The organism is Propionispira arboris, assembly GCF_900109225.1.
In the GTDB taxonomy this organism is placed as follows: Bacteria; Bacillota; Negativicutes; order Selenomonadales; family Selenomonadaceae; genus Propionispira; species Propionispira arboris.
This window is the reverse complement of sequence record NZ_FNZK01000015.1, coordinates 1-115,343: the sequence shown is the minus strand read 5'-3', so window position 1 is coordinate 115,343 and position 115,343 is coordinate 1. Positions and strand designations below refer to the sequence as shown.

The following is a 115,343-nucleotide window of genomic DNA, read 5'->3' as shown; positions in this document are numbered from 1 at the left end:
CATCACCAAAGGTGGTGATTTAGTCAATGTAGTCCCGGCAGAAGTCTGCATGGAAAGTTATGTACGAGCCAAAACAGTCAAAGCGATGATGGATGCAAATCAAAAAGTCAATCGCGCCTTAAAAGGTGGTGCAATGGCCATCGGTGCCGAAGTTGAAATCAATGACATGCCCGGTTTTTTACCGATGATCAATAATTCGGCGCTAACGACCATCTATGAAAAAAATGTATTGGAACTTTTAGGCGAAGACTCGATTGAGCACCTCGGACACAGCTCAGGCAGCACAGATATGGGTGATCTGTCACATATTATGCCTGTCATTCATCCGTGGTTTGGTGGCGGCACCAAAGGTACCGTACATACACGTGAGTTCGCAGTAACTGATGACGAGATGGCTTACTTGCTTCCCGCCATCACTATGGCAGCAACCATAATTGATTTATTAACGAATCAAGCCGAACAAGCCGAAGAAATTCTGCAGGATTATCAACCAGAAATGACAAAAGAAGCTTATTTGCAGTTTATGGAATCCATTCATTAAGACAAAATGGAGTTATCTCTTGATTGAGATAACTCCATTTTCTTTCATTTAAACAATTTACACAAGTTATGCACAGGAAATCCACAGTATTTTGTGGATAACTTGTGTAAATTTATGTTTTTCTTCAAAAAAAAAGAGCCCTAAGGCTCTTCTATCTTATTCAGCAGTGAACGGCAGTAAAGCAATATTACGTGCGCGTTTGATTGCTACAGTTACTTGACGCTGATGTTTAGCACAGTTACCTGAAATACGGCGCGGCAAAATCTTCCCACGTTCCGTAACATAACGGCGTAATTTAGCAACATCTTTATAATCGATAGATTCTACTTTATCAACGCAGAAACTACAAACTTTTCTTTTTGGTTTTCTTCCTCTTTCACGTCTCATCGAACATACCTCCCTTAAAATGGTATTTCTTCGTCAGGGAAGACTTGTGATCCAAAGGAATCTGCACCGCCCGTTGCAGGTGCTGCACCAGCCTGATCTTCCGGTCCTCTGGTAGGTTTGCCACCCATGAATTCAATCTCCTGGGCTACTATTTCTGTCACATAACGCTTCGATCCGTCCTGTGCATCATAGTTTCGAACCTGCAGCCGACCTTCTACTAAGACCTGACTTCCTTTAATCAAATTATTTCCACAAATTTCGGCCAGTTTTTCCCATGCAACGACAGGAATGAAATCAGCTGTATTTTGCTGATCGCTTCTACTAAAACGGCGATTCACTGCAACAGTAAACGAAGCAACCGCTTTCCCACTTTGCGTATAACGCACTTCAGGGTCACGTGTAAGCCGACCAACTATAATTACCTTATTCATGGTAAGTTCCTCCCTGGCTTTATTATTATTCTTCTTCTTTAATGATCATATGTTTTAAAATTTCGTCAGTAATCTTCATTACACGATCAATTTCAGCAACGCATGCTGGATCACATGTAGCGTAGAATAAGCAATAGAAACCATCTGCATGGTCTTTAATTTCATATGCAAGATGTTTTTTGCCCCAACGATCTTCTTTGTCAACCGTACCACCATTGGCAGCAATCAAATTAGCGAATTTTTCAATTACAGCGTTTGTTGCTTCTTCTTCAATTGGTTTAACAATGAATATGACTTCGTACTTTCTCACGAAATCACCTCCCTCTCTGGACTAATGGCTCCTATATTTCAGGAGCAGGGAAGGCCCAAAATTGTATTTTGAAACCTAACTGTCTTATGACTAAATGATTATATCATTTATTGCCGCATGATGCAAGATAATTCACAAAGACTTTTATGTTCCTCGCGCTAAGGAGACAAAGACACCACACGCACAACAAAAAGCCTGAACGGCAAAAATCACGGTAAAACTGTGCAGCATCACTGTCGCAGAAACCCCCGACGTCTGCGGATAGAGTGACAATATAACCGTCACTACCGCCATACTGAGCGCCTGTCCACTCAGACGCATCACCGATAAGATCGAAGATGCCACCCCATAAATCGGTGGATCCACAGCCCCCATGACTGCATTGCTATTCGGTGAAGAAAAGAACGCAAAACCAATACCTATGAGAATCAAATTTAGACCAAGCAGCCAAATCGGTGTTTGCTGCGTCAAAAAAGTAAAAAAGAACAACCCCAGCATTGTCAGAAACATCCCCGCCGATGCTACGAAACGTGGCTGAATTTTATCTGACAAAGTACCCGCCCATGGTGAAAAAATTGCCATTAAAAGTGGTTGGATCAACAAAATCAGCCCAGCCGTTGAAGCATCAAACCCTCTCACAAGCTGCAGATAAAGTGACAAAACAAAACCAATGGCAAACGTTGAACTATAGTGGATCATTGCTGCCAAATTTGACATAGCAAAAATTGTATTGCGAAACAAATACAGTTCAATAATAGGTTGTTGGCTTTTCGTCTGTTCATACACAAAAAGCACCAGCAGTAAGACCCCACTCCCCAAAATACCAAACGCCCAAGGATTGACCGCATAGGCTGATAATCCATATAAAACAGCTATACTAGAAGTGCAATACAAAAAGCTGCCAAAAACATCAAGTTTTTCGCCTTTTACGCCATACCATTCTATTTTCACTTTTACGATTGCCACGAGGCTCACCAATAGTCCCGCTGCTGTAAAAAAAAAGATAGCCCGCCAGCCTAGATATTGCGTAATCAAGCCACCAATCACCGGTCCAAACGATAGGCCCATATAGGTTGCTGCCGCTGAATAACCAATCACTTTACCACGATCCTGCGCCGTATGCCCCGAAATTAAAAGGGCCATACTCGTACTGAAAATCATCGCCAGGGACAGTCCTTGCAATAACCGAAAAACGATCAGCATTGGCAGCGATACAGAAAAACCGGCTAAACAGGTCGTTACCAACAAGCAAATAAGCCCGCTTTGATAAATTTTTTTTCGGCCTATGCTGTCAGCCAGTTTTCCAAATGGAACCAAAACGGCAACAGATCCCAAAAGGTATGCGGTTACAACCCAGCTGAGCATCGCCGGTGGGAAGACGAAAGTTTCCGCAATAGACGGAATCGCTATATTGATAGAACTGCCCATAAAAGGTCCCAAAAACGATGTTGTCAAAACAGTCAGAAAAATTAAATTTGCCTGTGACATGCTTTTACCCCCTTGTTTTATCTAAAAGGGTTCTCTGTAATAAAAATGCTGTATTGAGCCAATAATATCATTACCACTTATTGCGAATCCATTTCAGTTTATAATCCAAGCTATACTTTCCCGGGCCAATTGCAATCGCCGCAAAAAAGGAAAAACCATCTTCCAAGGATTGCGATGCTTTCGCTAAACCTTTGTCACTCATCATCTGCGTACTGAAAGCAGTCATCATATTGACAAATAAAAAAAAGCAGGCAAAGCGATAAAAAAATCCTAAGAAAAGAAACAAACCTCCGAAAAACTCAATGACACCAGACATAAAGCCAAAAAAAACTGGAAAAACGCTAATGCCAAATACGGCCAAAGACTGCCCAAGCCCTGTCCAGACATCAACACCGCCTGTAATTTTGGGAAACCCATGCCACATAAACATGCAGCCAATCACGATACGGAAAAGCAGTACCGCCGCATCGATTCTTGCATTTAAAAATTCATTGATGTCTTGTAAAAAATATTTCATATCATGACCTCTTTTCAGTAAAATTAATATGTAAAAAACAACGCATGACCCTATTGCCATGCGTTATCTGTCTTACTTATACGTTGAATCTAAAATAAGTTACGTCTCCGTCTTGCATTACATACTCTTTTCCCTCAAGACGAACTTGACCTTTTTCCCGAGCCGCTGCATTACTGCCCGCAGCAATCAAATCATCATAGGATACGATTTCAGCTCGAATGAAACCACGTTCAATATCCGTATGGATTTTCCCGGCAGCCTGCGGTGCCTTTGTACCTTGTGTAATAGTCCACGCACGACATTCGTCAGGACCTGACGTCATAAAGGTCAAAAGGCCAAGTAATTTAAAAGAAGCCTTGATCAATTTAGTCAAGCCAGATTCTTCAAGCCCCAGTTCTTCTAAAAACATCTTTGCATCATCGCCATCCAGTTCAGCAATTTCAGATTCAACTTTTGCCGAAATAACAACGACTTCTGCACCTTCTTCAGTAGCATATTGTTTTACTTTCTGCACATATTCATTCTCGGTTTCCGCCGTTACCACTTCATCTTCCGCAACATTGGCAATAAATAAAGTTGGTTTTAGTGTCAGCAAATGTAGTTCGCGAACCATCGTCACTTCTTCTTCCGTCATTTCAACACGACGAGCTGGTTGTGCTTCTTGTAAAACTTCTTTGATACGAAGAAGTACATTTTCTTCGACTTTCGCATCCTTATTGCCACTGCGAGCAATTTTGGCTAAACGGTCCAATCGTTTGTCCAGCGTTTCCAAATCAGCCAGACACAATTCCGTATTGATGATTTCAATATCACGCAGGGGATCGATTGATCCTTCAACATGGGTAATATTGGAGTCGACAAAACAGCGCACAACCTGTGCTACAGCATCCACCTGGCGGATATGCGCCAAAAATTTATTTCCCAGCCCTTCACCCTGTGCAGCACCTTTTACAAGCCCTGCAATATCAACAAAACGAACCGATGCTGGTGTCGTTTTTTTTGAATTATACATTTCATGCAAAACCTGAAGTCTGACATCCGGTACATCAACAACGCCAATATTGGGTTCAATCGTACAGAAAGGATAATTCGCCGCTTCCGCCCCCGCTTTTGTAATCGCATTAAAAAGTGTACTTTTTCCTACATTTGGCAGCCCAACAATACCTACTTCTAAATTACTCAAAACATATTCCACCTTATTTTTAATATAGAGACAACTCACTTACATTTATCTTAAACAACCGCCACAAAAAACGGTATTGTAAAATGAACAGAAAACCTAAATTTTCTGTTCACATGTTCGAAATTTTTAATTGAACTATTTTTGTAGTCTTTTCTCATTTTAGATGATACAGACTTGAAATGCAATACCTTACGACATTTTGTTCCAGTAGACAGAACACAAAAAAATAACCAGTGCAGGATTTCATAAGCCGTATAGAGAAGTGCTTATTTATTCCACTGTATAGGAAAACGGAAAATTTATAAATTTCTCTCACAAAAACCAATCGTATCCCTGTGAAGACGGCTTCACACAAAGCACACTGCATATTTTTTTAGGAGGCTTTTTATGATTCATCGAAAACGTGTATTAGCCGAATTTTTTGAGCTCGTACAAATTAAATGCTCTACTCGCCAAGAAAGAGAAATTGGCAATCTACTCAGCAAACGCCTAACAGATTTAGGTGGTCAAGTGATCGAAGACAATGCCGGAGAAAAAATCAATGGCAGCTGTGGCAATCTAATTGCCACTTTTGAAGGAAATATGCCCGGACTCCCCACCATCATCTTCACCGCACACATGGATTGTGTTGAGCCGTGCAGCCCTGTGAAACCACAAATCATTGACGGCATCATCACTTCCGATGGAACGACGATTCTCGGTGCGGACGACAAGGCCGGCATCACCGCCATCTTAGAAGCCCTTCGGCTTATTAAAGAAGAAAACCTTCTTCACGGTAACATCCAAGTTCTTTTCACTGCAGCCGAAGAAGGCGGCGTATTGGGTGTAAAACATGTCAATCGCAATTTATTGCATGCTGATTTTGGTTATACATTAGATTCAAGCGGCCGTCCAGGAAAAATCATAACGGAAGCTCCTGGCAAAAATAAAATTTTTATTAAAATACATGGCAAAGCAGCACACGCTGGCATTTCCCCAGAAAATGGAATCAATGCCATCGTTACCGCCGGAAAAAGCCTTGCCAAGCTGCCACAAGGACGAATTGATGCAGAGACGACCTGCAATGTTGGTACCATTCAAGGTGGACAGGCAACCAACATTGTAGCTGATCTTGTAGAAATCGTCTGTGAAGCACGCAGCCGAAATCAACTAAAACTGGATGAACTCACAACGCAAATATGCGATATTTTCAAAAACGAAACTGAGGCAGCCGGTGCAGCACTTGATATTGAGATTCAAAAAGATTATGGTCCCTATGTACTAGACAAAAACTCGCAAGGCATTTCCATTGCGGCAACCGCTGCCAACAAACTTGGACTGCAAGTTGAACTGACGACATCCGGTGGCGGCAGCGATGCAAACGTCTTAAATAAATATGGCATTCCCGCCATCGTGCTTGGTGTCGGCATGGAAAAAGCCCATACCACCAATGAATATATCATTGAAGAAGATTTATATTCATCTGCTGCCTGGGTGCTGCAAATTATAAAAGACACAGCTCAGGTACGCGATTAAAAAATAAGCAGCGAGAGCAAATATATGCTCTCGTTTTTTTATATAAAACAAACGCCACAAAAACGTATATTGTCTTCAAAAGTTCTTCATAACATCTTCACATTATTTGCGTATTATAAAAGTAAGCTATTATGCACTGAAAAAGCATTTTGACAGACTTCAAATTAAGAAAGGAATTTTCTTTATGCCTCCATATTCCGTCCTCATTGTCGACGATGATGATAAAATCGTCCAATTACTTAAAGCCTATTTCGAAAAAAACAATTTTCTTGTCCATACCAACAGTAATGGCTTAGATGCTATAAAATCTATTCAAGAAAAACATATTGATATCATGATCTTGGATTTGATGCTGCCCGGATTAGATGGCTGGGAAGTCTGTAAAAAAATCCGCCAGCAAAGTGACTTGCCAATCCTTATGCTGACAGCCCGCGATGAAGAAAGTGACCGACTTGTTGGTCTTGAACTCGGTGCGGATGACTATGTTACGAAACCATTCAGCCCTAAAGAAGTCGTTGCCCGTGCCAAGGCAATTCTCCGACGTACGTATCGTGAAACCGGCACACAGGAACAATGGATACAATCCGGTCCATTAAAAATTGATCTGGCACGTCACCTTGTCCTAAATAACGAACACCCCTTAGAACTGACACCAACTGAATTTAAACTGCTTGAAATTCTTGTCCAAAACCCCGGAAAAGTTTTCAGCCGACTGCAATTAATCGAACAAATACAAGATTTTGCCTATGAAGGGTATGAACGAACGGTTGATGCACATATTAAAAACCTTCGTCATAAATTAGAAGAAGATAGTAAAAAGCCAAAACATATTGTAACCGTCTACGGCATTGGCTATAAGTTTGCAGGTGAATAAACATGTATAAAACCTATATGTCCATTACAACTAAAATTGCTGGCTTAACATTTCTGTTAGTGTTAGCCACTATCTTTATTTTATGTTATATTGGTCACAGCCAAATCACAACTTTGTTTCATGAATATCTACGCGTCAAAGGTGCTGCTCTGGCTAATGCCTCGATAGACTTCAGCACGATAAATGGTCCGGAACAAGATTTTCTGGACGGCTTTCGTGAATCATTTCGCATGGCAGCCATTGCGGTATCGTTAGTTGCAATCATTGCCGGATATGCTCTAGCTCGCACCATAACGGACCCATTATGTAAACTCAGTAAAGCAACGGAAAGAATCGCCAAAGGGCATCTTTATCAAAATGTCAATGTCGAAACCAATGACGAAGTGGGCTGTTTAGCGGACAGCTTCAATCGCATGTCAAAATCACTGGCTAAAAATGATAAAGTAAACAAACAACTGCAAGCAAATATTTCGCACGAGCTCAAAACCCCACTCGCTATCATCCAAGGGAATCTGGAAGGTATGCTTGATGGTATCATTGAACCAAGTGATGAGCAACTGCGTTCTTTACACGAAGAAGCTGTCCATCTCAATCACCTGATTAAGGAACTGCATGATTTGTCACTGGCGGAAGTCTATCAGCTTCACTTGCAAAAAGTTCCCTGTAATATCAATCAAGTTGTTGGACGCAGTTTGCGTGTCTTAAAACCGCTTAGCGATAAAAAATCCATTGATTTACATGCCGATTTCGCAAAAAATATTCCTAATCTGGAACTCGACATTGAACGAATCCATCAGGTTTTTTATAATATTCTATTGAACGGAATTCGCTATTCTCCTATTGGCAGTCAAGTCCAAGTTAAAACACAGCGACGCACGATGGCCGGACAACGCTGGGTTTGCATTTCCATCAAAGATAATGGACCTGGTATCAATCCCGAAGATCTGCCACATATTTTTGATCACTTTTATCGCGGTGAAAAATCACGTGATCGCAAAAGCGGTGGCTCCGGACTTGGTCTTGCCGTAGCAAAACATATGGCTGAAAACCACGGCGGTGATATCTATGTGACCAGCTCCCTTGGTGTCGGAACAACATTTGAAGTACTACTGCCGCTTGAAACGATCCATGCCACTACCTAAAATGCAAAAGGTGCACTCTAGAATAAAATTTCCAGACTGCACCTTTTTTTATTTTGGATATTGGAGTGGTATATTTGCCGTCAGCAGCATATCTGAAACCCGTTTTACATCAGTAGAGGTCGCCGCTGGAACACCTTCCAGCTTATAGACCATACCTAATTCATTCCATTTATAAGCGCCCATAAAATGGTAGGGCAATACATCTACTTTTAGCTGTACATTTTTAATAGAATGCAGCAATTCGATAAGCTTCTTTATTGATTCTGCATCATCAGTAACCTGAGGGATAACAACATAGCGCACGGTTACCGGTTTATGTTCAGCAATATAACGCAGATTGCGGATTATAGCCTCATTAGAATCAGCCAGAGTAAGCTTTCGATGCAATTTATGATCAATCGCTTTCAGTGAAAACAGAACATGGTCTGTATAAGGTAAAACTTGCAAAAGTGCTTCCGTTTTACAAAATCCAGCCGTGTCCAAGGTTGTATGGATACCATCTTTCTGACAGGCGGCAAAAAGGTCTGTTACAAAGTTCGGCTGCAAAAGCGGTTCTCCACCACTAGCAGTAAAGCCCCCACCGGAAGCATCATAAAAATTCCGATACTGATTTATATCCTTGAGTGTCGCCTCGACCGTTATTGATCGTTCACCCTTGATCCAAGTATCAGGATTGTGACAAAACGCGCAGCCGAGCCCACACCCTGCCAAAAAAAGCACATAACGAATACCCTCTCCGTCCACTGTACCAAACGTTTCTTTCGAGTGATAATAGCCAATCATCATACCACCCGCTTATACAGCTTCATAAAAAGTACGGCTAATGACTTCCAACTGATGAGCCTGACTCAATTTGACAAAATGCACGGCATAACCTGATACGCGGATTGTCAGTTGTGGATATTTTTCTGGTTCTTTCATCGCTGCCACAAGCAGTTCCCGATCAAAAACATTGATATTAATATGATGCGCTCTGTATTTTGAATAACCATCCAATAGTGCTGACAGGTTATTGATTCGAGCCGTTTCTGTTTTTCCTAGCGCCCCCGGCACAATCGAAAATGTATATGAAATACCATCTCGACAATCATCGTATGAAATATTTGCCACCGATCGCATTGCAGCCAGTGCCCCATTGGTATCGCGACCATGCATTGGATTAGCACCCGGAGCCAGTGGCTCTCCTGCTTTTCGACCATCTGGTGTCGATCCTGTTTTTTTGCCGTACATGACATTCGATGTGATCGTCAATACCGATAAAGTATGCTTCGCCTGACGATATGCCGGATGTTTTCTAAGTTCCGTAATAAATTCATGGGTAATTTCTGTGGCCAGTGAATCAACACGTTCATCATTATTTCCGTATTTAGGGAAATCTCCCGCTACGACAAAATCAACAGCGACACCTGCCTCATTACGGATTGGTTTTACTTTTGCATAACGAATTGCACTCAAAGAATCAATGGCCACCGAAAGACCCGCTACACCAAAAGCCATCAGGCGTTCGATTTTACTATCATGCAACGCCATCTGCCCTGCTTCATACGCATGACGATCATGTGAGTAATGGATTACATTCATCGTATTCACATAGAGTCCAGCCAACCAGGCTAAAACTTCCGAATAATTTTTGCGAACAACTTCATAATCCAGATATTCCCCTTCTGGAATTGGCATTACTGGTGCGAGCTGTTTATCTGTCTTTTCATCCTTCCCTCCATTGATGGAAAGCAACAAAGATTTAGCCAAATTCGCCCGAGCGCCAAAAAACTGCATCATTTTCCCGAGTTTCATTGCAGATACACAGCAAGTAATACCATAATCATCACCATAGACATCACGCATCACTTCATCGTTTTCATATTGGATGGCACTGGTCTTTACTGAAACTTTTGCCGCAAATTTCTTGAAGTTTTCCGGTAAGCGATCTGACCAGAGAACCGTTAAATTTGGTTCAGGTGCCGGACCAAGATTATATAGGGTATGAAGCATTCGATAAGAATTTTTCGTTACTAAAGAACGTCCATCCTGTCCGATGCCGCCGATTGATTCGGTAACCCATAATGGATCACCAGCAAAAAGTTCATTGTACTCTGGTGTCCGGAGCATGCGCGCTAAACGAAGCTTAATCACAAACTGATCGATAATTTCTTGAGCCCCAGCTTCCGTAAGAATACCCGCCGCTAAATCACGAGTAATATAAATATCTAAAAAGGTCGAAGTCCTGCCAATTGACATCGCTGCACCATTTTGTTCTTTAATGGCCGCCAAATAACCAAAATAAATCCACTGCACCGCTTCTGTCGCATTTTTAGCTGGCAGAGAGATATCAAATCCATAGGACTTACCCAGTTCAATCAAGTCTTTTAACGCTTTAATCTGCTGCGAAATTTCATCACGAGTTCGCATTGTTTCTTCTAACATAGGTGAAACAAAAACCTCATCTTTGTCTTTTTGTTTCTGTGCAATCAGATAATTTACACCATAGAGAGCAACGCGGCGATAATCACCGATGATGCGACCACGTCCATAGGCATCGGGAAGTCCTGTCAGCAGACCCAGCGAGCGCGCGCGGCGCATTTCTGGTGTATAGAGGCCAAAAACTGCCTGGTTATGCGTTGTAACATGATTGGTATAGATGTTTTCAATTTCCTTATCTAGTTTATATCCATATTCTTCACAAGCTTGTTCGGCCATACGTAGACCACCATTAACAATAAGACCTCGTTTAAGGGGTGCTTCCGTCTGAAGACCAAAAATGACTTCATTTTCTCGATTGATGTATCCTGGTTTATGTGAAACGACGGTCGAAACCAATGCCGTATCGACATCAAGAACACCACCTTTTTTATTTTCTGCCGCTAAAAGCTCCGTACATGTATCCCAAACTTTTTTTGTCTTATCTGTCGGTCCTGTCAGAAAGCTCCCATCACCATCATAAGGCAAATAGTTTGTCTGTATAAAATCTCGTACATCAATTTCGCTCTGCCATTTTCCTTTGTTAAAACCATCCCAAACATTCATGAAACATACCTCCGCTATTTATATATTACGTTATATTTTTTATGAAATAAATATTTGTCTCACTTGCTGCAGCATAAAAGCTTTGCTCATTATATTCCTATTTCACAAACTATGTCAATATATTACGTGCTGGTTTTAAGACTTACTACTAATTATTTTAAATATTTATTTAAAAGATCATATTTAAAAAGGATATACATTTAGCACCTAATCTTAATTATTGCGCAAATAATCCAAGTTATTTTAGGTCTAAAAATAGACAAAGACCGCCCAGGCAAGGTCAATCTCGCCCAGGCGGTCGGCAATTCACAATACAGTTCCTCGTGGTAATCCACATTTTCCGCCAGTCCTGTATCGGCTAAAATTTATCTCATGAGGTCATTATAGGTTATGCAAATAAGCGTGTCAATAAAAATAAGTTACAATTTTCGCTTCTGTAATAACTAAAAAATATTGAAACCTTTAATTTTTATTATGATTATGAACAACAACTTTAGATTTAAAAATAACTTAAAAATTTTTATAAATAAAAACTATTTTACCATAAAAAAATAATCATTTTTTTGTAAAACAAAATGTAATACCAGCTCTTTATTTCACAAAAAATAATGTATCTCAATAGCCTAACCGATCAGGTTTAAAGGGTTCTGTATTTTTTTCCACAATCAATTTGACTGCCTTCTCAAATTTCGGACGCGGTATCATTACAAACCGGCCACACCCTTTACATTTCAAGCCAAAATCAATACCAGTCCGCGTTATTTCCCATAAATCGCTGCCACATGGATGCTGCTTTTTCATCTTTACCACATCACCAATATCATATTGTATTCTTTCCATAGAATCTACACCAGCTTCCATTGATATTTCTATTCTTATTTTATACAAAAACACATGAGAATAAAAGCCTTTTTAGTAATTTGTAAATAAACTTCTGTTTAAAATCACTTGCTTTTTCTATGCTATGGATTCAAAATAGAAGCAATGGCTTTTTTGCTTCGTAAACTATAAATTTCAGGTTTTTCTTTAACAGTAAATGAGGTGTAATGATTTCATGAAAGTATCTTTACTACAAATGCACATCAAATTTGGTGATTTTGCCGAAAATAAAAGGACTATTGTTAGGCTGCTAGAAGAAACCATGCTTAAAAATCCAGATATAATCGTGCTTCCCGAAATGTGGAATGTCGGGTTTTATCCCAAACCAGTTGGAGAATATGCAGACCCCGATGGAACTGACACTAGAAAGTTTTTAAGTAAACTCGCCAAAGATCATCAAGTCAACATCGTCGGCGGCTCTATTGCCAATCGCATCGGAGAAAGAGTCTACAATACAAGTTATGTCTTTAATCGCGATGGTGAACTTGTGTCTACCTATCATAAAACACATTTATTTTCACCCGCTCAGGAAGATATCATCTTTACACCCGGAGAACATTTCAACACCTATGTTCTTGATGGTGTAAAATGCGCTACGATTATTTGTTACGATCTACGATTTTGTGAACTCGTACGACTTTTAGCCTTAGAAAAAATATCCGTTTTATTTATTCCAGCAGCTTGGCCGATTGAACGATTAATGCACTGGAAAACCTTAACCCGGGCTCGAGCGATTGAAAATCAAATTTTTGTTGTAGCCGCAAATGGCTCGGGGACCTTAGATATGTTGCAGCTCGCGGGAAATTCGCTGATCATCGATCCCTGGGGCGAAATTCTCGCCCGGGCAGATGAAGATGAACAAACTCTCCATGCCAACCTAAAGCTGGCTATTTTACAAGATATTCGCAGTTCGATGAATATCTTTCAAGATCGCAAACCAAAATTATATGAACAATAAAAAAACGGGGGACTGTCTCGATTCAAATCGTGATAGTCCCCATTTTTCATTTTATACTGCATTTAATTTTCTTTCATGATAAAAGTTTTGGTTCTGCATGATGATCGGATGGTTCTGCATGAATCAGTACATCAAAAGATCCTAACGCCGTTTTAATTTCACTCTCAAGTTCATCACAAATTTGATGCACTTGTTCTAAAGACATATCTTTCTCAAAAATAAGGTGTACATCAAGCAAACAATACGATCCAGAACGTCTTGTCCGCAAGCGATGAAACCCCATAACGTTATCATGCCGACTGAATATTTCACCGATTATCCTTTCTTCTTCTTCAGGCAGGCTTGTATCTGTAAGCTCTTTTGCACTTTCGATTACCATTTCATACCCTGTTTTAAAGATAATAATAGCCACAAAAATAGCAATCAAGGGATCCAGCCAGAGCCACCCGGTAATTTTTATTCCCACCAATCCTGCAAGAACACCCACCGATGTCCATATATCCGCGCGAAGATGTAAGCCATCTGCCTCAAGTGCTTGTGACTTAGTCTTTTTAGCCACAACCATCAGCCTGGCAGAAACAAAATAATTCACTACAATTGAAATGAGCATAATCAAAATACCATATTCCAAAAATTCAGGTTCAGCAATATTATTAAATTTTTGTATCGATTCATAAACAATTGCAATTGCGGCAAAGACAATCAGCAGTGCTTCGATCGCAGACGATAAATTTTCAAATTTACCATGTCCATAATCATGTCCCATATCTGGCGGCTCAACGGCCTTTCTTACGGCAAAAAAAGCAATGATTGCCGCAATAAGATCCACACCGGAATGCATAGCCTCCGAAACAAGGCTTACTGCCCCCACATACATACCAACAATTAATTTCAAAACGACCAGCAGTGTATTTGATAAAATAGATAACCAAGCAGTTCGTTGTTTTAATGCATTATTTTGCTGTTCTTCTGTCATTATACTTCCTCCTAAAAATGGCTCAAAATAGTTTAATAATCCAAACAAATCCGCACAGACCATCCTTATTTTCTCAATTAGGGTATAAAAAAGCCTGTGAGACCCATTTACATGGTCCCACAGGCTTTAACTCTGCTGCAATACGCCCGGCCATCTCAGTTTACACTGATTGGCTTGATCCTATATCTTATCTTACCATAATTTTTTAATTTCTGTAAAGTATTTTCAATAAAAATTTTTAATTGATAATTACTTTCGTTATTATTCTCATTTATATTACCCGATTTTCACAAAATGCTCAACGATATAGGCCTTGGCAGCAAGTTTTTCTTTAATCAATTCAATATTATCAAAATCACCACGAACAACAATTTCATATTCACCGGTATCTTTTTTACAGGTAACTAAACTATCCAAGTTCAGTCCCATTTCAAAAAACACTTCAGCTATTTCTTTAACTGCACCAATTTTATCTTTCACAGCAATCGTCAGCCTCGTTTTGCCTTCAGGCAAACCCATAACATCCACAAACGTTTTAAAAATATCTGTTTCCGTTATGACACCAACCACCGCACCAACGCTGCTTACAACTGGCATCCCACCAATTTTATGCTTATACATAAGAAGTGCCGCCTCTTCAATTGTCGCATCAACAGGCACTGCAATCACTTCTTTTTGCATGATTTCCTTAATCATCATCTTAGCTAAAAGCGAATTAATTTCATATTTAGCCAACGTTGTCGCTGGTGATGGGGCCACTTTCATAATATCACGGTCACTTAAAAAGCCAACCAGGGTACCGCCTTCAACAACAGGCAAACGGCGAAATCCATGTTTTTTCATCAATGCAGACGCTTCGTCTACTTTTGTTTCCGGTTCGACCGTAATCGGATTTTTGGTCATTCTATTCGCTACAAACACATAAAACAACTCCTCTCGCAATACTTGCTTATATTGAGTAATGTTCGATATTTCTTAGCATCTTCCTTTAAAAAATAAGCAAACAGCAAAAGCTGTTAGACAATTGCTGTTTATTTATGATCAACCACCAAGATAAGCTTTACGAACCGCTTCGCTGGCCGCTAGATCTTTTGCTGCTCCGGCTAAGGTGATACGTCCTGTTTCCAGAACATAAGCCCGATTGGCAATCGAAAGGGCCATATTGGCATTTTGTTCCACAAGCAAAACCGTTGTACCTGTTTTATTAATATCTTGAATAATTGAAAAAATTTCTTTTATCAACAGAGGTGCCAAGCCCATGGATGGTTCATCCAAAAGTAAAAGCCGAGGACGACTCATCAAGGCCCGTCCCATAGCCAGCATTTGCTGCTCCCCGCCAGACAAAGTTCCCGCTTCTTGCGTTTTACGTTCTTCTAACCTTGGAAAACGAGCAAATACCATTTTCAGATCTTCCTGAATCCCTGCTTTATCACTGCGCACATATGCCCCTAAATCAAGATTTTCCATTACCGTCATATTCGCAAAAATACGGCGGCCTTCTGGAACTTGTGATATTCCTGATTTAACAATACGCTGGGCTGCAATACCAGCAATATTTTGGCCTTCAAACTCAATTTTACCGATTTTAGGTTTTAAAAGACCCGAAATGGTCCGCAAAATTGTCGATTTACCCGCACCGTTTGCTCCAATCAGAGTTACAATTTCACCTTCATTTACTTCCAGGCTGATACCCTTGATCGCATGAATTGCCCCATAATATACATTGATATCTTCAACTTTAAGCATAGTTCCCATTATTCTACCTCGCTTCCAAGATAAGCTCTGATAACTTCAGGGTTATTCTTGATATCGGCTGGCACCCCACTAGCAATGATACTACCATACTCCAGCACATAAATACGTTCGCAAATCCCCATAACCAGACTCATATCATGTTCAATAAGCAGAATTGTCAACCCGAATTCCTCGCGAATCCAGCGAATCATTGTCATCAATTCTTGTGTTTCCTGTGGATTCATACCGGCTGCTGGTTCATCTAGCAACAGCAATTTAGGCTGTGCGGCTAACGCCCGCGCAATTTCCAAACGGCGCTGCGCACCATAGGGAAGATTCTTGGCTATTTCATCTTTTTTATCATCTAATTTAAAAATCTTCAGAAATTCAATCGCTTTTGCTTCGATCTCTGCTTCTTCTTTAAAATAACGCCCCACACGAAATACCGATTCAAACAAACCATACTGCACATGAAAATGATAGGCTATTTTTACATTATCCAAAACACTCAATTCCGAAAACAAACGAATATTTTGGAAAGTACGTGCTATACCACGCTGCGTAATTTGATAAGGTTTCATTGCAAGCAGGCTTTTGTCATCAAAATCAATCGTGCCGGTTGTTGGCTGATAAACACCGGTCAACAAATTAAAAGCTGTTGTTTTTCCGGCACCATTTGGTCCGATAAGTCCCACAAGTTCACCCTTATTTACATACATGTCAAAATTAGAAACGGCTTTTAACCCGCCAAACAGTTTAGAAACACCTTCGGCTTTCAGTAAACTCATTACTTACGACCTCCTTTAAAACGCTTAAATATCTTCAAATCGGTAAGTTCTATATTACCAAATAGACCTTGCGGACGATAGAACATTAATAAAATCAAAGCAAGCGAATAAATAATCATTCTAAATTCTGGCCAGCTGGCAAGTGCCGCTGAAATAAATGTCAAAATAACTGCGCCGACAATAGAACCTGTAATGGAGCCAAGCCCTCCCATTACAACCATTGTAAGATAGTTAAACGATGCCATAAATGTAAACGACGCTGGATGAGCAATGTAGAAATAATGCGCAAATAAGCCTCCTGCAACGCCCGCAAAAGCAGCACCGATTGTAAATGCCATCACTTTATATTTGGTCGTATCGACCCCCATGGCTTCGGCAGCGATTTCATTTTCACGAATCGCAATACAGGCCCGTCCATGTGATGAATTTACAAAGTTTTTAATAAAGAAAATACTGAACAATACGATAAAAAACGTCCACGCAAAATTTGTATAGCGAGGAATCCCCATAAAACCAGATGCTCCACCGACATATGAAATATTAAGAATGCAAATACGAATGATTTCACCAAGACCAAGTGTGGCAATTGCCAAATAATCGCCCTGCAAACGCAGTGTTGGCAACCCAATCAGGAAACCTAAAGTACCCGCACCAGCGGCACCACCAATTAATCCCACGAGAAAAGGCATTTGAAACTTAACGGTCAAGATAGCACTTACATAAGCCCCCACTGCCATAAAGCCAGCATGTCCGAGGGAAAACTGCCCCGTATACCCATTTATTAGATTGAGACTTACCGACATGATAATGTTAATCCCAATCAAAATGATATTAAGTTCCCAAAAAGAACCTATAATATTTTCTGTTAACAAAAGCTGTATGATCGCAAAGCCAACGATACTTAATGCTATAATCTTAATGTCTTTTATTCTTGATAAATTCATCTTTGCCACCTACACTTTCTCGCGGGTATTCTTACCGAATAGACCCGAAGGTTTAAATAATAAAACAAGGATCAAGATGGCAAAAGCCGCCGCATCGCGGAAAGTCGAAGAAAGAAAACCACTAACCAGCGATTCAATAACACCCAAAATGACCCCGCCAGCCATAGCCCCCGGTATAATCCCAATGCCGCCAAGCACTGCAGCAATAAAAGCTTTGAGTCCCGGCATAATCCCCATAAGCGGATCAATTGAATTATAGTAAACACCCACTAAAACGCCACCGGCTGCCGCCAGCGCGGAACCAATACCAAACGTAATTGAAATAACACGATTGGCATCAATGCCCATAAGCTGTGCCGTTTCTGTATCAAAAGATACCGCACGCATGGCTTTGCCGATTTTTGTTTTTTGCACGATATACGTCAAAATCACCATTAAAATAGTCGTAATAACCAAGATCAAAATTTGCTGACTATTAACTACAAAGGGTCCCATATGATAAGTCACCGATTCCATGACATTAGGAAAAGTCCTTGGCTGCGGTGATACAAAAAACATACTCGTATATTCCAAAAATAAAGATACACCAATTGCCGTAATTAATACAGAAACTTTCGGTGCATGACGAAGTGGTCTATAAGCAAGCCGTTCGATAAGCATACCCAAAAGCCCTGTAACCACCATAGAAATAATCAAAGCTGGCAATACCGGTAAATGCAGCATGGATGTGGCAAAAAAGCCAATGTAGGCTCCCACCATATAAATATCACCATGTGCAAAGTTAATCAGTTTAATAATACCATAGACCATCGTATAGCCCAATGCAATAAGTGCATAAATACTTCCTAGCGATACACCATTAATGAGCTGTTGAATCAACTGTTCGGAAAATGATGAAAAGTCCATTTTGTCTCCTCCATTCGTATTGTAATTCTGCGAAATCAAGCTTCGAACCTTGTTCAGCCTAAAAATAAACGAAAAACCTTCAGCCATCGTTGGCCAAAGGTTCAACTGTCCCCGTCCACGCCATTTTTAAAGGCTGCTCACCATTGAGTCGTAAAGCTTCAATTACCTGCAAATTCATACTATCAACTTACACTATCTAACATTATAGTGTTACATTGTATACCTGTCAATAACATGGAATATATTTTTCTTTTTTAGCAGAACACCTGTCGTTTTGCATGGTACTTGTGTTGCAAAATATCCATTTAACCCCTTTTTGTTTTATTCATTAAAATTTATTTGTCCATTTCAGAAGTACATATTGCTAAAAGAGATCGAAAAAAGAAAGAGACGGCTTAAGATTTTCTAAAGAACACTTTTGTCCAATCTCAAACGAGTCTCTTTCAGTATGGTCTTATTCTGGTTTTACTTTTTCTTTAAAAGTCTGCTTGCCGTTTTTAAATTCAATGACAACCGCATCTTTTATGGCATCATGCTTTTCATCCAAAGTAATCATGCCCGATACACCAGCAAAATCTTTTGTTTTAGCCATTTCATCCTTTATTTTCACTGTATCAACCGAACCAGCTCTTTCGATTGCTTTGATAATCATCATCGTTGCATCATAGGAAAGAACAGCAAAAGAATCTGGAACCTGTCCGTATTCAGCTTTGTAGGTTGCAACAAAATCCTGGATAGCCGGACTTTGATCATCGGGAGAATAATGATTTGCAAAAAATGTATTATTTAGCGCATCAGTGCCAGCAATTTCCGGTAATTTTTCACTATCCCAGCCATCACCACCCAAAATAGCAGCGTTAATGCCAATTTCACGAGCTTGTTTTACAATCATACCAACTTCTTGATAATACCCCGGAACGAATAAAATATCAGGATTGCTGGATTTAATTTTAGTCAATGTTGACTTAAAATCTGTATCCTTAGCCAAATACGCTTCTTCTGACACAATCTGACCACCATTTTTAATGAAAGTTTCTTTAAAGAACTGTCCGAGCCCTTTTGCATAGTCACTAGATGTATCAATATAAATTGCCGCGCTCTTTCCCTTAAGTGATTTGGAAGCAAAATTTGCCATAACCGCTCCCTGGAAAGGATCAATAAACGATGCTCTAAATAAATAATCGCGAACCTTTCCAGTGTCTGGATCAACCGTCACTTTAGGATTGGATGCCGTTGGGCTGATTGCCAGTACCTTTCCATCATTATTGACCTGTGCTCCAGCTATAACGCTCGACGATGCAATCGGGGCAATAATTGCTGCTACTTTATCCTGTGAAATCAATTTTTGCATTGAATTTGCCGCTTCTGCTGCTTCACTCTTATTATCAGCGACCACAAGTTCAAGTTTTTTGCCAAGGACCCCGCCTTTTTCATTGGCTTGCTTAATGGCAAGTTTCGCTCCATTCGTAGCCGACTGACCAAAAGTCGCATTTGAGCCGGTCATTTCAAGATTTGCCCCAATTTTAATTGTATCACTGTTTTGATCCCCACACCCAGTGGCAAAGGCAGTAAGCATACCGATTGCAGTTACTGCACAAATTAATTTTTTACTTTTCTGAAATATCATGATTTCCCTCCTGTTATGTATTTTTTGCAAAACTACCTCAATTGAGATTTGCTGCGTAGCACAGGAAACTATGTAAAGCTGATACGCATCTGATTCAACATAGATAATTGTAAATTCACACTTAACTATTGTCAATTACTTTTTTCTATTCCCATCAACCTTATGTCCTCTTCAAAAATATATAATGTTTATTTTTGTACATATATATGGGATGCACATAAAAAAACTCCAGGCAATGTTTTCAGCAACATTGCCTGGAGTTTTATAACGCCGTTTATTTATAAGACTATTCTTTTGGTGTAATTTTTTCTTTTAAGATTTTTTCACCATTTTTCATTTCAAGGATAACCGCACTCTTTATCGGATCATGATTTTTATCGATCGTAATCGTCCCCGTAGCTACCTGCAAATCTTTTGTTTCTTCTAAAGCTTTGCGGATTTTTTCCGGATCATCACTGCCAGCACGTTTAATGGCATCAATCAACATTTTACCAGCATCATAGCCTAAAGCAGCAAATACGTTTGCATCTTTATTATATTCTGCTTTAAATGCTTCAACAAATCCCTGCACTTCTTTATCTTGAGCTGAATAATGTGTACTGAAGAAGGTATTATCCAGTGATGCTGCGCCTGCTATCTCAACAAGTTTTGCATCATCCCAGCCATCTGTTCCAAGCATTGGAACCGTAATGCCAAGTTCACGAGCCTGTTTAACAATCTTCCCCACTTCTTCATAATAAGCCGGAACAAAAATCACATCTGCATTGGCAGCTTTAATCTTTGTAAGGGTGGATTTAAAATCCTGATCTTTTTGCAAAAAGGCTTCTTCAATTAATACTTTCCCACCAGCAGCCTCAAATTTTTCTTTGAATACCTGCCCTAAGCTCTTCGAATAGTCAGAACTCGAATCTATAAACACAGCAGCTGTTTTTGCCTTCAAAGTTTTTGAAGCAAACGTGGCCATAACATCACCTTGCAGCGGATCAATAAAACAGCTGCGGAAAATAAATGGTTTCACTTGTCCATTTTCCACGGTAATTTTAGGGCTTGTCCCTGTTGGTGCAATCAATGGAATCTTATTATCCGATGCAATCTGCGTCGTTGCCAAAACATTTGAAGTAGTTGCCGGACCGACTAGAACTTTGACTTTATCTGTTGAAATAAGTTTTGTTGCTGCATTTGCTGCTTCAGATGCTTCTGATTTATTATCAGCAACAATCAAATTAATTTTTTTACCATTAATGCCGCCCGCGTCATTCGCTTGTTTTATGGCAAGTTTTAAACCATCCAGCGCCATGCCGCCATAGTTGGCCACATTACCAGTAATTTCAAAATTCGCCCCAATGTTTATTTCGTTGCTTTTTTCTTCACTGCCACAGCCTGCAAACAAAGCACCCATCATCGACATCCCCAAGACGATACTTGTCATAGCTAAACATTTTTTGCTTAAGTTCATACGCTATTCCCCCTATTTTAGTAAAAGAATTAAATAATTCCTCAGTATATAAACCACGGTGCTTCGTACAGCACCTTCCGTCTAAGTTCATATGCTAATGGAGACTATTATAGTTTACATCTTTACAATAGTCAATAGGATGTGTGTTATTTTTATATTTATTTTAATCTGAAATCAGCGCTTTTATAGCGTCACCAGTGGACATTACTATTTTATTTTTATTACATGGCTGTGAAGAATAACTTTAGTCACCCCAAATGGCTAAAACATTGCTCCAACTCAACGATTTGTTCAGGTGCTAAAGTATGGCGCTGCTTTGCCATCGCTAACGTGTACTTGCCAAGTTCGCGATAAAGTTGGGCTTGACTTGGAACCCGCGCATCGATTTGTTGCAGTTGCTGCGTGATTGTTCCGACATCACCGCGCACAATCGGACCCGTGAGGGCCTGTAATGTCCCGTATGTTTCAATATTGGTCAAAGTTCCCTGCAAAATCGGGTGTAAGGCTTTTATTGCCTTCGTTTCATCAACCCCAAACGTTTTCATCAACGTTACTGTACTGTGCAATAATGCTGTTAAATAATTGGACGCCATACAGGCTGCCGCGTGGTAAAGTGCTCGATCTTCGGGAGGCACATACATACAAATTCCGTTGAGTTTTCCCACAAACTCCTTTGCTTTTACAAGTGCTTGTTCATCGCCGTCGATTGCAAAATAAGAACTGCCTAAATTCTTTAGACCTGCTTCAATACTGGAAAAAGACTGCAATGGGTGTATCGATCCAACAGCAACACCAAACGATCTTAGACCCGCCAATATTTCAGCACTTTGTGAACCGCAAACATGAAAAACGATTTGGCCATCCCGCATTTCACCCGAAATTTTGAGTAAATTTACTACATTCTTTATCTCACGATCCGGCGTAGCAATCAATATAATATCGACTTCTCGAGCAACAAGTGCTGTATCACGACAAAACAAAATACCAATCCGATCCGCTAATATTTTAGCGGAATCACTGCCCCCCCCTGACACAGCACAAACATTAATCCCCTCTCGCTGTAAAGCAATCGCTAAAACGGACCCGACTTTCCCTGCACCAATAATACCAACTTTATTCATTACAATTTACAACCTCCTGGTATGTCTTATGTTACCGTAAGTAAAATAAACAAGAAGAATCTCTACCATACGCTTGTCAAATGAGGGCAGTTAAAACATCGCTAATTGTTCTTCCATAAATTCTTTGAATTTAGCTTGCGGCATTGGTCTGGCATACAAAAAACCCTGAGCAAACAAACAATTAACACTCAGCAGCATATTCGCCTGTTCCTTCGTTTCCACACCTTCACAGATCACCTGCATCTTGAGTTTATGCCCCATTTCAATAATTTTTTCTAATATATCACGCGTTCGTGCTGAATCTTCCGATGCAGCTAAAAAACTGCGGTCCAGTTTCAATACATCAAGCGAAATTGCATTTAAAAGCATCAATGAGGAATATCCTGAACCAAAATCATCCATAGAAGTTAAAAAGCCTAAATTTTTTACAGCCGCAAAAATCGCTTTGCTTTCGGCAACATCTTGTAAATCGGCAAAAGCCGTTTCCGTAAGTTCCAATTCAATACTCCCTGCTGGAATATTGTAGCGTTGAACCAGTTTTTTCAGTTTTTTCAAATAGTCTTTTTCAGAAAGATGCAGTCTGGACTGATTCACAGAAATCGGTACAACATGCTGCCCCGCAATAAGTTGTTCATTTATAAATTTACAAACTTCTTCCAGAACATAAAAATCAAGCTGGATAATAAACCCATTATCTTCAAAAACACCAATAAATTGTGCCGGATTCAAAAAACCATTATGGCTACTGTTCCAACGGACTAATGCTTCCGCCCCCATCATGTGATTATTTTGCATATTAAATTTAGGTTGATAATAAACTTCAAATTCAGCATTTTGCAGAGCTTGTTCCATATGATTTTCAATTTCTCTATGCAATATCAATTCTGCTTTGATTCGTTCATCAAAAAACATAAACGAATTAGCACTATTTTTCACTTCATAACAAGCTGTTTCCGCATAATCAATCGCTTCTGTAATGGGCATCTTATTGTCCTGTAGCAGATAAATACCAAGTTTGACACTAAGACGGATAAAAGTATTTGGATCTTCATAGACACTAAACTGCTGCTCCAATACTTTGATATCGGATTCAAATATTTCTCTGTTTTCATAAACCAACAAACATATAAAATGTGCACCTTGGGACCGCACCGCAATATGATCTTCACTTTCTTTACGTCGTAAGACAATCCCGATATGGCGTAAAATTTTCTTACCCAGTTCCCGTCCGTAGCACTCATTTATAACGTCAAAACGATTGATGTCAAAAGAAATCACAGCATACTTTTTCCCTATATTCTCACGAATCAGCGTTGGCATGTTTTCTTCAAACCAACGCAAATTTTTCAAACCTGTTAATTCATCATCATAAGCAAGTTTATTTACATGCGCTAAATGTTCTTTGCGCATATATAAAAGCCCCAATAAAAGCAAAATCACCGTTCCAAAAAACAAAACACTACCCACGATAATTTGTACAGGATTTTCATACACATAATCAAGCATTGTCATTTTCCGTTTTGCGAGTAAAGTATTATTATTGATAATATGTGACACTTGTGCCAAGCCAAGATGGTTGATTTCTCTATTTAGCAGTTTGATTAAAATCGGATTTTGGTCAATATTAATGCCCATACTAACCTTATGGGAAAACTCTGGATTCAATGTGGCTTGCAAATTACGATATTTGCTTTCACTTAAGATTTCCTGGGCCGTATAACTGTTTAAATAGGTCACATCAGCCCGTCCCGTTTCAACAGCATCCAGACAATCTTCCAGCGTTGGATAATATTGAATATCATCCTTAGCATAGTTTTTATCCACGTAAATCTGATTGAAAAAGCGTCCTTCCTGACAGGCCACTTTAGGTTTGTCCGTTAGGTATCCTCTTTTACTTAAAGCGGTATATTGCAATTCCAAATAAGGAAAGGTAATCTTAATACCGCTATGTTCTGCTATTCCATAGTCTTGAATAAAATCGCAAATGATATCTGCTTTCCCCTGCTGTAAAAGCTCAACCGCTTCCACTTCATTTTTTGCTTGAATATAAACAAGTGGAATCCCAATATCTTTGGAAAACCGTTTCATGAGATCACCAACGATTCCTTTGTGATCTGCATTGATAAAATACGAATACGGTCTCTGGTCTTGTGTGATAATTACCACTAATTTTTCTTTATCACGCAAATACGTTTTCTCTTCTGGCGATAAAATAAGCGCAGCGGGTCCGTTGGAAACATAATATTTTTGATAAAGCCTCGATTCAATTTGAGGATCATCCAGCCGAAGTTCCATCATAGCGTCATTCAATTCCTTCAGCAAACCTGCATCCCCTTTTTTTACTGCAGCATAAAAAGGCAGTGGTGCAAAACTAGCCACAATTCTTTCCGCATCGGAACGTCGCAGATTATTCAATCCAATTGCATTAATGTTTTCCATTTGCAGAGCTTCTATTAAAGACTTTTCATCTGGATATAACTTAGGGATAATACTAAATCCATGAGTTTTACTAAACTCTTCAAAAGCAGAATTACGAAAGCTGCCTTGCAGCATGCCAACCGTAAGACCATCCAAGCTATGATAATCATCACTTGTATACATATCATCAGCAGCCCGTACCGATAAAACTGCATAATTTAAACCAAATGAAGCTTCCGAAAAATCATATTCCCTGCGACGTACTGGGGAATCAGCAAGTCCTATCAGCAAATCAATCTGTCCTGATTTTAATCGAACCAACGAGTCGGCCCAGGTACCTTCAATATATTCATATTTCCAACCAGCATAATCTGCTAGTTCCTGAAGATATTCATACCCATAACCACTACGATATCCATTCGCGTCGTAATTCATATAACCACTCAATGGAACATATCCCACACGAACCGTTCGAATGGATGCAGCACAGGCAAAATTAGGCAGGCAAAAAATGAAACTAAATAAAAGAACTGTCACAACCAAATATTTTTGTTTGAAACAAACCATCTTTCAGCCCTCCTTATAATTCCAGCCATATACGCTTAATCATTTCAAAAAAAGATTGTAAGGATGCATTTCGCTACCCTAAAAGCTTCGATTTTCTGAACCTAAGACCTGCTAAATAAAAGCATTCTTAAAAATTTTATTTTTCATAAAAAAACACTAGACTATTTGTTATTCTTTGTATATAATGAATTTGCTGTTACGTTAAGTAACTTACTCAAAAGCAATTATTTTATTTTATTTTATTTTTGACTAAGCCATTGTGCTTGGTCTTTTTTTTGCCTGTATTTATATAAAAAAATGGATTTACTACCGATCCGCATAGTAAATCCATTTAAATCAAAACTTTATATTAAGCAACCTGCTTTAGATAATCAATTACGAGAACAGACACCGCTGAATCTTTGACTGTTTCGACAAGTGCTGCGAGTCGTTTCGCTACAACATCACTATAACTAATATGTCCACATTGGATACAAACAAACGATGGTACATTTTTTACAATCACCATACACGGTTCCAAATCGACCATAAAGGTGGTTTCCCTACTCATCAACCGGCTTTTGCATACATAACAATTCACATGTATCCCCTCCATGTTCTTTCTTCAGAAAAATGTTTGAACCCTCTATGTGTGTAGTTAGTTCATTATAGCATACGCATTTCGATAAAAGCAGAAAAGAATAAAATTTAACAACAAAAAGGGGCTGTCGCACGTTGCAAAAACGTACGGCAGCTTTTTTTTGCAAAAAAAGAACTCCCAGGCTTTTAATCGTCTGAGAGTACGTGTAAAATTTAAGTATGCAAAAACCAAATATTACACAAAAAGATTATACAACTTTTGGGAGTTCTTATCAATTGCATCTTCCATTAAATATTGAATTTAAAATTCCAAAGGATGACCCAGTCCGCCTACTTCGCTACTTTGTTGAAGGGATGGATTTATCAGAGCTTTACCGTACATATTCTCATATCGAGAAAAATCAGGCGACGCCACGGCAGATACTGGAAATCCTTATCTATGCTCACATGAACTGTATTCGCAGTTCCCGCAAAATAGAGCAGGCCTGTAGACGAGACATCAATTTCATGTTTCTTCTTGAGGGTAAGCACGCTCCAGATCATGCGACGATTGCCAGATTTCGTTCGATTCATCTGGCCTCTTGTGCAAAAGATATATTTGCACAGATGGACAGTCGCCTGGCCAGTTTGGGCGAGATTTCCCTGGAAAATATTTTTATTGATGGAACGAAAATAGAGGCTTTCGCTAACAAGTACAAATTCGTCTGGAAAAAATCTGTAACAAAGAACATGCAAAAGCTTGTGGATAAAATTCCTGTTTTCATCAAGCAGGTTGAAGAAACTTTCGGTATTCATGCCATACATGAGAAAGAAATCCAGATGTATCATTTGAAGCGCCTTCGCCGCAAATTGAAAAGTCTTCAACGGCAGGAAAGTATCCACTTCGTTCATGGCATAGGAAAAAGAAAATCACCGCTACAGAAAGCCATGGAGACTCTCGACGAATATATCCGTCGGCTCAAAGATTATGTCTACAAACTCCATGTCTGCGGGAAACGTAACAGTTTTGCAAAAACAGAGCATGATGCCACTTTCATGCGAATGAAGGAAGATGCGATGAGGAACGGACAGCTCAAGCCAGCATATAACATCCAGTATGGTATTGATGCCGAATATGTGGTGTGGGTGACGGTTGGCTCACAGCTGACAGATACGACGACACTTCTTCCGTTTCTTCAAGATTTTAAGGCACATTTCTCTCAAAAATACCTCAATGTTATCGCAGATGCTGGTTATGAGAGTGAGGAAAATTATCTGTATCTTGAGCAGCATGGACAAATAGCATATATCAAGCCGAACAACTATGAAATGAGCAAACAGCGAAAATATCAGAAAGATATCGGTCGTAGAGAAAACATGGAATACAATGCGGATGAAGATTTTTATGTCTGTGCCAATGGTAAGAAAATCAGCGTAAGCGGCGAACGAAAACAGAAAACCAAAACAGGCTATGAAACATGGAAGACGCAATATTCGTGTGAAAATTGTAGCAACTGCACATTAAAAGAACAGTGCATTCATGGGAATCGCAGCAAGACGCCCTTAGAAGCACGAACCAAACATTTTGAAATATCAAAGATTTTCCAGCAGAAACGGGCAGAAGATTTAGAACGCATTACGTCAAAGAAAGGGATTGAACTACGGGTGAATCGGAGCATTCAGTCGGAAGGAACCTTTGCAAATATAAAGGCCGACCTACAGTTTAGGCGTTTTCTTGGACGGGGAAAAGTAAATGCGTTAGTAGAAAGTATGTTGATGGCAATGGCACATAATATAGGAAAAATGCATCATAAAATACAGTCCAGCCGATCAGGACAGTATCTATTCCCTGTAAATAACGCAGCCTAAAAGAAAAGACGTACGAAAAACCCATTAATAGGTGGGCCGTTTTCGTGCGCCTTTTTTTATCCTTCAATATAAAAAATGACTTCAAACTGTTTTGTTTCGAAAAAAGGAGCCGCCGCAGAAATGAAAAATCACTTCATGCGACAGCCCCTTTTTATATAAAAACATAAATTTGCAAATGGCTGGGGTAGCTGGATTCGAACCAACGAATGCGGGATTCAGAATCCCGTGCCTTACCAGCTTGGCGATACCCCAAGTTGACATTTTTTTGCACTGTCAATGTTAAATATTATAATATTATTTTTTAAAAATGTCAACTTTTTTTTATTTTAGTCTCATTGTCCCATTTCATTAGATTTTGCTGTATAATTTTGTATAGCAACTAGATTAAAACAAGGTATAGGAGTTACTGCTTTTATGGAAGACATCATTTGGAAAGAAAAAATAGCACACCGGACAGCTAGAAGATCCTGGGAATTACTCGCTCTTATTGTTACTTTTTCTTTCTTACTCGGGGCTTGGGCTTGGTATTTTTTTATCTATATCAAAACACCAGAATACGCTTTGCATAATATTCAGTCAGCAATCGAATCTCACGATATCGGCGATTTTCGCAAATCCGTCAATCTGGACATTCTCTTACCAAAAGCATATGATGATCTGACTACAGATATGTTTAAAGATGATAAAACTTTACCACTTAAAACAAAAACGCTATTCGAAAATTTTTATATATTAATAAAACCCATGATTATATCTGGTATCCAAGATGATATCTCACAATATATCAATACAGGTCTTTGGAAAAAAAATGAAGAAAAAGGTTCTATTCTAAAAGGGCAGCAACTCGGTATTGATTTTGATGAATTCATTGAACGCTCAAATTTGCGAAATATCCAACTTAAGCAAATTGCCTCTATCCACAAGAATGGAAAAACCGCTATAGCTGAAATAAAGATCTGTGAAGAATATACTAAAACTGATTTTACTTTGCGCGCCAGATTAGAACAAGAAGCTAATGGGAACTGGCAGGTCGTTTACATTGAAAACTACAAAGATTTCTTAAATACCATTCAAACACTTCAGGAAAAAGACATCACCAACTATCTGCAGTCTACCCAAACTATTATCGACAGCCACAATAAAACGGGAAAAAAGCAGCAGGAAAAGTTCCACAATATCATGCAATTAGAGCACGCTGGCTTAACCGACTTACAACGTTTAAAGCTACAATCATTTATTGAGAGCGAAGTCATTCCTGATAATGAAGCACGCGATGCCGAGCTAAAAAGTGTTGCCATCCCACCGGGTGCTAAGCATCTTCATGCCTTACGACTACAAGTCGATGCACTCACTATAGCCTCCTGGAAAAATTTTCTTGATGGAATGATGCAAAATAATCAAAAACAGCTTGAAGAAGCCGAATCCTTACACAAAAAAGCTTTAGAAATTGATCAAAAAGTATCAATTATTATAAAACATGCCGCGACAAGTCGGGAATTAACAAAAATTTTATGAAATAATTTCGCTATAGGTATTAAAAAACGTATTAACAACCTCTCCCTGCTTCATTTCTGTTAATAAGTTAAAATTATTTAATTCAATACATAAACTAAAGGATGGTGAAAAAATAAAAATAAATTTATTTTATTTTTATTTTCTATTATGCAAAATGCAATCCAATCGACATTTCAGATAATTGCTCCAATTTCCGGAAAAACAATGGCTCTCAAAAATGTGCCTGATCCAGTCTTTGCCGACAAATTAACCGGTGACGGTCTCGCCATCATTGCTGATGGCGATTATGTACTCGCTCCTTGCGATGGAATTATTACTTTATTTTTTACAACAAAACATGCCTTTGCCATCACTGCGGACAATGGTATCCAAGTGCTCGTTCATGTGGGTCTTGATACCGTTATTTTAGATGGTCGTGGTTTTACGGCACTCCATATAACAGGCGATCGGGTAGTGACTGGTACGCCAATTCTAAAACTGGATCGCCCGTTCATTAAAGCAAAGGGAATGAATTTAATCACCCCTGTTTTAATTGTCAATTATGAAAAAGTGACTGAACTGAATGCTAAATCAAATTCCCTCGTTGAAGCCGGCAAAACACCCGTTATCGAATATATGCTATGATATTGCCGTTTCGAACCATTAAAAATGCCGTCTGCTGTGTGAACTATAAAAAACAGCTGGCGGCATTTTAGTGTACTTGCTTTTCATAAAATCTTCAGATAGGTCTGCCATGATAAGAAGAAGTGATCCTATAATTATATCAAAGCCTCCGACGATTGGTCATGAACAAAGCTGAAATTTCTTAAAATCAATATAAGTGCTTTACATAAAGGAGCTGTTTTATGAATTTAGAACCGCGTCGCAAGCAGCGACAAAAACGACACCTCAGCCATTGGGGAGTTTTTTTATTACTGGGTCTTTTTCTACTCGCCAGCATTGCTGGTGCTGCCTGCTATTTATTTGAACCAAATCAAAAAGCAAAAGTTTCACCAGATCGAATGGTAGCCTTGGATAAAATGAATATTATGATCATGGGGGTTGATAGCCGAGACGATGATGTCGGACGAAGTGATACCTTAATGGTGGCAACGGTCGACCCAAAAAATGAGAAAATTTCCTTATTATCTATTCCGCGTGATACCAGGGTAAAAATTTCCGGACATGGCTATGATAAAATAAATCACGCCTTTGCTTTTGGCGGACATGATTTATCAAAAAAAACCGTCGAAGATTTTTTAAATATACCGATCGATCATTATATTCTAATTGATATGCAGGCTTTCAAACGTATTATCAATGCCATTGGTGGTGTTGATATCAATGTCGAAAAACGTATGCATTATGAAGACCCTTGGGATGATGACGGTGGTCTTATCATCAATTTAGCCCCTGGACTCCAGCACATGGATGGTGATACGGCGATTGAATATGTACGGTTTCGTGATGAAGAGGGAGATATCGGACGAATTGGCAGGCAACAAAAGTTCATGAAAGCTGTTTTAGAAAAAATTTCTTCAACCGATATTATTACAAAACTGCCCGGAATTATTAAAGAAATAAGTTCAGCTGTAAAAACAGATCTATCCATCCCCAAGATGCTAAGTCTTGCTGGTATTTTAAAAACGGCCCATGAAAATCGCCTCACTGCTGAGATGGTTCCCGGGACGCCTTTATTTATTGATGATATAAGCTATTGGATTCCTAATATCTTAAAGCTCCGAGAAACCTTAGCGCAAACACTAGGAATTGATGTCACACCGCAAATGGCTGCTATCATGCGTCGAGAGGCCGAAGAGTATACTGCCTCCTTACCACAAATAACATCCGGTCCGGTCAGCCGCGACAAGCCCCTCAGCAACCCAGTGAATCCAAAAGAAGCCACACCTCCAGCAAAAACAACTTCTACTAAAGATGCAGAAACGAAACACCCTGCCATTACAAAACCAAGTCCACCAACCGGAGTGCCAAAAACAAATGAACCAACCAAACCATCTGTCCCACCTGTTCAAAAAATACAATAATCCGCTAACAAGCCTTATGAGCCAAAACCATATTGGTTCACAAGGCTTGTTTTCGTAAACAAGCAAATGGTAATATCTATGCTTGAAAAAAAATTTTTTTTATTGCAATAAAAAGCTTTTTTTTTTTGTCTTACTGATGTACAATGAAATAAAGGATATTTTATTTTTAGAAAGAATCTTTATTTATAAAAGGATGGTGACTTCATTGACAAAACCGAATAAAGAATTGGATTTGCTTATTATCGGCGGCGGAGTTGCTGGTTTGACTGCCGGAATGTATGCCGGACGCATGAATCTTAAAACCTTAATTCTAGAAAATGAATTGGTTGGCGGACAAATTGTAAATGCCCATGGCATTGAAAACTATCCCGGTTTTTTATCTATCAAAGGCAGTGAACTCGTTGAACGCATCCAAGAACAGGCCACGACAGCAAGAGCAGAGATTGATGAATTTGATACGATTCTTTCAGTTCAATTAACAGCTGCCGAAAAAATCATTGAGACGGAAACGACGATCTATAAACCACATGCTGTTATTATTACATCCGGTATGATGCGCCGCAAACTCCCGATTGCCGAAGAAAAAAAATTTCTCAGTCGCGGCATTCATTATTGTGAATTATGCGATGGCCATATGTACCAAAATAAAATTATCGCTGTCGTTGGTGGCGGCAATGCTGCTGTTGATGCGGCAAATTTCCTTGATAAATATGCGCAAAAGCTTTATATAATCCATCGTTCACCACAGCTTACAGCGGATCCAGTTTCACAGGATAAACTCTTAAAAAATCCAAAAGTTACCTGTTTTTTTAATACAAACATTTTAAAAGCCGAGGGTTCAACCTCACTTGAATCCATACTTTTGGAAGATAAAAATACGCATGAACAGCAAACGCTTAAAGTCGATGGTATTTTCGTCAATATTGGTGTTGTCCCGAACAGCCAGTTATTCAAAAATGATCTTACGATAGAAAAATCTTCCGGTCATATTATTGCCGGGGAAACTTGTGAAACCAATATACCCGGGGTTTTTGCCGCTGGCGATATCAGAACCAAACAAATACGCCAGCTTACAACGGCAGCAGCCGACGGAACCGTCGCTGCCTTATTAGCCGAAAAATATATCCAACAACAGAAAGAAGGAAAATAAAATGGTAAAAATTTATTCCACACCTGAATGTCCATGGTGCCATAAAGTAAAAAATTATTTAAAATCAAAAAATGTTGAATACCAGGATTTCAATGTCGAAGAGGATGATGCCGCCCGTGATGAACTTTATAAACTCACGAACGATCTCATCGTACCAGTAACCACAATCGATGGCAGCACCTATGTAACGAGCTTCGATAAAGCAAAACTGGATGAAATGATAGGTATCAACTAACTTCTTCCATAAGATGAAGCCCCTTACAAAGTACTATAGATGACAAAAAAATATATAAAAGGAGTATCTACTATGAGTATTTATGATTTTAAAGTAAAAACAATTAAAGGTCAGGAAAAAGATTTAAGCGATTACAAAGGTAAAGTCGTCATCATCGTCAACACCGCCAGCAAATGTGGATTTACTCCACAGTATGAAGAATTACAAGCGTTATATCTCAAATATAAAGATCAAGGTCTTGAAATATTAGGTTTCCCCAGCAATCAATTCGCTGAACAAGAACCTGGCACCAATGAAGAAGTACAGCAGTTCTGCAAAGTAAACTTTGGTGTAACCTTCCCCTTATTCGAAAAAGGTGACGTTCGTGGCGATCATGCCCAACCATTATTTAATTACTTAACTGCACAAGCACCATTTAAAGGCTTTGATGAATCCCATCCAGTAGCCAAAGGCCTGCTCAATGCACTTAACACAAAATTCCCTGAATTTTTAAAGGGAGATTCTATTAAATGGAATTTCACAAAATTCCTCATCAATAAAGATGGAGCTGTTGTCACTCGCTATGAACCAACAACTGTACCATCGGCTATGGCTGCAGATATTGAAAAACTATTATAAAACAGACAAAATAAAAAGAGCCGAAGCACACACTCTTTAGTGAGTGAGCGCTTCGGCTCTTTTTTATGTCATTTGAATTTTTTAACAAAAACTTCTAAATCATGAGCAGCATTACTCACATGGCCCAAATTTGCTGTAATTTCTTCTGTCGAAGCTGCTTGCTCTTCACTAATCGAACCCGTTGTTTCAATCGACCGAGAAATTCCGGTTACAGCAATATTCATTTCCTTTAAAATCTGTTGAATTTTTTCTGTGGCAGATTTAGATTGTTCCGCTAACTTACGGACCTCTTCAGCCACAACGGCAAACCCACGCCCCATCTCTCCGGCTCTAGCTGCTTCAATTGCAGCATTGAGTCCCAATAAGTTCGTCTGCTGGGCAATATTATTAATAAATTCAATAACTTTTATGGTTTCACTATTTTTTTCCATAAGAGTCGCGGCCTGTGTAATGGATTCCTGACCCGCATTTGCAAGCTCACTAGCACTATGGGCAACCTGCTCTACCGCTTCGTAAGCATTGCGAGTTGATTTTGCCATTTCTGCAACGGTTTCAATCAATTTTTCATTTTCAGCCATATCGACACCGGAACTGATCGTGCCAATAATTTCATTATTGATTCCACGGATCGGTGTAAAAATTGTCTTGATTGGCTTACCATATACTTCTTTATTAACATCCGCAAACGTCGTTTTATTGCCACGAATACAGTCCATTATCGTCGCTATATTCGTAACCGACTTGCCGGGAACCAGATCTATATCAAGATTGTCCCCCTTTTGATAATCAATATACTCTGTCAAATTACTTAAGCCGATCACCATATCTTCACGTGAAAGCGTATTTATATATGGCAGTACTACTTTAAAAGCGTTGAGAATTTCTTCATTTGTTTTAATAGTATCAGGATATTTCATTTTGCTCCTCCATCTACTTTATTCTATATAAAATAAATAATTATAGTTCTATCTGCTAGATTATTTCGACAAATTCAAAAGAAATACCTGCTAAAGAACTACGTAAAACAGTATAGTTCTTTTTAAAGAAATTTTATCACTAAAATACTATTATATTTTACAAATGTATTTTATAATAGCCAATTTGCAGCTTTGTGTTTGCTAATCGATAAAAAAGCAACTTTTCATTCGGTATACCTCAAAAATGTGCACCACCACCACTTGCAGCGGACTGTCCCAATTCTGTAATTTCTATAATAGCTCGTTTGGTAATATCCAACATAATTTTTATTTCTGCTTCCGTACTGCAAAGCGGCGGCATAAAGACAATAACATCCCCCACCGGGCGAATGAACAAACCGTGTTCACGTGCCTTCATACAAACAATGGCCCCCATTGTCTGTGTCCAGTCATACGGAATTTTTTTATCTTTATCCAGTATGAGTTCAATGCCCACAATCATACCACATTGACGAGCATCCCCCACATGCGGCAAACTCTTTATGCCCTGCAGCATTTCATCAATACAAGCAATTTTTGTCTTTAGCCCCTCAATAACACGGTCTTTGGCAAAAATTTCCAGACTAGCAATTCCAGCTGCACAGCCTAGTTGATTGGCTGTATAGGAGTGCCCATGGTAAAAGGTTTTTTTCTCAGCCATCGTCCCCAGAAAAGCATTATAAATTTCATCTGTCGCCAGCGTTGCTGCCAAAGGCAGATACCCACCCGTAATCCCCTTTGATACACACATCAGATCAGGACTGACTTCTTCATGCTCACAGGCAAACATTCGTCCAGTTCTGCCAAATCCCGTAGCAACTTCATCGGCAATAAGCAAGACATCATATTCTTTTGTCAGACGCCGAACCCCGCTTAAATAACCCCTGGGTGACATCAGCATGCCCGCTGCCGCCTGGACCAGAGGTTCAATGATAAGACCAGCAATCTCTTTATGATGCTCTTTCAGTAACGTTTCCAGTGCATTCAAACAATACTCTGTAAATTCAGCTTCATTTTTCATAGAACTATGATAAAAAGAAGGCGATGGTATATGGTACGGTTCAAATAAAAGCGGTTGGAAAATGCGATGAAACAAATCAACCCCACCAACACTTACGCTGCCAATCGTATCACCATGGTACGCATTATCCAGCGCAATAAAACGTGTTTTTTCTCGTTTGCCTCGATGCTGCCAGTATTGAAACGCCATTTTGAGTGCTACTTCGACAGCCGTAGCACCATCATCTGAATAAAAAACTTTTTTGAGACCCTCCGGTGCTGCTTCGACTAACATTTCTGCCAGTATCGAAGCTGGTATATTCGCTAAACCTAAAGCCGTTGTATGTGCGGTTTTCCCGAGCTGTTCGATGATTGCCTGATTGATTTCAGGGCGCTGATGGCCATGTATGTTGACCCATAAAGACGATACACCGTCATAATATGTGTTCCCTTCCGTATCATAAAGTGTAATACCTTTAGCTGATGTGATAACGGTTTGCGGTGATTCAACCCATTCTTGCATTTGGGTAAATGGATGCCATATGTATTGTTTATCTTTTGCTTCGATTGTATTCATCTTTTTCCATCCTTATCCGATAATTTGTAAAATAGCTTCGATTAATAAATTTTGTTCCGCAATAGCGGCCAGATTATCCGTACAATTTTTAATGACGCTAAGCTCTTTCGAAGCTGGCATTCGCCCAAGTATTGGCAGCTGTGTTAACTGTTTAATATATTCTATATTGCTTGCTTCTAAAATACCGGCATGTTCTGCATCCCACATATTAAAAATAACCCCGTCAAGCCGAACTTGATGTTGCTTCGCATATTCATACGTCAAAACAATATGATTAATACTTCCAAGCCCTGGTTTTGCGACGATCAGAGCTGGTAATTGCAGCCGCTGCATAAGGTTTACAATAAGATACTCCTGCCACAGCGGTGCTGTTATGCCACCTACCCCTTCTACCAGCACAATATCATATTGTTTCGCATTTTCCAGCAAATTTTCAATTATTTTTTCCATATCAATCTGAATTGAAGTTACTCTGGCTGCAACAGCGGGCGTCAATGCAGGCTCCAGGCATACTTCATTTACTTCCAGGCGCCGCTCCTCGCCAATACCTGCCGCCTGCATAAGAAAGCTCGCATCTTCTGATAAGAGCCGCCCCTCCGGTGTTAAAATGCCCCCTGATGCCAATGGCTTAAACACGCCAACATTTTTACCCCGGGCTTTTAATGCCGCCGCAATAGCCCCGGTAATCATTGTTTTTCCAATTTCTGTATCAGTTGCTGTAATAAATAAACCTTTCATTTTAAATCCATCTCCCTGATCCTTGAATGTAGAAACTATTATAAATATGCTATGTTAAATTTAAATATTGTACCCGGCAATCACAATTTCCATTATCCTTCTGCTCGAAAAGATTCTTGGTTTGTCCCATAACCCGCGCGGCGGATAACCGGAATAATTTTCACTGCAATCAGAGCAATCAAAGCACTTTGCAGCACATCAAAGGTAACGTAAGGAATAAATCCGACCATAAGAGCAGACCATATGCTCATATCTTTTTGCAAATAAAAATTAACAACAAGGTATAAATAACCGACGCCGCATACATAATCCACTATGAGTCCTAAAACAATAATCCCAAATATCGGCCAAAATTTAATTTGGCCCTTATGCTCACTAAAGAACCCCACGAAATAAGCACAAGCGGCAAAACCGATCAGATAACCAAACGTCGGCTGCAATAAATAAGTCAGACCGCCGCCATTGGCAAAAATCGGTATACCGATTAACCCAATAAAAATATATAGAAGTTGTGAATACAAGGCGTGGCGAGACCCCAGCAACAAGCCTGCAAACGTGCAAAATAAAAATTGCAGCGTAAATGGAACCATTGGTGTCGGTATTTTAATAAAAGCCCCAATAGCGGTTAATGCCGCAAACAATGAAATAAGTATCATGTCACGAGTACCGATTTTCATAATTGAAATCCTCCTTTGTTTATGAGATGCTTATAAACATAATTTTCAATAACACAATAATGGTAAACCAATTAATTTAATACAGTTAACCATTGTTGTAAAAATTTTTGCTTGTTTTCACCCCTTTTTTCACAAATAAAATGAATCCACAACAAACTCTATTATAGAAATAAGCTTTCGCATTGTCAACCGTAAATATTTAAGAAGTTAACTAAAGGCAAAAACAAGATGCCATCTTTTTTTGATGACATCTTGTTCTTAATATATATCTTCAATCTGCCATTAATAGGGTATATATGGCAGTGTTTGCTTCTTCCGTAACGCCGCCACTCAACCCCCTATACCCCATTTCAGACGATTACCCTGTGACTTTAGGTTCTTTAATTTTTATTGTACGTTCTGTACATTTTAATAGGTTCATCGTTTGGCTTCAATGACCAAATACCGCATGGGCAAATGCCTGCACAGATACCGCAGCCAATACATTTATCTGGATCAGAAACATATTCGAACGTACTATCTTCCGCTTCAGATCGTGAAATTGCTTTTTCTGGACAAGATTCAATACACATCCGACAATCACGACAAGTACCACAACTAATACAACGGGCATGATCCTGTGATGCCTCTGGTAGATCACAGTGATGACACTTTTCAAAATACTCCTTGGTTATTCGCTGCGCTGGGATTTGCTCTTTTGTCACCAGGGGAATAATCGGTTCGCCAAGTGCATAAGCCGCTGCCGAATTTGCTGCATTGATTCCGGCACCAATTGCATCAACTAAACGCCCAGGCTTAATAACATCCCCAGCTGCAAACACGCCATCCATAACCGATTGATCTTTTTTAGCCACAATCCAATCACGAAATTTCTTAATTTGATTCTGAGGCAGATAATCTAAAATTGGGGCTTCACCAATCGAGACGATGACCATATCACCAGGAATAAAATTGCCATTGCCATCATAAAGTCCATCATCCGTAATTTTAGCCGTCATAAATGGCCAAATCAATCTTCCGCCTAATTCTTCAACATGCGTTATTTCTTTTTTAAACGCTGCCGGTTTTTGCACATCAATACAAGTTACCGTTTCAGCACCCATCTGATAAGCACCTACCGCGGTATCCATGCCAGAATTCCCACAGCCGATAACAATAACATGCTTCCCAATTTTAGGTGTTTCACCACGATTAACCGCTTTTAAGAAATATAATCCTTTGACGAGTTTATCCGCACCTTCCCATGGGAAAAATCTCGGATTATGCCCACCTGTAGCGACAACAACTGCATCATATTGTTTTTTTATTTCATTAAATTTAGCTGCATCAACCGTACAAGAAGATTCAAAATTAACTCCCATATCCACGATGCGCTGCAATTCAGTTTGCAATAACTCTTGTGATAAACGACCGCGCGGAATAACCTGTTCCAATTTTCCACCCATTTTAGCAGCATCATCATAGACAGTCACAAGATGCCCTTTACGCGCCAGCTGCCAAGCCGCAGACAAACCGGCAACCCCGCCACCAATGACCGCAATTTTTTTGCCAGTTTTTATTGTTGGTGGATCAATTTTTGCATACACGGAACTAAAGCCCAGTTCACCTATCTGTACTGCTTCATCAATCGTTGCCCGTGTACAGCCTTCCATACAAAGATTCGGACAAACCGAACCACAAACCGATCCAGGAAATGGTGTATAATCTAAAACCAGTTTATAAGCTTCTTCAAGTTTGCCTTCACGAATCAAGTCATAACGACGTTGTGATGGAATCCCCGCCGGACAATTAAATTCACATGGAGCAGCATATTTCGCATTGTCCCAAGACGGAATCCGTTGCCGATAAAGGCCCGTTACAACGGTACTTTTTACATCAAAATCATCCATCGCCACATCACTGAAAATACCGCCTTTCACCCAATCATTCAGACGAAAATCCTTAAAATCAGGTTTTGGTTTTGGTTGATGCTCTTCAAAGGACAGTGGTCTTAATTTTTGCCATTGACTCCAATCAGCTAAAATGTCATGCAGCTCCGGACGCTCAATTGAGGTCAAAAAAGAATCCAGACCGCCCTCTAAAAAAGCAATATCATCCGCTTCCAAATCTAGAAGCTTGATATCTGAAGCATACCCGTTGGCTTTGCCGCGAAAATATACAACCCCCCCTACCATACCGACACAGGCACGATCACCTAAAACGGAGGTAAACTCTTCACAGTCAACACCACAAACAACGGCACGACCACCGCCCATAAATTCAAACGAGAAACTACCTACATTTTTTAAGATCCAAAGTTCTGGTTCATCATAAAGCGGGTCATGTTTCATCAAAGAGCCTGAACGAGTCCCCGCCCTGCCGCCAATATAAATTTTACCGCCAGCCGAACAATGTCCCGCAGTATCACCAGCATCACCTTTAATTGTAATCTTACCACCAGCGTTCAGCCATCCAACATCAGCCGAAGCCGATTCATCAACAATAATTTCTGTATTATCCAAACACATCGAGCCAACACGCTGACCCGCATTTGTGACATGGAATTTCAATTTTTTACCTTCCGGATGCCATAATGGCCCACCAATATCATGCTGCCCGGAAGCTACTATATCAAAGTCGGTTTCACCATTGGCCACAGCTTCACCGATTGCCAATAACAAGTCTTGTGTAGACATACGTTCATGTCCCTGCAATGTATCTATTTTAAACATGATTCACGCTTCCTCCTTAGCATACATATTGAATACCGAGTTTATCGGCAATTGATTTATCTGTTGATACCAATGCATCACTCCGCCCAACCGGTAGTGAGCTATTGCCAATCGGTGCCATCAATTTACGCAATTCCTGATCGAATGCCAATACATAATCAACAATTTTTTGTGCCCCACGGTCAACATCCAAACGTTTTACAAGACGAGGGTCTTGCGTACAAATACCCGTTGGACATTTCCCTGTGTTGCAAGCATTACAGCGGCCATGTTCATTTCCTACACAGCCGAGCAGCTGAATGAGCAATTTACCACAAAAAACACCATTAGCCCCCAGACAAATCATCTTAAACGCATCAGCTGCAGCATTTCCAGTCATACCGATACCACCACCAGCATAAAGTGGTATTTGACCTTGTAGCCCTTGTTTTACAGCCGCTAAATAACATTCGCGCAGTTTTGAAACGACCGGATGCCCTGTATGATCCAATGAAATTTCATTCGCCGCACCGGTACCGCCCTGGATGCCATCTAAAAAGAATCCACCGCATATTTTATAGGGATCACGTAAAAGATTATTATACACCGATACCGACGTAGCAGAAGCTGCACATTTAATAGCAACGGGTACACGAAAGCCAAAAGCTGCATTTAAAGATAAATGCATTTTCTGAACAGATTCTTCAATTGAATACAAGCCTTGATGATTCGGTGGTGAAGACAACGTTGCTTTTGGTACACCACGAATAGCCTGCACATGTTCTGCAACTTTTGCCGCTGGCAAAAGTCCACCGTCCCCTGGTTTTGCACCCTGTCCAATTTTAATGAGCACACCTGCTGGATCAACTTTCATTTTAGGCATCGCCTGAATAATACGGTTCCAGCCAAAATGCCCTGAGGCAATCTGTAAAATCATATATTGAAGTGACTCCGATTCCATGAGTTTCACCGGCATACCGCCTTCACCTGAACTCATCCGAACCGGCAAGCCGCATTTTTCATTTAGATAAGCCGTCGCCATTGCGACGGACTCCCAAGCTCTTGTTGATAGTGCTCCAATCGACATATCCGAAAAAATCAACGGATAAATCCAATTGACAGGCGGCGTTTTTTTCGCCAGGCTGAGTTTACCATTTTTTAAATTAAATGGTAATTCATGCGGCGACAAAACACGACCAAACGGAGCACGAATATCAAACGTGTGACGCTGTGAATCAAGCGATGGATCGGTCATTTGGCTGATCCGGCCAACAACAATGCTGTCAAAAGTCCTCTGCGCATTAAGATTCGTACGCCCACCACGTTTTATTGGGCCATTGTCGCGAGATAAGAGTGTTTTACGAGTATCTTCATTTCGAACTGGACGAATTGCATTATTGGGGCAGACTTTTTCACACATTCCACAACCTACACAGGCATCTGCCAAAGATGCCTTTTGTTTAATCACAGGAATCGTGATTTGCTTATGTTTCGGATCTGGCTGTGCTCCTTTTGACACAGTAATCGAACGGCGTGACATCGCCGGCTCAATTGCATTAAAGGTACACGATGCTACGCAGCTGCCACACATCGTGCAGCGTTCCTGATTATATTCAATCTTCCAGTTAAGATCATTGATGCCAATGTCTTGTGTTCTTACTGTTTCCATCTTTGTACCTCCAAATCGTTGTTGATAACAACAACTTCACGTTCATTCGGATAAATGTCTTTTGACATATCACGATTTGGTAAAATTTCATTCAATCCGCAAACTTCAGAAGAAATCGCGATAACCGTATCATCTCCGCCTACAACTACCGGACGCAATTTTTTAGAATCGCAGCACGTAATCATTTCACCGCTTGGCAAGACAGCAATAATTGTATTTGGTCCATTAATTTCCAAATGAGCCAACGATTGACGAATTGCCTGCAACACATCTTTATCTTCACGGGCTTCAATCTCAGCAAAAGGCAAAGGCGTAATAACATGTTTATAATATTCGATTGGCCATTTGAGTTCATGCAATACATAATGAAGTGTATATAAAAAATTCTGTGAATCCGATTCAAAGCCGATATACCCATGATGTAAGGATTTCTGAAATTCTTTATTTTTCGTATAAAACGTATTTTCACCATTTGCACACAATGTATACCCTTGCAAAAAGAAAGGATGCGCTGCATAACGTACAATGTCATAATTTGTATTTTGACGGCACTGCGCGACGATACTTTTCGCTACAAGGCAGCCATTGTCATCCCATAGTCTAAAGTAAGTAGCAATATCACGTGGATCGCCAATTTCTTTAAGAGTCAGTACATCCGGCCAAAAAGAATACACAAAACCTTCCCCTTGGTCTTCTAGTAATTTACGGAGTGCTAACCGAATGTCTAACAGTAATGTTTCGCGTTCAGCCGGCGTTTTTTCGTTATAATGTTCAGGATAATCATAATTGCGGAAAATGTAATATGGCATAGCTTGAATATCAAGTCCAGGCTGTTTATTTGGGACAGGAATCCATTCCGCTAACTGCACAAAGTTATGACTATCCATAAAATCTTCCACTAACTCAGCCCCTCGCTGGGTACAGGCCAAAGACAACAATGGTTTATCTTTATAATTTGAGAAAATCCCATATAAATCCTGCATAACCATAGCAAACCCTGAATTATCATGACCTTCCTGCTGCGGAAGCATTAAATGCAAGGCTTTTGACGGATGAACGGGTACTTTACTCTTGATTGAACCAATTCTACACATACTTTTCTCCTCCATAAATATACAAAATTCAAATGCTTATCTGAAGTGAAATATCCAACTTCTAAAAGAAGTACAATGATATGTCTCCATTCATAAATAGTCAATAAAAGATCACATACCAACTAAAATATATCGTGTATGGTACATGATCTTTGTCAGCACCATTGCCGGTAATCAAAATCTATCTCTTTATTTAGATGAAAGAAGACGATATACATATATCGCCTTCTTTTTACAAAAACGAACTATTCCGTGTGATGAGTACATTTGTTTCGTTACATTGCATTTAAATGTAACGTAATTATAATTATAAGAATGTAATCTTATACTGTCAATATGCATATATCGTTGTAATTTTCTGAAAATTTTTCACTTATGATCATATTTTTCACAAAATGTATTTTCTATGCTGTATATATATACATCCTATGTGTCAATATACATAGGAATCACTTTACATATATTTATAATATATAGTCTCTTGCCTGCGATATACAAGCTCTATGAATGTATTTACTTTAAAAAGAATTTATTTTGTACTGTATTGTTTTGCGGTATACACGAATACAATAACTTTTTTTTATGATACAGCATCTCTATAATGTATTTTGTATATTTTTGCAGTTGAAAGCATTGACCATGAATTTTACTGCACTTTATATAAAAAAAACGAGGTAGATAATTTTTCATCCGCCTCGTTTATTACTCATTTCTTAAACAAAAAAATATGTATTACGCTTTTTTAGATTGTGCCAGATTAACGACCTCTGCATCTTTGCGCTTTGCTTCCATATCGCTATGTCCTTTAAATTTTGCACCTTCATCAATGCTTAGTATTGCAGCTTTCACATCACCAATCAATTGACCTGATTTAAAAATTTCAAGTTTATTAGAAATATTCACGTTCCCCGTAACAATACCAGAAATAAGCATATTGTCTGCTTTCACATTACCACTAACTTTGCCCAGCTCACCAATAATAACATCACCGGAAATTACAATATCTCCTTCCAGATTGCCATCAAGACGAATATTACCGCTGCCTTTGATTTCACCTTTAAGCTGCGTATTTTTACCAATTATTGTTTCAATTTCACTATTTACAGTCATGCCTGTTGATTTTTTTGTATTGCCAAACATTTCACCACATCCTCGTCCGCTTAAACAAAATACAGTTCAAACTATCATAACTTTCATTTAAAAATAATTTCTATAAATAACTTGACGGATTTACTGGTTTACCATTCACTCGTACTTCATAATGTACATGGGGCCCGGTACTAAACCCAGTACTGCCCATATAGGCAATAACCTGACCTCGCTTTACTTGTTGTCCAGTAGTCACTACGACTCGCTGTGCATGTCCATAACGAGTCATCAGTCCATTGCCATGATCAATATCCACCATATTTCCGTAACCACCAGAGTTCCATCCAGCAGCTGTAACAATGCCATCTGCAGTTGCTACAATAGGCGTACCTGCATCATTTGCAATATCAATGCCAGGATGAAAATCTGTTCCACCCCATCTAAGTCCGTAAGGAGAACTTACATCTCCCGTAGCCGGCCAAATTGAAGGCGTAACCGCTATAACCTCTTGCTGCACCGAAATTTTTTCTTTAAGGTCTTCCAAGCTTTGCTTCCGAATCGCAATATTTTTTTCAATGGCATCTAATGTGTCACTTAGATTTTGAATATTAGGCTGAATCAAAGGTCCACCCTGACCATCATGTGTGCCGCCAGCCCCTGGATTTGAATCCGTTCCATCATTAATAGAAGAAATTCGCCGAATTTCCGCTTCCATCTGATTGAGCTTATCAATATCATCCTGCAATGTACTCGCTTTTTTAGCTAATTGTAAAATCTGGGACTGCTGAATACTATTTACCTGGCGAAGTTCCGTAATCTCCGCCTGCTCACTGCCAGCTAAATGCAAGCTATATGTAGAATATCCAAATGCTCCTATAAATAAAACAATCCCGACCGTAATCGACACAATACCATATTTAATCATACGAATCGGCAAGCGAATGCTACGTACTGTTTCACCTTGATGCGGAATAATTTTGATGGTATATTCCCGATGATCCGGCTTTTGAACTTGCTTATCCAAACAAAATCCTCCAAACTATAAATTATTTAAATTTATCTATATCTCTCTTTGATTTTCATAAAAAAAACCTTGCACTATAATATTATAGCACAAGGTTTTCATCTTTTAAAGATAATTTGACGTAAATTTAATATGCGAGGGACAATTCTTATCGAGGCCTATTCTCGTGCTTTTGCCAGTGCTTGTAATTCTTCATCGGTCAATGTATAAGAAGAGGCTCCATTTACAATTGGTTTCGCATAGGTTCTTGACTCTTCCCGTCCAAATAAACTTGATAAAATAATACCATTATTATTATCATCAAGCAAAGCTACAGCATAACTCAAATCACTACCAATTCCATCAAAAGCACTAAAACGTACAACCCCTACTTTATGCAATGATTTTTTGACCATAACATCAAGTCGTTTATTCTCTTGCTCAATTTGATTTGATTTTTGCACGGCTTCTCTGACTTCATCAATGTGCCCCATCAGTATATGTTCTATATTGGCTCCATCCGTCCCATTCATCATTTTTTTATAACGTTTTTGCATATGTGATACATTTAAATAAATATTAATAATAACAATATACATTATTAACACTAAGATTCCTAATCCCCCAATGATGTAAAACATATTCCCCATCATAAAGTTCATAAAAACTACATTGTCTATCGCCATTTCCAAGTCTCCTTATTTCATTTATAACCAACCCAGCCAAACAAAAAAAACTGCTAAGGGAATCGCTGGCAATAAATTCGCTGTTTTAATATTTACAATTTCAAGCATCGACAAACTAATTGCCACAATCAAAATTCCGCCAACACCACTGAGTTCATGGATCATCGCCGTGGATACCACATCACCAAAAAATCCAGCTCCGATTGTGATAGCACCCTGATAAAGCAAAACTGGAAAAGCCGAAAAAGCCACACCAATTCCCATTGTAGCTGCAAAAATCACCGCTGCAATCCCATCAATCAAAGCTTTTGCATAAATAATCGAAGCATCGCCCGTAAGACCAGCCTGAATACTGCCAACAATAGCCATAGCTCCAATACAAAAAACCAAAGATGCCGTAATCAAACCTTTGCCAACATCCCCATACTGCCTGCCAAACTTTTCGGTTACTTTGGCACCAAATCGATTGAGAATACTATCAATATTGATAAATTCTCCTACCAAAGCGCCCAAAGCCAAACTCAAAATAACAATAATGATATTTTCACTCACCAATGCCATTTTTATGCCAATCAGAAAAACGGCTAACCCAAGTGCCTGCATAATCGTTTTTTTATAACGGCTGGGGATACCTTGCTTCATTAATAATCCTAAAAAGGCTCCGGTAATGATTGCTAAAAAATTTACTAATACGCCCTTCATGCACTCTCCTTATTCCTTCTATATGCTTTTCCACCAAGTTATTTTATCACAAATCATCTACATTACCTAAGGAAAAACAAAAAATTTTCAATCCGGACCGACCAATTTAAACAATAAATTGGCCTTGCTTTAAACTACTTTGAATCGTTGCCGGTTTCGTTAGTGTTTCTAAAATACGTTCCAAATCTTCCTCTGAATAAAATTCAATTTCAATCTTACTTTTTATTTTTCCTGAGCGAATTTTCACTTTTGTTCCTAAAATGGCTTGCAAATGATCTTCCGCTTCAACTACAAAAATTTCTTTTGGTTTTGGTATAATCTCCTCACGTTCTTCACAATCCTTCAAATAGGTAGGCACTTTTATTAGTTTTTTCACGAGATCTTCCACAGCTCGAGCTGATAAGTTTTCCGCAATAATAAAATCAGCAGCTTCTACCTGTAAATCTGCCTCAGCTAAGCCGATTAAAGGTTTCGCCTGCCCCATGGTCAAGGATCCATTGGCAATATACGACTGAACCGGCGCGGATAAATTTAAAAGGCGCAGGAAATTGGCAATATGCGAACGGCTTCGACCTACTTTTTGAGCAAGCAATTCCTGCGTAAAGCCAAACTCTATCAGCAAGCGTTCATACGCCCTTGCTTCTTCAATCGAATTTAGATCTTCACGCTGTAGATTCTCAATTAAAGCAATTTCTGTCATTTCGGCATCACTATATTCTCGAACAATCGCCGGAATCGTCTTACACCCCGCCAGCTTCGAAGCACGCAGCCGTCTTTCGCCAGCAATCAATTCATATCCTGTTCCTTTTTTACGGACAAGAACCGGCTGTAGAACCCCATATTGAAGAACAGAATGCATCAATTCATCTAATGATTCATCATTAAATTCTGTCCTTGGCTGAAATTGATTCGGAATAATATCCTCCACACGTAAAGCTTTGACCTTATCTTTGGTATCGGCATCTAATCCCGCCGTATCCTGTATTAATGCACCAAGTCCCTTGCCCAATCCGCTATGTGTTATTTTACTCATTTGCAATCACTTCTTTCGCTAAGGCCCGGTACACTTCTGCCCCTTTTGATTTTGGATCATATTCAATAATCGGTTGTCCATAAGAAGGTGCTTCACTGAGACGTACATTTCTTGGAATAACCGTTTGATATACACGCTCTTGAAAATGATTTTTTACCTCTTCCGCAACTTGCATCGATAATTTTGTCCGGGAATCGTACATTGTCAAAAGTACGCCCTCTAACGTTAAATCCGAATTCAAATTTTGCTGAACCAGCTTAACGGTATTCATCAGTTGAGAGACTCCTTCCAATGCATAAAATTCACATTGGATTGGCATTAAAACTGAATCAGCCGCGGTTAAGGAATTCAATGTAAGCAACCCTAATGATGGCGGACAGTCAATAATCACGTAATCATAATTTTCTTTAATCTGATCAATCGCTCGTTTTAATTTTGTTTCGCGCGAAATAGCGGATACGAGTTCGACTTCTGCACCTGCCAGCTCAATCGTAGCTGGCAATATATGTAAATTTTCAAAATTTGTTTTTTGAATCGCCTCTTTAATTGGTAATCCATCTACTAAAACATTATAAATGGATTGTCCAATTTTGGATTTATCTACCCCATAACCGCTCGTTGCATTGCCTTGCGGATCCACATCCACGAGTAAAACTTTCTTTTTCTCAGCTGCCAGGCAAGCACTTAAGTTAACGGATGTTGTTGTTTTGCCTACGCCACCTTTTTGATTGGCGATTGCAATTGTTTTTGCCACAACTGTCACCTTCTTCCTTCAGTATCTATACGAATATCCCGTTTACAAATAGAAGCTCTTAAATTTATTGAATTCCACAACTTTTATACTTTATCCTGCTATGATAAGATGAAAAACTACAATTGGTGTAAATTTTATTTTGTTATATATTTTTCCTATAAGTTTTGATGCAATAAAAAGTATAAATCCAGCAAGAAAAATACTCACCAATTCAGACCATTTTATGTTAAAATAATACTACTTAAGCTTACAATATTACATAAATTACGTTACTATATAATTTGCATTAAAAAAATAGCATCTAAACTATTAGGTTGCCATATAAAATATTCAATGCAACTTATATCGCTTAAAATGTTGCACGTGAAACATTTTAATGAAGGAGGAATTGACTTGCCTATTTATAATTCTGTATTAAAACAAATTGATCCTGTTGAAACAAAACGGTACGCTGGTTTAGGCAAAGTTGATTTCAATGAGGCCATTATTCAAAAAGCCTGTTTAGAAGCACAGCTTCTGGCAGAACCTAAAGGAATCTGGCAAATATATAATTACAACACTTGTAGTTACAAAGTCGAATCATCTCCAGAATTTTTAATCCGTGGCGAGAAGATTCGTAAACATCTGGCAACATCTGCCAAAGTAATCGTATTAGCTGTCACAATTGGTGAGACTATTGAAAAACAGATCACGAATTATTTTAAACAAGGTGAATATTCATATTCCTTATTACTGGATGCTGCGGCAACAACGGCAGTAGAGCAAGCTGCGGATGATGTTGAAAAAACCATTAAACAATATACAACAGCACAAGGCTATCAAATGATTTGGCGATTTAGCCCTGGCTACGGAGACTGGGATATTTGCTTTCAGCCTGAAATGCTGCATTTATCCGACGCCAAAGAAATTGGCATAACTCTTACAGAATCCATGATGTTAATTCCCCGAAAATCCATAACTGCTATCATCGGTTTAGTGCCAAATTCCAACGAAAAAAATGAGAAAAAGCAATCTTGTTCCGCTTGCAGCAAGCAAGATTGTCTGGCTCGCCGCAGTAGTTAATATTTCATTTTATTTTCACTTTAAAAATCAATAAATAAAAGGAGCTTTTTATGATATATGTTTTTGATGGTGCTATGGGTACTATGTTGCAATCCGCTAATTTAAAACCAGGTGACTGCCCCGAACTATTAAATATCATTCAACCTGATCTAATAAAAAAAATTCATCTGGATTATATTTCCAGTGGTGCTGATATCATTGAAACCAATACATTTGGTGGAAATCGAATTAAATTAGAGCATTACGGCTTAGCAGATCGCACGAGAGAAATTAATATAGCAGCTGCAAAAATTGCAAAGGATGCCGCAGGCAAAAAGATAAAGGTAGCCGGATCGATGGGACCAACGGGGAAATTTATTGAACCCTTAGGTGAACTTAGTTTTGATGAAGCCTATAGTGTCTTTTTTGAACAAGCCCGTTATTTAGCCGAAGCAGAGGTTGATTACATACTCATTGAAACCAGTATTGATATTCAAGAAATGCGTGCCGCACTTCTTGCAGCAAAAACAGCTACCAATCTACCAGTAATCTGTCAAATGTCATATAGTAATGATGGACGTACCGTTACTGGAACCGATCCTCAAACAGCTGCCATTACGCTTGAAGCAATGGGGGCTGATATAATCGGTGCAAACTGCTCTTTAGGTCCTGAACAATTATTACCTATCATTCGGATACTAGCACAAAATACCACAAAACCCATTAGTGTACAACCAAATGCGGGAATGCCTCATTTGGTTAATGGGAAAACCATCTTCCCCATGGATTCCACAGAAATGGCACAATGGGCACCACAGCTAATTGAAGCCGGTGCCAGTTTTATTGGCGGCTGCTGTGGGACAACCCCTCAACATATTGCTGCTATAAAAAAAGCCATTACCGGTCTAAAAGCATCAACAAGAAAGCAGTCCCTGCCACGACTTGCGCTTACGAGTCGCAGCAAAACAGTTTTTATTGATAAAGATTTACCAACGGTTTTAATTGGTGAACGCATCAATCCAACGGGACGCAAAAAACTTGCCGCAGAAATAAAATCCGGATCGTTTTTATCAGCAAAAAAAGAAGCATTAGAACAAATCCAAGCTGGTGCTCATATTCTAGACATCAATATGGGTGTAGGTGGAATGGATCAAACAGCCGCAATGAAAAAAGCCATTACTGAAATTGCCCAGCTTGTTGATGTACCATTAGCCATTGACACGAGCGACGCCACGGCACTCGAAGCAGGGCTCAAAGCATATCCTGGTCGAGCACTCATAAATTCAGTCAGTGCAGAACCAGAACGTCTAGAAACCTTTCTACCGTTAGCAAAAAAATATGGAGCAGCTATATTGTGTCTGCCAATTTCAGCAAATGGTGTACCAAAAACAGCTGACGAACGCCTTCAAGTTATGGAAACGATTCTTAATGAAGCATTCGAATTTGGCCTCAAGGCAGGTGACTTTTTACTAGATGGTCTTGTTATGACAGTTGCAGCAGAGCCTAACGCTTGCCAAGAAACATTAAGCACATTACGTTTATATCGAGCAAAGTTTGGCTATCCCAGCACAATGGGACTTAGCAATATTTCTTATGGTTTACCCAATCGACCACTCATCAATTCCACTTTTTTTGCAATGTGCTTAGCCGCTGGGCTTGATGCTCCGATTATGAATCCTTATGATAAACCAATGCAAGATACACTGTTTGCCAGTGCTGCCTTGATTGGACACGATCAAAATGGGCGTGCTTACAGTTTAATCGCCTCCAATCAAGCTGTGCCAAAAGGAGCAGCCACTGCACCAGAAATAGATGTCGACATTTTGACAGCAATAAAAGCTGCCGTTATGAATGGTGAAAAAGAAGCCGTAGCCTCGCTAGTTGAAAGAGCTTTGGCTGAGAAATATCCACCAACAGAAATCACGGAAAAAGCATTAACTGCTGCCATGAATGACATCGGAATTGGGTTTGGCAATGGAAAATTATTTCTACCTCAAGTTTTACTTTCTGCTGAGGCGATGCGTGCTGCTTTTTTAAAAATAAAAGAAATCTTACCTGCGCAAAATTTACAAAACAATGGCACCGTCGTCATTGCTACAGTAAAAGGAGATATTCACGATTTAGGGAAAAATATTGTAGCGGCATTATTAGAAAACAATGGTTTTCAGCTAATTGATTTAGGAAAAGATGTTGATGCGGAAACGATTGTCCGTAAAGCTCTTGAATATGATGCTGATATTGTTGGCTTATGTGCGTTAATGACAACAACGATGACGCAAATTGATACCGTAATCCATGCACTCAAAAAATCTGGCAGTAACGCAAAGGTAATGGTTGGGGGTGCTGTCCTTACACAAGAATATGCCAATCAAGCTGGTGCGGACTGTTATGCCAAAGATGGTGTCGTAGCCGTAAATTTAGCAAAAAATCTTTTAAAATAATGTTTCACGTGCAACATTATTACCAACAAAAAGCAGCAAACAAATGTGTTTGCTGCTTTTGTTTATATATCGAATGTATCAAATCAATGATGTCTAGCCTATTAGGTTGTCAGGAAAAATATAAAGAATTCCGACAGCGGACAAAACAAATGTTGCACGTGAAACATTTGTTGGTCTCATCAACTTAATATTTTAGCTAACCTCAAATAGTCCGGATCTAAACTTTTTATATTTGTTACAGCATCATGCAAATCAATACTGACAATTTTACCTTTTTGAAAGCCAAAAACGATATTTGATAAACCAGAAATCAATGCTAATGCCGCTTTTTCACCAAGGCGACTTGCTTTCAAACGATCCTCAACGGAAGGCGATCCCCCACGTTGAATATGACCCAAAACTGATATACGTGTATCAATCCCCGTTTTATCGCCTATAATTTTGCCAATCGCGGTGCCACTACCAACGCCCTCCGCTACAACAATAATACTAGAACGTTTGCCACGGGCATATCTGGTCCTCAAATTATCACAAATAGCATCCAAATCATATGTTTCTTCTGGTACAAGAATATATTCTGCACCGCCAGAGATACCCGCAACCATTGCCAGCCAACCCGATTTACGGCCCATAACCTCAATAACAATAATGCGGCTATGCGCGGATGCCGTGTCCCGCAGTTTATTAATTGCTTCAACAATCGTATTCGCTGCGGTATCGGAACCAATCGTATAATCCGTACCCCAAACATCATTATCAATCGTCCCCGGTAAGCCAACAATCGGGATTCCTTGTTCCGCACTTAATTTTTGGGCACCGCGCAAACTGCCGTCACCACCGATAATAAGTAAACCCTGAATACCTTTTTTGACCAAAATATCATATGCTTTTTTACGGCCTTCTGGTGTTTCAAATTCTGGGCAACGCGCCGTTCCCAAAAAAGTTCCCCCACGCTGAATAATATCACTTACCGATTGCGATTTCATTTCAAACATATTTTCTTCTAATAAGCCTTTATAGCCATCATTGATACCCCAAACCTTAACCCCTTCATATAACGCGGTTCGAACAACGGCGCGAGCTGCTGCATTCATACCAGGACTATCTCCGCCGCTTGTTATCACTGCAATACTTTTTAACATAAAATGATCGCCTCCTGCTCTATAGTATTCGCTTCTCAACGAAAAATTCCTGTAAAATCTATAACCATGTAGCTATAGAGAAAAAATGAAAGCAGTCAGGCTAGAAAAAATAAAAACATTTTCTAACCTGACTGCTTGAGAACAAAATACTTTACATTAACCTCGCGTTTTGCCACCTGCAACATTATATGTAACACCGTGAACATAGCCCGCTCGCTTGCTGCTTAAAAACAAAACAAGATTCGCTACTTCATCCAATTTTCCTGGACGTCCAAGTGGTGTAGTTGCTGTACTATTATAGCCAGAACGAAGTTGTTCAACTGAAATATCTCTTGTATACGCTAAAGCTTCTTCATATTGAATCGTTCGTAGTCCCGTTGCTTCGAGAATACCTGGTGCCACGCCAATCACACGGATATTATGCTTACCTAATTCCTTCGCCCATGAGCGAGTAAACGAATTGACTGCATTTTTAGTAGCAGCATAAATACTTTGTCCTTCAGAGCCTTCCAGACCACTTTCCGACGACATATTAATGATGACTCCTTCACCATTTTTAATAAATTCTTTACCAACGGCCTGTGCACATAGATATACACCTTTTAAATTAACTGCTACAACTTTATCAAAAACAGCTTCAGTTAGCTCATATTGACTAGCCGGCTCTTTGGCATCAATTAACAAGCGAGGAATATTAATACCAGCATTATTAACAAGAATATCAATTTTACCAAATTTCTTTTTGGCCAGATCAAGCATCAAAGAAATACTTGACGCTTTCGTAACATCCGTAACAACATACAACATTTCACCACTCGCTGAATGCGTATCAAACTCTGGTTGACTCGGATTCATATCACAAACTACAACATTTGTTCCATTATCTAAAAACATTTGTGCAACTGCCTTACCAATGCCTGAGGCCCCACCAGTCACAATTGCTGTTTTTCTTTCTATTTTCAACCAAGATTCCATTTTTATCTCCCCTATTCTAGTTTTGACCAAATATTCATCCAGCCTAAAGTATGTGCATTTCTTCACATTTTATTTTTATAGAAAAGGCCGTCGCGTACGCTGCAGCCTTTATTATATTCTTTGTTAGATCAAACACGTATAATCGTAAGTTCATCCCCTAAAGTTATTGCCCCAATTGGCAAATCTTCAAGATACAAACTACCTTCTAATGATTCGCCTTCCTGATTATTATTAAAACGCAATGTGATATGTCCCAAATCCTGTAAATTTTTCTGCACTTGATTTCCGACAAAAACGATTTTATATTTGCGTTGATTTATTTGAAAAATATCTCCTATTTTAATAAGATCTTGTAATTGATTTCCATCATGAAGCACACAATAATCCACTAACTCTTCAGGAGCATTTTCATTAAATAAAATCATCATTTTTTCACTTTTGAAAGATTCTACTAAAGACCCCAGCTTCACTACTTTTGTCTTATAAATTGTCTGCATTTGTAATACCCCCAAAAAATTCAACTTTTTCGGCAGAATAAAATCTTTTAACTTTATCCTGCCAATAAAAGTTGTTATTTTATTTAACTTTCATATAAGCCAAAACTAGCCAACCAAGCAATTGCTACTGTAAGCGGACCTGTAATAAAGCGGGAATAAAGTACAGATGGTACCCCAACTTCAACCGTTTCGGCTTCTGCTTCTGCCAGACCTAACCCCACTGGGATAAAGTCACAAGCAGCTTGTGCATTAATAGCAAATAGTGCTGGCAATGCAAGATGCGGCGGAATACTGCCTTTACCAATTTCCACACCAACTAAAACCCCGATAACCTGTGCTATAACAGCCCCCGGTCCTAAAAATGGGGAAAGAAATGGAAATGAGCATATAAGAGATAAAATCAATAGACCACCAAAGGATCCTGCAAGTGGTGTTAAGAAATTCGCGATAACATCACCTATTCCTGTACTTAAAACGACACCGATAAGCATCGATACAAATGCCATAAATGGTAATATGGTCTTAATAATCGTATTAATTGTATCACGCCCGGCTTGGTACAATGTAGCGGTAATCGAACCCATCATCTTACCAATTTTCGCCATCGCCCCAACCTGTTGTTCCGATATTTTTTTGCTTGTATCATAAGAGCGTTTACTGATGCCCCCAGGTACAACTGAAGTCGAAACAGCTGCTGCCACTGATCCGTCACTGAAGGTAATATTGGCTTCTGTTACATTGGATACATAAATATCGGCTTTAATATGCTGTGCCAGAGGCCCACTAGGTCCTGTTGGATTTAGGTTGATTGTTGGTATCCGTTTTTGCGGATAAATACCACAACGAAGCGTACCTCCGCAATCAATTACCACACATAACGTTTCATCGTCCGGCACCTTGGTTTTAAAGCCATCAATAAGTTCGCAACCCGTCATCTCTACAATTTTCTGTGAAATTGGTGATATTACACCACCGGTTATATTTACCACTTTATTTTTCTTATCCGTTGGCGTGAGCACAAGCGGGCCGCCAAAGCCCCCCTTACCTGCGGATACAACAATTTCTTTATAATCTGCCATTTTTAGTAATCTCCTTTACGTTATCATTCTCATGTTCAGTATTTAGGACTTGATTGCGACAACTTCCGTATTTAATTTAACCCCCTGCTGTTTTTCAACATAAGATGTCGTAAAATCCGTAATCCAGCCTCTTAAGAAATTCGTTACAATCCCAACTAAGAAATAACGTAATGCCAGGTCAACGGTAGGAAAACCAAGCTGAGTAATGCCATTTGCAATTCCTAAGAAAACAAAAAGTTCACCAGGATTTACATGAGGAAATAACCCATTTAAGGTATGACAAGAAAATGAACTTGCCGCATAATAACTTGGTTTAAATTTTTCTGGCATAAACTTGCCCAGTGATAATGTCATTGGATTACAAAAGAAAAATGTCCCAATAACAGGAAGGATCATATACCTTGCAATTACGTTACCTGCACAAAGATGCGCAAGTTTTTCAATTTTATCTTCGCCAACAAAACGAATAATAGCATTCATTGCTACGAGTAAACAGATTAAAGTAGGAACAATACCGGTAACCAGAGAAACAAATGTTTTACCTCCTGCATTAAACATACCGATAAAACCTTGTGCTAAGAAAACTAATGAATCCATAAATAACCCTTCTTTCTTTTTGACTTTTGGCATATTAATCATTTATCACAATCAAAGGTTTGAAAATATTTTGATATAAACAAATATCGAATGAAACACAAAGACCCGCTCAGTCAGCTAATTCATTGGCTGTAGTCATCATTTTTTTTTCCAATTCCAACTGGCTAAATGATTTATAATCTTCGACAGCCTGTAATACAGCTTTTTTAGTCTGTTTAGGCAGCCCTGCACAAACCATCTCATTTAGGTCTAATAAGTTGATTCCATTCAAGCAGTCAAATGACTTCACACCAGCAAAGATTGTTAGTCCTTCAATTTTTTCACCTTTGATGATATTGCAGTTTTCATCAATACACAACAATACCACTGCACCTGCGACCACTCTGCCTTTTGATCGGCCAATTGCAACTCTGCCAAAGGATCTAAGGTGTTTCAGATGGCGATTGAAGCGGCGAAACTGCAAAAGGCCTAATACACATTGCAAAATCCACATCAAAGCCCCCAATAAAATCAACCACAACATTATATGTTCCTCCTTTAATACTCTTTAAACAAAATCCAACCCTTTGAATTTGTAATCCATATGTTTGCTAAATTAAATCGGTGCACCTCCTTCATATTCCAATAACAATTTTGCTGTATCTTCATCAGAAATCAATACATTAATAAATTTCCCTTTAAGTGCCCCATAAATAGCCGGCACTTTTTCCTTTGAAGCAGCAATCCCGATTGAATATTCCAATGTTCTAAGTTTTTCCAATCCAATTGCGATTATTTTATCAGTAAAGTCAGTTTTTACAACTAAACCATTGCTATCATAAAAAATAGAACAAATTTCGCCGACTACACCAGATTGAGCCAAATTATCAATACTTTCCTTAGCAAAAGCACCAGTAGCAAAATCACCAGCCCAAACAAGATTCGAAGATTTAACTGGAGCTCCAATACCGACAAAAGCAATATCCATATTGTTCCAATATTCAACTATATTTGCATAATTCACATCTTGAATAATCGCCTCGCGAATCTCCGCTGTTTTCGTAATAGCCGGCGCATATAAATAATGGCTGTTTGAAGAAAATGCCTGCGCTACCTTATAACAAATCGTATTAACATGAAACTCACTATCAATATTTTCCGGTCCACCTACCAGCGGAACAAAATCAACTGATACCGGGCTGCAATGTTCTAAAGCAGACTGTCTAGCCAATGCACCGATTGAACTCCCCCAGGCAAAACCAATTATTTTATTAACCGCAATAATGCGTTTTAAAAAAGCCAGTCCGGCTTTTCCCATATTATTTTTTACTTCATCCGAATCAGAATTGGATGAAACAATATAAACTTCCTTAAGATTAAATTTTCGTTCTAAAGCTGCTTCTAAATATGCATAAGAATCATCAACAATTGATATTTTAACAAGTCCTGCGTCCATGGCTCTTTTTAAATATTTACTTACAGTTGTACGATTCATCCCCAGCTTAGCAGCAATATCACTCTGTTTCATATTCTCTATATAATACATGTTTGCCACTTTTATTAATAAACGTCGTTCTACCGGTATCATCAATACACCACCTATTTATATTTATAATGTAATGCATTGTCACATATGTTCCCATACATAACATTTGTTATCCTTGTGCTTATAATAAACTATACAAGGAAAAAAATCAAGTACCAATCGTAAATATTTTATTATTTAGACTCTTTTTATATTGTTTTTTCCTAAACAATATAAATTAAAGCTACTATTTGTTTTTTTATTTATTATTTAATCTTGTTTTATCCATAGAAGCCATCCCCACCAAGCTGCGACTATAAAAAATAAAAAAGCGACTCAGCTTGACAAAAAAGAGCCCCAATGATACATTCATACTAGAAGTTGTTATACGACTGACGGAAGTGGAAATGACCACATGAAGTATAGCAAAAAAGAGCCGACCGTCTGGGCAAAAAAGACCCAAGACAAGTGGGCTCTTTTTGATATCTTTTTTTAAGTAAAGGAGATTCTCTATATGAATGAAATTGAACTAAAATATGGCTGTAATCCAAATCAAAAGCCAGCAAAAATCTTTGTTGAATCCGGTAATCTTCCCATTACTGTATTAAATGGCAAACCTGGTTATATCAATCTCTTAGATGCATTCAACAGTTGGCAGCTCGTCCAGGAATTGAGTCAAGCGACCAGTCTGCCGGCAGCAGCATCCTTTAAACACGTCAGCCCCGCTGGAGCTGCTGTAGCGACACCATTATCCGATATTTTAAAAAAAGTCTACTTTGTTGATGGCATCGAATTGTCCCCCATTGCAACAGCCTACGTTCGGGCGCGCGGTGCCGACAGAATGTCCTCTTATGGTGATTTTGTCGCTTTATCGACAGAATGTGATGCTCAAACAGCATCTTTTCTTGCCCGTGAAGTATCGGATGGGATTATCGCACCATCTTATTCTGCGGCGGCACTCGAAATACTCAAAACAAAACGCAAAGGCAGCTATCTGGTCATTAAAGTTGATCCAAGTTATGAAGCACCATTGATTGAAAAAAAAGAAGTTTTTGGTATTACTTTCGAACAAAAACGCAATACTTTAAAAATAGATGCTACTTGTCTTGAGACAATTCCGACGAAAAAGAAAAACTTATCAGACAATGCAAAACGTGATCTTTTAATTGCACTCATCACACTTAAATATACACAATCTAATTCTGTATGTTATACCAAAGATGGTCAGGCGATTGGAATTGGAGCTGGTCAGCAGTCACGCGTCCATTGTACAAGACTCGCCGGCAGTAAAGCCGATGTCTGGTATTTAAGACAAAATCAAAAAGTAATTCAACTGCCTTTCAAAACAAATATACGTCGTCCAGACCGCGATAATGCGATTGATACCTATATTTCAGATGATTATATGGACTTGTTGCAAGATGGTGTTTGGGAAACAGTCTTTACCGAAAAGCCCGCCGTTTTTACAAAAGAAGAAAAATCGGCTTGGCTGAAAACACTGACGGGTGTAGCGCTTGGGTCCGATGCCTTTTTCCCTTTTGGCGATAATATTGAACGGGCTCACAAAAGCGGCGTTGATTTTGTAGCACAAAGCGGCGGCTCAATTCGCGATGATAATGTAATTGAAACCTGCGATAAATATAATATGACTATGGCATTTACCGGAATTCGCTTATTTCATCACTAATGAAAATTAGAGAATTACAAAAAGAGGCACAAATTGGTGAAGTTGAACTTCATCAATTTGTGCCTCTTTTACGTCTAAAAAACCGTTAAAATTCACACTACAGTATTACATGGCAATTCGCAGTACGTTATCAAAAAAATTACTGCCACCAGACTTCTTGATTTTTTTCTCTGGAGATAAAACTTTCATTTTTTCAATCACAACTTGATACAAGGAATCTTCTACACTTCCAGGTACAATATTTTCCCAATTTGCATCAAGATATGGTTTTTGGACGAGATCGTTTGTGGGACGCCCAGCAATTTCGGCTTCGCATAATAACTGAATCTGTTTTTTTGCTGGACGAAGATAATAATGTTCTAAAATATAAGTTTGCGGATAATGATAAGCTGTATCTTGTGGTTCAACGAGCTTAACCCAAACATCAATTAGCTGTTCATCATCACGATAGGGACAGGCAATTCGCTGTGCCGTCTTCACATCTAAATAATACGTATAGGTCTCATCCGCAAAAATCTGGACAAAACGATCTGTCACCACCGTATCTTTTTTATCCGAGCTCGCTTTTTCAGCCGACAAACCACTACTGGAAGCATCAACTGGCTTTGAAGCCGGTAACGGTGGTTGTGCCGCTTGACAAACAGCTGCAAAAGACAACCATATGGCAAAAAATAAGAAATAACGTTTTAACATAAAAATTCCCTCCACATTTAAACAAATACAAAGACTATTTTTTCTTGTGTTTTGGAATGATCATCTTCACCGTAATATACTCTTCTGACTGTTCTTGCTGAACCTTCACTTTCAAACCAGACTGCTTCATCTGATCAACAACTTGGTTTATTGTATTAAGGAAAATCCTCACATCGCGCACAATTCTTACAACATTTTTACGAGAAACTTTCGGCGTTATTTCCTGGGAAATTTCCTCTAACATTTCTTGAATCAAAAGTTCTGTATCGCGTACATTTAGTGATTTTTCAATAATCACCAGCAAAGCTTCCTGCTGTTTCGCTTCATCTGGTAATTTTAAAAGAGCCCTCGCATGACGTTCCGTAAGTTTTGCATCACATAACTCAGTCCGAATTTGTATACTTAATTTCAATAGACGTAATTTATTAGCAATCGTTGACTGACTTTTTCCCATACGTTTAGCAAGCTCTTCTTGTGTAAACCCAAATTTATGTAAAAGTTGAGAAAAACCTTCTGCCTCTTCAAGAAAATGCAAATCTTCTCTCTGCAAATTTTCAATCATAGCAATTTCAGCCATTTCAGTATCATTTAATGTTTTTACAATAACCGGAACTTCTGTAAGTTTTGCCATTTTAGAAGCACGTAGCCTGCGTTCACCAGCTACAAGCTCATACCCTAAACCCTTTTTCCTCACTAAAAGCGGTTGGATGACACCAAACGATTGAATTGATGCCGCTAAGTCTTGTAACGCCTCAAGCTGAAACGTCTTACGTGGTTGAAATGGATTAGGAATAATTTGTGTAATATCTAAAAATCGTACATTGTTCCTAGTGTCGCTTTCCTGCTGCAATTCGGCTGAAGTATCAACAGCGGCAACAGTTAGCGGCAAAGCTTTTTCAATTACCGCAACATCAGCTTGTGTCACAGTATTTTCAGCCTGAGTTTTGGATGTATCAGAACCTATTCCAAACAATCTGGCTAAACCTTTCATTCACCCACCCCTATATCTATAACATGATTTAAAAATTGATTCATTTAGTTAGTTCGTTTTCTACTCAAGAAAACCCTTTTTCTTACTAAGAAAGGGGACTTTTTTCCGGGGTACCTGCTTTACGCGGATAAACCGTTGGCGTTTTCTTGATTTTTTTTATATAAAGCACTGCTCTAATATCATCAAGTCCAGGCAATTTCACAGGAACAATTTTTTCAAGCTTTCCGCCAAGGATTGCAATTACCCTGTTTGCCTCATCCACTTCATCTGCATACTGCATACCCTTAAGTGCCACAAAATATCCCCCAATTTTTACAAATGGCAGACAATATTCACATAAAACAGTCAATCTAGCCACGGCTCTTGAAACAGCAACATCAAACTGTTCCCGATACTGTTTTTGCCTGGCCCCTTCTTCCGCACGAGCATGAATGACGGTTGTGTTTTCTAATTTGAGTTCATCGACTACGCACTGCAAAAATTTTACTCGTTTATTTAAAGAATCCAATAAAGTCAAATCTAAATCAGCTTGAAAAATTTTAAGCGGCAAACCAGGAAAACCAGCGCCTGTACCAACATCAATCATATGTGCTCCAGCAAAAAATACAGTCTGATCAAAACAGCTGATAGAATCAATCATATGTTTAACAGCTACCTGATCTGGTTGTGTAATCGCCGTAAGATTAACCTGCTGATTCCACCTGATCAGTAAGTCAAAATATTTATTATAAGCCTCCGCTTGATCTTGTGTCAACGATAACTGATAGAGAGCTGCCGCTTTACTTAACTCTTCACTAAAAATCATCTTATTCCTCCACTACGGCGATTTTGTTCAAGATACACCAGTAGGATTGAAATATCTGCTGGAGATACTCCTGAAATACGACTGGCCTGTCCGATCGACCGCGGTTTAATAAAGCTCAATTTTTCACGCGCCTCATCCCGTAAACTAGGCACAATCGCATAGTCAATACTGTCAGGAAGCAATTTTTCTTCTAATTTTTCGGTCCGTTCGACTTGTTCTAATTGTTTTTTTATATAACCTTCATACCAAACCATAATTTCCAGTTGATTTTTGACCTCCGCTGAAACAGCGGGCAGCTCAAATTGACTTTGCACCAAATCATAGGATAATTCCGTACGTTTCAGTAAATCATATAGCGAAGTTGTGGTACGAATATCCGAGGATCCGATCGCCTGTAGTTTAAGTAACGTTTCTTTATTCGGGTTTATTTTTATATTTTTCAATAAAATCAAGGTTTCTTCAATACTCTGCCTTTTTTCACTAAATCTTGCATACCGTTCATCTGAGACAAGACCTACACGTCTACCTTTTTCTGTTAAGCGCAAATCCGCATTATCCTGTCGCAGCAGTAAGCGATATTCAGCCCGCGAAGTCATAATTCGATACGGTTCATGTGTCCCCTTCGTTACAAGATCATCAATTAAAACACCGATATAAGCATCTGAACGTTTCAAAATAAGTGGTTCTTGATCTTTCACAAACATAGCAGCATTAATACCAGCAATCAGCCCCTGCGCAGCAGCTTCTTCATAACCAGATGTCCCGTTAGCTTGTCCAGCCGAAAAAAAGCCATGGATTTTTTTAAATTCTAACGACAATTTAAGTTGAAGTGGATCTACGCAGTCATATTCGATTGCGTAACCCGGTCTCATAATCTGAACATTTTCCAGACCAGGAATTGTTTTCAAAAATTTCATTTGCACATCAATCGGTAAACTTGTGGACATCCCTTGCACATACATTTCTTCTGTATTTAAGCCTTCCGGTTCAAGAAATAACTGATGCTTTTCCTTATCGGGAAAGCGAACAATTTTTGTCTCAATCGAAGGACAATAACGCGGACCAATACCTTCTATCATTCCATTGGCCATTGGTGCACGATATAAATTATCCCGAATAACCTGATGAGTCTGTTCATTCGTATACGTAAGCCAGCAGGGCACTTGTTCCCGCGTCGTAATATCACTCATAAATGAAAAGTTGTGGGCCTCCTCATCTCCTGGCTGAATAATCATCTTTGAAAAATCCAACGTACGTCGATCAACACGTGCTGGTGTCCCCGTCTTGAAACGCATCAGCTCTACACCTAAGGTTTGCAATGATGAAGATAATTTTTCAGCTGCTCTCTGCCCATTTGGTCCACCAGTATAACTATTTTCACCAAGAATTATTTTCCCGCGTAAATACGTACCAGATGCCAAAATTGCTGCACGACAATAATAAATTTCACCAGTTTCAATTTGAATACCTTGAATCGTATCATTTTCGACTAGCAATTTTTCCACCAATAATTGTTTCACGTCAAGATTTTGTTGAGTCTCACACGTTTCCTTCATCGTAAATTGATACAGTTTTTTATCTGCCTGTGCCCTGAGTGCGTGCACAGCCGGTCCTTTTCCTGTATTGAGCATACGATATTGAATACATGTTTTATCTGCATTCAGCCCCATCTCACCGCCCAGTGCATCGAGTTCACGTACTAAATGCCCCTTCGCTGGACCACCAACCGATGGGTTACATGGCATCATCGCAATATTATCCATATTTAACGTCGTAAGCAATGTCTTACAACCAATCCGAGCTGATGCCAGGGCAGCTTCCACTCCGGCATGACCAGCTCCGATGACAATGACATCATATTTCCCTGCAACAAACACAAAATACATCTCCTTATAAACTATTTTCCAATACAAAATTGACTGAAAATCTGATCAATGATATCTTCACCGACCGTATCACCTGTAATTTCCCCCAACTTTTCCCATGCAGAACGCAGATCAATCACAATAAAATCGGGTGACATTTCACGATGTATTGTCTGCAACGCTTCCTCAAGATGTTCATCGGTTTGGCGCAAAGCCTCGATTTGACGAACATTATTCACAAAAGCACCTTCTTCAGCTTGCACTTGCCCACTATAAACCATATCCACAATCGCTGTTTCAAGTTCAGGTAAGCCAGCTTCCGAGATAGTCGAAATTTCTATTATTTTATGATTTGGCAGAACAGATTTAATATATGCAATATCTAATTTCGCTTCCAAATCACTTTTATTGATAAGAATCAAGGCTTCTTTTTTTGCGAGTAATGCCAAGATTTGTTTATCCTCACTCGATATTTCCCGGGAAAAATCAAACAAAGCTAAAACAAGATCAGCTCGTTCAATATAGCTGCATGCTTTTTCCACCCCAAGTTGTTCAACGATATCTTCCGTTTCACGAATTCCCGCCGTATCAATGATTTTAAGCGGAACACCACCAATATTAGCATATTCTTCTATAATATCACGCGTTGTACCTGGGATATCAGTTACAATCGCTCGATTTTCATTTAATAATAAATTCAAAAGACTAGATTTTCCAACATTTGGTTTACCAATAATTGCTGTTTCCAAACCTTCGCGTAAAATACGTCCCGTTTTCCCAGTTTTTAATAGTTTCACCATCTCTTCCCGCAAAATAATGATATTGTCTCTTACTTCATCTGTTGCAACTTCATCAATATCATCTTCGGGAAAATCGATGGCTGCTTCTAAGTGAGCAATCATTTCCAAAATCTGATGCCGATACTCACGAATTTTATCAGAAAAGCATCCCTCTAACTGCCCCACAGCCATACGCAAAGAGGCATCCGTTTTAGAACGAATAATATCCATGACTGCCTGTGCCTGTGATAAATCAAGTCGTCCATTTAAAAAAGCCCTTTTCGTAAATTCACCAGGTTCTGCTAAGCGTGCTCCTGCCTTAAAAGTCAATTCTAAAATTCTTCGCAACGGCAGGCTACCGCCATGACAATGAATTTCTACAACATCTTCGCGCGTATAAGAATGCGGTGCATACATTGGAATGCATAAAACTTCATCTATAATGGTTGAATTCACCGGGTCAATCACACTGCCATATGTTGCTTGATGTGAAATAATATCTCTCATTGGCAGATGATTTTTAGCTTGAAATATCTTACTAGCAATGTCGACAGCCTGCTTACCGCTAATGCGGATAATTCCAATACCTCCTTCACCCACCGCAGTTGCAATAGCACTAATTGTATCAATTTGCATTGTTTTATCACCTATAATACCCTTTCATTCTTATTCAAAACAGATCTTAAAAATAAAGTTATATCCGTTCAATCTATTATTTTATATCATAGCAGATTGAATAAATAAAGTCATGAAACCGTAGATAAAATTCAACAAAAAAATAGAGCCCTCCCAAATAAAATTTGAGACAGCCCTTTCACAGTTCTCTCGTAGTCCAATATATCACATGTTACAGTATGGATACACAAAAATCAAGCAGCCCTGCAAAAATACTATAATCAATAAAAAAGCACGCCGTAAGCCGCCTTTTTATTTCAATTATTCCTCACAGCAATTACAACTTTTCGATAAGGCTCTTCACCGTCACTATAAGTCATAATCCGATTATTATCCTGTAATGCAGTGTGTATAATCTTACGTTCATGACGATTCATCGGCTCAAGAACAATTTTTTCTCCAGAACGCCGTACCTTATCAGCCAGACGCATCGCTAAACGACATAGAGTTTCCTCTCGACGTTTCCGATAATCTTCTACATCAATAATTATTCTAATTTTTTCTTCGCTCAAATCACGATTTGCTGCTAAATTTGTTAGATACTGTAATGCATCCAATGTTTGACCATGTTTACCGATTAAAATACCCAAATCATTTCCTTTGAGATTAAAAATATAATGCTCTTCTTTTGCGGCTTGTTGAATTTCAACAGCAAGTTTCATCGATGAAAAAATCTTATGCAAAAAATCAAGTGCAACCTCAACCGGAGTCAATTTTTTTACAGTTACCTTTACCTTTGCAAGTTTAGCACCAATGAGACCAAAAAAACCGTTGGTTGGTTCTACCATAACTTCATAATCAACACGGTCTTTGGTTAAATTAAGTTCCGCCAGTGCCGAATTCAGCGCTTCTTCAATAGTCTTACCGGTTTTTTCAACTGCAGCAGCCATTGTTAAGCAGCCTCCCTTTTTATAGTGTTTTCACCACGATACATCCACCATTGCTGTAAAATCTGCATAAGATTACTGATAACCCAGTAAATAACAAGTCCAGAAGGAAAGGTACAGCTAATCCAGCCAATAAATAAAGGCATAAAGATCATCATCATTTTTGTCTGTTGATTCATTTCTGCCGACGTTTGTTTTTGTTGAACAAACGTGGTCAGGGCAGACAAAACAGGTAAGATGTAAAATGGGTCTGCATCCGATAAACTAGACATCCACAAAAATTGCGGATCACCGACATAATTAAAGTCTCGAAGCGCATAAAACATTCCCATCAAAATCGGCATCTGAGCAATAAGCGGCAAACAACCAGCCAATGGATTTACACCGGATTCTTTATATAGTTTTGCCATTTCTTTTTGTAGTACGTCCGGATTTTTTTTATGCTTTTCTTGCAGCTTTTTCATTTCCGGCTGCATATCCTGCATTGCCTTCATTGATTTCACTTGTTTTACCGTTAATGGATAAAGTAATAATTTAATGACAATAGTCATTAAAATAATTGCCAATCCATAATTTTCTAAACCAATGGTTCCACTGATATGATAGAAAAATTCTAAAATGCTTTGCAGAAAACCTATCAGCATATCGAATATAAACAAAATCTCACATCCTCAACTTGTTATCTCTATTACTTCACAGGGTCATAACCGCCTGCATGAAAAGGATGACATCGTAAAATTCGTTTTACGGCCATCCAGCCACCACGCCGTGCCCCGTATTTTTCAATTGCAATTAACGCATACTCCGAACAAGTCGGGATAAAACGACAAGACGGCGGTTTTAGCGGAGAAATACCAATCCGATAAAATGTTACCAAAAAAATAAATATCCGTTTCATTTTAATCCGCCTCTTATTCCAAAATACGAGCTTTTTTACATAAATCTTTAAAAGCTCGTTCAACGACTGCACATTTAACAGTCGTAGCAGCTTTTCTGCCAACTAACAATAAATTATGTTTCATTTTTAATTGATTTTGATTCAATCTGTACGTTTCTCTAAGCAGACGCTTTAAACGGTTTCGTGTAACGGCATTGCCAAGTCGCTTACCGGCTGCAAAACCAACTTTGCTCTGCGGTTCTTTTACAGATAAGACATACAAAACCATATACCTGTTTGCATATGATTTTCCATATCGATAAACACTTTGAAATTCTCTGTTTTTCCGCAGAATTTTCTGCTTGGATAATTTATACATAATGGATCCTCATTCCGCCAAATGGAAAAAATAGGTCACCGGAGTGACCTAATATTATGCAGATAATTTTTTTCTGCCTCTAACACGTCTTCTTTTTAAAACGAGACGACCACCTTGGGTCTTCATGCGTTCACGAAAACCATGCGTTCTTTTTCTCCAGAGCGTATTTGGTTGATAAGTACGTTTCATATCTCAAGCACCTCCTTGCCACAATACAAAAAACAATCGAATAAAGTTAAAATCACTATGCCTATTTATCACAAATTTTAACTATAAAAATTATAGACTACATAGCCGCTAGTGTCAAGAAAATTAAGGTGCATATAAACATAAAACTGTGGATATTTCTCGATCTTTTCTTTATTTTCTTTAAATACCTGTTGATAACTTCGCTCTATTTTGGTAATATATCTTTAGCTAGTTGTCCACATTTTCTACAACTGTTACCATTTTATACCGAAAAGCTTTGATTTATTAACAAAATTTAACACTTATCCACAATTTTATCCACAGCTGCAAAAACAATTGCCAATCCTAGCGAATACAAAGCTTCGTGAAAATATTTTTTTCCGATTTTGTATTTTTTTTCGCCTTTTTTCCGTTTTTCTTTAATAAGATATCCACACCTGTGTATAAAATTGTGGATATCTTATTAAGATGTTAATAAATATTGTTTATATCTCGTTTTAGAAAGGATTTTCTCTATGGATCAAACTCAATTAAATGCCAACTGGGAACAAATTTTAACAAAATTAGAAGACTCCCTTTCCCAAATCGTTTGTGAAACTTGGTTAAAACCACTTATTCCACTTTCTTTGACGACAACAACACTCGAACTTGGTACACCGACTGGTTTTTCAAAAGAATGGATTGAAAAACATTATATTCCATTTATCGTTGATGCTAGTTATGAGGTTACCAAAGCACGACTGGCAATTGATATTACCAGTCTAAATACAGAACTAAATAATAATCAGTCAGAAATTCCACTTCCCCAGACATTATCAAGACCGGCGGCTTCCCTGCAAGAACAAAAAGATACGGCAAATATATCTTATCAGGTTCCCTTTCAGACTACGATGCTGGATGATCAAAACCAGCCAATCCTCCAGCCAGAAATTCCTTCCCCCATTGCTCCTGGTGATTCATTTTCCCTCAATCCAAAATATGTTTTCGAAACTTTTGTAACGGGTAATTCCAATCGATTCGCCCATGCAGCCGCACTTGCTGTAGCCGAATCCCCTGCGAAAGTTTATAATCCATTTTTTATGTACGGCGGTGTAGGTCTTGGAAAAACCCATTTAATGCACGCCATCGGTCACAAAATAATTCAAAATCACCCTGAAATGCGTGTTTTATACATTTCAAGTGAAAAATTCACTAATGAGCTTATAAACTCTATCCGTGATGGTAAACCAGAAGCTTTTCGCCAGAAATATAGAAATATTGATGTATTGCTCGTGGACGATATTCAATTTTTATCAAAAAAAGAACATACTCAGGAAGAATTTTTTCATACTTTTAATACTTTGCATGATGCAAATAAACAAATTATTATATCGAGCGACCGCCATCCTCGTGAAATTCAAACACTAGAAGATCGCTTGCGTTCAAGATTTGAATGGGGGCTTATTACTGATATTCAGGCCCCTGATCTTGAAACACGGATAGCAATTTTACGAAAAAAAGCATTAATTGAAAGTTTAAATGTTCCAAATGACGTAATGGTATACATTGCCAGCCGAATCGACAATAATATTCGTGAGCTCGAAGGAGCCTTAACGCGCGTAGTTGCTTATGCTTCTTTGAATAATCAGCTTGTGACAAATGAACTGGCTGCTGAGGCTTTAAAAGATGTCTATCCTACTGACAAAACAAAACAAATTACACTCGAACTTATTCAGGAGATCGTTGCCTCTTATTTTAAAATAAAAGTAGATGAACTACTCGTAAAAAAAAGAACCAGAAATCTTGCTTTTCCGCGGCAAATAGCCATGTATCTATGCCGCGAATTGACGGATAGTTCACTGCCACGCATCGGTGAGATGTTTGGTGGACGAGATCATACGACCGTAATTCATGCTCACGATAAAATATGCAGAGAACGAAACGAAGATATAAAACTCAATAATATTATCAAAGAGTTGATTCAACGAATTGAAAGCATGTAGTGTATAACTCTGTGTATAAGTCTGTCGTTTTCCTGTAGATGAAATGTTTGTAAGTACTTATCCATAAATTACCTGTGAATATGTGGATAAGTCACCTTATATTTATAAACAAGTTACTAACAGTCAAAATGTTAATAACCCAATTGTATTTCTTACTTATCAACATTTCCACAGGCCCTACGACTACGACGACTATTTTTTTATTATAAATATAACAAGTAATAATATATAAGAAGGAGGACAAAAATGAAATTTACCTGTCCTAAAGATGAACTTGTTCAAGCTGTTCAAATTGTGTCTAAAGCTGTATCGAGTAAACCACAAATGCCTATTTTATCTGGAATTTATTTAAATGCTACGAATAATACCTTAGAATTACAAGCTACTGACTATGAAATAGGGATTACCTGTAAAATTGATGCCCAAATTGATGAACCAGGGGCAATTGTATTATCTGGCCGTTATTTTCAAGAAGTAACACGAAGACTACCAGGAGAAAATGTAGAAATTATTTCAAATCGTGCTGATCAAACGGTTAAAATATCATCCAATACAGCCGAATTTAATTTATTAAGTTTACCAGCAAATGAATTTCCTACCGTCCAACAATTAACAGGAAATATTACGTTTCAGATTCGCGATAACATTTTTCGTGATTTAATTAAAAAAACAGTTTTTGCGTGTTCAACAGATGAAGCACGTCCAGTTTTCACAGGTTGTCTTCTTGAAGTAAATAATTCAGACGTAGTGATGGTAGCAACAAATACACATCGCTTATCTATAAAACGCGAAATTTTAGATGATTTTACGGGTAATATTAAAATCATTATTCCATCAAAAATACTAAATGAATTAACAAAGATAATGATCTCCGAAATTCCTTCGAATGTCACTGTCAATTGTTCATATAATCAAATTAGTTTCGCGTTTGATAATGTTTACATAACATCTCGATTGATTGAAGGACAATTCCCTGACTATCAACGCGTTATTCCACCAGAATTTAATACAAAAATTAAAATAAATACGCATGCTTTTCAGTCGGCTGTAGATCGTGTTTCTTTAATTTCTCGTGCGGGTGATTATAATATAATTCAGCTGATATTTACTGAAAATAAAGTTGTAATTACCTCGAATAACCCTGATATTGGAAAAGCTGAAGAATCTGTCCCTGTATCAATTGAAGGTCCGGAAATCGATATCGCTTTTAATGCAAAATATGTAACGGATATACTAAAAAATATTGAAAGCGAAATTTTTTATTTTTCCCTAAATAAATCATTAACACCAGCTAATATTAAACCTTCAGATGATGATACCTATAACTATATTGTTACACCAGTTCGAACAAATTCTTAAAACAGAAAATATAATTTTAAATGAATTTCAGGGACAAGGGACACTCCTTTGTCCCTGAAATTCAATATTTTAAGATATTAGGGACATATAGAGAAGGAGAGCTTATAATGGAAAATATCGAGATTAAAACCGATGTCATACAAATGGACCAGCTTTTAAAATGGGCTGGAATTATTGAATCTGGTGGTCAAATGAAATTTATGATTGAAGATCAGGTTATTAAATTAAATCAAGTTCTCGTGACGGAAAAACGAAAAAAAGTATTTCCTGGCGATATTTTGGAAATTAATGGTGTTGGAACTTGGAAAGTAGTTAAAGTACAGGGTGAATAGGCATGAAAGTCAAGAAACTTACTTTACACAACTATCGTAATTATCGAGATTTAAAATTGCAATTTGATAAAAATATTCATATTTTTTTAGGCGAAAATGCACAAGGAAAAACGAATATCATCGAAGCCATTTATTATGCTGCTATGGGACATTCACATCGCACAAATACGGATCTGGATCTGATTCGTTGGGATGAAAAAGAAGGTTTTGTGCAACTTGATTTTGAGAGACTTGATGTTGAGAATCAATTAAAATTTCACTTCAGTCAGGAAAAAAAGAAAAGTATTATTTATAATGGGCAGACTATTAAACAAAAAGATTTAATCGGGGCGATCAATGTAGTTTTGTTTTCCCCGGAAGACTTGTTTTTAATTAAAGGGTCACCAGCAGGGCGGCGTCGTTTTCTTGATATAGAGATATCACAGGCAAGTCCTGCTTATTATCATGAGCTGACGAAATATACACATATTGTTGCGCAGCGAAATATGCTTTTAAAAAAAATCAGGGAGCGCCGGGCAAAAAGTGATATGCTCGATAACTGGGATCCACAATTAGAAAAATCTGCGGCGATCATAGTGCATAAGCGATTGGATGCGGTAAAAAAACTTAATATGCTGGCGAATCTAATGCATAGACGTATCTCGACAAATCGCGAAAGCTTAGAAATTACGTATGAAATAAACGGAATAGAGAATGGTATGACAGGGGAGTTCATTTCATGGTATAATAGTAAATTGAAAGAATCTCGTGAAGTGGATATTTTACGTGGTAGTACAAGTATTGGTCCACATCGTGATGATATGGTTTTAAATGTGAATCAAATCAATTTACGCTCATTTGGATCGCAAGGTCAGCAGCGCACTGGTGTTCTTGCATTAAAGCTGGCTGAATTAGAATTCATTAAATCTGAAACAGGAGAATATCCCGTTTTACTATTAGATGACGTTATGAGTGAACTTGATGCTGCTAGGCGTGAGCAATTATTGCTTTTTATTCAGAAAAAACGGATTCAGACTTTTATTACAGCAACCGATCAGGCTTATTTTCCAAAAGGAAAAGTAGGTCAATATCATATAGTGTCTGCTGGAACGATAGTGGGGTGATAATTTGGGATTTAGTAAAGCACGATCGTCCCAATTTGAGAAAGTAAATTTGATAATCCCAAAAATGATTCATTCAATTGGTGTGAATAAACAATATAAATCTCAATTGATTTTTTTTTATTGGTCCAAAATTGTTGGTCATGATATTGCAATGCAGTCAAAACCCGCGGAACTTGAATATGGAATTTTGTTTTTGACTGTAAAAAATTCAGTTTGGTCACATCATTTATCCATGATGAAAATTGACATTATTGCTAAGATTAATCATTTTATTGGTGAAGCATTGGTAAAGGATCTTCGTTTTCGTAATTATGAATTTGATAGTACCGCGAAAACAATTGAAAAAAATAATGAAGGACCTAATCTTGGTAAATTTTTAAGGCATGTGACATTGGAAAAACAGGAAATAGAACAGGTGAATCGACAATGTGAGTCTATTCAAGATGAAAATTTGCGGGCACAGCTGGTACGTTTGTATCAAAAAAATTTAAAACTGCACAAACTAGAAAAGCAATATGAATGGCATCCTTGTGCAAAATGTCAGGTTCTTTGTCCGAAAGAACAATTGTATTGTAATATTTGTGAGCGTGAAAGTAGACACGAGGTCGAGGCTAAAATTCGTAAGATTCTTAGCGATGTACCATGGGCTCGTTATGCAGATATTTATAAATATATTTCGTGCAGTCAGGATATGGTAAACAAAGAGCGCATTAAAATGATGCAGAAACTTGTGACGCAAGTTGATCCAGAAGATACAGCTAGTATGGACGCGAAGACGTTAACCATGCTGTATCGATGTATTCCGCCTGATCAGTTAAATGAAGATCTTATAAAGAAGACATTATATAAATTTAGGCATGATTTGCCATTTCGAAAGACCTTGAAAAAAATTAATAAAAATAGCCCTAAGCAAACAAAAGCAAAAGAATTCAGGAGGACAAATCATGTTTCTGCATCTCGGAAGTGATACAGTGGTCGCATTAAAAGATGTGATTTCGATTAATGATTTTAAAAGTTTTCGTTCTTCAGTGAATCGTGAATTTATTCAAAAAATGCGTGCGAAAAAAAAGTAATTGATGTTTCAGAAAATCAACCGAAATCGCTTATTGTAACGAAATATAAAATATATTTATCGGCAATATCTTCTGTTACTTTAAAAAAACGTGCTGATACAGTCTTTGATAATGATGGCGCATTTTGATTATTGCTATAGCGGGGAAAGAGTATATGGAGGTTTTTTATGAGTAAGAATGATGAAAATAAGAATGATGATGCAAATTTGGAGACAGTTGAAATTCATCTTGACGAAGGTAGTGCTGAAGTTTCAGCGGTTGAGGGTGATTATGGTGCGCAGCAGATTCAGATATTAGAGGGTCTGGAAGCTGTTCGTAAACGTCCAGGAATGTATATAGGAAGTACTTCCAGCCGCGGACTTCATCATCTCGTTTATGAAGTAGTCGATAATAGTATTGATGAAGCCTTAGCAGGTTATTGCAGCCATATAGAAGTAACGATTCATCAAGATAATAGTGTTACGGTTGTTGATAATGGGCGAGGAATTCCGGTTGATATGCATGAAAGCGGCAGACCAGCTCTTGAAGTTGTATTAACTGTATTGCATGCTGGTGGTAAATTTGGCGGCGATGGTTATAAAGTATCTGGTGGACTTCATGGAGTAGGGATATCGGTTGTAAATGCACTCAGTTCTTTACTTGAAGTTGAAGTCAAAAGAGATGGAAAAATATATAATATGAGTTTTTCCAAGGGATATACCACAAGTGCACTCAAAGTTGTCGGTGATACGGATGAAAATGGAACAAAAGTTCATTTCGTGCCGGATGTTGAGATTTTTGATGAAGTTGTGTATGATTATGACATTTTGAAACATCGTTTGCGTGAGTTAGCTTTTCTAAATCAACAAATCACAATTACTCTGACAGATGAACGTGATGGGCATAACGAAATTTTTTACTTTGAAGGTGGAATTCGTTCTTTTGTGGCCCATTTGAATCGCAATAAAGAAGTTATAAATACGGATCCTATTTATTTTAATGGTACGAAGAATACGACCGTTGTTGAAATAGCAATGCAGTATAATACAAGCTATACGGAAAATATTTATAGTTTTGTTAATAATATTAATACAGAAGAAGGCGGAACCCATTTAGCTGGTTTTAAAATTGCTTTGACTCGTGCCGCAAATGATTTTGCCCGTAAGCAAAATATATTGAAAACGTCTGAAGATAATTTAACGGGTGAGGATATTCGTGAAGGCATTAGTTGTATCATCAGCTTGAAAATTCGCAATCCACAGTTTGAAGGTCAGACCAAAACAAAACTCGGAAATTCTGAAGTTCGTGGTATTGTGGATTCGATTGTCAGTGAAGGTCTTTCTGAATTTTTTGAAGAAAATCCAGCTATTACGAAAAAAATTATTGAAAAATCAATTATGGCATCTAGAGCGCGTGAAGCAGCGAGAAAAGCTCGTGAACTTACACGACGTAAAAATGCTTTGGAAGTTAGTTCGCTGCCTGGTAAATTGGCAGATTGCTCGATTAAAGATCCAATGCAGACTGAAATTTATTTAGTCGAAGGGGACAGCGCCGGTGGTTCAGCAAAACAGGGGCGTGATCGTAGATTCCAGGCTATTTTGCCACTTAGAGGTAAAATACTCAATGTAGAAAAAGCTCGACTGGATAGAATTTTAAATAATGATGAAATTCGTACGATGATTACTGCTTTTGGCAATGGTATCGGCGAAGAATTTGATTTAACCAAAAGCCGCTATGGTAAGATTATTATCATGACAGATGCGGATGTCGATGGTGCTCATATTCGTACTTTGTTATTGACGTTCTTTTATCGTTATATGCCAGAACTTTTGACAAATGGACGTATTTATATCGCACAGCCACCTCTTTACCAAGTGCGAAAAGGAAAGCAGCACTGGTACACGTATAGTGATGATGAAATGGCTGCCAAACTCGATGAGATTGGTCGTGATGGTATTGTTGTGCAGCGTTATAAAGGTCTTGGAGAAATGAATCCAGAACAGCTATGGGAGACAACGATGGATCCTGAAGGTCGTACTGTTTTGCAAGTCAAGCTTGATGATGCGGAAGCTGCGGATAGTATTTTTACGATTTTGATGGGCGATAAAGTAGAACCTCGTCGTAAATTTATTGAAGATCACTCCCATGATGTACGTAATTTAGATATTTAACTTGTTGTCTATATTTGACATTAGAAAATTTTTATGGTAGTATGAGAGTATAATTCCTGCAAGGGGAGTAGCTGAACGATCGATTATCGTCAAGACGGGTGAGAACTCCGGTACGATCGGCATTAATTTGTAAGTAAGACCTTGTCTCATGTCATGTATTTGGCTGAGGCAAGGTTTTTTGTTTATAAAAGGAGAATTACAAGATCATGGACATGATTTTTAGTACGATTTTTTCCGCAGAGTGGCTTGTTGCTTTTGGCAGTATTGTTTTGTTAGATCTTATTATGAGCGGTGATAATGCCATTCTAATTGCGTTAACCTGTAAAAACTTACCAAAAGAACAACGATTTAAAGCTATGTTTATCGGCTGTTTTGGTGCGGTTTTTATTCGTATAGTACTGACATGTTTTGCTGCAACCTTACTCTCGATTGTTTATTTACAATTTATTGGTGGTTTAGCACTGCTCTATATTGCGATGAAACTTTTAATAGATCATGGAGGTTCGGCTGTGGTTGAGATAAAAAAGACCTCCACATTGCTTGTAGCGATAAAAACAATTTTAGCTGCAGATTTAATTATGAGTATGGATAATATTTTATCATTGGCGGGTGTTGCGAATACAGTCAGCGGTGATAAATGGATACTTATTTTTAGTGGTTTAATGGTTAGTATTCCAATCGTTTTATGTGGTGCGCAATTTTTTTTGTGGCTTATGAATAAATTTCCAATTATTATTTATTTTGGTTCGGGAATACTTGCCTGGACTTCAGGCAAAATGATGGTTACCGATCCTGGCATAGGATATTATTTTATATCTGGTGCACCTTATATTGAATGTGGATTGACTACAATTGTTTTATCAATTGGCTGGTATTTTAATAAAATACATGTAAAAAATTTAAAAAACGCTAAAAATATGGTATCTTATAAGTAAGATCCATTTTAAATAAGATGTCTTAAATTTAAATAAAAATAATGGAGGATGTTTTCTATGAATATGTTAAAAACAACGATACTCATGGCATTGCTTACGGGTATTTTAGTTGCAGTCGGCGGTGCGTTTGGTGGTCAAAATGGAGCAACGATTATGCTGCTCATATCATTTGGAATGAATTTTTTCACATATTGGTATAGTGATTCCATTGTGCTGAAAGCTTATGATGCGCGTGAAGTAACACCGACGCAGGCACCGGACCTTTATAATATGGTTGAAAAATTATGTGCAAATGCGGATTTACCAATGCCAAAAGTTTATATCATAGATACAGATGTTCCAAATGCTTTTGCAACGGGGCGCAATCCATCCCATGCAGCCGTTGCTGTTACTACCGGGATTATGAAAACATTACAATATGATGAGCTGGCTGGCGTTGTAGCCCATGAACTTTCCCATATAAAACATCGTGATACATTAATTAGTACAATGGCAGCATCGATTGCCGGGGTCATTTCATGGATTGCTACAATGGCACAATGGTCGGCTATCTTTGGTATGGGACGCAGTAACGATGAAGAGGATAGTGGTGGTACGGCGGGCTTATTATTTACCATCATCGTAGCTCCATTGGCTGCTATGTTGATTCAAATGGCAATTTCACGATCGCGTGAATATGAAGCGGATGCAAGTGGTGGTAAAATTTGTGGAAATCCATTAGCCCTTGCAAGTGCTCTTGAAAAGATTGATTATTATGCAAAGAATGTTGTGATGCGTCAGGCTACGCCAGCAACATCTCATATGTTTATTATTAATCCGCTGGCTGGTTCAACGGAAAAAATAATGAATCTGTTTAGTACGCATCCAGCAACCGTGCAACGTATTGCTAAACTTAAAGAACAAGCCAAAGCGTTAAGATAATCAAAAAAGGATCTCTATTCATATTTTAAAGTATGAGATAGAGATCCTTTTTTAAATTTTACTATTTAAATTTTTGCTGTTTTGTAATGGATTTATTTTTTTACGATCCATGAGCCCCATAAATGATAAAATCTGGTCGATGGCAATATTCGGATCAAGCACATTTTTTACAACATGTGTGGTGACTTTCCAAGTTTCAAACTCACCATTATTTTCAGCATATTCCAAGTTATGTTTGATATCATCATTTGATTCTTTCATCATCAGCATCCGTTCAACGAGTGTTACATAATCAGCCATTATATAAATGGATTCAATGCGTTCTGATAAAAGTTTGGTTAATTGCTTTAATCCGTTGGCTTCAAGTAAGATAATGCTTCGATTGCAAGTTTGCAAGGTTTTTAAAAGTTCAAGTTTGGAGAGCCCATAATATTCGCCTCGATAGGTGACTTTTTCAATTAAATCTAGTTTGAAAAAAGTTTCTTTATCAACAAAATGATAATCCTCACCATTTTTTTCATTTGCTTTTGGTTTTCTTGTTGTATAACTCAAAATATAAGGAAGACCCAATAATTTTAAATGTTGAATCAACAGGGTTTTTCCTGAAGCATGGGGTCCAATAATCGCATAAATTTTGTTCGTCATAGCCAAGACTCCAATTCTTTTAGTTATTGTCTAACTTTTATACGATACAAGTATGTAATTACTTTTGAAATAGCATTGGTATTTATCAGTCAATATATAATAAAATTCTGTAATTTATTTTACCATATATTCAAGGATTTATAAATAAAGAAAGTTAAAATATAAATATAATCATCATTCCTACTGTTTTAATCTATAAAAAAACAAAAGCGAGAGCTTTCCGATCCGCTCTCGCTTTTGCCGCCTCTATACCCTTTGCCATCTACTACATAATATATGTAGTAGTTCCCCGACTAATAGAATACACCTTTTTGTGTTTTTTGGCAAGTCTTTAAAGAATATTTTATAAATAAAAAAACTTTCCCATAAGCGAGAAAGTTGATTTTGCGTGATGGTCGGAGCAGCAGGATTCGAACCTGCGACCCCCTGGTCCCAAGCCAGGTGCTCTACCAAACTGAGCCATGCCCCGATAAGTTATATGGGATTCACTAGTTACTACAGCAACATATAATATGATACTCTAAAAATAATAATTTGTCAATAGTCGAAAAATTATTTTCATCCGACTATTGACGTACTTGTATTATATGGTTAAATAAGAAACATGTCAATAGAATATGAAAAAAATTATACATAATACAAAATAAAAAATTAAACTTTAAATTTTTATTAAAATAAAGGAAATGAATTGGCTTAAAGAGAAATAAAAACTAAGCTTTAAAACATTATACATATTTTATGTTATATATATATTCGCTGTAAGTCTTGAGGATTTTGGTCTGCATTTGCAAAGGAGGAGATATCTGTTTAAATTTTTTTATTTTGCTTGTTTTTGAATTTCTAAATTGGGGGTTCTTAAAATGTATTTTTATTGTTCAAAATGTAAAAAAAATTATCCAATAAATACGAGGTCATATAAATGTGAATGTGGCGGTTTGTTTAAGTTATTTAAAGATCCAAGTGAAATATTACATAATTCAGTTTCTTTAGGTGAAGTTGAAACACCTTTATTGAAAATGAAAATTAATAAACTGAATCTTTTTTTAAAACTAGAGCAGTTTCATGCAACGGGCTCTTTTAAAGACCGTGGTGCATTTATGATGATAAATCAATTAAAAAATGTTGGAATCCGTGAAATTGTCGAAGATTCTTCTGGTAATGCCGGAGCTGCCATGGCCGCTTATGCAGCTGCTGCGGGTATAAAAGCTTCTATTTATGTTCCAGAGTCAACTTCACCTGGTAAAATAAAACAAATCAAAGCTTACGGTGCAGCGATTACCAAGGTAGATGGTGCGCGTGATAAGACAGCTGCTGCTGTACTTGAGGCGGTAACAAAAGCATATTATGCTTCGCATGTGTATAATCCACTTTTTTTTGAGGGAACAAAATCGTTAGCATATGAAATCTATCATCAATTACATGAACAAGTGCCAAATTACATATTTGTTCCAGTCGGAAACGGTACAATGTTATTAGGTCTTTATTATGGTTTTGAGGAAATTGGCCGCCTGCCAAAATTGATTGCTGTACAGAGTGATCATTGTAAACCGTTATACCAAAAAATTCACAATCTTCCTGAACATCAAATTACACCGACGATTGCGCAAGGAATTGCAGTGGGTCAGCCACAACGCATGGATGAAATTTTGCTGGCGATAAAAAATAGTCAAGGTGATGTTATAACAGTAGAGGATGAGTCTATTTTATATGCACAGGACATTTTAGCTCGTCAGGGAATGTATGTCGAAATGACTTCAGCTGTTGCGGTAGCAGGGGCTTTGCAATTTTTTGAAAATGGAAAACCGGATAATTATCAGGTGATTGTGCCGCTTACGGGACGGGGTATGCAGTAAAAGTAAATCATTCTAAAAAAATTTGCCTGTCATTTCATAACATTATATACTTACATATGTATTTATGATTATATCGTGTAAGTATAGATGGGAGAACTGAAATGGATGAAATTAGTTTAGAGATGATATGTTTTTTGATGGGAGCTGGTTTTTTAGCTTCATTTATTGATTCGGTTGTAGGAGGGGGCGGTCTGATTTCGCTTCCGGCAATTATGCTTACAGGTCTTCCGCCTGTTGTGGCACTAGGAACGAATAAGGCAGCTGCATTTTTAGGAGCTTTGACGAGTGTGATTTCATTTATGCGTTCCGGTAAAGTGGATTTTAAAATTATAAAATACTTATTTCCTTTATCGTTTATTGGTTCTTTGCTGGGCGTATTCGTGGTAAGGGAAATTCCACCTGATTTTTTGCGGCCGCTTGTGGTTGTGATGTTGATTGCTGTAACCGTTTATAGTCTTTTTCGTACAGATTGGGGAGAAAAATCAACATATGCCGGGATGACGAAGAAAAAAATGTATTTTAGTGCAATGATTGCTCTGGTATTCGGGTTTTATGATGGATTTTTTGGACCAGGAACGGGTTCTTTTCTCCTCTTTGCTTTTTTATGTATTGGTTTTGATTTTATCTGTTCAGCAGCCAATGCACGGGCTTTGAATTTTTCCAGTAATTTGGCAGCGGCTTTATTATTTATGTATTTGGGTCTGGTCAATTATGTCTATGCAATACCGATGGGGATTGCAATGATTTTAGGTGCATATTTTGGCACAAAAATGGCATTATCGAAAGGTGTTGCTTATGTTAAACCGTTATTTATTTTAATGACCACTATTTTGATTGGTAAACAATTATGGGATTTGTTGAAAAATTGATTCTATAGGATTATCTATAGTATAATAAAATTAGTATTTTTTTAAGTGAGGTTTTTAAGTTTATGAAAAAAGCAATTATTGAAACAAAAAATGGTAAAATAACGATTGAGCTTTTTGACAAAGAAGCACCGGGAACAGTAGCTAATTTTGTTAAACTCATTCAGGAAGGGTTTTATAATGGTTTGAAATTTCATCGCGTAATTCCAGACTTTGTTGTGCAGGGCGGCGATCCAAGTGGTAATGGTACGGGTGGTCCTGGCTATAGTATTAAATGTGAAACGGAAGGTAATCCGCACAAACATAATCGTGGTGCATTATCGATGGCTCATCGTGGTAAAGATACCGGTGGTAGTCAATTTTTCTTAGTTTTAGAACCGCAACCGCATTTAGATGGTGTTCATACTGTATTTGGTCAAATTATCGATGGGTATGATATTATGGACCTTATCGAACAAGGTGACCTTATGGAAAATGTTACGGTTGTTGAAGATTAACTCAATATAGTATCTATATAAACGGCAGCTGCTTATTATTTAGGCAGTTGCCGTTTTTTACCTATAATTTCCAATAATACACCTATAGGACTATATACTTAAAAAATATTGACTAATAGTTCTATTGTTGTTACTATTTATTTATGATTTCATTACCAAAAATTACATAATCAAATTATATAACGCATTAAAGTATTTCTATTTTTCCGTTAACGCTGCTCTCTTTTATAGTTTCTTACCCAATAATTGCCATAAAAAATCTTTAATACGTTCTATATACTTTGGCAGTGATATCAAAAGTTAGGAGGATCAAATATGTTTGAAAAACTAAATAATTTAAGTATTGAAACAAAATTACGTGTATCGTTTGCTTGTATTTTTGCCGTTACTTTATTTTTAGGTGTGTATGGTATGTATGCAGTCACAACTGTAGCGCATAAGTCGGATGAGATTACCGATACCTGGATGAAAATGATGGATGATTCACATATGATTAATGAAGCATTTGGCCGAATTCGCATCAATACATATAAATTTATTTATGCAGATGATAAAGCGGACCGTGACAAAGCAAAAAAGGCGATGGACGAAGCGAAAACTGCAATTGATAAAAGCAGTGAGCGTTATATGAAAAATATTGAATATCTGGGGAAAAATAATCCAGTGGATGCGGTAGAGCAACAACAACTGGTCGATCAGATTCATAAAGACATGGCAACGTACTTTACATTGAATGAACAATTGTTTAAATTAGATCAAGATGGGAAAAAAATGGAAAGCATTACTTTGGCCAATGGGAAACTAAGCGAGGCGTATCTTGAAATGCAGGGGAAAATTGATGCCTTAGTTGACGTGGATGTGAACAAGGCAGATACTTTGAATGCAGAATCAAAATCGCTTTATAAAAAAACGGACGTAATTCAAACGATCGTTCTTTTCTTTGGAATTCTGTTTATTTTAGTAATTGGATACTTGATCAATAAGAATATTCAGCGTTCGGTAAAGGAATTATTGCGAATATCCAAAGAGGTTGCCGGGGGGAATCTGGCTGATCATGCCGTGGTTTTTTCGTCTGATGAGTTTGGGCAATTAGCAGCTTCCTATAATATTACAATTACTTCGCTCAACAAATTAATTCGCAATATTCAAGAGAATGCTGAACAGGTTGCTTCTTCATCGGAACAACTCTCGTCTAGTGCTGAACAATCAGCAATGGTGAGTACTCAAATTGCTTCTTCTATTAATAACGTAGCTATGGCGAGCACTGATCAGGCGCAATCTGTAGAATATACAAAAGGGATCGTTGAAGAAATTTCCAAAAATATCAATGAAGTATCCGAAAACTCCGATGTTATGCTCGAACATACAGAAAAAGCGGAAAATACGGCTGCAGAGGGTAATGTGGAGATTGAAAATGCAGTTGAACAAATGCATCATATTGAAAGCACAGTAAATCATTCGGCTCAAGTCGTACAAAAACTGGGTGAACGTTCCCGTGAAATTGGGCAGATCATTGGTGTTATGTCAGGTATTGCCGAACAAACCAATCTACTTGCGTTAAATGCAGCGATTGAAGCTGCTCGAGCTGGTGAAATGGGGCGCGGTTTTGCTGTAGTTGCGGATGAGGTTAGAAAACTGGCAGAAGAATCACAGAAATCGGCGAAACATATTGCTGCTTTGATCAATGAAGTACAAAATGAAACGGAAAATGCGGTTACTGTTATGAATCGTGGTACAACAGAAGTACAATCCGGTGCGGAACGTGTTATAAATGCTGGAAATACATTTAAGAATATAACAAGTTTGATGAATGTCGTAACTCTGGAAATTCGTGAAATATCAGGTAAAATAAAAGAAATTGCCATTAGTGAACGCAGTATTGTTTCGGCAACGCAGAAAATTGATGCGGCCAGCCAAAGTGTAGCTGCTGAATCGCAGACGGTATCTGCTTCGGTTGAAGAACAATCGGCCGCAATGCAAGAAGTGTCTTCATCGAGTGAAGAATTAGCTTCCATTGCACAAATTTTACAAAATGAAACACAAAAATTCCGAATTTGATTTAAAAAAAGCAGTTGCACTCAATTCTTTGAACTGAGTGCAACTGCTTTTTTATAATTTTTCAATTTACGGATGTCTATTTTTCGATTAAAATGAATGTAAAGATGTAAATTTTATAGGAGGCGGCAATTTTGATTCATGCAATGATCGATATAGGTTCAAATACGATTCGATTGGCGGTTTATGATATTGGGCCAGGCGAAATAGAGTTGCTCATGAAAAAGAAACATACAGTGGGACTTGCAGCTTATATCAAAGATGGCATGATGAAGCAAGAAGGAATTGAAAAAACTTGTGAAATATTACAAGAGTTTAAGTATTTTCTGGATAGTTTTCAGATTACGGACATTACAGCTTTTACGACAGCTGCCTTGCGAAATGTAAAAAATAGTAAATTGGCTGTAGAGGAAATCATTCAGCGAACTGGTATTGCTTTGCGGGTATTGTCCGGGGATGAAGAGGCAAGACTTGACTTTATTGGAGCAACGCATGATAGCACGGAATCAGCTGGACTATTGATTGATATTGGTGGTGCTAGTACGGAAATAGTGGCTTATTCTGATCATAAAATTTATAAAAAAATAAGTTTACCGATTGGATCTTTGTACCTGCATACTAAATATGTCGTTGATTTTTTGCCGAGTCCAACTGAAGCAGAGCAAATGATGCAGGAAGTGAGGCAAATAATTACGAGTGCAGATGCTTTTAAAAATGTAAGTCATCTCAATATATGTGGTATTGGTGGTACATTTAAAGGGGCCGTTATTTTATATAACCAACTTTTTCAAATAAATCGTAAAAATGTCGAAATTCCGACCGAAACCTTGGCCGATATTGTGTGGCGTTTTACCCGTAGTAAACCAATGCCTTCGGAAGAAGCTGTTATTTTAATGAAAACGGTACCAGAACGAATTCATACGATCATTCCCGGGATCATTATCGCTTCTGTTTTAGCGCAATATTTTGGCAGTGAAAAGATTATCTACAGTGATTCCGGGGTTCGGGAAGGCTATATTTATGATCAGCTTATGGGTCAGTAATCCGGATTGTTTTTTCTTTCACACTATTTATTTTTTACTTGCAAGTGGCATTGGTGAATTTTGCAGCATTTCTAAAAAGTTTTTTGCGATATTTGATAAATAACGATTGCGGCTCCAAATGATATTGGCATATAAGGGGAGTATTGGTTCGGAAACCTCTTTATAGATTAAATTTTTATTTTGATTCAACAAGGCGCTGGTTTTTGGGATGATGGCAATACCGAGTCCGGTGTTGCTCAAGGCTATCATGGAACGAATATCATTATGCAGACAAATGATATTCGGATTTAGATTATTGTCTTCATAATAAGCTCGGATGCGTTCACTTGAACGATGTAAAATCAATGGTTTATCACTCAATTCTTTCAAGGTAACGGAGTTTTGCGAGGGATGCTGGTTCCATTTTGGATGCATGGCAGCGACCATCAACTGTGTTGGCAGGGGAATTGAATCATAGATTGTTGTATCAACCGGGCATAAAACAATGCCGATTTCAATTACACCGTTTGTCAGGAGATTTGTAATCATATGGTTATCAGCATCATAGATACGAAAAGAAATTTTAGGATATTTTTGGCTGTAATTTAGGATTTGTTCGGGCAGGAATGTAGCACCTAAAGCAGTAACGGCGGCAATCGATAAGGTTCCGACCTCGCCTTTGTCAATATCTTTGATTTCTTTTTGTGTTTTTGTGACGAGCTCTACAATTTGATTACCTTTTTCATAAAGGGCTTCACCCGCTTCGGTGAGTTTTATATTGCGTCCAACTTTTTTTATTAATTGAACACCAAGTTCTTCTTCAAATTTTTTTAATTGTGCGGTTAGTGGTGGTTGGGAAATACAAAGTTTTTTTGCCGCACTGGTAATTTGTCCTTCTTTAGCTACAGTTAGAAAATAATATAGTTTTTTTAAATTAATCATCAGCGGCTCCATCTATATATATGGCATTAAAAATTTTATATGGCAATCGTCAGGAATGGGGTATAGGGCTCCGTGGCGTTACGTAGGAAGCAAACGATGCCCTATACTCCATTCCTGGCAGACTGATAGACTGGATGTAATTTCTTTAATGCGTTCTATATATTCATCATTTTTTATAAATTTAGATTGTTGTTTTATTATAGTATAAAGATGGCATTATAGAAACTATCTTGCGAAACAAAGAAATCTGATTCATACATTTTTTGTATGAATCAGATTTCTTTTTTGTATTATACATATGAATAAATTTTGACTATAATAAAGCATCAGACGATAAGTTAAAAAATTTTCTTGTTCATGGAATATTTTTGAATAAAATAAAGTTATCAAGCATAGTGGCCTGTAAATTTTGTAAAGTTTATCGTATTTGCAAAAGACTGGTTTCTGTGCTTTTTTATTTTACTTCGATCAAAATAGTTTTTGCAACAAGTTTTTAGCAGGGGGAAATTATGTTAGCTCATGTAATTCGGTATCAAAAGTATCCAGCTCTTTTAGGAATTCTATTGATCGGTATGTCGGCTTTTTTTAGTGGTTGTGCTACAAGTTCGGCTCAGTCGAAAGAAGTGTGGGGACGTGCTGAAGCCAAAGAAATTGATATAAATTCAAAAATAGCAGGACGTGTTGTAGATTTGCTGGTAAAAGAAGGCGATGTTGTAAAAAAAGGACAAGTTCTGGCTCGTATGGACAGCCGTGAAATTTCAGCCGAGTCCAAACAGGCTGTTGCTGGTGAAAAAGCGTTGCGGGCCCAACTGAATCAGGCATCCGTTAATACGAAAATTAAAGATCAAACTTTGCTTTCGACTGTCAATGCAGCCAAGGCTCAATTAGCGAAGGCGGAAGCGAATCTTGATGAAGCACAATCTGATTATGATCGGTTTGCAAAATTATTAGAAGGCAACGCTGTATCGGAACAAACGTTTAAAAGTTATCAGACGAAATATCAGGTAGCTGTGGCAGCCAGGCAAGAAGCCGAAGCTTCAGTGGCCGAAGCCGAAGCAAATGTGATGCAGCACCAAGAAAATATTGCGGATGAAGAATCTTTGCGCAGTAAAATAGAACAATCTGCTGCTGCTGTTGATCAAACACAAGTCAATCTTGATGAAACAGAAATCCGAGCACCATTTGATGGTGTAATCACGGCTAAGTATGTTGAAGTGGGTGCGATGATTTCGACAGGAATTCCCTTGGTGAGTATACAAGATCCGAATGACAATTGGATTAATTTGAAAGTACCAGAAACCGATTTGGCAAAATACCAACTTGGCACGGCAGTTTCAATGCAAGGTCGGGATGCAAATCTTATCGTGAATGGCACAATTGTTGATGTTAGCAAAAAGTCTGAATATGCAACATATCGTGCGACGAGTGAACGCGATCAAAAAGATATTATTACTTTTAATGTAAAAATTCAGGTGAATTCAGAGAAACTCCGTCCAGGGATGCAGTTTCATATAGCAGGTTGATAAAAATGATGAGGTTAATTTCTATTTTTTTTAAGGAAATTCAGTTTATTTTAAAAGAGAAAAAGAATGTGCTTTTCTTATTTTTTTTACCGATTTTGTATGCTGCTTTTTTTGGCTATGTTTATGGTGCGGAAAGTTTAAAATATATTCCCGTGGTGGTTTTAGATCAGGATCAAAGCAGTGCCAGTCGTTCATTGGTGTCAGCTTTTGCGGATTCGGAGCGGTTTGACATTGTGGCTGTTGTAGAAACGCAGGAAGAATATGAAAAAGTTTTGGATTGTGAAGATGCTTTAGTTGGTATTGGTATTCCTTCAGATTTCGCTAAACATATTAAAACGGGTATTGGCTCGAGTGTGATCGTTACGAGCAACGGCAAAAATCTTATGTACCCGAATTCGGCATTGTCCTTTGCCAGAGAGATTATTACTACATATAATGGCGGTCTTGGTAAAAAATTAGTGGAAGCAATGGGACAATTTCCTGGGCAAGCTGCCTATGCAGTAGCTCCGGTGAGTATGAGGCTGCGTATATTCAATAATCCAACGAATTCCTATCTGCCCTTTATGTTACCAGGGATGGTGACAAATGGTGTACAAATTGGTATCATGATGGCCGTTTTTTTAGCTATTGTGAGAGAATATACAAATCTTGATTTATGGAAGAAAAATTCGCTGCTAGTGATTTTATTTGGTAAAATAGCTGCCTATTGGATTTTATCTTTGGCAGGTGCACTTTTGGCGATTGGTCTTTATGTTTTTGTCTATAATATTCCGTTTATCGGGAGCTTTTTTGATATTTTAATTTTATATAGTTCATTTATTTTTGCTGTGGTTACGATAGGTATGCTTTTTTCGGCCATGGCGCCCAGTGTTATGGTACCGTTTCATCCCATTGAATTTATTTACTTTATGCCAGCTTTTTTATATAGTGGTTATTCATGGCCAGAATTTTCAAAAAATATTTTTACGCAATTTTATGCATATTTATTACCGATGAATTATATTGCGGATCCGGTTCGTGATATTTTATTAATGGGTTCTTCCGAAAACATAGGACACAATAGTCTGATTTTATGTTGTTTTGGGCTAGTCGCTTTTGTCGTGACAGGTTTGGTTTGTAAGAAAAGAATAAAAACTGTATTACTTGAGGCAGAGGTGAAAATATGACTTGGTGGACTATTACCCTGTGTGAATTAAAAATTCTCGTGACACAAAAACCAAAATTGATCTTTAGTATGTTCGTTATTCCACTTTGCTATTTGTTATTGTTTGGCACGTTATTCAGCAAAAATTCGGTGGATCAGATTCCTTTGGTTATTTGTGATGAAAGCCAGACCTATTTTAGTAGTAAACTAACCGATGGCTTTGAAAATACGGAACGATTTTCGGTTGTACAATATGTGAATTCACCACAGGAGATGCAGCGGTATCTTTATGAAAAAAAAGCAATTGTTGGGATTGGAATCCCGAAAAATTTTGCGCACGATATAAAAAATGGACGCTCTTCTCAAATTGTTGTGCAAATTAACGGGACAAATTTAATGGTGACAAATACGGCTATTACGGCAGCGCAGGATGTATTTGATGTGTTTGCTCAGCAGACGGCCGTTAATTTGTTGCGTAGTCAGTCTGGTATTAAGAATATAGAAACTAAAATTGTTCCTGTACAAATGAAAACGCGGATATTGTATAATCCAACATTGGATTATAAGTTGTTTTTTTTATTTGGGCTGCTTATGACTTCGTTTCAAATGACAATGTTTATTCCGACGACTGCTTCTGTTTTTATGGAATATAAAGCGAAACAGTATACGCACTATGCAGCCAGTCAGGTTATAATTGGTAAGATTATGCCATTTATGATAGCTGCTTCGCTCGCCTTTATTATGCATTTAACGATTGCGGTTTTTGTGTTTGATTTGCCGTATAAAGGTGATTTGGGGCAGGTGTTTTTACTTGGGTTAGGTTTTATTTTTGCAATGACTACATTAGCCAGTGTTATTGCATCTTTTATAAAAGATTTTTTCCTTTTTTATCGTTTAGCTTTGGCCGGTGTCATTCCCGTTTTTATGATTTCTGGGTATACCTGGCCATCCAGTGCGATGCCGTGGTTTATCCAAAAAATCGCTTTTTTTATTCCCTACACCCATATTGCCTCGCCTTTACGCAGTTTTATGATGGCTGGTTTTTCCCCTGTTGGTTATGAGGATATTTTTATTTTATATATGTATGGCTGTGTTATGTTGATGTGGTCGATTTATCGGTATAAAAAATTTTGTGAAATTGAATGCAATATAGTAAATGCTTTGTCTATCAATACAAAATAAGCTGAGAGAATGGTTTTTTTTAAGGATAAAACCATTCTTTTTTTTACGTATTTAAGAATCTCTATTATTGTGATATGTATTTTTAATACTCATAAAAAGAATATATATTGTTTTTCACAAACCCTTATAAACTGTGGATTTATGGACATTTTTTCTAAAAAATGATATAATTAAGAGCTAGAGATAAAAGCTAATATATTTTTTTAAAATAGAGTTAGAGAATATGATTTTGAGGTGAGAATGTGGATTTTGGTTTAGGTAGAGTTTTACCGGTAAAAATTGAAGATGAGATGCAAAATTCTTATATCGATTATGCGATGAGTGTTATTGTCATGCGTGCATTGCCGGATGTCCGTGATGGTTTGAAACCAGTCCATCGTCGTATTATGTATGCGATGCATGAAGCTGGAATGGGGTCCAATAAACCATATAAGAAATCGGCTCGTATCGTCGGGGAAGTATTAGGTAAATATCATCCGCATGGTGATAGCTCCGTTTACGAAGCTATCGTGCGGATGGCACAAGATTTCTCGTCTAGATATATGCTGGCTGATGGACATGGTAATTTTGGTTCGGTTGATGGTGACTCCGCTGCGGCAATGCGTTATACAGAAGTACGTATGTCAAAGGTTGCGGAAGCAATGCTGCAAGATATCGAAAAAGAAACAGTCGATTTTGCACCGAATTATGATGAATCACTGAAGGAACCAACCGTTCTTCCTTCTAAACTGCCAAATCTTTTGGTGAATGGTTCATCGGGGATTGCTGTAGGCATGGCAACGAACATTCCGCCGCATAACCTGAATGAAGTAGTTGACGGCGTTTTATTAATGATAGAAAATCCTGATGTAACGATCGAGGAACTCATGACGGTTATTAAAGGACCAGATTTTCCGACAGCTGGGTTAATTTTGGGACAAGAAGGTATTCAATCAGCTTATCGAACTGGCCGTGGTGTAGTGAAGATGCGGGCGCAGGCTCGGGCTGAAGTTATGTCCAATGGTAAACCTCGTATTTTGGTTACAGAGCTTCCGTATCAGGTTAATAAAGCTCGCCTTGTAGAAAAAATCGCTGAACTTGTTCGTGATAAAACCGTTGAGGGTATTACGGATCTTCGTGATGAATCTGATCGGAATGGTATGCGTGTAGTAATTGAATTGCGCCGGGATATCAATCCAGATGTAATTTTAAATCAGTTGTATAAGCATACGCAATTACAGGAAAGTTTTGGTATTATCATGCTGGCATTGGTTGATGGCCGCCCGCGTGTTCTTACATTACAAGAAGTTCTTTATTATTATATTGAACATCAAAAAGATGTCATTACTCGCCGGACTCGTTATGAACTAAGTAAAGCAAAAGCGAGAGCACATATTTTAGAAGGTTTGACGATTGCTCTAGATCATATTGATGCGGTTATTAAGACGATTCGCGGATCCAGAACAGCAGATATCGCACGTGCAGGTTTGATGACTGGTTTCAATTTATCGGAGAAACAGGCACAAGCGATTCTTGACTTGCGTCTCCAAAGATTAACTGGTTTAGAACGCGAAAAAATCGAAGAAGAATATCAGGAAATTTTAAAAACAATTGCGTGGTTAGAATCGGTGTTGGCTGATGAAACAAAGATTTTAAATATAATCAAAGAAGAATTAATTGAAGTAAAACGAAAATTTGGTGATGCTCGTCGCACGAGAATTACCGCTGATTTTTCAAAACTCGCGATGGAAGATCTTATTGCCGAAGAAGATGTAATTATTACGCTTACTCATAATAATTACATTAAACGCATGCCGATTGATACATATAAAAATCAAAAACGTGGTGGTCGTGGCGTAACTGGCATGGGAACAAAAGAAGAAGATTTTGTGGAAAATATGCTTGTTACAACAACGCATCATACCATTTTGTTCTTTACCAGCCGTGGTCGTGTCTATCGTTTAAAAGGGTATGAAATTGCTGAATCAAGCCGAATTGCTAAAGGAACGGCTATTATCAATCTCTTACAACTTGAACCAAATGAAAAGATCACAGCGGTTATTCCAATTCAAAAATTCACGGCGGATCGTTTTCTGTTTATGGCAACTCGCAAAGGGATTGTTAAGAAAACAGAACTCATGGAATTTGATACGACGCGTAAGGGTGGCTTAATTGCAATCACTCTTGATGATGATGATGATTTGATTGGGGTAAAACTGACCGATGGTACCAGGTATGTTATCTTAGGAACTTCAGCTGGAATGGCGATTTCTTTTGCGGAGGGCGATGTTCGTTCGATGGGAAGAAATGCCCGTGGTGTTAGAGGAATTCGTCTTAAAACAACGGATGTTGTTGTGGGAATGGATAATCTCAAACGTGATGCGGAAGTACTTACGGTTACAGAAGAAGGCTTCGGTAAAAGGACAGCTACTTCAGAATATCGTTCGCAGACACGCGGTGGTAAAGGGCTCATCAACATGAAAGTAACGGATAAAACTGGTAGTGTTGTTGGACTTAAAGTAGTTCGTCCAGGTCAGGAACTGATGCTCATTACAACAGAAGGCATTGTAATTCGGACCAATGTCGATGAAGTATCCGTTATTAGTCGAAACACACAAGGTGTAAAATTGATGCGGACCGATTTAAATGATAAGGTGGCTTCTTTAGCTGCCATGGATCAAAAAGCAGATACGTAAAATAAAATAAAGGCATGCCATTTGGCATGCCTTTATTTTTATTGAGTTTTTGTATTGTCAGAAACCGATGGACCATTTGCCGATTTTGCTGGTCCTTGTGTATCCGAAGGAGGTGCATTACCGGATTCTTGTTTAGATGGTATTTTTTCTAGTGGTTTTGCATCTGAATTTTTGCTGTCACTTGAACTTTTTTTATCTTTGCTGACGGGTGCAGTTTTACTTTGTTTACTGCTATTTGCTGGTTCACTGCGTTTAGTGGCATGCCCAATGGATGTATCTGTTGCTGGGACTGGTTTTGCTGTTGCTGGAATGGAATTTTCATATTCCAATATCTGACGCTCCATTGAACTTGTCATACTCATATTCATAGTGAGACCCAAGGCATTTGCCAAAGTTTGTCTTAATTCTTTGATATTTGGAATCCAATAGCTTATTTCATCAATATAAAGAGGTCTGCCTGGAACCATATCAGTTTTTAGACCATTTTTTTGTGATTCTTTGATCGTTCCAGCAAATTCAATCATTTGGCGAATCGACATATCTGTTTTGATAGAATTACTGACTTCTTTAATAATCGATGGTATTTTCATAATAATCGATGGTGATGCTATTTTATCGAAAATCGCTTTCATGAATTTTTGTTGACGCTGAATACGTCCAAGGTCCCCTTCTTCATCACGGTAGCGGACATAGGTAATAGCCGTTTTACCATCCATATGCTGCATGCCTGGCTGTAAGTTAATTATGAGACCGCCATCATCATCCCAGGGATCTTCATAATACATGCGCTTTTCTACATCAATATCGATGCCACCAATGGTATCAATAATACGTTGAAAGGCATGTGTATCAATAATGATGTAATGATCGAGTGTTACTCCGAGAAAATTTTCTACAGTATCTTTGGTTAATTCATGCCCACCAAAAGCATAGGCATGATTGATTTTATCAAAGCCATGATTTTTGATTTTGACGCGTGTATCACGGGGAATTGAAAGGAGTGAAGCCTGATCTTTTTTGGGGTCGATTGTTGCTACCATCAAGGTATCACTGCGCCCGACATCATCAGCGCGGCTGTCTACCCCCATGATCATAATATTTGCTTTATCTTTTGCTGAGAGCATACCCTCGCTTGGCGGTGGTTTAGGAGCATCAAAATATCCGGAGGCTGCAAAAAGAGCTCCTGCAGATGCTGCGAGAATAAATAGAGCAATAAATGCAATAAACCACTTTGTCGTGGCAGTCATTTTTTTCGGTTTGTCTTGCGGAAGATTCATAAAACACACATACCTTCTTCATTTTAAAATTAATTTTATGGATTTTTAAGTCTAGTTATTTTTAATAATTTAAAAGCATATCCCTCTATTATAAATTTATATGATTTTTAGTGCAATTATTATTTTAAAATAACACAAGAAGATTTGATTTATCTTAGAATTCCATAAATATAGCATGAATGAACGCAGGCCGCTTATGTTTTATTAATCGAGTGTTTTGCTGAATTTTTTGATAGCGAGGCCCAGTGTGGCTGCAATGAAAATAACTAAGGCAAAGATTTGTCCCCATAATAAAGTGATGCTGTTTCCTTTCAAAATGATGCCGCGCAAAATTTCTAAATAATAGGTAAGTGGGAGTAATTGACCTAATGCATAAAATAGAGTTGGCATGGCATCACGCGGAAAAATGAAGCCTGAAAGCAAAATACTAGGCATAAAAATAAAAAAAGACATTTGCATCGCTTGCATTTGCGTTTTCGCTAAGCTTGAAATGAGTACACCAAGTGTTAAGGAAGCCATGATGAAAAATGATGTTAAACCATATAATAAACCGATACTGCCGCGAATTGGCAGATTAAATACGGCAATCCCGACAATAAGAGCAATGGTGGCCTGCATATAACCAATAATGATGTAGGGAATAATTTTACCAATCATGAGTTCATAGGTCTTTAACGGGGTAACAATGAGCTGTTCCAGCGTACCGGTTTCGCGTTCACGGACAATAGCCATAGCCATGATCATCACCATAGTCATGGTTAAAATGATCCCCATGATACCGGGGACCATGTAATAGGCGGTAATAAAATCCTGATTATACCAGGCCCGTATTCGGATATTATAAAGACTGGCTGCAGATGCTGATATGCCTTTTTGGGCGAGCAATAATTCCTGGGATTTGAGCTGACCGACCGATTGGGCTGTGGCAATAGCTGACGACGCAGATGTTGAATCACTGGCATCAACGATGACCTGAATCGGCGTAGCGCGACTATGCTTTAGATTCGCCGAAAGATCTGGCGGGATGATTATGCCAACTTTTGCATCACCACTTTCGATTTTTTGATTCACTGCTTCAAAACTAGAGACGACATATTTGATATCAAAATATTCGCTGGCCGTGAACCCTGTTAAAAGATCACGGCTTTCGGCACTTAAGGATTGATCAAAAACAACGGTTTTTAGATGTTTGACATCGGTATTGATGGCAAAACCAAAAACGAGTAATTGAGCAATTGGCATCATAACCATCATGGCAAGGGTAATATTGTCACGTTTCATTTGAATGAATTCCTTAACGAGTAATGCGCGTAACCGTATCATTTCGTTACCTCCTTTGTCTGGAATTTTATATAATGGACAAATACATCCTCCATCGTGGGAGCAATGATCTCATAAGGCCAATTCTGAAGCCGTGTTAGGTGTTTATCCGCCATAAGGATATGAAGATCCTTACCAAAGATATAAGCATCTTCATAGGGAATCTCAGCTTGTTGGATTTGTGCAAGCAGGGCTAGGGAATCTTCGCTTTTTAATGACAAAAGCTTACCAGAGATGCTGGCTTTTAATTCGCCCGTGGTTCCAGTTGCCACTAATTTTCCGGCATAAATGAAGCCAACTGCATCGCAATGTTCAGCTTCATCCATGAAATGAGTTGTAACGAGAATCGTCGTACCTTGAGCGGCTAAGTTATAAATGATTTCCCAAAAGAGACGGCGTGATTTCGGATCGACACCGCCAGTGGGCTCATCAAGGAAGAGCATTTTTGGACGGTGCAGGATCGCACAGCCAAGTGCCAGACGCTGCTTAATACCACCGGATAACGTTGCTGTGAGTGAGTTTTCTTTCATTTCGAGGTTTGCCATATGAAGCATTTCTTGCATGCGTTCTTTTTTGATTTGACCAGTTAGTGAATACATACCAGCATAAAATTCGAGATTCTCTCGCACGGTCATATCTGCATAAAGGCTGAATTTCTGTGACATATAGCCAATATGTTTTTTGATTTCCTCTTGTTCCTGTAAAATATCGAAACCTAATACCTGACCGGTGCCAGACGTCGGGGTGAGAATACCACATAACATACGAATGGTTGTGGATTTTCCCGAGCCATTCGGACCGAGAAATCCGTAGATATTGCCTTCTTTTATTTTGAGATTGATTTTGTCGACTGCAGTAAAATCACCAAAACGGCAGGTTAAATTTTGTGTATCAATAGCTAACGTCATTTCAAGCACCACCTTGCGCAGTAAACAAAACAAAAACATCTTCTAGGGATGGTTTTATTTTTTGCAACTTCAGAATCGGTATTTTTTGCTGGGTGAGCTTTTGTTCGATGTCAGTGCGGGTGCGATCTATATCATTGGTAACAATATGATATTTATTGCCAAATGAATGCAGATCAAGTAAATAGCAGTCCTTTATATGATGATTGATATGTTTACTTTCGACCGATAATTCGAGAATCTGATGGGGATAGGCTACAATAAACTGTGCTGGAGTTTGGCAGGAAATCAATTGGCCTAGATTGATGAAGGCTACGCGATGGCAAAGTTCGGCCTCATCCATATAGGGGGTGGCAACGACAATGGTCATTCCCTCTTTATTTAGATTGTATAAGAGCTGCCAAAATTCACGGCGGGCGACAGGATCTACACCAGTTGTGGGTTCATCGAGAAAAAATACCGCGGGTTTATGCATCAGTCCGGCAGCAAGTGCCAGTTTTTGTTTCATGCCGCCTGATAACTTACCAGCGAGGCGGTTTTTAAATTGCCATAGTCCAGTAAATGTAAGGATTTCTTGTGATATTTGTTGGATTTTTTGTTTTTCAATTCCATATAATGAGCCAATGAGGGTGATGTTTTCCATGACTGTAAGATCCTGATATAGACTGAATTTTTGCGGGACATAACCCATTTTATTTTTAACAGATTCAATGTTTGTACTCCCTAGTACATCAATATGACCAGAAGATTTTGCGAGTAAACCAATCATTATACGAATGAGCGTTGATTTACCGGCACCGTCGGGGCCAACCAGACCAAGAATTTCACCTTTTTGGATATGCAGGGATAGATTGTCAATGGCCATGACACTGCCAAAGCTTTTTGTTACTTCAATAATGTTAATCATTGAAAATCACATCGGCTGGCATGCCAGGTTTGAGAATCATTTCTTCATTATCTACGGCAACTTTGACGGCAAAAACCATATTGGCTCGTTCGCTTTTTGTGATGCTTTGACGCGGCGTATATTCAGCGGTATCGCTGATTTCGGTTATATGGCCGGTGAAAATTCGGTCTGGAAAAGCATCAATCATAACATCTACCGCTCCGCCGATTTTTATTTTGCCAAGATCGGCGGAAGGGACATAAATTTTGACCCAGCAGTCATTCATATCGGCTACGGTCGCGATGGCAGTACCAGCATTTACATATTCACCGGGTTCAAAATTTTTCGTTAGGATTAAACCATCCAAAGGACTATAAATGGTGATATCGGCTAAGGCAATTTGAGATGCTTGCAGCACGGCAGCGCAACGCGTTACTTCATATTCGGAAGCGGCTATTTGATCCGTGCGGTTACCAGCAAGCACCAGTTGTTCTTTTTCTTGCGCTGCCTTTAGATTGGCGGCAGCTGATTCATAGGCGGCTTGGGCATTGTCGAGCTGCTGTGTGGCTATTGCCCCTTCGGCAGCAAGTGATTGATACCGACTATAGTCTTTGGCAGCTTTGTCGTAGGCAGACTGCATAGCTGCGGTATTGGCGGATGCTTCACGCAATTCTTCGGGGCGAGCTCCTTTTTGTAAATCGGTAAGGTCGGCTTGGGCTTTGGCGAGGGCCGCGGTATCACGTGTTAGTGCAGCGGCAAGATCTTTGCGGTCAATTTTGGCGATAACCTGATTTGGGGTTACATGATCGCCTTCTTTAATTGTAAGTTCGGTCATATAGCCATTAATTTTCGTTGTGATATCCGCTTTTGTGACTTCAATGGTACCGGTAGAAATTTTAGCTGTTTGTTTTTGCTGGTAATAATTGTATCCAGACCAGATTAAGAGCCCGATTACTATGAGTAAAATGATGATAGCAAGAGGTTTTGGTTTCGCTTTCATTTTAGTCTCTCCTTTTGATACCCGCCAAGAAAATTTTGATTGCTTGCTCCATATAGCACTCAGCGGTATAATCTGTTTGTTTTAGGACTTTAGCGCGAATGGGCTGACCAATAAAATAAAAATTGACCATACCAATTAAGAGAACGACAGTTTGTTCAATTTGCAGATCCTGGCGAAAATATTGATTGTCTATACCATTTTTGATACATGTACATAAAATTGTAAATAAATCCTGTATTTTATTTTTTAAAAACAGATCAAGAAAAATAGGTGGACCGAGAAATTCACGATATATTATTTTAATTAAGTATGGGTTTTTTAGATGAAGATGCAGCATTGTTTTGGCATACAAAGAAATAATTTCTGGTGGCGTTCGCTTTGAATTTTTCGCCGATTCTATAAAGACTAATAAATCATTGGATTGTTTATCAACAGCAGCCAGATAAAGACCACGTTTGCCCTGAAAATAATAAGAGATAAGAGCACTGTTGACGTTGGCCATTTCAGCTATTTTACGGATGGATACTTTGTCAAAGCCATCATTGGCAAATAAGACAATGGCGGCGTCGATTAATTTTCTTTTACTGTCTAGTTCCATATTTCTAATCCTTTCTTAATTAATCGATTGATTAACTTCTATCATAGTATGCTTTTAAATTTTTGACAAGTCAAATTTTTCATGAAATTATATAGTATAAAGAAAGAAATTTAGTTCTGTTTAAAGGTCGGTAGTTTGATTTTACAAAAGTTATCCACAGGAAAACCTGAATATTTTTTCTGTTTAAGCACAAAATATGGATGTTTTGTGTGGATAAAGTGCAATATTTAGAGTTATGCACTATTTTATCCACATATCCACAGGCAAGTTATTTTTTTTTGGATAAAAATGGAATATCATGAATCCTTGATTTTTTGCAGGACTAATTGTAAAATTAGGAGAATATTTTAATACAAGTGGGGTGAATATATGGTTTCAGAATGGGAATTATTATTGCGTTTGACATTATCTTGTATTTTGGGTGGTGTGATCGGGTATGAACGACAATCACGGCGGAAGTCGGCAGGCTTGCGGACCAATGTACTGGTTTGTTTGGGTTCATGTCTGATCATGGTTCTTTCCGAGGCCATTTATCAACAGGTTGAAGGTTTGACCAATGCAGATCCGGCGCGTTTGGCCGCACAGGTGGTCAGTGGGATCGGTTTTTTGGGTGCTGGTGCCATAATGAAAGAAGGACTTACGGTTACAGGGCTTACGACAGCTGCTTGTCTATGGGTTGTTGCTGGTGTGGGCCTGGCTGTAGGAGCTGGTTTTTATTCTGGAGCACTCTTTACTTCAGCGTTAGTATTTGGTACACTCGGGACCTTGTCACGATTGGATGACTGGGTAACACATGAAAAAAACTTAGCGATTATGATTCAAACAATAGATGCACCGGGCCAGTTGGTTCATATCAGTGAATGCTTGGAAGATTTACAGCTTAAAATTAGAAGTATTAAAGCAAAAAACGATACAGAAGATACAATGATCATTGATCTTTTTATCTATAATCATAATGGCTTGAAAACGATTTTTATTGTGCAGGCCTTAAAGCAACTCGAGGGCATTATCAGTGTAGATGTTGAATAGATTTGTTGTAAAAAAATAAAAAGGCGGACTCAAAATTTTTATTTTGAGTCCGCCTTTTTGAGTTACGATTTATTTCGTTAAAGGTTTCTTTAAAATTGCTAACAGTATCATGCCGACCACTGAACCAATGGCGATTGCTGCTAAATACATGAGGGGGTTACCGATTGTTGGTACAACGAAAATACCGCCATGTGGAGCACGAAGTGTGCAGCCAAAAGCCATCGAAAGCGCACCAGCTGTTGCTGAGCCAATGATGCAAGACGGAATAACGCGTAATGGATCGGCTGCGGCGAATGGGATGGCCCCTTCCGTAATGAAGGAAAGACCCATAATATAGTTCGTAATACCTGATTTTCTATCACTTTCGGTAAAACGATTACCAAAAAATGTAGTGCAAAGGGCAATAGCAAGTGGTGGAACCATACCGCCAGCCATAACGGAGGCCATCACGCCGAATTCACCATTTGCGAGAGCACCTGTACCGATAACATAGGCGGCTTTATTGACAGGTCCACCCATATCAACAGCCATCATGCCACCGAAAATAACACCCAATAAAATTCTGCTGCTTGGATCCATGTTTTTGAGTGTATCCATCATCCAAGTGTTGATACCAGCCACTGGTGGGTTGATGATAAAGGTAATGAGGACACCCATGAAAAATACACCAAGTAATGGGTAAATAAGAACAGGTTTAATACCTTCAAGTGTTTGAGGAAGACCCGAGGATATTTTTTTCAGTCCGAGGACGATGTAACCAGCTGCAAACCCTGCAAGTAGTGCACCTAAAAATCCAGATCCACCGGAGTTCGCTAATGCACCACCGACAAAACCAACAGCAAGACCAGGACGGTCAGCAATACTCATGGCAATAAAACCGGCGAGTACTGGCAGCATAAAACCAAAGGATGCACCACCAACACCCATGAAGAAAGCAGCGAGTGGTGTATTAGAGCCGAATTTACTCGGATTGGCCGGATCAAATACATCGAATAAGAAAGCAAGGGCAATTAAGATACCACCGCCGATAACGAATGGAAGCATATGCGATACGCCATTCATCAGATGTTTATAGATTTGGCGGCCGACGCTTTCCGATTCATCCGAATCAAACGAAGCTGAATCGGTATTTGCTGTATGATTATAGATTGGAACGGTACCGCTGATCGCTTTATTTAAAAGTTCTTCTGCTTTATTTATACCATTTGATACTTTTGTTTGAATAACCGGTTTGCCATTAAAGCGAGCCATTTCGACATTTTTATCAGCGGCTATAATAATGCATTCGGCATTTTTGATATCTTTGGCGGTTAGGGTGTTTTTTGCCCCACCCGAGCCATTGGTTTCAACTTTGAAAGGAATACCCATTTGTTTAGCATGCTGTTCAAGGCTTTCCGCAGCCATGAATGTATGGGCAATACCTGTCGGACAAGCTGTAACAGCAAGCACACGATATCCATCAGTCGGGGTCGTTTCCGGTTTGGCATTGAATTTGCCAGCTTCTTTCGTATCGATCAATTTTAAGAATTCTTCTTTTGATTTTGCTAAAATTAAAGCTTCTTTAAATTCGGGGTCCATAATAAGTGTAGCTAAACGGCTTAATACTTCAACATGCAAATCGGCTGCAGTATCTGGAGCGGCAATCATAAAAAACAATCTTGCTGGTTGGCCATCAAGTGAATCAAATTCAATACCATCTTTAATAACCATAGCGGCGAGACCAGCTTCTTTTACTGCACTGCTTTTTGCATGTGGGGTAGCAATGCCGTCACCAAGACCGGTTGTGCCAGATTCTTCACGAGCGAATACCGCTTTTTTATACGTTTCCTTGTCTGATAGGTTACCGCCTTTTTCCATAAGATCGGCCAGGGTATCAATGGCGCCTTTTTTATCAGATACTTTTGCATCGAGGGAAATACTGTTTAATTTTAATAAGTCCGTAATACGCATAATAAAATCCTCCCTTTGTTTTCATAATAAGATATGGATTGACTGCACCGGCAATCAGTTCGGTTTATATGAAGGAATTATTCCCGAGTTCTGGTATAATTCCCTGGAACCCGACATTTTATAAGTCTTTAGATTGTTTGCAGCAACGCTTCAACTTCCGGTCTGGTAGCAAGATTTTCGGAGAAAGCTGATGCGGAACCGGTAGCTACTCCCATATGAAAAGCTTGCTTCAGATCATTTGACTCGAGATAACCGGTAATAAATCCGGCCACCATTGAGTCACCTGCACCAACAGAATTAATCAGAATTCCCTTTGGTGCTGCACTTTTGAAAAATTGTCCATCGGCAGTTAATAAGATTGCCCCGTCGCCTGCCATGGAAATCAGAACATTTTGGGCACCTTTTTCTTGCAGCTTTTTGGCATATTCAACGATTTCGGCATCGGTTTTTAAAACGACATTAAACATTTCACCAAGTTCATGATTGTTCGGTTTAATGAGGAATGGTTTATATTTTAGTACATTTAAGAGTAAGTTGCAGGTTGCATCAACCACGATATGGATACCTTTATCCATGAGACGACTCATGATTTTTTCATAGATGTCATCGGGGAGCGTGTTTGGAATACTGCCTGCTAAAACTAAAATATCGTCTTTTTGCAGTGCATCAAGTTGCGAAAATAATTGATTGAGAGCTGCTTGGTTAATTACGGGACCTTGTCCGTTGATTTCAGTTTCATTCTCAGCTTTAATTTTGACATTAATTCGAGAATTGCCTTCGTCTAGTTTGACGAAATTACTGTTGCAGCCAAAACTCTGCAGTTGGCGTTCGATTTCTTTACCAGTAAAACCAGCAATAAAACCAAGTGCTGTAGAATTGAAACCAAGATTTTTTAAAACGATGGATACGTTAATTCCTTTGCCGCCGCCGAGAATTTGTTCATATTTGGTGCGATTGATTTCACCGGCAGTGAAAGAATCAAGACGGATGATATAGTCTAAAGAAGGATTAAATGTTACTGTATAAATCATGATTTTCATTCACCTCGATAATATTTGTATAGTCTAGATATTTTTTGTCCGTTAAGGTTGTTGTAATAATTGTGGCACATGATATATTCGCGAATGTAATGGGCGAGATCTTATTGAATTTGGAATTGTCAGCCAATACAAAAGCTTTTTTACACCGTGATAAGGCTTCACTCTTTACCAAACCTTCACTCGAGTCAGGGGTTGAAAACCCGGATTTTGTACTGATACCGTTCACGCCGAAAAAACCTTTGGTGAAATTGTAAGACCTTAAATTATTCATTGCTTCCGTACCGATCATGGCAGCAGTGGTTTCCTTTAATTCACCACCAATGACAAAAACTTTAAAACCGCGGGTAACTAATTTTGTTGCATGTATGATACCATTCGTGACATAGGTGGCATGTGATTCGGTTAAATGTTCTATCATAAGTTCGGTTGTTGTGCCAGCATCAATATAAACAAAATCATTACGCTCAACCATCGCTGCGGCAGCTTTGGCAATTGTCGCTTTTTCGTTCATATGCATATCATGTTTGGTAGTCACATCTTCTTCACGGGTACTATAATTATTGTCGATCGAAGTTGCGCCACCATATACTTTATATAATTTGCCGCTTTGATGAAGGGCTGTTAAATCACGTCGGATTGTCGATTCTGAAGAATTCAATATCTTGGTTAATTCAAGAACCGTTACAGCTTTTTTTTCATCAAGAATTTTTAGGATGGTTGCATACCGTTCTTCAGTGAGCACATCAATCACGCCTTTCTAAGCTAAATATATCACTCAGAATAGGTCAAAGTCAATCATAAAAATAAAAAAACTTCATATAAAACGTCAAAGTCAATCATAAATAAATCCGTTCACCTAAAGGAAAATAGGACATTATTTAAGTAAATATAAGGTTAAATATGCATCTGCATTATATATTTGCTTAAAGTCAAGTAATAGACGGAAATTTAGCTTAGAATGCATAATATTCAGATTAAATCATTTTTTTAAATATGGCTTTAATTCTCTGTAATTGGCTGTGAGGCGCATCGGCATTTGCCAGAACTTAACTTATGTATGTATAATATATAGTATATAAAGAAAAGGAGAACTGATTTATGGCCGAAAATGAAATGATATTAGATCCCGAATTAGCTGCTGAACAAAAACGTAAAGCAAAGCATCGAAAAAAAGTACAGGCTTATATCAAAAAATATGTAAGCCTATTTATTGGTTCGATTATTACAGCTGTGGGACTTGAAATTTTTTTAGTTCCGAATAATATTATTGATGGTGGAGTGGTTGGTATTTCAATTATGGCTAGTGCCTTGACGGGTCAGCCATTAGGGATTTTTATTATCCTATTTAATCTACCGTTTTTATATCTTGGTTATAAGCAGATTGGCAAACGATTTGCTTTTTCAACGACATTTGCAATCCTTTCCCTATCGGCTTGGACCGCTTACTTTGGTCCAGTCGAAAAACTTACTGGCGATTTATTTCTCGCGGCAATTTTTGGTGGGATCATCACAGGCCTGGGCGTAGGTCTCATTATTCGTAATGGCGGCTCGCTGGACGGTACGGAAATTGTGGCAATTATTTTGGACAAAAAAAGTAGTTTTTCCATTGGTGAAGTAGTTATGTTCATCAATCTATTTATCTTAAGCAGTGCCAGCCTGGTATTTAGCTGGGATAAAGCCATGTATTCATTGGTTGCTTACTTTGTTATATCAAAGATGATTGATATTGTCATTAAGGGGCTCGATGAATCTTATGCTGTTATGATTGTTACGGAAAATCACGAGGAAATTACAGCAGCAATCATGGCCAGACTTGGCCGTGGGGTTACGCTTTTACATGGTGAAGGCGGCTATACGGGTGATCCGAAAAAGGTTTTATATAGTGTGGTAACTCGTTTGGAAGTCGATAAACTTAAGGAAATTGTCATGGAAAAAGATGAGGCTTCTTTTGTGACGATTAATCCGGTTCATGATATTGTCGGTGGTATGTTTAAGAAAAAGGCAATTCATTAACAAATAAGGCAAAATATAAAAAAAAAGGAAATGATCAAGGCAGTTTATTACTGCTGATCATTTCCTTTTTTTATGTTTTATTTACGATGAAAATATCATGGATTGATCGTTTCTTTGTAGACTTGTTTACCATCTTTAAATTCGATGACAACAGCTGATTTGATTGGATTATGGTTTTCATCAAGGCTGATATTACCGGTTACGAGCTGGAGTCCGGCTGTGGTCACTAATGCATCTTTGATTTTGAGTGGATCGGCGCTGTTGGCACGTTTTATAGCGTCAATTGCCATATACGCAGCATCATAACCGAGGACTGCTGGTGCATCTGGTACTTGACCATATTCCTGTTTATAAGCTTCAATAAATTTTACGATTTCTGGAGTTTTGGCATCGGTTGCATAATGGTTGGAAAAATATGTGTTATTGAGTGCATCTGGACCAGCAATGTCAACGAGTTTTGTTGAATCCCAGCCATCGCCACCGATGATCGGAATGGTAAAGCCGATTTCACGGGCTTGTTTGATGATTTTACCAACTTCTTCATAATAACCAGGGATAAACAGTACATCTGGATTACTGGCTTTGATTTTCGTTAAAGTGGCTTTGAAGTCTTGGTCTTTTTGCAAGTAAGCTTCTTTTGCTATAATTTCACCGCCATTTTTTACAAAACTTTCTTCAAAATACTGTGCTAATCCTTTCGAATAATCAGCACTATTATCAATAAAGATTGCAGCTTTTTTTACTTTTAATGTTTTTGTAGCAAATTGCCCCATTACAGTTCCTTGAAAAGGATCAATGAAACAGACACGAAAAGCAAAATCGTTTAATTTGCCATCATTGACGGTTACTTTTGGATTGGTAGAAAATGGTGTGATAAAGGGAACTTTATTGTCAGCAGCAATTTGAGCGGCGGCAATGGTGTTCGAAGAGGCTGCGGCACCCAAAATCAAAGAAACATGATCCTGAGTAATTAATTTGGTAACCGCATTGGCGGATTCGGATGGTTCAGATTTGTTATCGGCAACGGTAAATGTCACTTGTTTACCCAATACGCCGCCGGAAGAGTTTACTTCTTTGAGAGCAAGTTTGATGCCGTTGGACATGGATTGTCCATAAGATGCGGTACTTCCCGTCATTTCGAGATTACCACCGATTTTAATGTCCTTGGAGTCACCAATTCCGGCACAGCCAGAAACAAAAACAGAAAGGATTAAACCTGCAATACATAAATATTGTTTAACCATGGAAAAGCCTCCTTTTATCGTACGATTTCTATAAAAAGCAAAAGAACCCAGCACAAAGACCAATACTCCTTAGCTAGGAGTGTTGGTTTGCGCCAGGCATCATTGCGAGATTTTATATTATTTTCTACCAAATGAAAAAATAGGTCTGATCATTGTTTGGTTACGAGACAAATTTTAAACTTTTCTGGAACATTGCCGCCAAATCCTGCTCGGTTGGCGGCAGCAAGGTATTGGAAATATTTGCGGCACCCGCTGCTTTTTCACTAAAAAGTTTAACTTCTGCAGCGGTGATGGTATCGGTTTCACCTAAAAGATGATGCATTTTTGCCGCAAATTCATCAATTGTCTTCATTTGTAGTATCTGAAGGATTGATTGTATCTTCTCGTGATATGATACATCAAGGTATCGCAAATATTCAGCGAGTAGCAATCCATTGGCACGACCATGGTCAATTCCTTTAAAATACGTTAAGGAATATCCCATCGAATGAACGGCGGTTGTGCCAGTATGCGCAATGACGATCCCGCCGAGCATGGAAGCATAAAGCAGTTTTTCACGAATCTGAAGTGTGGGGTCTTTACTTATATAAGGCAGGCATTCACCTAGAAGATGTAAGCTTTTTTCGGCAAAAATATTGCTAAAGGTATTTGCTTTGACGGATAAATAGCCTTCCAGAGAATGGGATAAAGCATCAACGGCAGTATGAATGGTCACGCGTTTTGGTAGTTTTGTCGTATAGCGAGCATCGAGAAACGCTAGCTTTGGGAAAATACCGCTATGAGCTATCGAGGTTTTTGTTTCCAGATTCGCATTGCTGAGAATAGAATATTGAGTCACTTCACTACCGGTTCCCGCAGTCGTCGGAACGGCTGCAACTGGCAAAAATGGTTGGGCATAGGGCCCTGTGAATAATTGCTGGTCATCGAGTTCATTGGTGGCAAGCACGGCGATAGCTTTGGCTGCATCAAGCGGCGAACCGCCCCCAATGCCAATGATGAAATCAACTTTTTTCTCGCGGGCAATTTGCGCTGCCGTGCGTACTTGATCAATCGTCGGATTACTGGTGATTTGATCGAAGAGAATATACGAAATACCGATTGACTCAAGAGCTTCCTGAACATCCAGTAACGAACCATTTAATTTTGCTGAATATTTTCCGGTGACAATAAAAGCTTTTTTGCCGAGCGTAAGCAGTTCAGCAGCATGTTCTTTTACACATTTTTTGCCGAAAATTATTTTTGTCGGTAGAGCAAAACGAAACATAAAATACCTCCTGAAGCTTGGTGGCGAGCCCCAAGCGTAATATCAATTTTTATTAGATTGTTTTGTCGACGCTGTATAATACTTCATCTAAAATTGTCATGGCTTCTTGCAGCTGGTTTTCGGTGATGATGAGTGGTGGTGCAACCATAATCATATTTTCGTGTGAATATGTTACGAAACCTTTCCCGATTAGCTTTTTAATAATACCACCCATAATACCTTCTGGATCTTGCCCATAAGCGACCAGGGGCTCTTTGGTCTGTCTGTTTTTCACAAGTTCTAAGGCAGAGAACAGACCTATATAACGGACATCGCCAATACAAGGATGTTTCATTTTGAAAGCTTCGAGCAGTTCACCAAGGACTTTGCCGACTTTTTCGACATTTTCTAAAATATGAGCATCTTTATAATATTTGAGGGCAGCAACACCGGCTGCACAGGCTAGTGGATGGGCACTATATGTCAAACCGCAAAGTAAAGTATGGTCATCAAAATAGGCAGCAATTTTTTTGCTGACAGCCACGCCGCCGAGCTGCACATAACCACAGGTAATTCCTTTGGCAAACGAGACGATATCTGGTTTCACATCGAAGTGTTCGAAGGCAAACATTTTACCGGTACGACCAAAACCAGCCATGACTTCATCGCAGATCATCATGATGCCATAATCATCGCAAATTTTGCGGACGCCTTTGAGATAGCCTTTGGGTGGGATGATTACACCATTGGAACCTGTAATGGTTTCCATGACAATGGCAGCGATATTATCGGCGCCTTCATAGAGAACCTGTTCGCGTAGTTTCGTAATATAAAAAGCAGTGGCTGCTTCTTCGTCGGCAAAATTGATGGCTTCACGATATACATACGGGTCAAAGAATTTTATAAAGCCGGGGATTCCTGGTTCGAGTGGATAGCGGCGTGGTTCACCCGTTAAGTTGCCGGCGCCAAAGGTTGATCCGTGATAACTTCTATAACGGCTGAAAATTTTGTTTCGTCCCGTAAACATTCGCGCCATTTTGATGGCGTTTTCATTGGCATCAGCACCACCATTGGTAAAAAATACTTTGCCCATGTTGTCCGGCATTAGATCAATTACCATTTTAGCGAGAGTTGAACGTGATTCTACAGCATAGCCTGGCGCCATAAAGCAGAATTGATCGGCCTGCTTTTTGATGGCAGCAACGATCTCCTTGTTGCTGTGCCCAAGATTTAGGTTAACGAGTTGGGATGACATATCAGTGTAGCGTTTGCCGGCATAATCGAAAAAGTAGATGCCCTCACTTTTTGCCACGGCAATTGGATTTAAGTTACCCTGTTTAGACCAAGAGTGTAAATTGTATTTTAAATCTTGGTCTTTGATTTCTTGTTCTGTCATGTAAAATCGCCTCTATCTTTATAAATTTTGAAATAAAAAAGAGCAATGAAAGGCTTTAATTGAAAGCTCCATTGCTTTGCATCTTTATGTATGCATTTGTCTTGCTGGGTTGATTATAGCATCCGCAAAAATCAAATACAATCAATTGAAACCCAAAGTCTTTTGTGCTAAGACACAGTTTTATTTCAAGTGTTCATAAGATATCCTTGATTTTGTAAGCTAATAAAATTCGTAAGCGGTCTTCGACGCTGTTAATCGGACAGTTCATGATTTCTTTGATTTTTTTTAGTTTATAATTGATAGTGTTGCGATGAACAAAGGTTAGTTTGGCGACGGTCTGTACACTGCCATCGTTTTCAAGATAGCATTTTAACGTCAGTAAATAGTCGGTTTTATTGGCGGCATCATAGTCGGCCAGACTGCCAAGCGTATCATTATAAATTTCATATAGCACATTGATATCACCGCTGGAGAGCAGGATTTTGTAGATTCCGACATCTTTGTAATAAACTTTGGCGATTTTATTTTTTTGCGAAAGGCGCAGTACCGAAATTGCCTGCTTATAACTTTTGCTTAACAGTAAAAGACCGCCTTTATTTTGGCCAATTCCAATATGACAAGCATAAAGCCGATTTTTTTGCTCATAATGCTGCAAGATTTTATCAATGCAAGTTTCTAGTGTCTTATCCTCCGTGTTAGCAAAGATGATGAGCAGTTGATTATTGTGGATGGAGATACAATAATGCTCTACCAGATGGCTAATAATGATCTCACTAAAGGACTGAATTTCATTTAGTAGTTTTTCACTATGATCTTCTTTATCTGTTTGTACAGCCAGCACTACAGCACAATAATGCCAGTGAATGTTAAAACCTTGTGATTCGAGTTGAATTTGATAATAGGAACTTTTTTCCGGGAAAAAAATGGCATTTTTAAAAGCTTCGGCTACATTGAGTTCTTTTTGTTCCCGATGAATAATGCAGCGGCAAAAATAACGTGTCACATCCACAAGATGAATCTCCCATGGTATGGTAAATAAAGGAAATTCATTTTCTTTGCAATATTGAATGAGTTCAGGCGGTACTGTCTTGATATAAGGTCCCGTATTGACAATTAGACCAGCGGCATGATGGCTCACAAGACCTTTGGCAAAGGAGAGCAGCCACGTTTCACCCTGATGACCGATACCGGTTGTGAAGACGAGTTCGTTGCCGCGCAGAAAGGTAGCGGCTGTTTCATCTTCAATCATATGAACCCATTGGACACTATGATTGATACCAGATTCGCCGGCAATCAACTTCATGCGATAGATTCTTTCTGCTTTTTGATAAAGATAAGCCAATCGAATTGACATAAGCATCCGTCCTTATTTTTTCTTTCGTCAGGGAGGGCGATAAGTACAATAAAAAAAGCCAAATCTCCATAAAGAATACAAAAAATGTATCCTGGCCGCTCAAACATCGAGCGAATGGATCAATTTGGCTTTACTTCATTCATTTGTTTTTCAGTATAGCATGAATCAGCTAAATAGAAAAGGTGAAAAATCTTCTTAATTAAAATAAAAATTTTGGCTTGATTTTGCTATGGGGATAGCACAGAGTTTTTTGTGCTGTAGAACATAGACGATCGATTTTGCGAATGCTATACTGAAAATCAATTCAAGAGTACAAATGGTGAAGAATTTTAATTGAGCAATGACGCTCAAGGCTATATGCCTTGAGCGTTTTTGTATTTTTGAAGGGATAAATTCATATCGAGATCAAAAGCAATGACGCTTACTATCATATGGATATGAAGGGTTATTTTTTATTTGTAAATTTGAAAAATCAGAGGAGATGGTATTATGGCTACGGAAAAATTAATTGAACTAAAAACAGATGTATCACATAGCAGTCTTTATAACGCAGATTTAGCACCAACGACATTGGAGGAGAGAAATTGGAGCACATACAATTTTGCGGCTTTATGGGTTAGTATGGCGCATTGTATTCCAACCTATATGCTTTCAAGTGGATTAATTGCTTTAGGCATGGATTGGAAGCAGGCTATTCTTACGATTACATTAGGAAATCTGATCGTGCTGGTGCCGATGCTCTTAAATGCGCATCCAGGAACAAAATATGGAATTCCTTTCCCGGTTTTGGCTCGAGCATCGTTTGGAACATTTGGCGCTAATATTCCCGCAATTTTAAGAGCCGGCGTTGCCTGCGGCTGGTTTGGTATTAATGCTTTTATCGGCGGGACGGCAGTTAATAACTTTTTTATTGCCTTGTTTCCAGCTTGGAAAACGTTCGGCGGGGATATCAATATTGCCGGATTAAGCTTACCGGCCATGATTACGTTTATTGGTTTTTTGGTTATGAATATTTTACTTGTTTATAAAGGGATGAATTCAATTCGTAAGTTTGAAAACTGGGCAGCACCACTCGTTTTGATTATGACCTTTATTTTACTAGTTTGGATTGTCAATGAAGCACACGGTTTTGGTCCTATTTTTGCTGAAACAGGCAAACTGGATACCTGGGATAAATTTTTACCGGTTTTTGTACCATCTTTGACCGGGATGATTGGGTTTTGGGCGACTTTATCGTTGAATATTCCTGATTTTACTCGCTTTGGCAAGGGGCAAAAAGAGCAAATGCTGGGACAGGCAATTGGTTTACCGCCGACGATGACGATTTTTTCCATTATGGGTGTTGTCATATCTTCGGCAACGATTGTTGTTTATGGAAAAGCAATTTGGGACCCCGTTGATTTGTTATTGCAATTTTCGAATCCGTTAGTTTTAGCTTTTTCGTTGTTTGGTATTATTGTGGCTACATTATCGGTTAATATTGCCGCAAATCTTGTGTCACCAGCAAATGATTTTTCCAATATTGCCCCAAAACATATTTCATTTAAAACTGGCGTCTTGATTACTGGTGTATGTGCAGTGCTAATCATGCCTTGGAAACTTTTATCAGATCCTAGCATGTATATTTTCAACTGGCTCAATGTTTATTCTGGATTTCTCGGACCGATTGCTGCTATTATGATTGCGGATTACTTTATCTTGCGTAAAACGGAATTGAACCTGGAAGATCTTTATAAGGAACAAGGCGAATATTCGTATACAAAAGGTGTGAACATCATGGCAGTTTTAGCTTTACTTGTTGGTGTCGGTGCTGCCTTGATTGGTAAAGTTGTTCCATCCTTATCCTGGTTGTTTGATTATGCCTGGTTTGTTGGCTTTGGCGCATCGTTTGTTTCTTATATTGTACTTATGAAGGTTATGCCGGAACCTGTTGCAGTAGAAGAAACGGTAACTGAAAAATAAGGGAGATTGTTATGATGGAAGAATTTGATCTTATCGTAAAGGGTGGGACGATTGTTACTGCTAGTGATATATATATAGCTGATATAGCTATTTTAAATGGAAAAATTTGTTTAATGGGAAAAGATCTTACTTGTTCAGCCAAAAAAATCGTTGATGCAGATGGCAAATATGTTTTGCCGGGTGGCATAGATGTCCATACACATCTTGATATGCCTTTTGGCGGGACCGTTTCGAGTGATGATTTTGCGACGGGCACGATTGCGGCGGCTTGCGGCGGCACCACGACTGTCGTGGACTTTGCCATTCAGCCGAAAGATGCGACTTTAGCGGAAACAACCGAGATTTGGCAAAAAAAAGCGGCCGGGAAAGCGGCCGTTGATTATGGCTTTCATATTGCCATTACGGATATGAAAGATGAAATCATGGCAGAAATTCCAGCTATTATTGAAGCGGGGTATTCTTCCTTCAAGTTATTTATGACGTATGAGGGGTATCGTGTTACCGATGATACCCTCATGAAGGCGTTAAAGATTACCAAGGATCATGGTGGTCTGGTTTGTGTTCATGCTGAAAATTATTATGTGATTGATTATTTGGTGAAAAAATTTAAAGCGGAAAATAAAATCGAACCGATTTATCATGCTTTGAGTCGTCCGAATTTAGCTGAATCTGAAGCTGTGAATCGGGCAATTGCGATGGCTGAATTGGTAGATGCACCGCTTTATATTGTTCATTTGAGTTGTAAAGAATCGCTGGCAGAGCTTAAACGAGCTCGTGACGCGGGGTTTCCGATTATGGCAGAAACTTGTCCGCAATATTTGTTTTTAGATGAGGATAATTACCGCGAAGCAGACTTTAATGGAGCAAAATATGTCATGTCACCACCGCTTCGTAAAAAAGACAGCCAGGAACCTTTATGGCTGGGGCTTGCTAAAGGCGACATCCAAGCGGTGGCAACCGATCATTGTCCGTTCTTTATGGAAGGACAAAAAGAAATGGGTCGCGAATTTTTTGCTAAAATTCCGAACGGAGCACCGGGCATTGAAACACGTATGCCGCTTTTATTTGGCAGGGGTGTCCGTGATCAGAAATTGACACTGACAAAGTTAGTAGAGGTTACCGCGACAAATCCAGCTAAAATATTTGGTATGTATCCCAAAAAAGGCACGATAGCTGTTGATAGTGATGCCGATCTGGTGATTTTTGATCCAGAAAAACTGCAAACCATAACAAAATCAATTTTACATGAACATGTCGATTATACGCCTTATGAAGGTTTTGAGCTAAAAGGCTATCCAATTATGACGATTGCTGCTGGTAAAATTATTGCTGAAGCTGGCAGCTTTGTTGGGAAAGCTGGTGCTGGTAAATTTATTAAACGGTCAGCACCAATGATTCTTTAAGGAATTGTCCGGGTGCATTGAGGAGAGAGCTTTTATGAATATAAATGAAATAAAATCAACAGATGATGTGGATATAAGTGTCGACATTGGTAAACTGCATTTTGAAAATCCTTTTATTTTAGCCTCGGCGCCGCCGACATCCGACGGGAACTTTATTCGCAAAGCGTTTCAAATGGGCTGGGGCGGAGCTGTCATCAAGACCATCAAACCAGATGATATGAAAATCAGTGATGTGAGTCCGCGGTTTAGTGTTCTAAAAGATAAAAAGGGACATAACATCGGTTTCGAGAATTTTGAACTGGTCAGTAAACAAGACTGTAGCTATTGGAGTGAAGAAATCCGCGCCATAAAAAAAGAATATCCTAATAAGATTTTGATTGCCAGTATTATGGCAGATTTATCGGCAGCCTCGTGGAAAAATCTTGCCTATAAAATGGAACGTGCTGGTGCGGATGCGTTGGAGTTAAACTTTTCATGTCCGCATGGTATGCCGGAACAAGGGGTTGGGGCGGCAATTGGTCAGAGTGCGGAAATTGCCGCGATGATTACCAAATGGGTTAAAGAAGCGGTAGAGCTACCGGTTATTGTAAAATTGACACCAAATGTTACGGATATTACGGCCATTGCTAAAAACGTTGCGGCAGCGGGGGCAGATTCCATTGCGGCCATCAATACTGTGCAGTGCCTGATGGGGGTTGATTTAGATACATTGTCGCCTATGCCGACCGTACAGGGGCAATCAACCTATGGTGGTTATTCCGGTTATGCTGTAAAACCAATCGGGTTAAAATGTGTAGCGCAAATTTCAAGTGCGGTGGATGTCCCCGTTTATGGTATTGGTGGTATTGGTACGTGGCAGGATGCCATAGAGTATATCGCCGTAGGCGCAAGTGTCGTGCAGATTTGTACGGCAGCGATGTTGGAAGGTTTTCAAATTATCAAGCCGATGCTGGTAGGGTTGAAAGTCTATATGCAGGAGAAAAAAATCGAGAAATTAAGTAATATCTGTGGGATTGCCGCTAAAAAAATGACATCACATACCAATTTGAGTCGTGAGTATACGGCTAAAGCAAAATTGACGACCTCGGCAGAATGTATTTTTTGTCAGAAATGTCTGATTGCCTGCAATGAATCGGGGTATGGGGCAATTGAGGCAGTCAATCATAAAATCCAAATTGATGTGGATAAATGTGATGGTTGTTCTTTGTGCAGTTTAGTTTGTCCGAAACAGATTATTGTTATGAAAACTTCCTATTATAAACCTACGGAAGATTTACGTAATATTGTTTAAGCAACGCTATTTTTATAATGAATGGTAAAACTAGGAGGAAACGAAATGGAATATGACTTAAAAGCAGGGGCTAAACGGGTAGTGGCAAATTTAAGAGAACTGGCAGCAATGACTTCCGATGAAAATGGCGCGCAGCGAATTGCCTGGACACCAACTTGGCAAAAAGCCAGAGATTGGTTTGCTGAAAAAATGATCGCTGAAGGGGCAACAATCAGCATTGATAAAGCTGGTAACAGCTGGGCAAAAATTGAAGGTGAATCGGAAGCGGCAATCTTGATTGGCAGCCATTTGGATTGCGTACCAAACGGTGGCTGGCTCGATGGTGCTTTGGGCGTCGTTGCTGGAATGGAAGTTATTCATCGGTATGGTAAAAAGGGTGTGAAACCAAAAAAAACACTCTATCTTGTAAACTGGGCCGATGAGGAAGGTGGACGCTTTGGTCGCAGCCTAATAGGCTCTTCAGCTGTATCAGGAACGATGGATATAAAAGATATTATTGACCTCAAGGATAACGATGGTGTTCCTTTGGTTGATGCGTTAAAAGCCTATGATGTGGATCTTGATCATATTATGGAAGTTCATGCGGAATTTGCCGATAAAAATATTACCGGCTATCTGGAACTTCATATTGAGCAAGGACCAGTTCTGGAGCAGACAAAAAAATCCGTTGCTTGTGTTTATGGTATTACCGGTTGTGAACGTCATTATCTTAAATTTAAAGGGCAGGCGGCTCATGCTGGTTCTTTCCCAACTTTAATGCGTCAGGATGCTTTTTTAGCAGCGGCTCAGGCAAGTTTGAGTTTTCGTGAAATCGCTTTAAAATATGATGGGGTCTGCACCGTCGGAAAAGCCAGTGTAACGCCAGATGTTGTTACAATTGTGCCGGAAACTTGTACGATTTCGCTCGATCAGCGCTCCATAGACCCTGAAAAATTAAAAGCGATGTTTGCCGAAGCACATACCGCAGCACAAGCCGCGGCTAAAACACATAATGTAACCGTGACGTGGGAAAAAATATGGAATATTGAGCCAACTATTTTTGATCCACAGCTGACTAAACTTTGTAAAGAAGCAGTCCAAGAGGAAACGGGAGAAGATACCACGATGTATTCTGGTCCGCTCCATGATGCAGCTGAAATGGCTAAAATAGTACCGTCCATTATGATGTTTGCTATGTCAGCAAAAGGTCTGTCCCATTGTAAGCAAGAAGATACACCAGATGCCGATCTTGAAATTACGGCCAGTGCATTTTTACGTTTGGCAGACAAGGCTTTAAAAGCATAAGGCATAAAAATCCCACAAAAAAAGGGGATGTGACAAAATGAGAAATCATTTTGTCCACATCCTCTTTTTCTATGCATATTGAGTAAACAAGCGGGCAATTACCTTAAAAAGGGTACACAACCCCTTTCCCCATAAAAACTGTTTTTCTACAGTTTATGCGGCTTTCTTCAAACGTAGTCTTTTATTGTGGTATTTATAAAGATTATGCCCGATAGAAACCAGGAAAATCTCTAAACGTACTTGTTCCATGCCTTTTCGAACGATTCTTTTGTACCAGCGGTTATTTTTCATGATGCCAAAAGTACCTTCGGATTGAATGGAGCGATTCATACGAAGAAGCGCTCCTTGAATACTTTCCAGGTTA

104 protein-coding genes, 2 tRNA genes, 1 pseudogene and 2 riboswitches (1 of these 109 running past the window's edge) are annotated in these 115,343 nt (G+C 38.6%); of the genes and pseudogenes, 39 read left to right on the top strand and 68 right to left on the bottom strand.

Annotation, left to right across the window (positions count from 1 at the left end; translation table 11 throughout):
* A protein-coding gene (locus tag BMY14_RS14370) for an amidohydrolase (RefSeq protein WP_245741428.1) crosses the window boundary here: on the top strand, nucleotides 1–541 show its end. It extends 767 nt beyond the left edge of the window; 541 of the gene's 1,308 nt are visible here — the last part of the coding sequence; its start codon lies beyond the left edge, outside the window; its stop codon occupies nucleotides 539–541.
* 156 nt (nucleotides 542–697) lie between these two features.
* On the opposite strand, the gene rpsR is transcribed toward BMY14_RS14370, so the two are convergent.
* The 6 genes from rpsR to ychF all read right to left on the bottom strand — a co-directional run bounded on the left by rpsR (nucleotide 698) and on the right by ychF (nucleotide 4,857).
* Complete coding sequence (rpsR, locus tag BMY14_RS14365; RefSeq protein WP_019553742.1) at nucleotides 698–928, bottom strand: 30S ribosomal protein S18; 231 nt, start codon at nucleotides 926–928, stop codon at nucleotides 698–700.
* A 14-nt stretch (nucleotides 929–942) separates the two neighbouring features.
* Nucleotides 943–1,359: a single-stranded DNA-binding protein gene (locus BMY14_RS14360; RefSeq protein WP_019553741.1), complete on the bottom strand. Its 417-nt coding sequence runs from the start codon at nucleotides 1,357–1,359 to the stop codon at nucleotides 943–945.
* Between the two features lie 25 nt (nucleotides 1,360–1,384).
* Complete coding sequence (gene rpsF, locus BMY14_RS14355; protein ID WP_019553740.1) at nucleotides 1,385–1,669, bottom strand: 30S ribosomal protein S6; 285 nt, start codon at nucleotides 1,667–1,669, stop codon at nucleotides 1,385–1,387.
* A gap of 144 nt (nucleotides 1,670–1,813) precedes the next feature.
* Nucleotides 1,814–3,157 carry an MFS transporter gene (locus BMY14_RS14350; RefSeq protein WP_091833178.1) on the bottom strand — a complete coding sequence of 448 codons (1,344 nt, stop codon included), beginning with the start codon at nucleotides 3,155–3,157 and terminating at the stop codon, nucleotides 1,814–1,816.
* 70 nt (nucleotides 3,158–3,227) lie between these two features.
* Nucleotides 3,228–3,674: a DoxX family protein gene (locus BMY14_RS14345; protein WP_091833175.1), complete on the bottom strand. Its 447-nt coding sequence runs from the start codon at nucleotides 3,672–3,674 to the stop codon at nucleotides 3,228–3,230.
* 76 nt (nucleotides 3,675–3,750) lie between these two features.
* Nucleotides 3,751–4,857 carry a redox-regulated ATPase YchF gene (gene ychF, locus BMY14_RS14340; RefSeq protein WP_019553737.1) on the bottom strand — a complete coding sequence of 369 codons (1,107 nt, stop codon included), beginning with the start codon at nucleotides 4,855–4,857 and terminating at the stop codon, nucleotides 3,751–3,753.
* A 387-nt stretch (nucleotides 4,858–5,244) separates the two neighbouring features.
* Here ychF and BMY14_RS14335 point away from each other — a divergent pair, with 387 nt between their 5' ends.
* The 3 genes from BMY14_RS14335 (at nucleotide 5,245) to BMY14_RS14325 (ending at nucleotide 8,388) form a co-directional block, all read left to right on the top strand.
* Nucleotides 5,245–6,372 (top strand): M20/M25/M40 family metallo-hydrolase, encoded by a 1,128-nt coding sequence (locus BMY14_RS14335; RefSeq protein ID WP_091833173.1) that lies wholly within the window; start codon nucleotides 5,245–5,247, stop codon nucleotides 6,370–6,372.
* Between the two features lie 184 nt (nucleotides 6,373–6,556).
* Complete coding sequence (locus tag BMY14_RS14330) at nucleotides 6,557–7,246, top strand: response regulator transcription factor (RefSeq protein ID WP_091833170.1); 690 nt, start codon at nucleotides 6,557–6,559, stop codon at nucleotides 7,244–7,246.
* A 2-nt stretch (nucleotides 7,247–7,248) separates the two neighbouring features.
* The gene (locus BMY14_RS14325; protein WP_091833167.1) at nucleotides 7,249–8,388 is read left to right on the top strand and encodes a sensor histidine kinase; all 1,140 of its coding nucleotides are present in this window, start codon (nucleotides 7,249–7,251) and stop codon (nucleotides 8,386–8,388) included.
* A gap of 48 nt (nucleotides 8,389–8,436) precedes the next feature.
* On the opposite strand, the gene pflA is transcribed toward BMY14_RS14325, so the two are convergent.
* The 3 genes from pflA to BMY14_RS14310 form a co-directional block, all read right to left on the bottom strand.
* On the bottom strand, nucleotides 8,437–9,174 hold the full coding sequence (gene pflA, locus BMY14_RS14320; protein WP_245741427.1) for a pyruvate formate-lyase-activating protein: 738 nt from the start codon (nucleotides 9,172–9,174) through the stop codon (nucleotides 8,437–8,439).
* Nucleotides 9,175–9,183: 9 nt separating this feature from the next.
* Nucleotides 9,184–11,412: a formate C-acetyltransferase gene (gene pflB, locus BMY14_RS14315; protein WP_091833161.1), complete on the bottom strand. Its 2,229-nt coding sequence runs from the start codon at nucleotides 11,410–11,412 to the stop codon at nucleotides 9,184–9,186.
* Between the two features lie 281 nt (nucleotides 11,413–11,693).
* Nucleotides 11,694–11,773, bottom strand: a riboswitch (ZMP/ZTP riboswitch).
* Between the two features lie 254 nt (nucleotides 11,774–12,027).
* Nucleotides 12,028–12,273: a DUF951 domain-containing protein gene (locus tag BMY14_RS14310; protein WP_425438921.1), complete on the bottom strand. Its 246-nt coding sequence runs from the start codon at nucleotides 12,271–12,273 to the stop codon at nucleotides 12,028–12,030.
* 193 nt (nucleotides 12,274–12,466) lie between these two features.
* On the opposite strand from BMY14_RS14310, the gene BMY14_RS14305 reads away from it, so the two are divergent.
* On the top strand, nucleotides 12,467–13,249 hold the full coding sequence (locus BMY14_RS14305) for a carbon-nitrogen family hydrolase (RefSeq protein WP_091833158.1): 783 nt from the start codon (nucleotides 12,467–12,469) through the stop codon (nucleotides 13,247–13,249).
* 73 nt (nucleotides 13,250–13,322) lie between these two features.
* On the opposite strand, the gene BMY14_RS14300 is transcribed toward BMY14_RS14305, so the two are convergent.
* The 11 genes from BMY14_RS14300 to BMY14_RS14250 form a co-directional block, all read right to left on the bottom strand.
* Nucleotides 13,323–14,225: a cation diffusion facilitator family transporter gene (locus tag BMY14_RS14300; protein ID WP_019553729.1), complete on the bottom strand. Its 903-nt coding sequence runs from the start codon at nucleotides 14,223–14,225 to the stop codon at nucleotides 13,323–13,325.
* Between the two features lie 276 nt (nucleotides 14,226–14,501).
* The gene (locus BMY14_RS14295) at nucleotides 14,502–15,146 is read right to left on the bottom strand and encodes a CBS and ACT domain-containing protein (protein WP_091833155.1); all 645 of its coding nucleotides are present in this window, start codon (nucleotides 15,144–15,146) and stop codon (nucleotides 14,502–14,504) included.
* 120 nt (nucleotides 15,147–15,266) lie between these two features.
* Nucleotides 15,267–15,971 carry an ABC transporter ATP-binding protein gene (locus BMY14_RS14290; RefSeq protein ID WP_091833205.1) on the bottom strand — a complete coding sequence of 235 codons (705 nt, stop codon included), beginning with the start codon at nucleotides 15,969–15,971 and terminating at the stop codon, nucleotides 15,267–15,269.
* Between the two features lie 8 nt (nucleotides 15,972–15,979).
* A complete protein-coding gene (locus BMY14_RS14285) occupies nucleotides 15,980–16,747 on the bottom strand; it encodes an ABC transporter ATP-binding protein (protein ID WP_091833152.1) in 768 nt (255 codons plus the stop codon).
* Nucleotides 16,747–17,691: a branched-chain amino acid ABC transporter permease gene (locus BMY14_RS14280; protein ID WP_019553725.1), complete on the bottom strand. Its 945-nt coding sequence runs from the start codon at nucleotides 17,689–17,691 to the stop codon at nucleotides 16,747–16,749. The genes BMY14_RS14285 and BMY14_RS14280 overlap by 1 nt, the downstream gene beginning before the upstream one ends.
* A gap of 9 nt (nucleotides 17,692–17,700) precedes the next feature.
* Nucleotides 17,701–18,597, bottom strand: a complete 897-nt coding sequence (locus BMY14_RS14275; RefSeq protein WP_019553724.1) for a branched-chain amino acid ABC transporter permease — start codon at nucleotides 18,595–18,597, stop codon at nucleotides 17,701–17,703.
* Nucleotides 18,598–19,051: 454 nt separating this feature from the next.
* Nucleotides 19,052–20,224, bottom strand: coding sequence for an ABC transporter substrate-binding protein (locus tag BMY14_RS14270; protein WP_091833149.1), 1,173 nt, complete (start codon nucleotides 20,222–20,224; stop codon nucleotides 19,052–19,054).
* Nucleotides 20,225–20,510: 286 nt separating this feature from the next.
* Entirely contained in the window at nucleotides 20,511–21,680 is a 1,170-nt protein-coding gene (locus BMY14_RS14265) for an ABC transporter substrate-binding protein (RefSeq protein WP_019555492.1), read from the bottom strand.
* A 248-nt stretch (nucleotides 21,681–21,928) separates the two neighbouring features.
* Nucleotides 21,929–22,801 (bottom strand): Rossmann-like and DUF2520 domain-containing protein, encoded by an 873-nt coding sequence (locus BMY14_RS14260; RefSeq protein ID WP_091833146.1) that lies wholly within the window; start codon nucleotides 22,799–22,801, stop codon nucleotides 21,929–21,931.
* A 90-nt stretch (nucleotides 22,802–22,891) separates the two neighbouring features.
* Nucleotides 22,892–25,786 carry an EAL domain-containing protein gene (locus BMY14_RS14255; RefSeq protein ID WP_091833144.1) on the bottom strand — a complete coding sequence of 965 codons (2,895 nt, stop codon included), beginning with the start codon at nucleotides 25,784–25,786 and terminating at the stop codon, nucleotides 22,892–22,894.
* Between the two features lie 349 nt (nucleotides 25,787–26,135).
* On the bottom strand, nucleotides 26,136–26,366 hold the full coding sequence (locus tag BMY14_RS14250) for a YgiT-type zinc finger protein (RefSeq protein WP_019555489.1): 231 nt from the start codon (nucleotides 26,364–26,366) through the stop codon (nucleotides 26,136–26,138).
* A 218-nt stretch (nucleotides 26,367–26,584) separates the two neighbouring features.
* On the opposite strand from BMY14_RS14250, the gene BMY14_RS14245 reads away from it, so the two are divergent.
* Nucleotides 26,585–28,213 (top strand): IS1182 family transposase, encoded by a 1,629-nt coding sequence (locus BMY14_RS14245; protein ID WP_091833141.1) that lies wholly within the window; start codon nucleotides 26,585–26,587, stop codon nucleotides 28,211–28,213.
* Nucleotides 28,214–28,389: 176 nt separating this feature from the next.
* Here BMY14_RS14245 and BMY14_RS14240 read toward each other — a convergent pair.
* Nucleotides 28,390–28,465 (bottom strand) — tRNA-Gln (locus BMY14_RS14240).
* 162 nt (nucleotides 28,466–28,627) lie between these two features.
* Between BMY14_RS14240 and BMY14_RS14235 the strand changes: the two genes are divergently transcribed.
* From BMY14_RS14235 to BMY14_RS14210, 6 genes are all read left to right on the top strand, one after another.
* On the top strand, nucleotides 28,628–29,728 hold the full coding sequence (locus BMY14_RS14235; RefSeq protein WP_091833138.1) for a hypothetical protein: 1,101 nt from the start codon (nucleotides 28,628–28,630) through the stop codon (nucleotides 29,726–29,728).
* A 147-nt stretch (nucleotides 29,729–29,875) separates the two neighbouring features.
* Nucleotides 29,876–30,352, top strand: a complete 477-nt coding sequence (locus tag BMY14_RS14230; protein WP_091833136.1) for a PTS sugar transporter subunit IIA — start codon at nucleotides 29,876–29,878, stop codon at nucleotides 30,350–30,352.
* Between the two features lie 221 nt (nucleotides 30,353–30,573).
* Entirely contained in the window at nucleotides 30,574–31,752 is a 1,179-nt protein-coding gene (locus tag BMY14_RS14225; protein WP_091833133.1) for an LCP family protein, read from the top strand.
* 205 nt (nucleotides 31,753–31,957) lie between these two features.
* Nucleotides 31,958–32,902, top strand: coding sequence for an NAD(P)/FAD-dependent oxidoreductase (locus BMY14_RS14220; protein ID WP_177177609.1), 945 nt, complete (start codon nucleotides 31,958–31,960; stop codon nucleotides 32,900–32,902).
* Nucleotide 32,903: 1 nt separating this feature from the next.
* On the top strand, nucleotides 32,904–33,137 hold the full coding sequence (locus BMY14_RS14215; protein WP_019555484.1) for a glutaredoxin domain-containing protein: 234 nt from the start codon (nucleotides 32,904–32,906) through the stop codon (nucleotides 33,135–33,137).
* A 72-nt stretch (nucleotides 33,138–33,209) separates the two neighbouring features.
* A complete protein-coding gene (locus BMY14_RS14210) occupies nucleotides 33,210–33,755 on the top strand; it encodes a glutathione peroxidase (protein ID WP_019555483.1) in 546 nt (181 codons plus the stop codon).
* A 68-nt stretch (nucleotides 33,756–33,823) separates the two neighbouring features.
* Here BMY14_RS14210 and BMY14_RS21215 read toward each other — a convergent pair whose 3' ends face one another.
* The 13 genes from BMY14_RS21215 to BMY14_RS14145 all read right to left on the bottom strand — a co-directional run bounded on the left by BMY14_RS21215 (nucleotide 33,824) and on the right by BMY14_RS14145 (nucleotide 48,422).
* Nucleotides 33,824–34,294 carry a methyl-accepting chemotaxis protein gene (locus BMY14_RS21215; RefSeq protein WP_407635989.1) on the bottom strand — a complete coding sequence of 157 codons (471 nt, stop codon included), beginning with the start codon at nucleotides 34,292–34,294 and terminating at the stop codon, nucleotides 33,824–33,826.
* A 616-nt stretch (nucleotides 34,295–34,910) separates the two neighbouring features.
* Nucleotides 34,911–36,287, bottom strand: a complete 1,377-nt coding sequence (gene bioA / locus BMY14_RS14200; protein WP_091833127.1) for an adenosylmethionine--8-amino-7-oxononanoate transaminase — start codon at nucleotides 36,285–36,287, stop codon at nucleotides 34,911–34,913.
* A 12-nt stretch (nucleotides 36,288–36,299) separates the two neighbouring features.
* A complete protein-coding gene (gene bioD / locus BMY14_RS14195; protein WP_091833124.1) occupies nucleotides 36,300–37,025 on the bottom strand; it encodes a dethiobiotin synthase in 726 nt (241 codons plus the stop codon).
* A 92-nt stretch (nucleotides 37,026–37,117) separates the two neighbouring features.
* A complete protein-coding gene (locus BMY14_RS14190; RefSeq protein ID WP_091833121.1) occupies nucleotides 37,118–37,702 on the bottom strand; it encodes a biotin transporter BioY in 585 nt (194 codons plus the stop codon).
* Nucleotides 37,703–38,082: 380 nt separating this feature from the next.
* Nucleotides 38,083–40,413 (bottom strand): FAD-dependent oxidoreductase, encoded by a 2,331-nt coding sequence (locus tag BMY14_RS14185; RefSeq protein WP_091833118.1) that lies wholly within the window; start codon nucleotides 40,411–40,413, stop codon nucleotides 38,083–38,085.
* A 16-nt stretch (nucleotides 40,414–40,429) separates the two neighbouring features.
* Nucleotides 40,430–42,061 (bottom strand): glutamate synthase-related protein, encoded by a 1,632-nt coding sequence (locus BMY14_RS14180; protein ID WP_019555477.1) that lies wholly within the window; start codon nucleotides 42,059–42,061, stop codon nucleotides 40,430–40,432.
* A complete protein-coding gene (locus BMY14_RS14175; RefSeq protein ID WP_019555476.1) occupies nucleotides 42,049–43,155 on the bottom strand; it encodes a class II glutamine amidotransferase domain-containing protein in 1,107 nt (368 codons plus the stop codon). The genes BMY14_RS14180 and BMY14_RS14175 overlap by 13 nt, the downstream gene beginning before the upstream one ends.
* A 732-nt stretch (nucleotides 43,156–43,887) precedes the next feature.
* Nucleotides 43,888–44,295, bottom strand: a complete 408-nt coding sequence (locus BMY14_RS14170) for a bactofilin family protein (protein WP_019555310.1) — start codon at nucleotides 44,293–44,295, stop codon at nucleotides 43,888–43,890.
* 70 nt (nucleotides 44,296–44,365) lie between these two features.
* Nucleotides 44,366–45,268, bottom strand: a complete 903-nt coding sequence (locus tag BMY14_RS14165; RefSeq protein ID WP_091833115.1) for a M23 family metallopeptidase — start codon at nucleotides 45,266–45,268, stop codon at nucleotides 44,366–44,368.
* A gap of 158 nt (nucleotides 45,269–45,426) precedes the next feature.
* Nucleotides 45,427–45,933: a DUF4446 family protein gene (locus tag BMY14_RS14160; RefSeq protein ID WP_091833112.1), complete on the bottom strand. Its 507-nt coding sequence runs from the start codon at nucleotides 45,931–45,933 to the stop codon at nucleotides 45,427–45,429.
* Nucleotides 45,934–45,954: 21 nt separating this feature from the next.
* Entirely contained in the window at nucleotides 45,955–46,635 is a 681-nt protein-coding gene (locus BMY14_RS14155; protein ID WP_091833110.1) for a DUF554 domain-containing protein, read from the bottom strand.
* A 106-nt stretch (nucleotides 46,636–46,741) separates the two neighbouring features.
* A complete protein-coding gene (locus tag BMY14_RS14150; protein WP_091833107.1) occupies nucleotides 46,742–47,668 on the bottom strand; it encodes a ParB/RepB/Spo0J family partition protein in 927 nt (308 codons plus the stop codon).
* Nucleotides 47,661–48,422, bottom strand: coding sequence for a ParA family protein (locus tag BMY14_RS14145; RefSeq protein WP_091833104.1), 762 nt, complete (start codon nucleotides 48,420–48,422; stop codon nucleotides 47,661–47,663). The genes BMY14_RS14150 and BMY14_RS14145 overlap by 8 nt, the downstream gene beginning before the upstream one ends.
* 363 nt (nucleotides 48,423–48,785) lie before the next feature.
* Here BMY14_RS14145 and BMY14_RS14140 point away from each other — a divergent pair, with 363 nt between their 5' ends.
* Both BMY14_RS14140 and BMY14_RS14135 read left to right on the top strand, forming a co-directional pair.
* Nucleotides 48,786–49,484, top strand: coding sequence for a vitamin B12 dependent-methionine synthase activation domain-containing protein (locus BMY14_RS14140; RefSeq protein WP_245741426.1), 699 nt, complete (start codon nucleotides 48,786–48,788; stop codon nucleotides 49,482–49,484).
* A 50-nt stretch (nucleotides 49,485–49,534) separates the two neighbouring features.
* On the top strand, nucleotides 49,535–51,904 hold the full coding sequence (locus tag BMY14_RS14135; RefSeq protein ID WP_091833099.1) for a homocysteine S-methyltransferase family protein: 2,370 nt from the start codon (nucleotides 49,535–49,537) through the stop codon (nucleotides 51,902–51,904).
* 179 nt (nucleotides 51,905–52,083) lie between these two features.
* On the opposite strand, the gene pfkA is transcribed toward BMY14_RS14135, so the two are convergent.
* From pfkA to BMY14_RS14100, 7 genes are all read right to left on the bottom strand, one after another.
* A complete protein-coding gene (gene pfkA / locus BMY14_RS14130; RefSeq protein WP_091833096.1) occupies nucleotides 52,084–53,046 on the bottom strand; it encodes a 6-phosphofructokinase in 963 nt (320 codons plus the stop codon).
* 156 nt (nucleotides 53,047–53,202) lie between these two features.
* Complete coding sequence (locus BMY14_RS14125; RefSeq protein WP_091833093.1) at nucleotides 53,203–54,021, bottom strand: SDR family oxidoreductase; 819 nt, start codon at nucleotides 54,019–54,021, stop codon at nucleotides 53,203–53,205.
* A gap of 128 nt (nucleotides 54,022–54,149) precedes the next feature.
* Nucleotides 54,150–54,518, bottom strand: a complete 369-nt coding sequence (locus BMY14_RS14120; protein ID WP_091833090.1) for a PTS glucitol/sorbitol transporter subunit IIA — start codon at nucleotides 54,516–54,518, stop codon at nucleotides 54,150–54,152.
* An 83-nt stretch (nucleotides 54,519–54,601) separates the two neighbouring features.
* A complete protein-coding gene (gene srlE, locus BMY14_RS14115; RefSeq protein ID WP_091833087.1) occupies nucleotides 54,602–55,597 on the bottom strand; it encodes a PTS glucitol/sorbitol transporter subunit IIB in 996 nt (331 codons plus the stop codon).
* Nucleotides 55,598–55,639: 42 nt separating this feature from the next.
* Nucleotides 55,640–56,194, bottom strand: coding sequence for a PTS glucitol/sorbitol transporter subunit IIC (gene srlA, locus BMY14_RS14110; RefSeq protein ID WP_091833084.1), 555 nt, complete (start codon nucleotides 56,192–56,194; stop codon nucleotides 55,640–55,642).
* Between the two features lie 109 nt (nucleotides 56,195–56,303).
* Nucleotides 56,304–56,717 (bottom strand): transcriptional regulator GutM, encoded by a 414-nt coding sequence (locus tag BMY14_RS14105; RefSeq protein ID WP_019555323.1) that lies wholly within the window; start codon nucleotides 56,715–56,717, stop codon nucleotides 56,304–56,306.
* Nucleotides 56,718–56,789: 72 nt separating this feature from the next.
* A complete protein-coding gene (locus BMY14_RS14100) occupies nucleotides 56,790–57,761 on the bottom strand; it encodes a sugar-binding transcriptional regulator (protein WP_091833081.1) in 972 nt (323 codons plus the stop codon).
* 315 nt (nucleotides 57,762–58,076) lie between these two features.
* A riboswitch (ZMP/ZTP riboswitch) is annotated at nucleotides 58,077–58,155 on the top strand.
* A gap of 57 nt (nucleotides 58,156–58,212) precedes the next feature.
* Here BMY14_RS14100 and BMY14_RS14095 point away from each other — a divergent pair.
* On the top strand, nucleotides 58,213–59,385 hold the full coding sequence (locus BMY14_RS14095) for a phosphoribosylaminoimidazolecarboxamide formyltransferase (RefSeq protein WP_091833078.1): 1,173 nt from the start codon (nucleotides 58,213–58,215) through the stop codon (nucleotides 59,383–59,385).
* A 105-nt stretch (nucleotides 59,386–59,490) separates the two neighbouring features.
* Here the strand turns inward: BMY14_RS14095 and BMY14_RS14090 are convergent, their stop codons facing one another.
* The 10 genes from BMY14_RS14090 to rpmH all read right to left on the bottom strand — a co-directional run bounded on the left by BMY14_RS14090 (nucleotide 59,491) and on the right by rpmH (nucleotide 67,525).
* Nucleotides 59,491–60,078, bottom strand: a complete 588-nt coding sequence (locus BMY14_RS14090; protein WP_019555326.1) for a hypothetical protein — start codon at nucleotides 60,076–60,078, stop codon at nucleotides 59,491–59,493.
* A gap of 34 nt (nucleotides 60,079–60,112) precedes the next feature.
* Nucleotides 60,113–61,069 carry a nucleoid occlusion protein gene (noc, locus tag BMY14_RS14085; RefSeq protein ID WP_091833074.1) on the bottom strand — a complete coding sequence of 319 codons (957 nt, stop codon included), beginning with the start codon at nucleotides 61,067–61,069 and terminating at the stop codon, nucleotides 60,113–60,115.
* Nucleotides 61,070–61,154: 85 nt separating this feature from the next.
* A complete protein-coding gene (gene rsmG, locus BMY14_RS14080; RefSeq protein WP_091833072.1) occupies nucleotides 61,155–61,874 on the bottom strand; it encodes a 16S rRNA (guanine(527)-N(7))-methyltransferase RsmG in 720 nt (239 codons plus the stop codon).
* Entirely contained in the window at nucleotides 61,871–63,751 is a 1,881-nt protein-coding gene (mnmG, locus tag BMY14_RS14075) for a tRNA uridine-5-carboxymethylaminomethyl(34) synthesis enzyme MnmG (RefSeq protein WP_091833069.1), read from the bottom strand. Before mnmG ends, rsmG begins: the two co-directional genes overlap by 4 nt.
* Nucleotides 63,752–63,771: 20 nt before the next feature.
* A complete protein-coding gene (mnmE, locus tag BMY14_RS14070) occupies nucleotides 63,772–65,154 on the bottom strand; it encodes a tRNA uridine-5-carboxymethylaminomethyl(34) synthesis GTPase MnmE (protein WP_091833066.1) in 1,383 nt (460 codons plus the stop codon).
* A gap of 296 nt (nucleotides 65,155–65,450) precedes the next feature.
* Nucleotides 65,451–66,083: an RNA-binding cell elongation regulator Jag/EloR gene (gene jag, locus BMY14_RS14065; RefSeq protein WP_091833063.1), complete on the bottom strand. Its 633-nt coding sequence runs from the start codon at nucleotides 66,081–66,083 to the stop codon at nucleotides 65,451–65,453.
* Between the two features lie 2 nt (nucleotides 66,084–66,085).
* A complete protein-coding gene (locus BMY14_RS14060) occupies nucleotides 66,086–66,724 on the bottom strand; it encodes a YidC/Oxa1 family membrane protein insertase (RefSeq protein WP_033368640.1) in 639 nt (212 codons plus the stop codon).
* 44 nt (nucleotides 66,725–66,768) lie between these two features.
* Nucleotides 66,769–66,978, bottom strand: coding sequence for a membrane protein insertion efficiency factor YidD (gene yidD, locus BMY14_RS14055; protein ID WP_019555333.1), 210 nt, complete (start codon nucleotides 66,976–66,978; stop codon nucleotides 66,769–66,771).
* A 13-nt stretch (nucleotides 66,979–66,991) separates the two neighbouring features.
* Nucleotides 66,992–67,336 (bottom strand): ribonuclease P protein component, encoded by a 345-nt coding sequence (gene rnpA, locus BMY14_RS14050; protein ID WP_091833061.1) that lies wholly within the window; start codon nucleotides 67,334–67,336, stop codon nucleotides 66,992–66,994.
* Between the two features lie 54 nt (nucleotides 67,337–67,390).
* Nucleotides 67,391–67,525, bottom strand: coding sequence for a 50S ribosomal protein L34 (gene rpmH, locus BMY14_RS14045; RefSeq protein ID WP_019555335.1), 135 nt, complete (start codon nucleotides 67,523–67,525; stop codon nucleotides 67,391–67,393).
* A gap of 515 nt (nucleotides 67,526–68,040) precedes the next feature.
* Here rpmH and dnaA point away from each other — a divergent pair.
* The 9 genes and pseudogenes from dnaA to htpX all read left to right on the top strand — a co-directional run bounded on the left by dnaA (nucleotide 68,041) and on the right by htpX (nucleotide 77,380).
* Nucleotides 68,041–69,507, top strand: coding sequence for a chromosomal replication initiator protein DnaA (gene dnaA / locus BMY14_RS14040; protein ID WP_091833058.1), 1,467 nt, complete (start codon nucleotides 68,041–68,043; stop codon nucleotides 69,505–69,507).
* A 246-nt stretch (nucleotides 69,508–69,753) separates the two neighbouring features.
* Nucleotides 69,754–70,866 carry a DNA polymerase III subunit beta gene (gene dnaN, locus BMY14_RS14035; protein ID WP_091833055.1) on the top strand — a complete coding sequence of 371 codons (1,113 nt, stop codon included), beginning with the start codon at nucleotides 69,754–69,756 and terminating at the stop codon, nucleotides 70,864–70,866.
* 107 nt (nucleotides 70,867–70,973) lie between these two features.
* Entirely contained in the window at nucleotides 70,974–71,198 is a 225-nt protein-coding gene (locus BMY14_RS14030) for an RNA-binding S4 domain-containing protein (RefSeq protein WP_019555338.1), read from the top strand.
* Between the two features lie 2 nt (nucleotides 71,199–71,200).
* On the top strand, nucleotides 71,201–72,301 hold the full coding sequence (gene recF, locus BMY14_RS14025) for a DNA replication/repair protein RecF (RefSeq protein ID WP_091833052.1): 1,101 nt from the start codon (nucleotides 71,201–71,203) through the stop codon (nucleotides 72,299–72,301).
* 64 nt (nucleotides 72,302–72,365) lie between these two features.
* Nucleotides 72,366–73,268 (top strand): DciA family protein, encoded by a 903-nt coding sequence (locus BMY14_RS14020; protein ID WP_177177608.1) that lies wholly within the window; start codon nucleotides 72,366–72,368, stop codon nucleotides 73,266–73,268.
* A pseudogene (gene remB, locus BMY14_RS21210) lies at nucleotides 73,246–73,502 on the top strand (extracellular matrix regulator RemB). Before BMY14_RS14020 ends, remB begins: the two are co-directional and overlap by 23 nt.
* A 39-nt stretch (nucleotides 73,503–73,541) precedes the next feature.
* A complete protein-coding gene (gyrB, locus tag BMY14_RS14010; protein ID WP_091833047.1) occupies nucleotides 73,542–75,524 on the top strand; it encodes a DNA topoisomerase (ATP-hydrolyzing) subunit B in 1,983 nt (660 codons plus the stop codon).
* A gap of 206 nt (nucleotides 75,525–75,730) precedes the next feature.
* Nucleotides 75,731–76,459 (top strand): TerC family protein, encoded by a 729-nt coding sequence (locus tag BMY14_RS14005; RefSeq protein WP_091833044.1) that lies wholly within the window; start codon nucleotides 75,731–75,733, stop codon nucleotides 76,457–76,459.
* 57 nt (nucleotides 76,460–76,516) lie between these two features.
* Nucleotides 76,517–77,380, top strand: coding sequence for a zinc metalloprotease HtpX (htpX, locus tag BMY14_RS14000; protein ID WP_019554985.1), 864 nt, complete (start codon nucleotides 76,517–76,519; stop codon nucleotides 77,378–77,380).
* 51 nt (nucleotides 77,381–77,431) lie between these two features.
* Here the strand turns inward: htpX and BMY14_RS13995 are convergent, their stop codons facing one another.
* Together BMY14_RS13995 and BMY14_RS13990 are read right to left on the bottom strand one after the other, a co-directional pair.
* Nucleotides 77,432–78,025, bottom strand: coding sequence for a nucleoside/nucleotide kinase family protein (locus BMY14_RS13995; protein WP_019554986.1), 594 nt, complete (start codon nucleotides 78,023–78,025; stop codon nucleotides 77,432–77,434).
* A gap of 392 nt (nucleotides 78,026–78,417) precedes the next feature.
* Nucleotides 78,418–78,494, bottom strand: a tRNA-Pro gene (locus BMY14_RS13990).
* Nucleotides 78,495–78,885: 391 nt separating this feature from the next.
* Here BMY14_RS13990 and BMY14_RS13985 point away from each other — a divergent pair.
* The 5 genes from BMY14_RS13985 to BMY14_RS13965 all read left to right on the top strand — a co-directional run bounded on the left by BMY14_RS13985 (nucleotide 78,886) and on the right by BMY14_RS13965 (nucleotide 84,339).
* On the top strand, nucleotides 78,886–79,878 hold the full coding sequence (locus tag BMY14_RS13985) for a pyridoxal-phosphate dependent enzyme (protein WP_091833041.1): 993 nt from the start codon (nucleotides 78,886–78,888) through the stop codon (nucleotides 79,876–79,878).
* 101 nt (nucleotides 79,879–79,979) lie between these two features.
* Nucleotides 79,980–80,747 (top strand): TSUP family transporter, encoded by a 768-nt coding sequence (locus BMY14_RS13980; RefSeq protein ID WP_091833038.1) that lies wholly within the window; start codon nucleotides 79,980–79,982, stop codon nucleotides 80,745–80,747.
* Nucleotides 80,748–80,809: 62 nt separating this feature from the next.
* Entirely contained in the window at nucleotides 80,810–81,241 is a 432-nt protein-coding gene (locus BMY14_RS13975; RefSeq protein ID WP_091833035.1) for a peptidylprolyl isomerase, read from the top strand.
* A 315-nt stretch (nucleotides 81,242–81,556) separates the two neighbouring features.
* Entirely contained in the window at nucleotides 81,557–83,299 is a 1,743-nt protein-coding gene (locus BMY14_RS13970; protein ID WP_091833032.1) for a methyl-accepting chemotaxis protein, read from the top strand.
* Nucleotides 83,300–83,430: 131 nt separating this feature from the next.
* Nucleotides 83,431–84,339, top strand: coding sequence for a Ppx/GppA phosphatase family protein (locus BMY14_RS13965; RefSeq protein ID WP_091833029.1), 909 nt, complete (start codon nucleotides 83,431–83,433; stop codon nucleotides 84,337–84,339).
* Between the two features lie 27 nt (nucleotides 84,340–84,366).
* On the opposite strand, the gene BMY14_RS13960 is transcribed toward BMY14_RS13965, so the two are convergent.
* A complete protein-coding gene (locus BMY14_RS13960; protein WP_177177607.1) occupies nucleotides 84,367–85,260 on the bottom strand; it encodes a LysR family transcriptional regulator in 894 nt (297 codons plus the stop codon).
* Between the two features lie 509 nt (nucleotides 85,261–85,769).
* On the opposite strand from BMY14_RS13960, the gene BMY14_RS13955 reads away from it, so the two are divergent.
* The 4 genes from BMY14_RS13955 to gyrA all read left to right on the top strand — a co-directional run bounded on the left by BMY14_RS13955 (nucleotide 85,770) and on the right by gyrA (nucleotide 91,784).
* On the top strand, nucleotides 85,770–86,783 hold the full coding sequence (locus BMY14_RS13955; protein ID WP_091833023.1) for an HlyD family secretion protein: 1,014 nt from the start codon (nucleotides 85,770–85,772) through the stop codon (nucleotides 86,781–86,783).
* Nucleotides 86,784–86,788: 5 nt separating this feature from the next.
* On the top strand, nucleotides 86,789–87,949 hold the full coding sequence (locus tag BMY14_RS13950) for an ABC transporter permease (RefSeq protein ID WP_091833021.1): 1,161 nt from the start codon (nucleotides 86,789–86,791) through the stop codon (nucleotides 87,947–87,949).
* On the top strand, nucleotides 87,946–89,109 hold the full coding sequence (locus BMY14_RS13945) for an ABC transporter permease (protein WP_091833018.1): 1,164 nt from the start codon (nucleotides 87,946–87,948) through the stop codon (nucleotides 89,107–89,109). Before BMY14_RS13950 ends, BMY14_RS13945 begins: the two co-directional genes overlap by 4 nt.
* A gap of 242 nt (nucleotides 89,110–89,351) precedes the next feature.
* The gene (gene gyrA, locus BMY14_RS13940; RefSeq protein WP_091833015.1) at nucleotides 89,352–91,784 is read left to right on the top strand and encodes a DNA gyrase subunit A; all 2,433 of its coding nucleotides are present in this window, start codon (nucleotides 89,352–89,354) and stop codon (nucleotides 91,782–91,784) included.
* A 38-nt stretch (nucleotides 91,785–91,822) separates the two neighbouring features.
* Here the strand turns inward: gyrA and BMY14_RS13935 are convergent, their stop codons facing one another.
* The 6 genes from BMY14_RS13935 to BMY14_RS13910 form a co-directional block, all read right to left on the bottom strand.
* Nucleotides 91,823–93,061, bottom strand: coding sequence for an LCP family protein (locus BMY14_RS13935; protein WP_091833013.1), 1,239 nt, complete (start codon nucleotides 93,059–93,061; stop codon nucleotides 91,823–91,825).
* A 204-nt stretch (nucleotides 93,062–93,265) separates the two neighbouring features.
* Nucleotides 93,266–94,384, bottom strand: coding sequence for an ABC transporter permease (locus BMY14_RS13930; RefSeq protein WP_091833011.1), 1,119 nt, complete (start codon nucleotides 94,382–94,384; stop codon nucleotides 93,266–93,268).
* Nucleotides 94,381–95,289 carry an ABC transporter ATP-binding protein gene (locus BMY14_RS13925; protein WP_091833008.1) on the bottom strand — a complete coding sequence of 303 codons (909 nt, stop codon included), beginning with the start codon at nucleotides 95,287–95,289 and terminating at the stop codon, nucleotides 94,381–94,383. Before BMY14_RS13925 ends, BMY14_RS13930 begins: the two co-directional genes overlap by 4 nt.
* A gap of 1 nt (nucleotide 95,290) precedes the next feature.
* Nucleotides 95,291–96,193, bottom strand: a complete 903-nt coding sequence (locus tag BMY14_RS13920) for an ABC transporter ATP-binding protein (RefSeq protein ID WP_091833005.1) — start codon at nucleotides 96,191–96,193, stop codon at nucleotides 95,291–95,293.
* On the bottom strand, nucleotides 96,186–97,172 hold the full coding sequence (locus BMY14_RS13915; RefSeq protein WP_091833002.1) for an HlyD family secretion protein: 987 nt from the start codon (nucleotides 97,170–97,172) through the stop codon (nucleotides 96,186–96,188). The genes BMY14_RS13920 and BMY14_RS13915 overlap by 8 nt, the downstream gene beginning before the upstream one ends.
* A gap of 1 nt (nucleotide 97,173) precedes the next feature.
* On the bottom strand, nucleotides 97,174–97,770 hold the full coding sequence (locus BMY14_RS13910; protein WP_091832998.1) for a TetR/AcrR family transcriptional regulator: 597 nt from the start codon (nucleotides 97,768–97,770) through the stop codon (nucleotides 97,174–97,176).
* A gap of 369 nt (nucleotides 97,771–98,139) precedes the next feature.
* Here BMY14_RS13910 and BMY14_RS13905 point away from each other — a divergent pair, with 369 nt between their 5' ends.
* Nucleotides 98,140–98,799, top strand: a complete 660-nt coding sequence (locus BMY14_RS13905; RefSeq protein ID WP_091832995.1) for an MgtC/SapB family protein — start codon at nucleotides 98,140–98,142, stop codon at nucleotides 98,797–98,799.
* A 69-nt stretch (nucleotides 98,800–98,868) separates the two neighbouring features.
* Here the strand turns inward: BMY14_RS13905 and BMY14_RS13900 are convergent, their stop codons facing one another.
* The 3 genes from BMY14_RS13900 to BMY14_RS13890 all read right to left on the bottom strand — a co-directional run bounded on the left by BMY14_RS13900 (nucleotide 98,869) and on the right by BMY14_RS13890 (nucleotide 102,531).
* The gene (locus BMY14_RS13900; protein ID WP_091832993.1) at nucleotides 98,869–100,749 is read right to left on the bottom strand and encodes a PTS fructose transporter subunit IIABC; all 1,881 of its coding nucleotides are present in this window, start codon (nucleotides 100,747–100,749) and stop codon (nucleotides 98,869–98,871) included.
* Between the two features lie 128 nt (nucleotides 100,750–100,877).
* Nucleotides 100,878–101,780: a 1-phosphofructokinase gene (gene pfkB / locus BMY14_RS13895; protein WP_091832990.1), complete on the bottom strand. Its 903-nt coding sequence runs from the start codon at nucleotides 101,778–101,780 to the stop codon at nucleotides 100,878–100,880.
* Complete coding sequence (locus tag BMY14_RS13890; RefSeq protein ID WP_019555003.1) at nucleotides 101,758–102,531, bottom strand: DeoR/GlpR family DNA-binding transcription regulator; 774 nt, start codon at nucleotides 102,529–102,531, stop codon at nucleotides 101,758–101,760. The genes pfkB and BMY14_RS13890 overlap by 23 nt, the downstream gene beginning before the upstream one ends.
* Before the next feature lie 356 nt (nucleotides 102,532–102,887).
* Between BMY14_RS13890 and BMY14_RS13885 the strand changes: the two genes are divergently transcribed.
* Nucleotides 102,888–103,802 carry a YitT family protein gene (locus tag BMY14_RS13885; protein ID WP_245741425.1) on the top strand — a complete coding sequence of 305 codons (915 nt, stop codon included), beginning with the start codon at nucleotides 102,888–102,890 and terminating at the stop codon, nucleotides 103,800–103,802.
* A 95-nt stretch (nucleotides 103,803–103,897) separates the two neighbouring features.
* On the opposite strand, the gene BMY14_RS13880 is transcribed toward BMY14_RS13885, so the two are convergent.
* The 4 genes from BMY14_RS13880 to BMY14_RS13865 all read right to left on the bottom strand — a co-directional run bounded on the left by BMY14_RS13880 (nucleotide 103,898) and on the right by BMY14_RS13865 (nucleotide 109,039).
* Complete coding sequence (locus BMY14_RS13880; RefSeq protein WP_091832987.1) at nucleotides 103,898–105,046, bottom strand: ABC transporter substrate-binding protein; 1,149 nt, start codon at nucleotides 105,044–105,046, stop codon at nucleotides 103,898–103,900.
* Nucleotides 105,047–105,206: 160 nt separating this feature from the next.
* Nucleotides 105,207–106,310 carry an iron-containing alcohol dehydrogenase family protein gene (locus BMY14_RS13875; protein WP_091832985.1) on the bottom strand — a complete coding sequence of 368 codons (1,104 nt, stop codon included), beginning with the start codon at nucleotides 106,308–106,310 and terminating at the stop codon, nucleotides 105,207–105,209.
* A 52-nt stretch (nucleotides 106,311–106,362) separates the two neighbouring features.
* Entirely contained in the window at nucleotides 106,363–107,685 is a 1,323-nt protein-coding gene (locus tag BMY14_RS13870) for an aminotransferase class III-fold pyridoxal phosphate-dependent enzyme (RefSeq protein WP_091832982.1), read from the bottom strand.
* 193 nt (nucleotides 107,686–107,878) lie between these two features.
* The gene (locus tag BMY14_RS13865; protein ID WP_177177606.1) at nucleotides 107,879–109,039 is read right to left on the bottom strand and encodes a PucR family transcriptional regulator; all 1,161 of its coding nucleotides are present in this window, start codon (nucleotides 109,037–109,039) and stop codon (nucleotides 107,879–107,881) included.
* 489 nt (nucleotides 109,040–109,528) lie between these two features.
* Here BMY14_RS13865 and BMY14_RS13860 point away from each other — a divergent pair, with 489 nt between their 5' ends.
* The 4 genes from BMY14_RS13860 to BMY14_RS13845 are packed head-to-tail and all read left to right on the top strand — an operon-like array spanning nucleotide 109,529 to nucleotide 114,979.
* Nucleotides 109,529–111,001 carry an NCS1 family nucleobase:cation symporter-1 gene (locus BMY14_RS13860; RefSeq protein WP_091832976.1) on the top strand — a complete coding sequence of 491 codons (1,473 nt, stop codon included), beginning with the start codon at nucleotides 109,529–109,531 and terminating at the stop codon, nucleotides 110,999–111,001.
* A gap of 11 nt (nucleotides 111,002–111,012) precedes the next feature.
* A complete protein-coding gene (hydA, locus tag BMY14_RS13855) occupies nucleotides 111,013–112,404 on the top strand; it encodes a dihydropyrimidinase (RefSeq protein ID WP_245741424.1) in 1,392 nt (463 codons plus the stop codon).
* A 34-nt stretch (nucleotides 112,405–112,438) separates the two neighbouring features.
* A complete protein-coding gene (gene preA, locus BMY14_RS13850; RefSeq protein WP_091832971.1) occupies nucleotides 112,439–113,695 on the top strand; it encodes an NAD-dependent dihydropyrimidine dehydrogenase subunit PreA in 1,257 nt (418 codons plus the stop codon).
* Nucleotides 113,696–113,740: 45 nt separating this feature from the next.
* Nucleotides 113,741–114,979: a hydantoinase/carbamoylase family amidase gene (locus BMY14_RS13845; protein ID WP_091832968.1), complete on the top strand. Its 1,239-nt coding sequence runs from the start codon at nucleotides 113,741–113,743 to the stop codon at nucleotides 114,977–114,979.
* Nucleotides 114,980–115,132: 153 nt separating this feature from the next.
* Here BMY14_RS13845 and BMY14_RS13840 read toward each other — a convergent pair.
* A partial coding sequence (locus tag BMY14_RS13840) for a transposase (protein WP_177177541.1) occupies nucleotides 115,133–115,343 on the bottom strand: 211 nt, incomplete at its 5' end.

Excerpts from the sequence above, each read along its gene's own strand:
- BMY14_RS14350 (WP_091833178.1), bottom strand. The coding sequence starts at position 3,157 with ATGTCACAGGCAAATTTAATTTTTCTGACTGTTTTGACAACATCGTTT.
- BMY14_RS14300 (WP_019553729.1), bottom strand. The coding sequence starts at position 14,225 with ATGACAGAAGAACAGCAAAATAATGCATTAAAACAACGAACTGCTTGG.
- BMY14_RS14180 (WP_019555477.1), bottom strand. The coding sequence starts at position 42,061 with ATGGAAACAGTAAGAACACAAGACATTGGCATCAATGATCTTAACTGG.
- BMY14_RS13950 (WP_091833021.1), top strand. The coding sequence starts at position 86,789 with ATGATGAGGTTAATTTCTATTTTTTTTAAGGAAATTCAGTTTATTTTA.
- BMY14_RS13995 (WP_019554986.1), bottom strand. The coding sequence starts at position 78,025 with ATGACGAACAAAATTTATGCGATTATTGGACCCCATGCTTCAGGAAAA.
- BMY14_RS13845 (WP_091832968.1), top strand. The coding sequence starts at position 113,741 with ATGGAATATGACTTAAAAGCAGGGGCTAAACGGGTAGTGGCAAATTTA.
- BMY14_RS14135 (WP_091833099.1), top strand. The coding sequence starts at position 49,535 with ATGATATATGTTTTTGATGGTGCTATGGGTACTATGTTGCAATCCGCT.
- BMY14_RS14095 (WP_091833078.1), top strand. The coding sequence starts at position 58,213 with ATGAATGAAATTGAACTAAAATATGGCTGTAATCCAAATCAAAAGCCA.
- BMY14_RS14175 (WP_019555476.1), bottom strand. The coding sequence starts at position 43,155 with ATGTGTAGAATTGGTTCAATCAAGAGTAAAGTACCCGTTCATCCGTCA.
- yidD (WP_019555333.1), bottom strand. The coding sequence starts at position 66,978 with ATGAAACGGATATTTATTTTTTTGGTAACATTTTATCGGATTGGTATT.
- BMY14_RS14330 (WP_091833170.1), top strand. The coding sequence starts at position 6,557 with ATGCCTCCATATTCCGTCCTCATTGTCGACGATGATGATAAAATCGTC.
- BMY14_RS14280 (WP_019553725.1), bottom strand. The coding sequence starts at position 17,691 with ATGAATTTATCAAGAATAAAAGACATTAAGATTATAGCATTAAGTATC.
- BMY14_RS14290 (WP_091833205.1), bottom strand. The coding sequence starts at position 15,971 with ATGCTTAAAGTTGAAGATATCAATGTATATTATGGGGCAATTCATGCG.
- BMY14_RS13915 (WP_091833002.1), bottom strand. The coding sequence starts at position 97,172 with ATGAAAGCGAAACCAAAACCTCTTGCTATCATCATTTTACTCATAGTA.
- BMY14_RS13945 (WP_091833018.1), top strand. The coding sequence starts at position 87,946 with ATGACTTGGTGGACTATTACCCTGTGTGAATTAAAAATTCTCGTGACA.
- recF (WP_091833052.1), top strand. The coding sequence starts at position 71,201 with ATGAAAGTCAAGAAACTTACTTTACACAACTATCGTAATTATCGAGAT.
- BMY14_RS14305 (WP_091833158.1), top strand. The coding sequence starts at position 12,467 with ATGAAAGTATCTTTACTACAAATGCACATCAAATTTGGTGATTTTGCC.
- bioD (WP_091833124.1), bottom strand. The coding sequence starts at position 37,025 with ATGAAAGGTTTATTTATTACAGCAACTGATACAGAAATTGGAAAAACA.
- BMY14_RS14285 (WP_091833152.1), bottom strand. The coding sequence starts at position 16,747 with ATGAGTTTACTGAAAGCCGAAGGTGTTTCTAAACTGTTTGGCGGGTTA.
- bioA (WP_091833127.1), bottom strand. The coding sequence starts at position 36,287 with ATGAATACAATCGAAGCAAAAGATAAACAATACATATGGCATCCATTT.
- BMY14_RS14125 (WP_091833093.1), bottom strand. The coding sequence starts at position 54,021 with ATGGAATCTTGGTTGAAAATAGAAAGAAAAACAGCAATTGTGACTGGT.
- BMY14_RS14275 (WP_019553724.1), bottom strand. The coding sequence starts at position 18,597 with ATGGACTTTTCATCATTTTCCGAACAGTTGATTCAACAGCTCATTAAT.
- BMY14_RS14120 (WP_091833090.1), bottom strand. The coding sequence starts at position 54,518 with ATGCAGACAATTTATAAGACAAAAGTAGTGAAGCTGGGGTCTTTAGTA.
- BMY14_RS14210 (WP_019555483.1), top strand. The coding sequence starts at position 33,210 with ATGAGTATTTATGATTTTAAAGTAAAAACAATTAAAGGTCAGGAAAAA.
- dnaN (WP_091833055.1), top strand. The coding sequence starts at position 69,754 with ATGAAATTTACCTGTCCTAAAGATGAACTTGTTCAAGCTGTTCAAATT.
- pfkB (WP_091832990.1), bottom strand. The coding sequence starts at position 101,780 with ATGATTTATACAGTAACATTTAATCCTTCTTTAGACTATATCATCCGT.
- BMY14_RS13955 (WP_091833023.1), top strand. The coding sequence starts at position 85,770 with ATGTTAGCTCATGTAATTCGGTATCAAAAGTATCCAGCTCTTTTAGGA.
- BMY14_RS13865 (WP_177177606.1), bottom strand. The coding sequence starts at position 109,039 with ATGTCAATTCGATTGGCTTATCTTTATCAAAAAGCAGAAAGAATCTAT.
- BMY14_RS14325 (WP_091833167.1), top strand. The coding sequence starts at position 7,249 with ATGTATAAAACCTATATGTCCATTACAACTAAAATTGCTGGCTTAACA.
- BMY14_RS14360 (WP_019553741.1), bottom strand. The coding sequence starts at position 1,359 with ATGAATAAGGTAATTATAGTTGGTCGGCTTACACGTGACCCTGAAGTG.
- BMY14_RS14020 (WP_177177608.1), top strand. The coding sequence starts at position 72,366 with ATGATTCATTCAATTGGTGTGAATAAACAATATAAATCTCAATTGATT.
- BMY14_RS13870 (WP_091832982.1), bottom strand. The coding sequence starts at position 107,685 with ATGACAGAACAAGAAATCAAAGACCAAGATTTAAAATACAATTTACAC.
- BMY14_RS13905 (WP_091832995.1), top strand. The coding sequence starts at position 98,140 with ATGGTTTCAGAATGGGAATTATTATTGCGTTTGACATTATCTTGTATT.
- BMY14_RS14265 (WP_019555492.1), bottom strand. The coding sequence starts at position 21,680 with ATGAACTTAAGCAAAAAATGTTTAGCTATGACAAGTATCGTCTTGGGG.
- BMY14_RS14255 (WP_091833144.1), bottom strand. The coding sequence starts at position 25,786 with ATGGTTTGTTTCAAACAAAAATATTTGGTTGTGACAGTTCTTTTATTT.
- BMY14_RS13875 (WP_091832985.1), bottom strand. The coding sequence starts at position 106,310 with ATGTTTCGTTTTGCTCTACCGACAAAAATAATTTTCGGCAAAAAATGT.
- BMY14_RS14345 (WP_091833175.1), bottom strand. The coding sequence starts at position 3,674 with ATGAAATATTTTTTACAAGACATCAATGAATTTTTAAATGCAAGAATC.
- htpX (WP_019554985.1), top strand. The coding sequence starts at position 76,517 with ATGAATATGTTAAAAACAACGATACTCATGGCATTGCTTACGGGTATT.
- BMY14_RS14310 (WP_425438921.1), bottom strand. The coding sequence starts at position 12,273 with ATGGAAGCTGGTGTAGATTCTATGGAAAGAATACAATATGATATTGGT.
- BMY14_RS14215 (WP_019555484.1), top strand. The coding sequence starts at position 32,904 with ATGGTAAAAATTTATTCCACACCTGAATGTCCATGGTGCCATAAAGTA.
- rsmG (WP_091833072.1), bottom strand. The coding sequence starts at position 61,874 with ATGATTTTTAGTGAAGAGTTAAGTAAAGCGGCAGCTCTCTATCAGTTA.
- hydA (WP_245741424.1), top strand. The coding sequence starts at position 111,013 with ATGATGGAAGAATTTGATCTTATCGTAAAGGGTGGGACGATTGTTACT.
- BMY14_RS13935 (WP_091833013.1), bottom strand. The coding sequence starts at position 93,061 with ATGAATCTTCCGCAAGACAAACCGAAAAAAATGACTGCCACGACAAAG.
- BMY14_RS14260 (WP_091833146.1), bottom strand. The coding sequence starts at position 22,801 with ATGAATAAAGTTGGTATTATTGGTGCAGGGAAAGTCGGGTCCGTTTTA.
- srlA (WP_091833084.1), bottom strand. The coding sequence starts at position 56,194 with ATGGATTCATTAGTTTTCTTAGCACAAGGTTTTATCGGTATGTTTAAT.
- BMY14_RS14105 (WP_019555323.1), bottom strand. The coding sequence starts at position 56,717 with ATGTTGTGGTTGATTTTATTGGGGGCTTTGATGTGGATTTTGCAATGT.
- BMY14_RS13885 (WP_245741425.1), top strand. The coding sequence starts at position 102,888 with ATGGCCGAAAATGAAATGATATTAGATCCCGAATTAGCTGCTGAACAA.
- BMY14_RS13970 (WP_091833032.1), top strand. The coding sequence starts at position 81,557 with ATGTTTGAAAAACTAAATAATTTAAGTATTGAAACAAAATTACGTGTA.
- BMY14_RS14235 (WP_091833138.1), top strand. The coding sequence starts at position 28,628 with ATGGAAGACATCATTTGGAAAGAAAAAATAGCACACCGGACAGCTAGA.
- BMY14_RS14190 (WP_091833121.1), bottom strand. The coding sequence starts at position 37,702 with ATGAAAATCGGTACTCGTGACATGATACTTATTTCATTGTTTGCGGCA.
- dnaA (WP_091833058.1), top strand. The coding sequence starts at position 68,041 with ATGGATCAAACTCAATTAAATGCCAACTGGGAACAAATTTTAACAAAA.
- BMY14_RS13985 (WP_091833041.1), top strand. The coding sequence starts at position 78,886 with ATGTATTTTTATTGTTCAAAATGTAAAAAAAATTATCCAATAAATACG.
- BMY14_RS21215 (WP_407635989.1), bottom strand. The coding sequence starts at position 34,294 with ATGGCAAAATCAACTCGCAATGCTTACGAAGCGGTAGAGCAGGTTGCC.
- noc (WP_091833074.1), bottom strand. The coding sequence starts at position 61,069 with ATGAAAGGTTTAGCCAGATTGTTTGGAATAGGTTCTGATACATCCAAA.
- BMY14_RS13920 (WP_091833005.1), bottom strand. The coding sequence starts at position 96,193 with ATGATTAACATTATTGAAGTAACAAAAAGCTTTGGCAGTGTCATGGCC.
- rnpA (WP_091833061.1), bottom strand. The coding sequence starts at position 67,336 with ATGTATAAATTATCCAAGCAGAAAATTCTGCGGAAAAACAGAGAATTT.
- gyrB (WP_091833047.1), top strand. The coding sequence starts at position 73,542 with ATGAGTAAGAATGATGAAAATAAGAATGATGATGCAAATTTGGAGACA.
- pfkA (WP_091833096.1), bottom strand. The coding sequence starts at position 53,046 with ATGTTAAAAAGTATTGCAGTGATAACAAGCGGCGGAGATAGTCCTGGT.
- BMY14_RS14030 (WP_019555338.1), top strand. The coding sequence starts at position 70,974 with ATGGAAAATATCGAGATTAAAACCGATGTCATACAAATGGACCAGCTT.
- BMY14_RS14225 (WP_091833133.1), top strand. The coding sequence starts at position 30,574 with ATGAATTTAGAACCGCGTCGCAAGCAGCGACAAAAACGACACCTCAGC.
- rpsR (WP_019553742.1), bottom strand. The coding sequence starts at position 928 with ATGAGACGTGAAAGAGGAAGAAAACCAAAAAGAAAAGTTTGTAGTTTC.
- BMY14_RS14270 (WP_091833149.1), bottom strand. The coding sequence starts at position 20,224 with ATGATATTTCAGAAAAGTAAAAAATTAATTTGTGCAGTAACTGCAATC.
- BMY14_RS13925 (WP_091833008.1), bottom strand. The coding sequence starts at position 95,289 with ATGACGTTAGCTATTGATACACAAAATTTAACCTGCCGTTTTGGTGAT.
- rpmH (WP_019555335.1), bottom strand. The coding sequence starts at position 67,525 with ATGAAACGTACTTATCAACCAAATACGCTCTGGAGAAAAAGAACGCAT.
- BMY14_RS14150 (WP_091833107.1), bottom strand. The coding sequence starts at position 47,668 with ATGAGTAAAATAACACATAGCGGATTGGGCAAGGGACTTGGTGCATTA.
- BMY14_RS13910 (WP_091832998.1), bottom strand. The coding sequence starts at position 97,770 with ATGGAACTAGACAGTAAAAGAAAATTAATCGACGCCGCCATTGTCTTA.
- preA (WP_091832971.1), top strand. The coding sequence starts at position 112,439 with ATGAATATAAATGAAATAAAATCAACAGATGATGTGGATATAAGTGTC.
- BMY14_RS13880 (WP_091832987.1), bottom strand. The coding sequence starts at position 105,046 with ATGGTTAAACAATATTTATGTATTGCAGGTTTAATCCTTTCTGTTTTT.
- BMY14_RS14155 (WP_091833110.1), bottom strand. The coding sequence starts at position 46,635 with ATGAAGGGCGTATTAGTAAATTTTTTAGCAATCATTACCGGAGCCTTT.
- BMY14_RS13900 (WP_091832993.1), bottom strand. The coding sequence starts at position 100,749 with ATGCGTATTACGGACTTATTAAAATTAAACAGTATTTCCCTCGATGCA.
- BMY14_RS13860 (WP_091832976.1), top strand. The coding sequence starts at position 109,529 with ATGGCTACGGAAAAATTAATTGAACTAAAAACAGATGTATCACATAGC.
- srlE (WP_091833087.1), bottom strand. The coding sequence starts at position 55,597 with ATGGCAGATTATAAAGAAATTGTTGTATCCGCAGGTAAGGGGGGCTTT.
- BMY14_RS13975 (WP_091833035.1), top strand. The coding sequence starts at position 80,810 with ATGAAAAAAGCAATTATTGAAACAAAAAATGGTAAAATAACGATTGAG.
- BMY14_RS14160 (WP_091833112.1), bottom strand. The coding sequence starts at position 45,933 with ATGGCGATAGACAATGTAGTTTTTATGAACTTTATGATGGGGAATATG.
- BMY14_RS14185 (WP_091833118.1), bottom strand. The coding sequence starts at position 40,413 with ATGTTTAAAATAGATACATTGCAGGGACATGAACGTATGTCTACACAA.
- BMY14_RS14335 (WP_091833173.1), top strand. The coding sequence starts at position 5,245 with ATGATTCATCGAAAACGTGTATTAGCCGAATTTTTTGAGCTCGTACAA.
- pflA (WP_245741427.1), bottom strand. The coding sequence starts at position 9,174 with ATGATGATTGGCTATTATCACTCGAAAGAAACGTTTGGTACAGTGGAC.
- mnmE (WP_091833066.1), bottom strand. The coding sequence starts at position 65,154 with ATGCAAATTGATACAATTAGTGCTATTGCAACTGCGGTGGGTGAAGGA.
- BMY14_RS14170 (WP_019555310.1), bottom strand. The coding sequence starts at position 44,295 with ATGTTTGGCAATACAAAAAAATCAACAGGCATGACTGTAAATAGTGAA.
- BMY14_RS14230 (WP_091833136.1), top strand. The coding sequence starts at position 29,876 with ATGCAAAATGCAATCCAATCGACATTTCAGATAATTGCTCCAATTTCC.
- BMY14_RS14090 (WP_019555326.1), bottom strand. The coding sequence starts at position 60,078 with ATGTTAAAACGTTATTTCTTATTTTTTGCCATATGGTTGTCTTTTGCA.
- jag (WP_091833063.1), bottom strand. The coding sequence starts at position 66,083 with ATGGCTGCTGCAGTTGAAAAAACCGGTAAGACTATTGAAGAAGCGCTG.
- BMY14_RS13930 (WP_091833011.1), bottom strand. The coding sequence starts at position 94,384 with ATGATACGGTTACGCGCATTACTCGTTAAGGAATTCATTCAAATGAAA.
- BMY14_RS14060 (WP_033368640.1), bottom strand. The coding sequence starts at position 66,724 with ATGCTGATAGGTTTTCTGCAAAGCATTTTAGAATTTTTCTATCATATC.
- BMY14_RS14100 (WP_091833081.1), bottom strand. The coding sequence starts at position 57,761 with ATGATACCGGTAGAACGACGTTTATTAATAAAAGTGGCAAACATGTAT.
- BMY14_RS14245 (WP_091833141.1), top strand. The coding sequence starts at position 26,585 with ATGCAAAAACCAAATATTACACAAAAAGATTATACAACTTTTGGGAGT.
- BMY14_RS14005 (WP_091833044.1), top strand. The coding sequence starts at position 75,731 with ATGGACATGATTTTTAGTACGATTTTTTCCGCAGAGTGGCTTGTTGCT.
- BMY14_RS13960 (WP_177177607.1), bottom strand. The coding sequence starts at position 85,260 with ATGATTAATTTAAAAAAACTATATTATTTTCTAACTGTAGCTAAAGAA.
- BMY14_RS13980 (WP_091833038.1), top strand. The coding sequence starts at position 79,980 with ATGGATGAAATTAGTTTAGAGATGATATGTTTTTTGATGGGAGCTGGT.
- pflB (WP_091833161.1), bottom strand. The coding sequence starts at position 11,412 with ATGAATGTTTGGGATGGTTTTAACAAAGGAAAATGGCAGAGCGAAATT.